The sequence below is a fragment of the Pseudomonas mercuritolerans genome, assembly GCF_025706525.1.
GTDB classification, from domain to species: domain Bacteria; phylum Pseudomonadota; class Gammaproteobacteria; order Pseudomonadales; family Pseudomonadaceae; genus Aquipseudomonas; species Aquipseudomonas mercuritolerans.
Map to the genome: position 1 here is coordinate 1 of NZ_JAMSHA010000009.1, position 113,921 is coordinate 113,921.

Here is a 113,921-nt window from a genome sequence, read left to right on the forward strand (position 1 = left end):
CTCTCTCAACTCCTTCCAGGCTTCGATGATCTGAAGCAAGCCGCTGTCGAAAACCGCGCAACTCTTTGAATCTCAAGGAGTTTTCCGTTTCGACTGCGCCGGAAGTGGGGCGAATTATAGACCTCTGGAATCTGCCGTCAACCGTTAATTTCGCTTTTCTTGCAGATTCTGCTTTTTACCCAGCAAACGCGGGATTCGCCTCGTCACCGACGGTAGACGAAGCAACAAAAGCACGCCACCTATAAAGGCATAAATCGTCCACTCCTCCAGATCGGCTCGCACAATCCACAGCATATGCAGCAACCCCAGTCCCAGGATCACGTACACCAGCCGATGCAGCTTCTTCCAGCGAGTACCCAAACGACGCTGACTATAACGATTGGACGTTAACGCCAATATCAGCAATCCGAGGAAGCCCAGCGCACCGACAATAATGTACGGCCGCTTGCGCAGCTCAACGCCCAACTGTGACCAGTCGAACCCGAGGATAAACGCCATATAGCTGAACAGATGCAGCGTCACATAAGCAAAACACCAAAGCCCTAACTGTCGGCGCACTGCAATCCACCCCGCCCAGCCGCTCAGCTTTTGCAACGGCGTCATGCTCAGCGTAATCAACAGCAACACCAGCGTGCCAAGCCCGAGACGATCAACCAGCACCTTGCCCGGATCAGGCCCGAGCAGATCGGCGAACGCTTGATAGAACCACAGCAATGGCCACACCGCCGCAGCAATGAAAACGCCCACTCGCCAGAACGGATAGCGCATCAGTAGTTCTTCCGCAGATCGAGCCCTGTATATAAAGAAGCGACTTCATCCGAGTAGCCGTTGAACATCTGCGTATCGCGCACATTCGGTTTGAACAGGCTGTTCGGCAAGCGCCGCTCGCGGGCCTGGGTCCAGCGCGGATGATCAACCGTCGGATTCACATTCGCATAGAAGCCATACTCATCGGCAGCAATGCTTTGCCAGGTAGTCTTCGGCTGCTCGCTGACCAGACTGATGCGCACAATGGACTTCACGCTTTTAAAGCCGTACTTCCACGGCACCACCAGACGCAAAGGTGCGCCGTTCTGGTTCGGCAGTTCGCGGCCATACATGCCCACCGCCAAGATCGCCAAAGGATTCATCGCCTCATCGAGACGCAAGCCTTCGACATACGGCCAGTCGATCAAGGCAAAACCGGAACGCTGGCCGGACATGCTCTTGGGATCTTGCAGGGTTTCGAAGCGGATGTACTTGGCCTTGGAAGTCGGCTCGACCTGCTTGAGCAAGGCCGAGATGGGAAAGCCGATCCAGGGAATGACCATCGACCACGCCTCGACGCAACGCAGACGATAGATACGTTCCTCCAATTGATACGGTTTCATGAAGTCTTCCAGCGCATAACGCCCCGGCTTACCCACCTCCCCGTCAATCACCACGCTCCAGGGTTCGGTTTTCAGGTCGCCAGCGTTCCTCGCCGGATCGCCCTTGCCGGTACCGAACTCATAAAAGTTGTTGTAGTTCGTCGCGTCTTTATAAGGCGTGATCGCCTCGTCCTTGACGTTGACCGCCCCCCATTGAGTAAAAGGAAGCTTTTCGGCAAACCAGGCCGGAGCCTTGCCGGATTCGACATCAGAGTAGCGAGGGGCATCAGTTGCACTGGCCCAGCGCGGCAGGCTGCTCACGGCAATACCGGCAGCAGTGGCGCCGAGCAATTGGCGGCGGGAGAGATAAATGGCTTCAGGCGTGACATCCGACTCATGGCAGTCGGATGCTTTGGGGATCTTGATCAACATGACAACTCCGCAGCTTTGGAGGACAGGTGCACCCATAGACTGCGGAGTATGCGGGAAATTACATCACTCGGCGTTTTTGTGACGACGAAGACGCAACAGATATTGCACCGGACCGGACGCCGCATAGGCGAGGAATACCAGCAGCAGAATGCGCGGCGGATCACTGAACACGACAGCGAATACCAACACCACCGCAAGGATCGCCACGAACGGCACGCGCCCTTTCAGATCCAGCTCCTTGAAGCTGTTGTACTTGATGTTGCTGACCATCAGCATGCCGGCCGCCGCCACCATCAGCGCCACGAGGAACGACATTTTCGAACCCTGAATGCCGTAATCACTGAACGCCCAGACAATGCCGGCCACTACACCTGCCGCCGCCGGGCTGGCCAGACCAATGAAGTAGCGTTTGTCCGCCGTGCCGACCTGGGTGTTGAAACGCGCCAGACGCAATGCCGCACCCGCGACATAAATGAAGGCGACCATCCAGCCGACCTTGCCCATGTCGCCCAATGCCCAACCGAAGGCCAACAACGCCGGCGCGACACCGAACGCGACCATGTCCGACAGCGAGTCGTACTCGGCGCCGAAGGCACTTTGCGTATTGGTCATGCGCGCCACGCGACCATCGAGGCCGTCGAGCACCATCGCGACGAAGATCGCGATCGCGGCGAAGGCGAAGTACTTGCTCGCATTCACCGAGTCGCCGGCGCTCAATGCGGCCTGGGCGCTCATCGAGTTGATGATGGAATAAAAGCCTGCGAACAGGTTGGCAGTGGTGAACAGGTTCGGCAGCAGATAGATACCACGATGCCGGACTTTACGACCTTCAGCGTCGTGCCCTTCTTCGATATGTTCATCGATGGGCAGCAGGCTTTCGGCGTCGGAAGCCTTGTTCGGCTCTTCGGGACGTTCGCTCATGGACATTACCTTGCAACGGTTTGGAAAAAATTCGACAGAAGCTTGAGGACGACAGTTCGGCCACAAACGATGCAGCTTTATACCAGAAGCACCGGCCCAAACGAAAAAACGCGGCCGAGGCCGCGTTTTTCGTACAAGGGACGACGACTCAGTTCTTGGCTTTGTCGACGATCTTGTTGGCACCGATCCACGGCATCATGGAGCGCAGTTGCTCGCCGATGATTTCGATGCCGTGAGCGGCGTTGTTACGACGCTTGGCGGTCATCGAAGGGTAGCCGGTTGCGCCTTCGCTGATGAACATTTTGGCGTATTCGCCGTCCTGAATACGTTTCAGGGCGTTGCGCATGGCCTGACGGGATTCGGCGTTGATCACTTCCGGGCCAGTCACGTACTCGCCGTATTCGGCGTTGTTGGAGATCGAGTAGTTCATGTTGGCGATACCGCCTTCGTACATGAGGTCAACGATCAGCTTCAGTTCGTGCAGGCACTCGAAGTAGGCCATTTCCGGCGCGTAGCCAGCTTCAACCAGAGTTTCGAAACCGGCTTTTACCAGTTCAACGGTACCGCCGCACAGAACGGCTTGTTCGCCGAACAGGTCGGTTTCGGTCTCGTCCTTGAAGGTGGTTTCGATGATGCCGGTACGACCGCCACCGACGCCAGCAGCGTAGGACAGTGCAACGTTCTTGGCGTTGCCCGAAGCGTCCTGGTAGATCGCGATCAGGTCAGGGATACCGCCGCCTTTGACGAACTCGGAACGTACGGTGTGGCCCGGGGCTTTCGGCGCGATCATGATCACGTCGAGGTCGGCACGCGGAACAACCTGGTTGTAGTGAATCGCGAAGCCGTGGGAGAAGGCCAGAGTGGCGCCTTTCTTGATGTTCGGCTCGATTTCGTTCTTGTACAGCGAGGACTGGAACTCGTCCGGGGTCAGGATCATGACCAGGTCGGCAGCGGCAACAGCGGAAGCAACGTCGGTCACTTTCAGGCCGTGAGCTTCGGCTTTGGCAACGGTGGCCGAACCTTTACGCAGACCGACGGTAACGTCGACACCGGAGTCTTTCAGGTTGCACGCTTGAGCGTGGCCCTGGGAGCCGTAACCGATGATGGCAACTTTCTTGCCCTGGATGATCGACAGGTCGCAGTCTTTATCGTAGAAAACTTTCATGAATTTCCCCTTATATCCGGCCGTTCAGGCCATGCGCTAATTTGGTTTAGATGCTGAGTACTTTGTCGCCGCGAGCAATACCGGTCACGCCGCTGCGGACGGTCTCCAGAATCGATGCGGTGCCGATGGACTGAATGAAGCTGTCGAGCTTGTCGCTGGTACCGGTCAATTGAACGGTATACACGCTGGCGCTGACGTCGACGATCTGTCCACGGTAGATATCGGTGGTGCGTTTGATCTCGGCGCGCTGGGCGCCAGTGGCCTTGACCTTGACCAGCATCAGTTCACGCTCAATGTGAGCGCTTTCCGACAGGTCCACCAGCTTGACCACTTCGATCAGCTTGTTCAGGTTTTTGGTGATCTGCTCGATCACTTCATCGTGGCCCACGGTGGTCAGCGTCAGACGCGACAGGGTCGGGTCTTCGGTCGGGGCCACGGTCAGGCTTTCGATGTTGTAGTTGCGCTGCGAGAACAGGCCGACTACGCGAGACAGAGCGCCGGGTTCGTTTTCCAGAAGCAGGGAAATAATGTGCCGCATGATTAAGTACGCTCCGTCTTGCTCAGCCACATATCGCGCATGGAGCCGTCTTTGATCTGCATCGGGTAGACGTGCTCGCTGGTGTCGACCGCAACATCGATGATCACCAGGCGATCCTTCATGGCAAACGCTTCGGCCATCTTCGACTTCAAATCTTTCGATTCGGTGATGCGTACGCCAACGTGGCCGTAGGCTTCAGCCAGCTTGATGAAGTCGGGCAGCGATTCCATGTAGGAGTGCGAGTGACGGCTGCCGTAGCTCATGTCCTGCCACTGGCGAACCATGCCCAGCACACCGTTGTTGAGGATGACGATCTTCACCGGCAAGCCGTATTGCAGGCAGGTCGACAGCTCCTGGATGTTCATCTGGATACTGCCTTCGCCGGTGACGCAGGCAACGTCGTCGTCCGGGAAGCTCAGTTTGATGCCCATCGCGGCTGGCAGACCGAAGCCCATCGTGCCCAGGCCACCGGAGTTGATCCAGCGGTTCGGCTTGTTGAACGTGTAGTACTGCGCGGCAAACATCTGGTGCTGACCCACGTCGGAGGTCACAAAGGCGTCGCCCTTGGTCACTTCGCAGAGGGTTTCGATCACGGTCTGCGGCTTGATCTGGCTGCCGTCGCCCTTTTCATAAGGGAACAGGCCGCGATCACCGCGCCATTCATCCACCTGCTTCCACCAGCTGGCTACGGACTCCTTGTTCGGGGTCTCGCCGATTTCCTTGAGAATCGCGACCATTTCGGTCAGGACGCTCTCGACCGGACCCACGATCGGCACGTCGGCCTTGATGGTCTTGGAAATCGACGCCGGGTCGATGTCGATATGGATGATCTTGGCGTTCGGGCAGAATTTCGCCGGGCCGTTGATCACGCGATCGTCGAAGCGTGCGCCCACTGCGAGGATCACGTCGGCATGGTGCATCGCCAGGTTCGCGGTGTAGCTGCCGTGCATACCCAGCATGCCGATGAACTGACGGTCAGTGCCTGGGAAAGCGCCCAGACCCATCAACGTGTTGGTCACCGGCAGGTTGAGCATTTTCGCCAGTTCGGTCAGTTGCGCGGAGCCATTGCCGAGAATCACGCCGCCGCCGGAGTACAGCACCGGGCGCTTGGCCGCCAACAACATTTCGGCTGCTTTGCGGATCTGCCCGGAGTGACCGCGAACGGCCGGGCTGTAGGAGCGCAGCTTGGCTTTTTTCGGAAAAACGTATTCGAACTTTTCGGCCGGGTTGGTCATGTCTTTCGGGATGTCGACAACGACCGGGCCCGGACGACCGGATTGCGCCAGGTAGAAGGCCTTCTTCATGACTTCCGGGATTTCCGAAGCGTGCTTGATCATGAAGCTGTGCTTCACGATCGGCCGGGAGATACCGATCATGTCGGTTTCCTGGAACGCGTCGGTGCCGACCATGGTGCTTGGCACCTGACCGGAAATGATCACCATCGGAATCGAGTCCATATAGGCGGTGGCGATACCGGTGATGGCGTTTGTGGCGCCTGGACCGGAAGTCACCAATACCACGCCGGCTTTACCGGTGGCACGGGCGTAGCCGTCAGCCATATGGGTCGCCGCTTGTTCGTGACGAACCAGGATGTGGGTCACTTCCGGTTCTTTGAACAGGGCATCGTAAACATGCAGGAGAGCACCACCCGGGTACCCGTAGATATATTTGACGCCTTCGTCACGCAAAAAGCGGACGAGCATCTCACCGCCAGATAAAAGCTCCACGTTGTTCACCTCTAAAACGCCAGAATACCGTCCACAAAAAAGGGGCGGGTCTTAATAGGTTTACTTCTCGGCAGAGCATGAGCGACGGTGGTCGCCGACTACGTCAGCACTGACTGAGCAAGTATTGGGATCGTCCCAAGTGTTGCGGGCCTTTCCCACCCAGCGCGAGGTAACGCGTTGCGGGTGTAACAGGTCGGCGCGGATGTGCGCCTCATGATCTACCGAGTGGGTCTGCTTCTGGCAGTCCCTCTACAGCGGACTTTGGATTCTTCTGTTTCGCCCTCTGCAAGTCAAGTCGTCTGTGGGGTTAATTGTGGGTAAGCACATGAGAACGCAAGAAAAAACCTGAAAAGCGCTACTCTGTTAGCGTCAATTGCGCATTTTTGCCAAGGAATCAGCATGCGAACGCTCCTCCTCACTCTGCTGATCGGTCTCAGCCCATGGTGCTCGGCCGCTCAAATCTACAAATGGGTCGATGCCCAAGGCGTCACGCATTTCGATGCGCAGCCTCCGCAGGGCCAACCGTCGACGACCGTACAGACGCCCTCCTCACCCGCGCCGAAAGCGGCGCCGATGCCGGGCGGCGGCGTCCTTGGCGATCAGAAAGCCATCGATGCCAAGGTGAAGAAACAGGTCGCCGAGCAGCAGGCGCATCTCAAGGCGTTTTGCGAACAGGCACGCACAAACCTGGCGCAACTGCAGAACAATCCGCGCTTGCGTGAGGAGGTCGAGGGGGATGTGCGCAGGCTCGACGATACACAGCGTCAGGAACGCATCGTCGAGGCGAAGAAGCAGATAGCCGAGAACTGCTCGTAGGCACGCTGCCGGATCTGTGTGAGAGCTGTGTAGGAGCTGACGAGTGCAACGAGGCTGCGATCTTTTGATCTTGCTCTTCAACAGCAAAATCAAAAGATCGCAGCCTTCGGCAGCTCCTACACAACCGCGCTCAGCGGGATGCAGTGATCAGCAGGTCGAACTCTTTGAGCAGTACCTGCAACTGACGATCCTTGCCGCCAAGGTTGCGCTGGGCGAAGACCATTTCCGCCATTTCCTGAATACCCGAGGCGTTCGGCAAGGGCAGATCCTGTTCGAGGATCATCTTCATGCGCGGCAGGAAGATCCATTGCAGCCATTGCTCGAAGTCCAGCGTGTCGACGGAAAACGGCTCGACACTGCTCAGCGCTTCGGCGGACGGCTCAACCTCATCCCACCAGCCCTGAGTGCGCAGCTCGCGTTCGATCAACAACAGCTGATCGGCGATTTTCGGGAAACGCACGTCCATCACAGGGAAACCTTGGCCTTCTGACGGGCCAGCGCAGCACCGGCGGAATCGCCTTGTTTCTCACGGGACTGAGCGATGATTTCCCACAGGCTGGCTTGCAGGTCCGGACGACCGTTGGCCATGGTCAGCGCACGACGGGCAAATTGCTCGGCTTGCGGCGCATCGCCCTGGGCCATGCGCACCTGCGCCAGACGGTAAAGCACTTGTGGCTCGCGCGGGGCGACACGTTGCGCCCGCTCCAGGCTGGAAGAGGCACCGTTGAGGTCGCCGCCGGCCTGCTGCTGTTGCGCGGTGGTCAGCAAGGCGAGTACCGGGCCGTCCAGTTGCTCATCCGCCGACAGGCCACCGCCACTGCTGGCCGAAGGAATGCCACTTGGCGTCGACGGCATGCTGTAGCTGCCGGAGTTGATCGGCGCCGACTCAACCGCCGATGGGTTGTACGGCCCCGACGTGATACCGCCGGATGCAGGCCCCGGGACGATCGGCGAAGAGCTGATCGGTGTCGACACCGCCGCGCCGCCGCCCGGCACCATCACCACTACGCCGGTATCGCCTTGCGGAATCGCCTGAGGCTGGCCCTGCGCCGGGCGCTTGACCGTGGTCTGGCGGAAACCGCCATTGGCGCCGATGCGTTCGCTGTTGGACACGGCCGTGCCCGAATCCACCACGGGAATCGAACCACGCTGTACGGTGGAGCAGCCGCTGAGCAAAGCCACGGCGGTCACCGCTGGAATCAACCACTTGTTCACTTGAAACCCTCTTTGCTTAATTCATCCAGCCCTTGACCCAGTCCATCACCGATTCCGGCGAGGCAGGTGTTTCGCTTGCACACGCGGCGCCGGGTGGCGGCTCGCTGCCGCGAATATACGGCATCTGTACCGCGCCGGGGCAGTTGGCATCGGAGCCCTGGCCGGTGCGCGAGTCGACCCAGGCCTGCACGACGTTGTCCGGCTGCGGCATGTCCAGCGGCAGCGGATCGGCCTTGCGCATGAAACTGGTCCAGACCTGCAGCGCACCGGTGGCCCCGGTGAACGGCGTCTTGCCGTTGTCGTCGCGGCCGAGCCAGACCACTGCCAGCAGATCCTGACTGAAACCGGCGAACCAGCTGTCGCGCGAATCGTTACTGGTACCGGTCTTGCCCGCCAGGGTCAGGGTCTTGGGCAGCACGTTATAAACCGAACTGCCGGTACCTTCACGCATCACCCGCTGCATGGCGTTCTGGATCAGGTAAATCGAGGCAGGATCGAAGCGCTGTTCGATCTGGAACGGATAACGCTTGAGCGGCTCGCCCTCGGCGGTCAACACGCTGCGAATGCCGCGCATCGGCGTATTGAAACCACCGTTAGCCAGCGTCTGGTACATGGTTGCCACTTCGATCGGCGTCATGCCGCCAGCGCCCAGCAGCATCGACGGGAACGCCGGGAATTCACGGGTAACGCCCAGGCGACCCACGGTCTTGAGCACATTCGGCACACCGACTTCCAGGCCCAGACGCGAGGTCGACAGGTTGTAGGAATGCGCCAGGCCCTGGTAGAGGAAAACCGTACCGTGGGAGCGACGATCGTAGTTCTGCGGCTTCCACACCTGACCGTTGGCGCCCTTGACCGACAGCGGATCGTCCGACAGCCAACTGGTCAGCGTGTACTGGCTCGGCTTCTCGAGCGCGGTCAGGTACACCGCCGGTTTGATCAAAGAACCAATCGGGCGCACCGCATCCAGGGCACGGTTGAACCCGGCGTAGCTGGCCTGACGACTGCCAATCATCGCCTGGACTTCGCCGGTTTCCGGGTTGGTCACGACCATCGCCGCTTCGACGTCATCCGAGCCCTTGCGCCCGGCCAGACGCTTGAACGTGTCGTTGACCGAGGCTTCGGCTTTCATCTGCAGAATCGGGTCGAAACTGGTGAAGATGCGCAGGCCTTCTTCGGTCAAGTCTTCGTCGCGGTAATCTTCGCGCAACTGACGTTTGACCAGGTCGATAAAGCCCGGGAACGAGCTGTCGGCGAGCTTGCCGCGAGTCGTCACGCCGAGCGGCATTTTCTTCGCCGCTTCGACCTGCTCGGGGGTTGCCACGCCTTGCTGCGCCAGCACGTCGAGGACCAGATTGCGCCGCTCCAGCGCGCGCTCCGGGTTGCGACGCGGGTTGTAGTAGGACGGCCCCTTGACCATGCCGACCAGCATCGCCACCTGATGCAGTTTCAGTTCGGACAAAGGCTGGCCGAAGAAGAACTGGCTGGCCAGGCCGAAACCGTGCACCGCGCGCTGACCGTCCTGGCCGACGAAGACTTCGTTGAGGTAGGCCTCAAGGATTTCCTTCTTGTCGTAATGCAGTTCGAGCAGCAACGCCATCATCGCTTCGGTGAGCTTGCGGGTCAGGCTGCGTTCGCTGGTCAGGTAGAAGTTCTTCACCAACTGCTGGGTCAGCGTACTGCCGCCCTGGGTCATCTTGCCGCCGGAGGTGTTGATCCACACGGCGCGGGCGATCGATTTCGGCGACACGCCCCAGTGGCTGTAGAAGTCGCGGTCTTCCACAGCGATCAGGGTTTCGAGCAGGTAAGGCGGCACCTGATCGAGCTTGATCAGGATGCGGTCTTCAAGATTTTTCGGGTAAATGCCGCCGATCATCAGCGGCTCGAGGCGCACCACCGACAGTTTCGAACCGTTGGTCGAGGACAGCTCAGCAACGTAATCACCGGAGAAACGCACACGCACTGGCTGCGGCTTTTCCAGACCTTCATAGAACTGGAAGCCACGGGTGTTCAGGTCAACCGTATTGCCGCTGACGGCTGCGGCGCCGGGGCCGTTGCTCACGGCTTCGCGGCGATAGCCGAGGGCATCGAGTTCGGTGAGGAAATCGTCCTTGCTGAGCTTCTGTCCGACGAACAGCTCGAGCGGGCGCGCGTACACCTTGGCCGGGATGGTCCAGCGCTTGCCGGAGAACTTCTCCTGCACCACGGCATCGAGGTAAACGGCGAAGCCGGCCAGCACTACAAGGCCGACCAGGCTGAGTTTAATGGCCCAGCTCAACCATGGGCTGAGGCCCTTGGCTGGTGGTTTTTTCTTGGTACGGGGGGATCGGGATCGAGTCATGGCGGCGGATTATACGCACTTTATCGATCGTCAACAGGCACGCGCGGAGGTTTGCGTCAGGCGGGCAAGCAGCCATAATGGCCGCCTCGAATTCCCCCGTCTCTGAAGGATCGCCCGTGAGCCAGTCCCTGATCGCTGCCCTGCAAAACCCGGCCCTCTACCCGCATCCCATCGAAGGGTTTCAGGTCATCGAAACCCACATTTCGTGGGTCATTCTCACCGGCCCCTTTGCCTATAAAGTGAAGAAGCCGGTGAATTTCGGCTTCCTCGACTTCACCAGCCTCGACGCACGTGCGCATTTCTGCGCTGAAGAGCTGCGTCTGAACCAGCGTCTGACCGCTGATTTGTATCTGGACGTGTTGCCAATCACCGGCAGCATCGAGGCACCGCAATTGGGCGGCGACGGCCCGGCTATCGAATACGTGCTGAAAATGCGCCAGTTCCCGCAGAGCGGCTTGCTCAGCACGCTGCAAGCCAATGGCGAGCTGACCACTCAGCACATCGATGCGCTGGCCGAGCAGATCGCGCATTTCCATATCAATGCACCGAAAGTCCCGGCCGAACACGACGCTGGCACTCCGGACAGCGTGATGGCGCCAGTTTCGCAAAACTTCGAGCAGATTCTGCCATTCCTCAGCGACAAGAACGATTTGCTGCAACTCGAGGCACTCAAAGCCTGGGCCGAGAGCAGCTTCGAACGCCTCAAGCCGTTGTTCGCCGCGCGCAAGGCCCAAGGCTTCACCCGCGAGTGCCACGGCGACATCCATCTGGGCAACGCCACGGTCATCGACGGCAATGTGGTGATCTTCGACTGCATCGAGTTCAACGAGCCGTTCCGTTTCACTGACGTCTGGGCCGACACCGGTTTCCTCGCCATGGACCTGGAAGACCGTGGCCTGAAATCGCTCGCGCGTCGCCTCATCAGCCAGTACTTGGAACTGACCGGCGACTATGAGGGCCTGGAAGTGCTGAACTTCTATAAAGCCTACCGCGCGCTGGTGCGGGCCAAAGTTGCGCTGTTCAGCATGCCGGCAGATGCGACTGCAGTGCAGCGCGCCACCACCCTGCGCCAGTACCGCAACTACGCCAACCTGGCGGAAAGCTACAGCACCATTCCTTCGCGCTTCATGGCCATTACCCACGGTGTTTCCGCCGTCGGCAAGAGTCATGTGGCCATGCGCCTGGTCGAAGCGCTGGGCGCGATTCGCCTGCGTTCCGATGTCGAGCGCAAGCGCCTGTTTGGCGAGCAGACTGTTGCCAACGACGTGCAGGCCGGCATTTACAGCGCCGATGCCAGCACCGCGACCTACGCGCGCCTGCATGAAATCGCCGAGGTGATCCTGCACGCCGGGTTCCCGGTAGTGATCGACGCGACCTATCTCAAACGCGAGCAGCGCGACAACGCGGCGAAGATTGCCGAAGCCACCGGCACGCCGTTTTTGATTCTCGACTGCAACGCCCCGCAAGCCGTGATCGAGAGCTGGCTGGCGATGCGTCAGGCCGACCAGAAGGATCCGTCCGACGCCACCCTCGCCGTGATCGAAGCGCAACAGGCCAATCGCGAAGCGTTGACGCCGGAAGAAATCCTCCGTAGCAAACGCGTGCAGACCAATGAATCCGGCACGCTGGACACGGTGGTCGCGCAGATCCGTCAGCGCCTGCCGGGTCTGTAAAAAACTATTTCGGCCGTGAAGCCCTCGCTCGCTTCACGGCCGGCAAATAGTGGCACTATACTGGCGTCATAAAACCAACAGGTGATCTGACATGAGCCAGCCAAAACTGCTCGACACTCCGCTTTACGCCCTGCTGCACAAAGATGACATCGCAGGCTTCAACAAGGAACGCCCACAGGATGGCCCGATCGACATGGTCGGCGGCGATTTCCGTGGTCTCGATCTGCGTGAACTGAATGCCGATAACGTGGATTTCCGCGATGCGTACTTCCGCTCCGCCGATCTGCGCGGCATCGACTTCCGCAAGGCATCGCTCGAAGGCGCCAGCCTGGCCCATGCGCAGATTTCCGGGGCATACTTTCCGCCGGAGCTGAGTGCTGACGAGATTCTGATGTCGATGAATTTCGGCACGCGGCTGCGCTATCGCACCCGCTGAAACCTGGAGATCTTCCTGACACCACGCCTTTCCCCTGTGGGAGCGAGCCTGCTCGCGAAGGCGTAGTGTCAGTGGGTATCGATTGTGTCTGATACGCCCTCTTCGCGAGCAGGCTCGCTCCCACATTGTTAACCGCCTAACTCGCTTCCTTCTGCGTTCGCAGGCCTTTTACCCCCTTTCTTAGAAGCTTTTGCGTCGAATCCGACCAAACAATCACGCTTTTCCTACTGATGGCTACACTGCTGAGAAGCTCGCCCACGCACCATTCGGCCGTCGCAAGGAGGCTTGATGAATGATGAACTGCAACACCTGAAAAATCTTGGCAAGACATCGGCGCAATGGCTGCATGCCGTGGGCATCCACAGCGCCTCGGACTTGCGTCGCCTCGGTGCAGTGGACGCCTACCGGGCCGTGCGTACTCGGGGGTTTCGCGCATCGAAGGTGTTGTTGTATGCGATCGAGGGCGCGTTGATGGACGTGCACTGGAACGATATCCCCGCCGAGCGCAAGGACGCCTTGAACAAACAGCTCGAGGCCATTTCCGCGCGTCACAAGAACTGAACAGGCGCTGACGCCATGTATTTACTGGGGGAACAATCGGCCCACGCCGACGCATTGATCAATCGCTTGCAGAATCTTCCCGGGCAATGGCTGCAGGATTTGTCGCCATGCGCGCCGGTCATCGAGCTGGAGGCAACGGACGATCTGTTTGCACAGGTGCCGAGCGATCAGTTGTTTCTGCTGACCGAGGGCGTGGTGCATGGCTGCATTGCAGGCCGAGCGCTGTTCTATTGGCAGGAAGGTGATCTGCTCGGCCTGCAACGTGGCGAGCAATGGAGCGACTGCCGCATTTGCAGCGACAGCGCTGTGCGCCTAGTGCCCTATGGGCGCGATGAGGTTTTGCAGCATTTGTATGCCGACCCTGATCGATCGGAGCAGTTGCTGAGCTATCTGCTCGGGCAAATGGCGCTGCTCGCCCATGCCGTGGCCGAGTTGAAACCCCGGGAGTTTCGCAGCACCAACGGCTTCAAACGCGTTGAGGCGGGCGCCGTGCTGATTCAACAGGGCGATGCAGCGGATCATGTCTTCGTGATTATCGACGGGCATGCCGAGGCTTTTGTTGATGGGCACAAGGTCGGCGACGTGCCGAGGGACGAGATTTTCGGCGCCCTGGCGTTGTTCACCGGCGAGCCGCGCAACGCCACGGTAGTCACGTCAGAGCCGAGCACGGTGATGTTGATTCCCGGTGATCAGTTTTTGAGCATGACCCGCAGCAATCCGAAGATCGCCCACAGCTTGATCGAGGGGATGGCTCGACGCATCGGCCAGTTGAATCGGCAGATTACGCATTTGACGACGCATCGTATCTAGCGCAAACCCCTTAGTTTGCGTGGCCTCGAGATCATTCGAAAAACTAAATTACAGATTTGCAAAATCAGCGGTTGACGCGGTAATGAGAATCGCTATGATTATCACAACTGGTCGCGAGATCAGTCGATATTCTGAAAAGCCCTTGGTTCGGACTCTCAGATTATCTCCTCATCAGGCTAATCACGGTTATTTGACCCGGTTTTTTACCGGGTCTTTTTTTTGCCTGTGGAAAAGTCATTTGGCGAACTGTTGTCGCATCTGTTCGCAGTAATCCGGCTTCGGCGTGGCAGGCGTGTACCAGACGTAATCGGCCATCGCCGCCGTTACCACATCGCCCTGCTCGGCCAGCATCAATACGATCGGCGCCTTGCCAGCGCCGAGATCCGACAGATGCAGCGGCACGCCAACATCCTTGCGCGCATGCCAGGCACCGGCCAGCAGAATCGAAGGCATCGGCGCCGCCAGCATGCGTTCGGCCATTCGCCGATCACGCTGTTGCTGAATCGCCAGCATTGCCGGCATCTGTGATTCGGGCAGCAGGCCGCAGTGGGATTCACTGACTTGCCCAAGCAAAGTTTTTTTAACCGAAAGCGCATTGCTGCGCGCACCGTTCAGAGCCGGTGGATTTCGGTAAAACGCGCGGATTTCGCTGTCATCGAGATTGGCCGCCAGCAACGGATACGGTTGCGTCAGGGCGAAGCGCACGATCGGCCCGTAAAGATTCCAGTCCCAGCCCTCTTGCCAGGCCAATGCCGCGGGCAGGTCTGCCGGAACGGATTTCGACTGGCGCGCCGCATCGACTTTCGCTTGTTGATCCGGCGTGAGCATTTCCAGCAGCAGACTGCCTTGCGCCCGTTGCTCGCCGAGCGCCTGCAACAGCCACAACTGTGCGGCATGGTGATCGGCGTTGTCGTGCTGCTCACCGATGATCAAACGCTCAGGCTCAGCCAGACGCGTCAGCAATTGCTGCGCCGTAAGTACCTCGCCGCTGCGCAGATCGCGGATATCAGCGCCCACCGGCGGAACCGCCACGTGCTGACACCCCGCGAGCAACACCAGCGCCAACAACCACAATCCACGCATGCGACACCTCGATGATTGATCAGCGGGCGATGATCAGCGGATGCCCACGCTCCGGGTGCGGCTGCACCAATACCTCCAGGCCGAACACCGCTTTTAGCGTATCCGGGCGCAGCACCTGCTGCGGAGTATCCAGCGCGACCGGGCGCCCCTCCTCCAGCAGCAGCACGCGATCACAATAACGCGCCGCCAGATTCAGATCATGCAGGATCACCAGTACCGCCGCGCCGCGATCGGCGAACTCGCGCACCGCCTGCAAGGTGGTGTGCTGATGCAGCGGATCGAGCATCGAGGTCGGTTCGTCGAGCAACAAGGTTTGCCCGGCCTTACCCGGCCAGAGTTGCGCCAGCACCCGCGCCAGATGCACGCGCTGACGCTCGCCACCTGACAACGCCAGATAGCTGCGCCCACTCAGGTGCCCGGCATCGGCGGCGGCCAGCGCTGCCGCGACGATTTCGTCATCACGTACGCGCCCGGTCTGGTACGGCAAACGGCCCATGCCGACGACCTCTTCCACGGCGAAGGCAAAGTCCAGCGTTGAAACCTGCGGCAACACCGCCAGTCGTTGTGCCCGCTGCGTTCCGCTCCAGTGGCTCAACGCCTGACCTTCGAGCGAGACATTGCCGTCACTGGCGGGCAACTCACCACACAATGCGCCAAGCAACGTGCTTTTGCCGGCGCCGTTCGGTCCCAGCACGCCAAGCACTTGACCGGGTTCGAGCCTGAGCGTGACTCCACTAAGCACAGCTTTGCGGCCACGGCGGACATGCAGATCGCGCGCAGACAGCATCAGGCACGCCCTCGCAGCAGCAGATAAAGAAAGAACGGCGCGCCGATAAACGCAGTAACAATGCCGATCGGCAACTCCGCCGGCACCAGCGCCAGACGCGCCACCAGATCGGCGAGCAATAACAGGCTCGCACCGGCCAGCACCGAGGCTGGCAACAGAACTTTGTGATCCGGGCCGGCCAGCAGGCGCACCAGATGCGGCACCACCAGCCCGACAAAACCGATCATGCCCGCCGCCGCAACCGCCGCGCCAACGCCCAGCGCGGTGCAGAACACCAGTTCGCGCTTGAGCCGTTCGACATCGATGCCCAGATGACCGGCCTCGGATTCACCGAGCAACAAGGCATTCAATGCCTTGGCCCGACGCGGCAGCCACAGCGCCACGCCGATGGTGATGATCAGTAAGGGCCACAGTCGCGCGTAACTGGCGCCGTTGAGGCTGCCCAGATTCCAGAACGTCAGGGTGCGCAGCGTGGCGTCATCGGCCAGGTAAGTGAACAGACCGACCGCCGAACTGGCCAGCGCCGTCAGCGCGATACCGGCCAGCAACATGGTCGCCACATGCGTCTGACCGTTGCGCCGGCCCAGCCGGTAGACCAGCGCCGTCACCCCGAGCCCGCCAAGAAACGCACACACCGACAACAGATACGGCCCGAACCACTCCGGCAGGCCGCCGAATAACGAACCGCCGACAATCGCAATCGCCGCGCCAAGCGCCGCGCCACTGGACACCCCGACCAGCCCCGGATCGGCCAGCGGATTACGAAACAGGCCCTGCATTGCCACCCCCGACAGCGCCAGCACGCCGCCGACCGCCAAGCCGAGCAAGGTTCGCGGCAGGCGGATCTGGCCGAGAATCAGCTCGGCCTGCTCCAATCCTTGCGGCGCCAGCGGCACGCCGATCAGACGCAGCGCCGCGCGCAGGGTATCGAACAACGGCAGGCTCACCGGCCCCAATGCCAGCGACAGCCAGATCGCCAGCAGACACAGCAATGTCAGGCCGATAAACAAGCCGCGGGGTTTGACCAGTGTGGTCATTGGCCGCCCTTGGCCGGGTAGAAGCCGTCAGTCAGGGTTTGCAAAGCAGCCGGCAACCGTGGCCCGAGGCCGCCAACCAGCAGCGTCGGATCCAGCTCCATCACCCGCCCGCTCTTGGCCGCGCGGCTGGAATTGAGGATCGGATTTTCCTTGAACAACGCGGCTTTTGCCGCCTCGCCCGTCAACGCTCGGTCAGCGAACACCAGCACTTCGGGATCGAGGCTGGCGAGGGATTCGACAGAAAACGGTTTGTAGCCGGTATGCGTCGCAAGGTTGTGCCCGCCGGCTTGTTGCAGCAACCAATCGGCGGCGGTGTCCTTGCCGGCGATCAACGGCTTGCCGCCGGCATGCCCGAGCAACAGCAACACGCCGGGGGCTTTCTGCGTGGTCTGCACTTGGGCAACGCGCACTGTCTGAGCCTGGAGTTGCTGTTGATAACTCTGCAGTAGCTGCGCCGCCTGGTTTTGTGCGCCGAGCAACTGGCCCAGATGGGTGACATTCTTTTCCAGCGTCGGCAGATCCGGCTGCGCCGAGAACAACTCGACCTTGACCTTGGCCGCTTTGACTTGCGCCAGAACCGGCGGCGGTCCCATTTCTCCAGTACCTATCAGAATGTCCGGGCGCAGGCTCAAGATGCCTTCCGCCGACAGGCTGCGCTGATAACCGATACTCGGCAGCGCCTGCAACGATTCGGGATGTTGGCTGGTGGTGTCGACCCCGACCAGCTTCGACTCGCCGCCCAACGCGCTGACCCATTCCGACAGTGCCCCGCCGGCGCTGACCCAGCGTTGCGGTAAATCCGCCGCGATCGTCTGATGGCTGAGAAAAAGACCGACGCACAGCACGACAACGCGGGTTTTCAGGCGCATACACAGCTTCCTTGAACAAGGTTTCCCGGGCATCGGCGCAGCGAGCCAAGTATCCTCGGCAACGGCCAGACTCCCAGTGGGAGAAGGTCGCCATTTGATAATTGTTTGCATTTGAACGTCAAGCTCGGACATATCCCGACACGAGCGGACATTAGAGGATAGCCATGAAGTTTCTCTGCGCCGGCAGCGATCTGGCCGAAGCCGGCAGTCGCGGTTTCGAAATCGAAGGCAAAAAGCTGTTTGCCGTGCGTCGAGGTGGCCAAGTCTTTGTCTATTTCAATCGCTGCCCGCACCGGGGTGTCGGGCTGGAATGGCAGCCCGACCAGTTTCTCGACCCGAGCAACAGCCTGATCCAGTGCGCCACCCATGGCGCACTGTTTCTGATCGAGAACGGCGAATGCGTCGCCGGCCCCTGCGCCGGGCAGTCGCTCACGGCAATTGAATGCCGGGAAGATACACAAGGCGTTTGGATCGACGTTTAACCGTTTAGCCGCACATCAAGTCGGCGATCGATGACCATTTCTTCGTGGTCCAGGCGCACTCCGTAGGCCAACACCTCAACACCACAGGCGACCGCTTCACGCAGCGCCTCGGCGTAAGCCCAATCGATTTCCTCGGCCGGGCGCACGGCATCGATGCCGGTAAGGTTCACGCAGTACAACTGCACCGCCCGAATGCCGTCGCGCGCCAGATGCGCAAGCTCACGCAGGTGTTTGGCGCCACGCTGGGTCACCGCATCGGGAAACGCCGCCACCGCCGTGCCGTCGAAGCCCAAGGTGACGCTTTTGACTTCGACATACGCCGGGCCGCTGGGGTATTCGAGGCGGAAGTCGATGCGGCTTTTTTCCTGTCCGTAGGCAACCTCACGCTTCAACGCGGTAAAGCCGTTCAACTCGGTGATCACGCCGGCCTGCAAGGCTTCTTCGACCAATCCGTTGGCGCGTGCGGTGTTGACGCAAAATAGCCGGCCCTGCGGGGTTTCGCCAATTTCCCAAGTGCCGGGCAATTTGCGTTTCGGGTCATTTGAGCGACTGAACCAGACCTGCCCGCCCTCGACCTGGCAATTGAGCATCGAACCGGTGTTAGGGCAGTGAATGGTCAGCAACTCCCCGCTAACGGTCTCGATATCGGCGAGAAAACGCTTATATCGGCGAATCAGCCGCGCTTCTTCCAGAGCAGGATAAAAGCGCATCAGCCTTGCCAGCTCTTCAAGCCGCGCGCAATGCGTTCCACGGCTTCCCGTAATCGTGCGAGGTTTTGTGTGTAAGCGAAGCGCACGTGATGGCTGGCCTGATAACGACCGAAATCCAGTCCCGGCGTAAAGGCAACGTGCTCGGTTTCGAGGAAATGTCGGCAGAATGCGAAGGCATCACCGCCGAAACGGCTGATATCGGCGTACAGATAAAACGCGCCTTCCGGCTCGACGGCGATGTTGAAACCGAGTTCACGCAGCGCCGGCAGGAGGAAGTCGCGACGGCGCGCAAACTCGGCGCGGCGCTCTTCAAGAATCGCTATGGTGGCCGGCTCGAAACAGGCCAGCGCCGCGTATTGCGCCATGCTCGGCGCACTGATGTAGAGGTTCTGCGCGAGTTTTTCCAGTTCGCTGACCGCCGCTTCTGGCGCCACCAACCAGCCCAGGCGCCAACCGGTCATGCCGAAATACTTGGAAAAACTGTTGAGGACAAAAGCGCTGTCATCGACTTCCAGCACACTGGCGGCATCGGTGCCGTAAGTCAGGCCGTGGTAGATCTCGTCCACCACCAGATGCCCGTGCCTGGCCGTGATCGCTGTGGATAACCCGGCCAGTTCATCGCGCGTCAGCAAAGTGCCCGTCGGGTTGGCCGGCGAAGCGACGAGAGCGCCGACACTGTCGTGGTCCCAGTGCCGATCAATGAGATCCGGGGTCAGTTGATAACGCACATCCGGCCCCACCGGCACCAGTTGCGCCGCGCCTTCGACCAGCCGCAGAAAGTGCCGGTTGCACGGGTAGCCCGGGTCGGCGAGCAGCCAGTGTTTACCCGGATCGACCAACAGGGCACTGGCCAGCAACAGCGCGCCGGAGCCGCCCGGTGTGATCAGAATCCGCCGTGGGTCGATGTTCAGGCCGTATCGCGACTGGTAGAACCCGGCGATCGCCTCGCGCAGTTCGGGAATGCCGCGGGCGGCGGTGTAACGGGTCTTGCCGGCAGTCAACGCGGCCTGGCCGGCGCGAATGATCGGCTCGGCAGTGGTGAAGTCCGGCTCGCCGATTTCCAGATGAATCACATCGTGGCCTTCAGCCTGCAATTCATTGGCCCGCGCCAGCAGCGCCATCACATGGAACGGTTCGATCGCACGACTGCGCGCACTGTAGGGGCCCATTGGAATGCCTTCGACGGAAAAAAGAGACGATTCTACCTGTCTGCCGGAACGAGCGAGAACCCGTGAAGGTCACAGCCTCAAGAACGCTGGACTGTAACGATCTGAACGTACGCTCCAGGATTGACTAAAATCAGTGATTGAACAGGTCTCCCTTCCCACAGACACGGCTTGTCAGACATCTGCAAGCGCCACCCGCCGGGGGCTCGACATCCGGGAGTAGCGCAGGCTGATTTGATCTGGTAAGTTCGCCCGCTTGCAGCCGCAGGGCCGGCAGGTGTCGGTGATGGAGCAATCCTGCGCAATGGATTACAAGAGTAGAGGCGGTCTATTTCATGTCCACCCAAGCAAAGCAACAGCAGCAAGCGACGATCAGCGGCTTCGAACCTTATGTTCCGAAGGCGGGTGAAGAGTACATGGGCGCTCCGATGCGCGCGCACTTCACCAAGATCCTGAACAAGTGGAAACTGGACTTGATGCAGGAAGTCGACCGTACGGTTGATCACATGAAAGACGAAGCGGCCAACTTCCCTGACCCGGCCGACCGTGCCAGCCAGGAAGAAGAGTTCGCCCTCGAACTGCGCGCCCGCGACCGCGAGCGCAAGCTGATCAAGAAAATCGACAAGACCCTGCAACTGATCGAAGACGAAGAGTACGGCTGGTGCGAGTCCTGCGGCATCGAGATCGGCGTCAAGCGCCTCGAAGCCCGTCCGACGGCGGATCTGTGCATCGACTGCAAGACCCTGGCGGAAATCAAGGAAAAGCAGGTCGGCAAGTAATCTCGACCTGAACGAAAGACGGAGCGTGCGAACGCTCCGTTTTTGTTTCTGTGTTTTGCCCGCGGAACCTGCTTCTGCCTCTGTGGGACCGAGCCTGCTCGCGAAAGCGTCCCTTCAGACAGCTCATTATTGACTGACACAGCGCTTTCGCGAGCAGGCTCGCTCCCACAGAGGTAACCTGCTCAAATTCTGAATAGCCTTTATCGCCTCCATGACTGCCAAATCCCCCGCCTACATCGGCCGCTTCGCCCCCACCCCCAGTGGCCACCTGCACTTCGGTTCGCTGGTCGCTGCGTTGGCGTCTTACCTCGACGCCCGCGCCGTCGGTGGGCGCTGGCTGGTGCGCATGGAAGATCTCGATCCGCCGCGCGAAGAGCCCGGTGCGCAAGCCGCGATTCTCAAGGCGCTGGAAAGTTACGGCTTCGAATGGGATGGCGAGATGGTGCGTCAGAGCGATCGACACGCGGCTTATGCCGAAGTGCTCGATAGCCTGTTCAATCATGGCCTGGCCTACGCCTGCACCTGCTCGCGCAAACAACTGGAGCCCTATCACGGGATTTATCTGGGGTTTTGCCGCAATGCCGGGCATGATCAGCACGACGCCGCGATCCGCCTGCGCGTGCCGGAGCTGGAATACCACTTCATTGATCGCGTGCAGGGCGAATACCGCCAGCACCTGGGCCGCGATGTCGGCGACTTTGTCATCCGTCGGCGCGATGGTCTTTATGCTTATCAACTCGCGGTGGTACTCGATGACGCCTGGCAAGGCATTACCGATATTGTGCGCGGCGCCGACCTGCTAGATTCGACGCCGCGTCAGCTATACCTGCAAGAACTGCTCGGCCTGAAACAGCCGCGCTATCTGCACCTGCCGTTGATCACCCAGCCGGACGGCAACAAACTCGGCAAGTCCTACCGCTCGCCGCCGCTTGAAGCCGATCAAGCCACGCCGTTGCTGCTGCGGGCGTTGCGCGCGCTCGGGCAGAATCCCGGCGCTGAATTGGCGCACGCCTCGCCGCGCGAACTGCTGGCCTGGGGCAGCGCGCACTGGGATGCCGAAAAGATCCCGCGCACACTGACCCTGCCCGAAGCGCAACTGCAATGACGACACTTGCAGTCGCGCGCCCATCCGTTACCATCGCCGCACGTTTTCGGGCACGCGCATAAAAAAGAGAGGCCGGGATGTACATCTATCGCTTGGTCCTGCTTCTGGTCGTCGGGATCTACCTGTTCTCCCCCGCCATCATGGATTGGTGGATCGACGCGACGGGCGCCTGGTATCGCCCTTATCTGCTCTGGCTGATCCTGATTGTCGTGACCTTCATCCTGCAGAGCCAAAAAGATGCCGATGAGCTTTAGCCTGACCCAGATGATCCTGGTCAGCGCGGCCTACCTGGCGGCGCTGTTCGGCGTGGCCTGGGTCAGCGAACGGGGCATGATCCCGCGCGCGATCATTCGCCACCCGTTGACCTACACCTTGTCGCTGGGGGTTTACGCCAGCGCCTGGGCGTTCTACGGCACGGTGGGCCTGGCCTATCAGTACGGTTACGGCTTTCTGTCCAGCTATCTCGGCGTGTCCGGTGCGTTTCTGCTGGCGCCGGTGCTGCTTTATCCGATCCTGAAAATCACCCGCACCTATCAACTGTCGTCGCTGGCCGACCTGTTTGCCTTCCGCTTTCGCAGCACCTGGGCCGGTGCGCTGACCACGATTTTCATGCTGATTGGCGTCTTGCCATTGCTTGCCTTGCAGATTCAGGCCGTGGCCGATTCGATCGGCATCCTCACCGGCGAGCGCGTGCAGAGTCGCGTGGCGCTGGCGTTCTGTGCGCTGATCATTCTGTTCACGATCTTCTTCGGTTCCCGGCATATCGCCACCCGTGAGAAACACGAAGGGCTGGTGTTCGCGATTGCCTTTGAGTCGATCATCAAACTGGTCGCCCTCGGCGGCGTTGGCCTGTATGCACTGTATGGGGTGTTCGACGGGCCGCAACAGCTCGAGCTGTGGCTGCTGCAAAACCAGACCGCCCTCGCCGCCCTGCATACGCCGTTGCAGGAAGGCCCGTGGCGCACGCTGTTGCTGGTGTTCTTCGCCTCGGCGATCGTCATGCCGCACATGTATCACATGACCTTTACGGAAAACCTCAACCCGCGCTCGCTGGTCAGCGCCAGTTGGGGCCTGCCGTTGTTTCTGCTGTTGATGAGTCTCGCCGTACCGCTGATTCTCTGGGCCGGTCTGAAACTCGGCGCCACCACCGATCCGGAATATTTCACCCTCGGCATCGGCATTGCCGCCAACAGCAAACCGCTGGCCTTGCTCGCCTACGTCGGTGGCCTGTCCGCCGCCAGTGGCTTGATCATCGTCACCACCCTGGCCTTGTCGGGCATGGCGCTGAACCACCTGGTGCTGCCGCTCTATCAACCGCCGGCCGAAGGCAACATCTACCGCTGGCTGAAATGGACCCGTCGGGCGCTGATCGTGGCGATCATCATGGCCGGTTTCGGTTTCTACCTGATGCTCGGCGTCGAGCAGGATCTGGCCAACCTCGGCATCGTCGCGTTCGTTGCGACCCTGCAATTTCTGCCCGGGGTGTTGTCGGTGCTGTACTGGCCGACCGCCAACCGCCGCGGCTTCATTGCCGGTCTGCTGGCGGGGATCACGGTCTGGGTGGTGACCATGCTGCTGCCGCTGGTCGGCAATCTGCAGGGCTTCTATATCCCGCTGCTGAACATGATCTACGTGCTCGACGACACCAGTTGGCACATGGCGGCCATCGCCTCGCTGGCGGCCAACGTGCTGATGTTCACTTTGATCTCGCTGTTCACCAACGCCAGCCCGGAAGAAGCCAGCGCCGCCGAAGCCTGTGCAGTGGACAACGTGCGCCGCCCGCAACGCCGCGAACTGCACGCCGCCTCGCCGCAGGAGTTCGCCACGCAACTGGCCAAGCCGCTGGGTGCCAAGGCTGCGCAGAAAGAGGTCGAGCAAGCGCTGCGCGACTTGTATCTGCCCTTCGATGAACGCCGGCCGTATGCCTTGCGCCGGTTGCGCGACCGCATCGAGGCCAACCTGTCCGGCCTGATGGGGCCTAGCGTCGCGCAGGACATGGTGGAAACCTTCCTGCCCTATAAGGCTGGCGGCGAAAACTACGTCACCGAAGACATTCATTTCATTGAAAGCCGTCTCGAGGATTACCACTCGCGCCTCACCGGCCTGGCCGCCGAGCTCGATGCCCTGCGCCGCTACCACCGCCAGACCTTGCAGGAACTGCCGATGGGCGTCTGCTCGCTGGCCAAGGATCAGGAGATCCTGATGTGGAACAAGGCCATGGAAGAGCTGACCGGCATCGCCGCACAGCGAGTGGTCGGTTCGCGCCTGAGCACCATCGCCAACCCGTGGAAAGAATTGCTGCAAGGCTTCATCAACCTGCCCGACGAGCATTTGCACAAACAGCACCTGGCCCTTGATGGTCAGACCCGCTGGCTGAATCTGCACAAAGCGGCAATCGACGAGCCGTTGGCACCGGGTAACAGTGGTCTGGTGCTACTCGTCGAGGATTTGACCGAAACGCAGATGCTCGAAGATAAACTGGTGCATTCCGAACGGCTGGCCAGCATCGGCCGACTCGCAGCGGGTGTGGCCCACGAAATCGGCAACCCGATCACCGGCATCGCCTGCCTGGCGCAGAACCTGCGCGAAGAGCGCGAAGATGACGGCGAGCTGACGGAAATCAGCGGGCAGATTCTCGAGCAGACCAAACGCGTCTCGCGCATCGTCCAGTCGCTGATGAGCTTCGCCCATGCCGGCAGTCATCAGCACAACGACGAACCGGTGTGTCTGGCCGAAGTCGCGCAGGACGCCATCGGCCTGCTGGCGCTGAACCGACGCAATTTCGAAGTGCAGTTCTACAACCTGTGCGATCCCGACCACTGGGTCGAAGGCGACCCGCAACGGCTCGCACAGGTACTGATCAATCTGCTCTCCAACGCCCGCGACGCCTCGCCGCCGCACAGCGCGGTACGGGTCAAGAGCGAAGCCGGCGAACACACGGTCGATCTGATCGTCGAAGACGAAGGCAGTGGTATTCCGTCGAGCATCATGGACCGATTGTTCGAACCTTTCTTCACCACCAAGGATCCAGGTGAAGGCACCGGTCTGGGCCTTGCACTGGTCTATTCCATCGTTGAAGAGCATTATGGACAAATCACCATCGACAGCCCGGCTGATGTACAAAGCCAACGCGGCACCCGTATCCGGGTGACCTTACCGCGTCATGTCGAAGCGACGTCCGCTGTGAACTGAGACCGTCGAGAGTATCGAATCAATGCCGCACATTTTGATCGTCGAAGACGAAACAATCATCCGCTCCGCCTTGCGCCGCCTGCTGGAACGCAACCAGTACCAGGTCAGCGAAGCCGGATCAGTGCAGGAAGCACAAGAACGCTTCACCATTCCTACGTTCGATCTGATCGTCAGCGACCTGCGCCTGCCGGGCGCTCCGGGCACCGAGCTGATCAAGCTCGGCCAGGGCACACCGGTGCTGATCATGACCAGTTACGCCAGCCTGCGCTCGGCGGTCGACTCGATGAAAATGGGCGCGGTCGATTACATCGCCAAGCCGTTCGACCACGATGAAATGCTCCAGGCGGTTGCGCGGATCCTGCGCGATCGCCAGTCGGCGCCGGCTGCCGGCGAAGCTACGGCGAGCAAGCCTGCCGCTGGCAATGGCAAAGCCGCTGTGGATAACAGCAATGGTGAAATTGGCATCATCGGCTCCTGCCCACCGATGCAGGACCTGTACAGCAAGATCCGCAAAGTCGCGCCAACCGATTCCAACGTGTTGATTCAGGGTGAGTCCGGTACCGGTAAAGAACTGGTGGCCCGCGCTCTGCACAATCTGTCGAAACGCGCCAAGGCGCCGATGATTTCGGTGAACTGCGCGGCGATTCCGGAAAGCCTGATCGAATCCGAACTGTTCGGCCACGAGAAAGGCGCGTTCACCGGGGCCAGTGCCGGTCGCGCCGGTCTGGTCGAAGCGGCGGACGGCGGCACCTTGTTTCTCGATGAGATCGGCGAACTGCCCCTCGAAGCTCAGGCGCGCTTGCTGCGGGTTCTGCAGGAGGGCGAAATTCGCCGCGTAGGTTCGGTGCAGTCACAGAAAGTCGATGTGCGCCTGATCGCTGCAACTCACCGCGATCTGAAGAGCCTGGCGAAAATCGGTCAGTTCCGTGAAGACCTTTATTACCGTCTGCACGTGATTGCCCTGAAGCTGCCGCCGCTGCGCGAGCGCGGCGCCGACGTCAACGAAATCGCCAATGCCTTCCTCGCTCGCCAGAGCGCGCGGATCAATCGCACCGACCTGAAATTCGCTGCCGATGCCGAACAGGCGATCCGGCACTATTCCTGGCCGGGTAACGTCCGTGAGCTGGAAAACGCTGTCGAGCGCGCGGTGATTCTCAGCGAAAGCCCGGAGATTTCGGCCGACCTGCTGGGCATCGACATCGAGCTGAGCGATCTGGAGGACGATGAGTTCATCGGTCTGCCGCCGCAAACCGGCGGTAACGCCAGCAACAGCAGCCATGAGCCGACCGAGGATCTGTCGCTGGAAGACTATTTCCAGCACTTCGTCCTCGAGCATCAGGACCACATGACCGAGACCGAACTGGCACGCAAACTGGGCGTCAGCCGCAAATGCCTGTGGGAACGCCGCCAGCGTCTGGGCATTCCACGGCGCAAGACCGGGGTTGCCAGCGAGAGCTGAGCGTTACCCACCGCGTGCGCGGGTAACGCATGACAATGTGAAAAAACTGTTACCGCAGTCGATTCACGTAACAGAAGCCGGGGTTATCGGTAACGAAACCCCGGCTTTTTTTCGCCCCTGCAAAACGGTTATATCGACCTAACCCCTTGTTTTACTGGGCTTGGCAAAAGTTGGCACGCACCCTGCTATATGTTTGGTACAAGAACAATAACAAGCAATGCACAAGACAATAAAAATAAGACGAATCGACTCACGCACAATAAAAACAAGACGGCGAGAGGCGCAGCTAACTGATTCTTTTGGAGAGGCGTTGTATTTGGGGCTTGCCCCACGACCAGGCCGAGAACAACAAAAACTGTCCTAAGACAGAGCCTGTACTGGTTGGATCGAGAGATCACTGCAATTCAGCGACCAAAGCAATCCGTTTGCTCTTGGCTCCCGATTGGGAGGGTCACGAGGGAAACACTTCGTGGCGAGGGCACTCAACAAAAACAAGAAGCCCGAATCAATAATAAAAAGAGCACGCAACTACTTCTTGGGGAGCTTCGGCTCCCCTTGTAGTTTCTCCCTTCTGCAAAAAATCCTCCGCTCTACCCCCGCTTCACCCTTGTAGCTTGCGGCTTTCAGCTCGAATCTGCTGTCTCCTACACCATCCCCCGACTAAATGCTAGAATCTGCGCCCATCATGCGGTCATTCTTTTGGTATGGCCGAACATTCCTTCAAACAGTGCATCCCATGCTGAAGAAGCTGTTCCAGTCATTCCGAACTCCCGTGCGTCGTACGCAACACATCCGCAGCACCCCTGAAGTGCTCAACAGCGGCCAACATTCGCTGCAGAAAACGCAGTTCAGCCGCTATGCGGTGAATATCGTCGAACGCCTGCAAGGTGCCGGTTACCAGGCTTATCTGGTCGGTGGTTGCGTGCGTGACATGCTGCTGGGCATCACGCCCAAGGACTTCGACGTCGCCACCAGTGCCACCCCCGAGCAGGTGCGCGCCGAATTCCGCAATGCGCGGATCATCGGTCGCCGGTTCAAGCTGGTGCACATCCATTTCGGTCGCGAAATCATTGAAGTCGCGACCTTCCGCGCCAACCACCCGGTCAACGAAGACGACGAAGACAGCAACCAGTCTTCGCGCAACGAGAGCGGGCGGATTCTGCGCGACAACGTCTACGGCACCCTGGAAGAAGACGCGCAACGTCGCGACTTCACCATCAACGCCCTGTATTACGATCCGGTCAGTGAGCGCATTCTCGATTACGCCAATGGCGTGCACGACATCCGCAATCACCTGATCCGTCTGATCGGCGACCCGAAGCAGCGCTATCAGGAAGACCCGGTGCGCATGCTGCGGGCCGTGCGTTTCGCCGCCAAGCTCAACTTCGGCATCGAGAAGCACACCGTGCAGCCGATCCGTGAATTGGCGCCGATGCTGCGCGAGATTCCGTCGGCGCGGCTGTTCGAAGAAGTGCTCAAGCTGTTCCTCTCCGGGCACGGCGCAATCACCTTTGAAATGCTGGTTGATCTGCAACTGTTCTCGCCGCTGTTCCCGGCCAGTGCCGAGGCGCTGGAATACAATCCGGAATATACCCACACGCTGATCAGCGAAGCACTGACCAACACCGACCTGCGCATCAAGCAGAACAAACCGGTGACCCCGGCGTTCCTCTTCGCCGCCCTGCTCTGGCCTGCGCTGCCGGCGCGCGTATTGCGTCTGCAGGAACGTGGCATGCCGCCGATTCCGGCGATGCAGGAAGCCGCTCACGAGCTGATTGCCGAGCAGTGCCAGCGCATCGCAATTCCGAAGCGCTTTACCATGCCGATCCGCGAAATCTGGGACATGCAGGAACGCCTGCCACGGCGCAGCGGCAAACGCGCCGATCTGTTGCTGGACAACCCGCGCTTCCGTGCCGGTTACGATTTCCTGCTGCTGCGTGAAAGCGCCGGCGAGGAGACCGATGGCCTCGGCGAGTGGTGGACCGATTATCAGGACGCCAACGACAGCGAGCGTCGCGACATGATCCGCGACCTCAGCGGCAAGGGCGACGATGCCAGCGGCGCGCCACGCAAACGGCGCCGCAGCGGCGGTTCCAAGCGCAAGCGCGCCGGTGCTTCGAGCGCGACGGGCGAGTAAGCGATGGAACGCATCTACATCGGCCTGGGCAGCAACCTCGCTGACCCGGCCGACCAGTTGCGCAGCGCCATCGCGGCGCTGGGGCAATTGCCGCAGACGAGCCTTGCCGGCGTCTCAGCCTTTTATCAAAGCGATTCGCTGTTGCCGGGCCAGCCTCGTTACACCAATGCCGTCGCAGCCCTCGACAGTTCGCTCGCACCGATCGAGCTGCTCGACGCCTTGCAAGCGATCGAAAACGCTCAGGGCCGCGAGCGTCTTGAGCGCTGGGGGCCACGCACGCTGGATCTGGATATTCTGCTGTTTGGCGATCGCCTGATCGATGAGCCACGGCTGAAGGTCCCGCATTACCAGATTCAGGAGCGCGCTTTCGTTCTCTATCCCCTGGCTGAACTGGCACCGCAGGATCTGCGTCTCGCCGATGGCCGCACGCTGACAGACCTGCTGGCCGCCTGCGCGTTCGTCGGCCTTGAGCGCATATCCCACGCCTGACACGAATCCGTCGTGTAGGAGCTGCGGAACGCTGCGATCTTTTGGTCTTGATGCTAAAAATCAAAAGATCGCAGCCTCGTTTCACTCGACAGCTCCTACAGTTGATCGGGTGAGATTCACTATTATTGTCAGACAAAAATCCCCCGAATCAGGCCCGCCGCGCCGCTGAATCGCATCAGTAACGCCGGTAACACCGCCCGCGTAACAATGCGGTAACACACGCAATTGACTTCCTGTTGGCTCATCACGACTATAGGCGTCCCGCTGCCGCCAACCCGGTATGAACGGGCGCAATCCAGGCCTTTCAAAGCACGACACAAGACCGTGCGCCTGAGTAGATGAAGAATCACGCGCGTGACTCGCAGCAGTTTCCAGAGCGCCTGAACGAGGATTTTTTACATGCCAGCCATCACCCTGACCACGCTCCAGAGCCTCAAGCAGAAAGGTGAAAAAATCACCATGCTGACCTGCTATGACGCGACCTTCGCCCATGCCTGCAACGAGGCCGGTGTCGAAGTGCTGCTGGTCGGCGACTCCCTCGGCATGGTCCTGCAGGGGCACGACAGCACCCTGCCGGTGACCACGGCGGAAATGGCCTACCACGTCGCCAGCGTCAAGCGTGGCAATGGCGATGCCCTGATCCTCGCCGACCTGCCGTTCATGGCCAACGCTACCCTCGAACAGACCATGAACAACAGCGCCATGCTGATGCAGGCCGGTGCGCACATGGTCAAGGTTGAAGGTCAACTGTGGCTGGCGGAGTCGATCCGCCTGCTTGCCGAGCGCGGTGTGCCGGTGTGTGCGCACATGGGCCTGACCCCGCAAGCAGTGAACATCCTCGGTGGCTATAAAGTGCAGGGCCGCAACGAGAACCAGGCGCGGCAGATGCGTGCCGATGCGATCGCGCTGGAGCAGGCCGGTGCGGCCATGCTGTTGCTTGAGTGCGTGCCGAGCGAACTGGCGGCAGAAATCAGCCAGGCCGTGAGCATTCCGGTGATCGGTATCGGTGCCGGCAACGCCACCGACGGCCAGGTGCTGGTATTGCACGACATGCTCGGCCTGTCGATCACCGGCCGCGTACCCAAATTCGTCAAAAACTTCATGCAAGGTCAGGACAGCATCCAGTCCGCGCTGAAGGCTTACGTCAGCGAAGTAAAAGCCACCACGTTCCCCGGCATCGAACACGGATTCTCTGCATGAACACCGTCAAAACCGTACGCGAACTGCGTGCCGCCGTCGCCCGCGCGCGCAGTGAAGGCAAGCGCATCGGCTTCGTGCCGACCATGGGCAACCTGCACAGCGGCCACGTCGCGCTGGTCACTAAAGCCACTCAGCGAGTGGATTTCGTCGTCGCGAGTATTTTCGTCAATCCGTTGCAATTCGGCGCCGGCGAAGACCTCGACAAATACCCGCGCACCCTCGCCGCCGATCAGGAAAAGCTCCTCGAAGCCGGTTGCGACCTGCTGTTTGCGCCGACGGTTGAAGAGATGTACCCGGACGGCATGGCCGGACAAACCCGGGTCAGTGTGCCGCAATTGTCCGAAGGCCTGTGTGGCGCCAGCCGTCCGGGGCACTTCGAAGGTGTGGCGACCGTAGTCAGCAAGCTGTTCAACATGGTCCAGCCGGATCTGGCGATTTTCGGCCAGAAGGATTACCAGCAACTGGCGGTGATCCGCGCACTGGTGCATGACCTGAACATGCCGATCCAGATCATCGGCGAGCCGACCGTGCGTGCAGCGGACGGTCTGGCGCTGTCGTCGCGCAACGGCTTCCTCAGTGAAGATCAACGCGCGGTGGCACCTGTGGTGTATCGCGTGCTGAGCAGCATTGCCGAAGCGATCAAGCAAGGTGAGCGTGATTACCCGGCGCTGATCGCTGCGCAGTCGCAGGTGCTGGAAGCGGCGGGGCTGCGTCCGGACTATCTGGAAATACGCCATGGCCTGACGTTGCGTCCGGCGACGGTGGAAGATCGCGATCTGGTGATTCTCGCGGCGGCGTTCCTCGGCACTACGCGGCTGATCGACAACCTGCACCTGAACCTCGATAGCCCGATTTAAGCAGCAACGAATTTCCTGTGGGAGCGAGCCTGCTCGCGAAGGCGGTGTATCAGCGACTTATAAGTTGCCTGACACCACGCCTTCGCGAGCAGGCTCGCTCCCACAGGTGTTTTCGGTGCATGCCGGTTGGGCGAAAATCTTTCGGGCACCTCCGTTTGTCGGCCAGATTCCTCTGCGGATGTTAAAAAAGTACAGGGATCTGGTCAGACAAAGTCAAGACAGAACGCAGCGCGAGGTTTACTGTATTCGCCCTGTGTCCAGATCTCGTGTCGACGCAGTTGATCCCATGCGCTAAAAACCCGTGGTTGATCTGTACCGTGTTCAAAAGGCCGTTCAAGTAAAAAGGAAAACCGCAGCGATGGCGTACTACCGCACTCCTCACGACGTTACCGCTCTGCCCGCCTGGCAAGCGTTGAAAGATCACCGCCAAGCCATGCAGGATTTCAGCATGCGCGAGGCCTTCAACGCCGATCCGCAGCGTTTCAATCAGTTCACCCTCAGCAGCTGCGGTCTGTTTCTCGATTATTCGAAGAATTTGATCAACGCCGAGACCCGCGACCTGCTCGTGGGCCTGGCCAATGAAGTCGATCTGAAGGGCGCGATCAAAGCGCTGTTCGACGGCGAAATCGTCAACGCCTCCGAAGGCCGCCCGGCACTGCACACCGCCCTGCGCCGCCCGGTCGGCGACAAGTTGTCGGTCAACGGCGTCAACGTGATGCCGGAAGTGCACAAGGTGCTGAACCAGATCACCGATCTGGTCGGCCGTATTCACGACGGCCTGTGGCGCGGTTACACCGAGAAGCCGATCACTGACGTGGTCAATATCGGTATCGGTGGTTCGTTCCTCGGCCCTGAGCTGGTGTCCGAAGCGCTGCTGTCCTACGCGCAGAAAGGCGTGCGTTGCCATTATCTGGCGAACATCGACGGCAGCGAATTCCACGAGCTGACGCAGAAACTGCGCGCCGAGACCACGCTGTTCATCGTTTCGTCGAAGTCGTTCAACACTCTCGAAACGTTGAAAAACGCGCAGGCCGCACGCGCCTGGTACCTGGCGCAGGGCGGCTCGGAAGCCGAGCTGTATCGCCACTTCATCGCTGTGTCGAGCAACAACGCCGCCGCTGTGGCTTTCGGGATTCGCGAAGAAAACATCTTCCCGATGTGGGACTGGGTCGGCGGGCGTTACTCGCTGTGGTCGGCGATCGGTTTGCCAATCGCCCTGGCCATCGGCATGTCCAACTTCAAGGAACTGCTGTCCGGTGCCTACACCATGGACCAGCATTTCCAGACCGCGCCATTCGAACAGAACATGCCGGTGCTGCTGGCCCTGCTCGGCGTCTGGTACGGCAATTTCTGGGGTGCGCAGAGCCACGCGATCCTGCCGTACGACCACTACCTGCGCAACATCACCAAGCACTTGCAACAGCTGGACATGGAGTCCAACGGCAAGAGCGTGCGTCAGGACGGCACCTCGGTGTCGACCGATACCGGCCCGGTGATCTGGGGCGGCGTCGGCTGCAACGGTCAGCACGCTTATCACCAGTTGCTGCACCAGGGCACCCAACTGATCCCGGCCGACTTCATCGTGCCGATCGTCAGCTTCAACCCGGTTTCCGACCATCACCAGTGGCTGTACGCCAACTGCCTGTCGCAGAGCCAGGCGCTGATGCTCGGCAAGACCCTGCCGGAAGCTGAAGCCGAACTGCGCGACAAAGGCATGGGCGAAGACGACGTGCGCAAACTTGCGCCGCACAAGGTGATCCCGGGCAATCGTCCGAGCAACACCCTGGTGGTCGAACGCATCAGCCCGCGTCGCCTCGGCGCGCTGGTTGCGATGTATGAGCACAAAGTGTTCGTGCAAAGCGTGGTCTGGGGCATCAACGCCTTCGACCAGTGGGGTGTGGAACTGGGCAAGGAATTGGGCAAAGGCGTCTACAACCGACTGGTCGGCAGCGACGAGACCGTGGCTGACGATGCCTCGACTCAAGGCCTGATCAACTACTTCCGCGGGCGCCATCGCGGCTGATAAAAGCCTTCGGGCACAACGCTGTTCCCCTGTGGGAGCGAGCCTGCTCGCGAAATCGGTGCGTCATTCAACACTGTGTTGACTGATCCGCCGCCTTCGCGAGCAAGCTCGCTCCCACAGTTGTTTTGGCGCATGACTTGAACCTGTGCAGCGCTCGGCGCATCTTTATTCGTGTCGCACCACAAGAATAAGGAACCGTCATGTTCGATATCAGCACGTTCCCCAAAGCCGATGCCGTGCGCCAGGCCGCTCAGTTGAGCCAGGACGAGTATCGGCGCCTGTACCGCGAATCGATTAAACACCCCAGCGCCTTCTGGGCCGAGCAGGCCACGCGTTTCCTCGATTGGAGCACGCCGTGGCAGACCGTGCAGCGCTACGACCTGAAAACCGGTGAAGCGGCCTGGTTTGCCGGCGGCAAGCTCAACGTCAGTTACAACTGCATCGACCGTCACCTCAAGCAACGCGGCGAGCAGACCGCCCTGCTCTGGGAAGGCGATGATCCTGCCGAATCGGCGCAGATCACTTACAACAAACTCCATCACCACGTCTGCCGTCTGGCCAACGTACTGAAAAGCCGTGGCGTGAAGAAAGGCGATCGGGTGTGCATCTACATGCCGATGATCCCCGAAGCCACCTACGCCATGCTCGCCTGCGCGCGAATCGGCGCGATTCATTCGGTGGTGTTCGGCGGATTTTCCCCGGATTCCCTGCGTGATCGAATTCTCGACGCCGACTGCCGCACCGTGATCACCGCCGATGAGGGCGTGCGCGGCGGCCGCTTCGTGCCGCTGAAAAACAACGTCGACAAAGCCCTGCAAAGCTGCCCGAACGTCAGCACCGTGGTGGTGGTCGAGCGCACTCAGGGCCAGGTCGATTGGGTCGAAGGCCGTGACCTTTGGTATCACCAGGCCGTGCGCGAGGTCAGCGACGACTGCCCGCCGGAACCGATGGACGCTGAAGACCCGCTGTTCATCCTCTACACCTCCGGCAGCACCGGCAAACCCAAAGGCGTGCTGCACACCACCGGCGGCTACCTGCTGCAAGCGGCAATGACCTTCAAGTACGTACTCGACTACCGCGACGGCGAAGTGTTCTGGTGCACCGCCGACGTCGGCTGGGTCACCGGCCACAGTTACATCGTCTACGGGCCGCTGGCCAACGGTGCGACCACACTGATGTTCGAAGGCGTGCCGAGCTACCCGAGCAGTTCGCGCTTCTGGCAGGTCATCGACAAGCACAAGGTCAACATCTTTTACACCGCGCCCACCGCCCTGCGCGCGCTGATGCGCGAAGGTGCCGGACCATTGAAGGAAACCTCGCGCGCCAGCCTCAGATTGCTCGGCAGCGTCGGTGAGCCGATCAACCCGGAAGCGTGGGAATGGTATTTCAATGCTGTCGGTGAACAGCGCTGCCCGATCGTCGACACCTGGTGGCAGACCGAAACCGGCGGCATCATGCTCAGCCCGCTGGTCAGCGCGCAACGGATCAAACCGGGCTGCGCGACGCAACCGATGTTTGGCGTGCAACCGGTGTTGCTTGACGAAGTCGGCAAGGAAATCAAAGGCGCCGGCAGTGGCGTGCTGGCGATCAAATCCAGCTGGCCGGCGCAGATTCGCAGCGTCTACGGCGATCCGCAGCGGATGATCGACACCTACTTCAAACCCTACCCCGGCTATTACTTCACCGGCGACGGCGCCCGCCGCGACGAGGACGGCGATTACTGGATCACCGGACGCATCGACGATGTGATCAACGTCTCCGGCCACCGCATCGGCACCGCCGAAGTGGAGAGCGCCTTGGTGCTGCACGACAGCATCGCCGAGGCCGCCGTGGTCGGTTATCCCCACGACGTCAAAGGCCAGGGCATCTACGCGTTCGTCACGCCAATGAACGGCACCGAGGCCAACGAAGAGCTCAAGAAAGACCTGCTGGCGCATGTCAGCAAGGAGATCGGCAGCTTCGCCAAACCGGACCTGATCCAGTGGGCGCCGGCGCTGCCAAAGACCCGTTCGGGCAAGATCATGCGGCGGATTCTGCGCAAGATTGCCTGCAATGAGCTCGACAGTCTGGGCGATACTTCGACGCTGGCTGATCCGAGTGTGGTGCAGGACCTCGTCGACAAGCGGCTCAATACTTGAGAGCTGCAAGTTTCTAGCTACAAGCTGCAAGCTAAAGCGGTCCGCGCAGCTTTTCGCTTTTAGCTTGCAGCTAGAAACTTGCCGCTTGTAGCGCCCCGACTGCTAAGCTTCGCGTTTTTTCAGCAAGGCGCCCGCATGTCTTCCTTGAATCAGGCGCTGCGCGCCGCCCTCGATCAACGCCAGGACCTGCTCGCTGCGCTGCACAGCCAGGGCACCGATTGCTATCGGCTGTTCCATGGCAGCCAGGAAGGTGCCGGCGGCCTGACCATCGACCGCTACGGCCCGCAACTGCTGGTGCAGAGTTTTCACCAGACGCTCGAACGTGACGACCTGCTGCAACTGCACGCCATGGTCAACCAGACCCTGGGCTTCGACAGCCTGCTGGTCTACAACGACCGCTCCCGTGGCAACTCGCGGATCGATCGCGAGGACAGCGTCTATAAAGCCGATGACGCCGCGCTGGCCGATCTGGTCGGGCATGAATGGGGTCTGAACTACCGCGTGCGCGGGCGTCATGCCGGGCAGGATCCGCTGCTGTTCCTCGACCTGCGCAACACCCGTGGCTGGGTCAAGGATCATGCGCAAGGCAAAAGCGTGCTCAACCTGTTTTCCTACACCTGCGGCGTTGGCCTCAGTGCGGCGGCCGGCGGTGCACGTGAGGTGTGCAACCTCGATTTTGCCGAGGGCAATCTGGCGGTCGGTCGCGAGAATGGTTTGCTCAACCCGCAACTGCCGGAGATGCAATTCATTCAGTCCGATTACTTCCCGGCGATCCGTCAGCTTGCTGGCCTGCCGATCAGCGTGCGGCGCGGGCAGAAGTTGCCGAGCTATCAGCGCCTCGAACAGCGCCAATACGATCTGGTCCTGCTCGATCCGCCGGCGTGGGCCAAAAGTGCGTTCGGCACAGTCGACCTGCTACGCGATTATCAGAGCCTGCTCAAACCGGCGCTGCTGACCACCGCCGACAATGGCGTACTGATCTGCTGCAACAACCTGGCGAAAGTCAGCATGGACGACTGGCGCGAACAAGTGTTGCGCTGCGCCGAAAAGGCCGGCCGCCCGGTGCGCGAATGGAGCGTGATGACCCCGGGTGCCGACTTCCCCTCGCGGGACCAGCAGCCCCCGTTGAAGACGCTGATTTTGCAGCTCTAATCCCTCAAGCATGAGCGATTACATTCCCCTGTGGGAGCGAGCCTGCTCGCGAAAGCGCAGTGTCAGTCGACTTGTTTTTCACTGAATCACCGCATTCGCGAGCAGGCTCGCTCCCACCGTGGAGATCTATTCCTACAGAAATTTCTGAACAATCCTGTCCCACATCAAGCACTTCGGAACCAGAATCGCGTGCCATACTCCAAGGCACTCCGATTCAGACAGATGAAGCCGCACATGCCCAAAGGATTGATTCGCGCGATTGGCGCACTGCTGACAGCCCTGGCCCTCTACAGCCTGCTGGGGTTTCTGATCCTGCCAGGCATTGCCTTGCGCGTGGCCAACCAGCAACTGGCGAATTACGCGACGGTGCCAGCGCATCTGCAGCGCATCGAACTCAACCCGTTCAGCCTGGAGGTCACTCTGTGGGGCCTGGTCATCGGCGAGCCGGGCAAGGAACAGGTCGGCTTCGATCGTCTCTATGCCAACCTGCAAATCGACAGCCTGTGGACCAAGGCCCTGCACCTGTCCGACATCGAACTGGACAAACCCAAAAGCGAAATCCTCTTCGCCAAGGACGGCAAGCTCAACCTGCTGGGCCTGTTCAACCTGCCGCCGAGCGAGCCGACACCCGCCGATCCCGACGCCAAGCCATTCCCGCTGCGTATCGACAACATCAAACTGGCCGGCGGCGTGGTGCATTTCGAGGATATGCGGCCCAGCGAACCGATCGAATTTCTTTACGACGACCTCAGTTTCGAGCTGAAAAACCTCAGCACCCTGCCCGAGGACAGCGCCGACATGACCCTCGTCGCCATCGGCCCCGCTGGCGGGCGGATCGACTGGACCGGCAATTTCAGCCTGATCCCGTTCACCTCCGAAGGCACCCTGAAAGTCACCGATGGCCAGATGAAATCCTTCTGGCCCTACGTGCGCGACGCCGTGCCGCTGGTGCTGGAAAACGGCGTGGTCAGCCTCAGCACCGAGTACAAACTCAACCTGTCGAAACAGACCGAACTGCTGCTGAACAACGTCGCGGTGAGCATTGCGCCATTCGCCATCAAGGCTCCGGACGGACGTCCGCTGGCCAGGCTCGAACGCCTCGACGTCAGCGACACCTCGCTGGACCTGGCCAAGCAGCAAGTAATGGTCGGCAAGATCCGCAGCAACAAACTGGAAACCTGGGCGGCGCTGGAAGCCGATGGCCAACTGGACTGGCAGAAACTGTTCGCCAGCCAACCGTCGAAACCGGCGGCCAAAGCCGCTGCCGAACCTACGGATACACCGGCCGCCGCCGACTCGCCAAAACCTGAGCCAAGCGCCCCGAGCAAGCCATGGCAGGTGCTGGTCAAGGATGTGCAACTGCGCAACTACACGGTCCATCTCGCTGACCGCTCGGCGCAACCGGCGGTGGCGCTGGACATCACCCCGCTGAACGTCGACCTGCAGGACTTCGACAGCCTCAACGGCTCGCCTTTCAAGCTCAAGCTCGACAGCGGCCTGGGCAAGCAAGGCAAGATCAGCGCCGACGGCACGGTCAATCTGGCTCCGGTCAACGCACAGCTCAACGTGAAAACCGAGGACGTCGACCTGCGTGTCGCGCAGTCCTACATCAACCCGTTCATTCGCCTGGAACTGCGCAGCGGCATGCTCGGCAGCGATCTCAAGGTCAATCTGAAGAGCACCGAGCCACTGGCCCTCAGCATCACCGGCCGCGCGCAGATTGATCAACTGCACACCCTCGATACGCTGAAGACCCGCGACTTCCTCAAATGGCAGCAAGTCGTGGTCGACGGCATCAACTATCAGCACGGCGACAGCCTGTCGATCGACAAGGTCAACCTGTTGCAGCCGTATGTGCGCTTCATGATCAACGACGATCGCACCACCAACGTCGACGACCTGCTGATCCCGCAACCGGCCGACAGCGGCGCCAAACCTGCCGGAGCCAAACCGCCCAGCAAGGACAAACCACTGGGCATTCACATCGGTGCGATTGCGATCAACGACGGCTCGGCCAACTTCGCCGACTTCAGCCTGACACCGAATTTCGCCACCGCCGTGCAACAGCTCAACGGCCAGATCGGCACCATCGACAGCCGTCAGGCAAAACCGGCCAGCGTCGACATCAAAGGCAAGGTCGACCGTTATGCGCCGGTGACCATCAAGGGCGCGGTGAATCCGTTCGACCCGATGGCCAGCCTCGACATCGCCACCAGCTTCAAGCGCGTCGAACTGACAACCCTGACGCCCTACTCCGGCAAGTTCGCCGGCTACCGCATCCGCAAGGGCCGGCTCAACCTTGATCTGCACTACCTGATCACCAAAGGCCAACTGAAAGCCGAGAACAAAGTCGTCGTCGAGCAGTTGCAACTGGGCGAGAAGGTCGACAGCCCTGATGCAGTGAGTCTGCCGCTGAAACTGGCGATCGCCCTGCTCAAGGACGTCGACGGCAAGATCTCCATCGAATTGCCAGTGACCGGCGATCTGAATAATCCACAGTTCAGCGTGATGCCGATCGTCTGGCAGACCCTGCGCAACCTCATCGTCAAAGCTGCCGCCGCGCCGTTCAAGATGATCGGCGGACTGGTCAGTGGCGGCGGCTCCGAAGACCTCGGCACGGTGTCCTTCGCGCCGGGCTCCAGCGATCTGAGCAAAGACGCCGAAGCGGCGCTGGTGAAACTGTCGCAAGCGCTCAAGGAACGTCCGGCGCTGCGCCTGGAGATCGAAGGCACTGCCGCGAAGAGCAGCGATGGGCCACTGCTGGCCGAGCAACGCCTGGAACGCGAATACCAATACAACTATTACAAGATGCTCCAGCGCCGTGGCGACAAAGTCCCGGCCCAGGCCTCGCTGCTGCAAGTGCCCGAAGGCGAGAAAGGCGCATTGCTCGAAGGCATCTACCGCACCCGCCTGAAAACCCAGCCACCGGTTGAATGGAAAGATCTCGGCAAAGAAGAACGCACGGCGAAAATGCGTCAGGGCGTGATCGCGTTCTGGAGTGGCAGCGATGTGCTGCTGCGGCAGTTGGGCCAGGATCGCGCCAGCACCATCAAGGATTATCTGGTCGACAAGGGCAAGCTCGAGGATGACCGCGTGTACTTCATCGACGCCAACCTCGGCGAGGCCGAAAGCGATGGCCGCGTGGTGACGCAAATGCACCTGGATGCCGAATGACCGTGCGTAACTGGCTGGCTGTGCTCGCTTTGACGTGCGCTGCCGGTCACGCGTCGGCTTCGGATACATTGCGCTGCGGCAGCCAGTTGATCAGCCTCGGCGACCGCGCAAGCGAAGTGCTGCAAAAATGCGGCGAGCCGGTCAGTCGCGACGTGCTCGGCTACAAGCGCAGTGCCAATCGCCGCGAAGAGTTTCAGGTCGAGGAATGGACCTACGGCCCGAACAACGGCATGTATCAATACCTGCGCTTCGAAGGCAATCGCTTGCGGCAGATCAACAGCAAACGCGGCAATTAAGCCGAACGAAATTTACCCTGTGGGAGCGAGCCTGCTCGCGAATACGGTCTGTCTACTGACGAACTTGTCGGCTGAGACTTCGCATTCGCGAGCAGGCTCGCTCCCACATTGGTATTGCCCAAAATAGAACAGGCCCCGACACAAGTGCCGGGGCCTGTAATGGTCACATCCGTGTGACCGTTCGCATGAACTCTAAAGTTGCGGCAGACGTATTGCTCGGCCCGTCTGTCGCGTCTTCTCCCGGTTCAGGCGAGAAGTCTTGCCTTACTCGGCTTTCAGGCCATCAGCGGAGACCGCTTTAACGCCTTTGATTTTCTTGGCAATGCCTACGGCGACTTCTTTCTGCGACTCGGTTACCGCAGTGGTCGACGACAGGGAAACTACACCCTTGTTGGTTTCGACTTTGATGTCGGTGCCTGGAATGCCTTTTTCGGTAACCAGGTCAGCTTTGACCTTGGTGGTGATCCAGGTGTCGCTGGTATCTTGTTTCATTTCGGTAACTTCACCGGCAGCCAGAACCATTGGCGCCTGGGTAGCCTGAGCGGACTGGGCGAAAGCGCCACCAGCCATGGTCAGGGTCAGAGCGGTAGCAGCGGCAGTGATAGCGAACTTCTTCATACGAGTAACTCCTGTTTTTACTGGAAGTCTGCTGTAACGCTTGTCAGCAGGGTTACCGGAGATATTGCGAACGCTGTGCCAACTTTTTCGTCCGCATAAAACCGTTTAAAAACAATAAGTTATGAAAAACGCTTATTTTCATTTTCATGCAAAATGCATGACTCAAGGCAATTTCGCATGCAAGTTGCGGTTTTTCGGAAAGTTCATAAGCTGCTGAAATTATTGGAGCTTTTGTGAAGCGGTCGCGATACGAGAATGCCCCGCGGTGCGGGGCATTCTGAAGATTACATATTGATCAAGTACCAGTAGCGTTACAGCCTTTTGGCGAATAGTCAGGAGCGACCGTAGTGCCACAACTCCAACCACCCGCCGCTGTACGTGTCAGCGTGATGGTTTTGCCTAATACAGGCGCTGGCGCATTGGCCAGCGTACATACAATCGTTCCAGCTCCATCAGCAGCAGTGCCTGACGCGGTGAGAGCGCAATTGGAGGTCGTGGTTACGTTATCGCCCTTTACCGCCGCCAGCGTTGGGTTTGTCCCCTGATTAATCAGGTCTTCAAAGGGCACTTTCATCGCGCTGATCTCCGCCAGCCCCGCCGTCACCTTCGACCGCGCCTGATATTTCGAATACTGAGGCAGGGCGATAGTCGCCAGAATGCCGATGATCGCCACAACGATCAGCAGCTCGATCAATGTGAAACCTTGTTGTTTTTTCATAGAAACGCTCCATGCATGAGTCGAAATCTCATGATCTGAACAAGGCTCAGCACAGCCCATGCCAACGCCTTTCAGGCCCCGCCTGCTGGGTGCGCGCAATCCCCTGCGCCGTTTCCTACAACCCGCAACCGCACTATCTGACACTTTTTGTCACCTGCACCGGCCATGTTTGGCGCTGTCACTTGACTAGGCTATAAGTCATGAACGGCAAGCGTGCGGAATCCCCATGAATGACATCACTCTGAGCGGTCTGGCCAAGCAATTGGTCCAGGCCGAACTGCTCACGGAAACAAGCGCCCGGCAATCCTGGGCGCAGGCCCAGCACAACCGCGTCTCGCTGGTGAACTACCTGGTGCACAACAAACTGGTCAATAGCCGGCAGATCGCCGAGATCGCTTCGGAACACTTCGGCATGGCCCTGCTCGATCTGCATTGCGTCGACAAAGAGAGTCAGCCCAAGGGACTGGTCAGTGAGAAACTGGTTCGCCAGCACTGCGCACTGCCCCTCTGGCGGCGCGGCAACAAACTGTTCGTAGGCCTTTCCGACCCGAGCAATCAGCAGGCGATCAGCGACATCCAGTTCAGCACCGGCCTGAGCACCGAAGCGATTCTGGTCGAGGACGACAAGCTCAGCGACGCCATCGACAAGTTCTTCGAGAGCCATGCCTCGGGCCTCGAGGAAATGGCCGATGTCGATCTCGACGGCCTCGACGTCGAGGCCATCGATGACAACAAACAGGACGTGATCGGCGGCCTCGATGCCGACGACGCCCCGGTCGTGCGCTTCGTGCACAAGATGCTGCTCGATGCGATCAAGAGCGGCTCGTCCGACCTGCATTTCGAACCCTACGAAAAAAACTATCGCGTACGCATGCGCACCGACGGCATGCTGCGCGAGGTGGCCAAGCCACCGATCCAGTTGGCCGGGCGTATCGCCGCTCGCCTGAAGGTAATGGCCAGTCTGGATATTTCCGAACGGCGCAAACCCCAGGACGGGCGCATCAAGATGCGCCTGTCGAAAAGCAAATCCATCGATTTTCGCGTCAACACCCTGCCGACCCTATGGGGCGAAAAAGTGGTGATCCGGATCCTCGACCCGTCCAGTGCGCAAATGGGCATCGACGCGCTGGGTTACGAGGCCGAGCAAAAGGCCTTGTACCTCGCCGCGCTGAAACAGCCACAAGGAATGATTCTGGTCACCGGCCCCACCGGCTCCGGTAAAACCGTGTCGCTGTATACCGGGCTGAACATCCTCAATACCGTCGACATCAACATTTCCACCGCCGAAGACCCGGTGGAAATCAACATGGCAGGCATCAATCAGGTCAACGTCAATCCTCGGCAAGGGCTGGACTTCGCCCAGGCGCTGCGCTCGTTTCTGCGTCAGGACCCGGACGTGATCATGGTCGGCGAGATCCGCGACCTGGAAACCGCCGAGATCGCGATCAAGGCCGCGCAAACCGGCCACCTGGTGCTGTCGACCCTGCACACCAACAGCGCAGCGGAAACCCTCACGCGCCTGCACAACATGGGCATTCCCGGTTTCAACATCGCCACCTCGGTCAGCCTGATCATCGCCCAGCGTCTGGCGCGCAAGTTGTGCGCGCATTGCAAACGGCCGCTGGAGATTCCTCACGAAACCTTGCTCAAGGAAGGCTTTCCCGAGGAACGCATAGGTCATTTCACGATCTACGAGCCGGTCGGTTGCGATCACTGCAACGGCGGTTACAAAGGACGCGTGGGGATTTATGAAGTGGTAAAGAACACACCGGACCTGCAACGGCTGATCATGGCCGAAGGCAATTCGCTGGAAATCGACATCCAGATGCGTCGCGACGGTTTCGCCGATCTGCGCACCTCCGGGCTGCACAAGGCCATGCAAGGCATCACCAGCCTTGAAGAAATCAACCGGGTCACCAAGGATTGAACATGGCGGTCAAGGCAGCGAAAGTCAGCGTTTACGCCTGGGAAGGCACCGACCGCAAAGGCAGCAAGGTCACTGGCGAACTGAGCGGGCAGAACCCCGCGCTGATCAAGGCGCAGCTGCGCAAACAGGGGATCAACCCGGGCAAGGTGCGCAAGAAATCCGCGTCCCTGCTGAGCTTGGGCAAACGCATCAAGCCGCAGGACATCGCCCTGTTCACCCGGCAGATGGCAACCATGATGAAGGCCGGCGTGCCGCTGTTGCAGTCCTTCGACATTATCGGTGAAGGCTTCGAAAATCCGGCCATGCGCAAACTGGTCGACGAGGTCAAACAGGAGGTCGCGGCCGGTAACAGTTTCGCCACAGCCCTGCGCAAGAAGCCGCAATACTTCGACGAGTTGTACTGCAACCTGGTCGACGCCGGCGAACAGTCCGGTGCCCTCGACACCTTGCTCGAACGGGTGGCCACCTATAAGGAAAAAAGCGAAGCGCTCAAGGCCAAGATCAAGAAAGCCATGACCTACCCCACCGCCGTGGTGCTGGTGGCGGCTGTGGTGACCGGCATTCTGCTGGTCAAAGTGGTGCCGCAGTTCCAGTCGGTGTTTTCCGGGTTCGGCGCCGAACTGCCGGGCTTCACCCTGATGATCATCAGCCTGTCGGAGTTCATGCAGCAGTGGTGGTGGGCGATTCTTGTTGCGCTGGTGGCAGCGTTTTTCGGCACTCGCCACGCGTTGAAAACCTCGCAGGCCCTGCGTGACCGCCGCGATGCCTGGCTGCTGAAGCTGCCACTGGTGGGCACCTTGATGTACAAGTCCGCCGTCGCCCGTTTTGCCCGCACCCTGTCGACCACTTTCGCGGCGGGTGTGCCGTTGGTGGAAGCGCTGGATTCGGTCGCCGGCGCCACCGGCAATGTGGTATTCAAGCGCGCGGTGCTCCGAGTTCGGCAAGACGTTTCGACAGGCATGCAGCTGAACTTCTCCATGCGCAGCACCGGTGTGTTTCCCAATATGGCGGTGCAGATGACCGCCATTGGCGAGGAGTCCGGGGCACTGGATGACATGCTCGACAAGGTCGCCGGTTTTTATGAAGCCGAAGTCGATAACATGGTCGACAACCTCACCAGCCTGATGGAGCCGTTCATCATGGTGGTGCTGGGGGTCATCGTCGGCGGACTGGTGGTGGCCATGTACCTGCCGATCTTCCAACTCGGCTCAGCGATCTGACATGCCTATCGATGAACTGTTTGCCGTGTATCCGCTGGCCTTTGTGGTCAGCGCGCTGCTGCTCGGGCTGGTGGTCGGCAGCTTCCTCAATGTTGTGGTCTGGCGCCTGCCGAAAATGCTCGAGCGCGACTGGCGCCAGCAAGCCCATGATGTGCTCGGCCTGCCCACTGAAACGCCCGTGCCGACCTACAACCTGATGCTGCCGCACTCCGCGTGCCCGCATTGCGGACACCGGATCCGTCCGTGGGAAAACATTCCGCTGCTCAGTTATCTGTTGCTGCGCGGGCGCTGCTCGGCCTGCGCGGCGCCGATCAGCAAACGTTACCCGCTGACTGAACTCGCCTGCGGCCTGCTTTCTGCATTCATCGCCTGGCATCTGGGCTTTGGCTGGCCGGCAGCTTTGCTGATTTTGCTGACGTGGGGCTTGCTGGCGATGAGTCTGATCGACTGCGAGCATCAGCTGCTGCCCGACGTGCTGGTGTTGCCGCTGCTGTGGCTGGGGCTGATCGTCAACAGCTTCGGCGTGTTCGTGGCGTTGCCCGATGCGTTGTGGGGCGCGGTCGCGGGTTATCTGGCGCTGTGGTCGGTGTTCTGGCTGTTCAAACTGCTCACCGGCAAGGACGGCATCGGTCATGGCGATTTCAAGCTATTGGCCTTGCTTGGCGCTTGGGGTGGCTGGCAGATTCTGCCGCTGACGATTCTGTTGTCATCCTTGGTGGGAGCGATTTTGGGCGTCGTCATGCTGCGCCTGCGCGCCCAGGAAACCTCGACGCCGATCCCCTTCGGACCCTTTCTGGCAATTGCCGGCTGGATTGCCTTGCTCTGGGGTGGTCAAATAACCGACTTCTATTGGCAGTCTGTCGGTTTGAAATGAATACCCCTGTGGAAAAACCCTGGATTCTCGGCCTGACCGGCGGCATCGGCAGCGGCAAAAGCGCGGCGGCGCAGCACTTCATCGACCTGGGCGTGCATGTGGTGGATGCCGATCATGCGGCGCGCTGGGTGGTCGAACCGGGGCGTCCGGCGCTGGCGAAAATCGCCGAGCATTTCGGTTCCGGCGTGTTGCAGGCCGACGGCACACTGGACCGTGCCGCCCTGCGCAAACTGATTTTTGAAGACCCCGAACAGCGACGTTGGCTCGAAGCGCTGTTGCATCCGTTGATCGGCGAAGAAATCGCTCATCATCTGGCGCAGGCAAAATCGCCTTACGCGATTCTGGTGTCACCTTTGCTGATCGAGTCCGGGCAATACGCGATGACCCAGCGCATTCTGGTCATCGATGCGCCGCAACAACTGCAGATCGAACGCACCTTGCAGCGTGACCAGACCAGCGAACAACAAGTGCAGGCGATCCTCAAGGCGCAATCGAGCCGTGAAGACCGCGTGAGCCGTGCCGACGACGTGATCGTCAACGACCGCGACCTCGCCTGGCTGCACAGCGAGGTCGAGCGTCTGCATCACTTTTATCTGACTTTATCCGGAGGCCAAGCATGAGCCAGATTCCAACCGTTGAATGCCCAACCTGCGGCGCCCCCGTCGAATTCACCCCGGCGAACAAATTCCGTCCGTTCTGCTCCGACCGCTGCAAATTGATCGACCTCGGCGCCTGGGCCTCGGAAGAACACAAGATTCCGGTCGCACCGGATGCCGAGGACGAGTTGTTCTCCGGCGATTTCGATCCGCGTCACTGATCGCTGATCAGGGCCGCATAAAGCCGTAGTCCTGACTGTCGTCGAGGTTCTCAGCGAGAAAGCGCAACTCGTCGGCCAAGTCTTCGGCATTGCGCACTGCCTTGCTCTGCTGCACCACGGCGCTGAGCAGGGCGCGCAAACTCAGGCCCGGGTCAAAGCCCACTTCCTGCGCCAGCTCCAGACTCTGCCGGGTTTCCTGCCGCGCCCATTCGTAAACGCCCATGCCAATGCTCCTGAAGGGATTTGCGTGAGCATGAAATCTCAGCGGCATGGCCGGTTTGATGTGGATCAAGACTTCGGATCGTCGTCCTTCCACGGCGCTGAAAGGTAACGGGTGCGGTTGAAGGTCTCCAGCCACTCCGGGCAAAACACCACCAACGCACTGACAACCATGCCGTTGATAAAGGCCTCGGGGAACAGCAGCAACCACAGGTAGCCGACAAAATCCTCCAGCCACTCCGGCATGGCGAAGAGGCCGTCGTACCACAGCAGCGTCAGGCTCAGAATCAGGCACAACAGGCCTGACAACGCAGCGGCGAAGAAGCCGGAACAGAAGATGTAAACGAACGGATTTCGTGGCTGCGCGCGTTCGACCAGAATAGCCACGCACTCGGTGATCAGCACTGGCAGCAGAATCAGCAACGCGCCATTGACGCCCACCGCAGCCAGGTCCTGACGCCCCAAAAGCACCAGGCCAATCTGCGCCACCAGCCCGCCGACAATCGCCAGCGGCCAATCGAGCAGCAGCGTGACCGCGGTCATGCCGATGAAGTGATACGACACGCCGGTGTCGAAATCCCTGCGCACCAGCCACAGCAGAAACAGCGCGAACACCGTGCCGAACAGCAAGTGCTGCCGGCGACTGTCGCTGAACAGCTCAACCCATGGCGCACGCATGATCGCCCAGAGCAGCACCGGCAGATAAATCAGCCAGCCGAGCGTCAGGCTTGCCGTTGAAAGCAGTTCGGCACCGATCATGATTCCCTCACCTGCTACTCGACACGCTTTTTTGTAGGAGCTGCCGAAGGCTGCGATCTTTTGATCTTGTTTATAAAAGCAAAAGATCGCAGCCTTCGGCAGCTCCTACAAGGGCGCAATCGCGCGACGTTTATGTCTGAGCCGATGCAAAGCTATCTGCTTGTCGCATTTGGACGCTAAGCTTGGGCTTATGGATGATTCAGATTATTTACGCCTGCTGACCATCGCGGCCGAGCAGGCCAATGCGTTCCTGTCCAATGCCCGCAAATGGGAGCGTGAGCGTTGGGTCTGCCAGCGCCTGCTGCAAGGTCTGAACATCCCCTACCGCGCCGACGAATTCGCCCCGGCCGGTGAGCCGCCGGACGTGCTGTTCCGCGATGCCAATTTCGAAGTTTTTTTCGTCCTCGACGAAGGCCGCCGTCTCAATGACGAGTGGCGCGACGAATTGCAGCGTCGGCGCAGCGCGTTTTCCCTGAGCCAACTGGTGCGCCGCGAAGCCAAGCCCAAACGCATCCCGGCCAATGAATTTCTCCTGCGTCTGGCGCCGACCCTGCGCAAGAAGGCGCACAACTACAAGGAACGCGGCATGGATCTGGGTGAACTGGACATCATCGCCTTCGCCAGCCTCAAGCGCGAAGTGCTGGACCTCAACAGTCATTTCCCGCCACCGACCGAATACCTGCGTCAGGGCTGGCGCTCGCTGTCGCTGGTCGGCCCGACATTCGCCCGCGTGTTGTTCGCCCACCCCGACGCACCAGACTTTCTGCGCAGCAACCTCGGCCGCAGCATTGTGTTCGACGTGGGCATAAGCCTGTGACGCCGCTGCAGCAGTTGATCGCCGAGGTTCCGCAAACCGGTCGCGTGCGCTGGATCGGTGTGCGTCCAGAATCCCGTGGGCCGATGCTTGAGCTGGACGCGGTCGAGGCGCGGCTGGAGGCCGGGCTCACCGGCGACCACGCCCGCCCGGGCGTTCGCAATGCGCGACAGGTGACGCTGATTCAGTGGGAGCACTTGGCGGTGATCAATGCATTGATGGGCCGTCCCGATGACGAGCCGGTCCGGCCTGAAGATCTGCGGCGCAATCTCGTTATAAGCGGAATCAATTTGTTTAGCCTGAAGGGGCGGCGCTTTCGCATCGGGCAGGCGATACTCGAAACCACTGGCTGGTGTCAGCCCTGTGCACGTTTGCAGAACAATCTCGGCCCGGGCACTTTCCAGGCCGTGCGCGGGCATGGCGGGATCACCGCCCGGGTGTTGCAAAGCGGCATCATTCGCCTCGACGATAGCGTGTGCGTCGAACCGGTTCCGGACAGCGGTTACGCTGCGTTCAACCCGGGCTGAAAACCGCTGTAGCCTGTGCTCATTCAGTAACGTCTACCTGACGAGGCAAATATGACCAGCCGCCTGAACCCCGAAGACCAAAAGCATGTCGAAGAGTACCTGCAATTGTCCCAACACCGTGTCGAGCGCCGGCCTTTCCGGCCGTGGATGCTCCTGGTGCTGGTGCTGGCAGTGACCATTGGTCTGGGCCTGTTGAGCCGATTTATCAGTTACCTGACGCTATGAGCAGCCTCGCGCTCGCTTGGGTAACTGCAACAAAGATTTCCTTTCAAAACCTTGCGAGTTATCCCTATGTCCCATCGTATTGTCATTGTCGGCGGCGGCGCCGGCGGTCTGGAGTTGGCTACCCGCCTGGGTAAGACTCTGGGCAAGCGCGGCACGGCCAGCGTCATGCTGGTCGACGCGAACCTGACCCACATCTGGAAACCGCTGCTGCACGAAGTAGCCGCCGGTTCCCTGAACTCCTCCGAAGACGAACTCAACTATGTCGCCCAGGCGAAATGGAACCACTTCGAGTTCCAGCTTGGGCGCATGAGCGGGCTCGATCGCGCGCAGAAGAAAATCCAGCTGGCCGCAACTTATGACGAAAACGGCGTTGAGCTGGTGCCAGCGCGTGAAGTAGCTTATGACTCGCTGGTGATCAGCGTCGGCAGCACCACCAACGATTTCGGCACCCAGGGCGCGGCGCAGCATTGTCTGTTCCTCGATACGCGCAAACAGGCTGAGCGCTTCCACCAGCAATTGCTCAATCACTATCTGCGCGCCCACGCCGGGCAGACCGACGTGGTCGAGCAGATCAGCGTGGCCATCGTCGGTGCTGGCGCCACTGGCGTCGAACTGGCGGCCGAGCTGCACAACGCGGCGCATGAACTGGCGGCGTATGGCCTGGACCGGATCAAACCGGAAAACATGCACATCACTTTGATCGAAGCAGGCCCACGGGTGCTGCCTGCCCTGCCGGAGCGCATCAGCGGGCCGGTGCACAAGACCCTGGAGAAGCTCGGGGTCAATGTGATGACCAACGCAGCAGTCAGCGAAGTGACTGCCGACAGCCTGATCACCGCCGATGGCAACGAGATCAAGGCCAGCCTGAAAGTCTGGGCTGCCGGCATCCGCGCACCGGGTTTCCTCAAGGACATCGACGGTCTGGAAACCAACCGCATCAATCAGCTGCAAGTGTTGCCGACTCTGCAAACCACGCGCGACGAAAACATCTTTGCCTTCGGTGACTGCGCGGCGTGCCCGCAACCGGGCACTGATCGCAACGTCCCACCACGGGCACAAGCGGCGCATCAACAGGCGTCGCTGCTGGCCAAGTCGCTGAAACTGCGCATCGAAGGCAAGACCCTGCCGGAGTACAAGTACACCGACTACGGCTCGCTGATTTCACTGTCGCGTTTTTCTGCTGTGGGTAACTTGATGGGCAACCTGACCGGCAGCGTCATGCTCGAAGGCTGGCTGGCGCGGATGTTCTATGTGTCGCTGTACCGTATGCACCAGATGGCGCTGTACGGGCCGTTCCGCACGGCGATGTTGATGCTGGGCAGCAAGATCGGTCGTGGCACCGAACCGCGTCTGAAACTGCACTAAGGCGCCAACCTGTGGGAGCGAGCCTGCTCGCGAAAGCGGTGGGTCTGTCAACACTGTCGTTGAATGATCCGGCCCCTTCGCGAGCAGGCTCGCTCCCACATTGTTTCGTGCTGTTCTCAAATCAGTGGGCGAAGGCCTGCAATGAATCGCTGTTCATCACAGCTGGAAGCGCCGCACCATGCCCTGCAGCGCATTGGCCAGTTGCGACAGTTCGTGGCTCGATGCGCTGGTCTGATCAGCCCCCGCAGCCGAACGCACCGACAGGTCGCGAATATTCACCAGATTGCGATCCACTTCCCGCGCCACTTGCGCCTGCTCCTCGGCGGCGCTGGCGATCACCAGGTTGCGCTCGTGAATCTCGTGCACCGACGCCGTGATCGTCACCAACGCCTCACCTGCCCGCTCTGCAAGAACCAGCGTGCTCGCCGCACGAGATGCGCTGGCCTGCATTGATTCCAGCGCCTGGCTCGAACCGCTGCGCATGCCTTGCACCATCTGTTCGATTTCCTGCGTCGATTGCTGGGTGCGATACGCCAGCGCGCGCACTTCGTCGGCTACCACCGCAAAGCCGCGACCGCTTTCACCGGCGCGTGCTGCTTCGATGGCAGCGTTGAGCGCCAGCAGATTGGTCTGCTCGGCGATGGCGCGAATCACGTCCAGAACCTTGCCGATGTCCTGCGACTGATTGGCCAGCGACTGCACCAGTTCGCCGGTGTTCTGCACATCACTGGCCAGCGCATTGATCGCGCTGGCGGTTTCGCTGACGCGCTCCTGGCCCAATTGCGCCGACTGACTGGACTGGCGCGTGGCATCGGACGTCGACACCGCGTTGCGCGCGATCTCCTCCACCGCAGCGGTCATCTCGTTAACCGCAGTGGCGGCCTGTTCGATTTCGTTGTTCTGCTCTTGCAAGCCTTGGGTGCTGTCGACGGTAACGGCGCTCAGTTCGTCAGCGGCGGTGGCCAGTTGTGTGGCTGAGCCGCTGATACCCTGCAGCGTCTCGCGCAGGTTCTGTTGCATCGTCGCGAGGGCTTTGAGCAAGCGGCTGACTTCGTCGTTGCCATGGGTTTCGATCGGTCGGGTGAGATCGCCCTTGGCGACACTTTCGGCGGCATCCACCGCGCTGCTCAGCGGGCGCACGATACTGCGCGTGAGCAACATCGCCAGCGCCACCGTGGCCAGCGCTGCCAAGGCAATGAAAAGAGTAACGATGGTGCGCGAGGTTTCATAATGCGCGGCGGACTTCTCGCTTTCGGCAGCGACCTGGCGGGCGAACAGATCGGCGAGATCATTGAGTTGTTTGCCGGAGCCGTCGACCACGGTCTTCATGTCAACCAGGAGCAATTTGGTCAGCTCGTCACGCTTGCCTTGCTCGGCAAGGGTGAATGACTGGGCAATGCCAGTGCGATAGGCGGCGAAGGTTTTCTTGAACTGGTCATACAGCTGCTGACCTTCGGCAGTGTCGACCAGTTTGTCGTAGGCTGCGATTTTTTCGCTCAGCTCCTTGTCGCGGGTGTCCATCTGGCCGCGATAGGTGGCGATATTGGCCGGATCCTGATCGAGCGCCATGCGCAGGGAGATAGTGCGGATGCGCAGCATCAGTTCACGGATCTCGTCGCCGCCACGGATGCTCGGCAACCAGCGGTTCTCCACCGCCACCTCACTGTCGCGGATGCTCGACATCTGCCCCAGCGCAAACACGCCGAGCAAGGCCACCAACACCGCGATCAGGGCAAAACCCAGGGCAGCCCGGGGAGCAATATTCAACTGACGAAGCAACATGACGAACGCCCTTATTCTTGTAATGGCCAGATCAAGGGGCGAAGCGTTGGCAGTCCCCTCTTGTTAGCGGGCTATCGGCAGGTTGTATGACGACTTGAAGAGATTCGCCTTTCGGCAGACAAAAAAAATCCCCGTATCTTTCGATACGAGGATTTTCAATATGGTCGGGGTAAGGGGATTCGAACTCCTGACATCCTGCTCCCAAAGCAGGCGCGCTACCGGACTGCGCTATACCCCGGTAAAAAAAAGGCGACCTTTCAAAGATCGCCTTCTTCGATCAGCGCTTTTGGCCTCTGATCTTAAGATTCGATCCCAGCGCAAACTGGTTTCAAAAATGGTGGGTCGTGTGGGATTCGAACCTACGACCAATTGGTTAAAAGCCAACTGCTCTACCAACTGAGCTAACGACCCAAATATGGTCGGGGTAAGGGGATTCGAACTCCTGACATCCTGCTCCCAAAGCAGGCGCGCTACCGGACTGCGCTATACCCCGGTTTGAAATTGGCTCCGTGACCAGGACTCGAACCTGGGACCCAATGATTAACAGTCATTTGCTCTACCGACTGAGCTATCACGGAACTACATATTTCAATTTACAACGGTGAAGCTTTGTTGCATCTCGCCACCCGTTCGCATCGCTGCGTTCGTGTGTCTGAGGCGCGCTATTCTACAACCTAGAACACCTCTGTCAACCCCCTAAATTGCTTTCAAGTTAATGATTTGCAACTTATTTCAGATTCCAACCCGGTGGGTTGAAACGCTGCCGGTGACTGACTGCGGGGCGCACTTTACAAGCCTTTTCCTTTGAGTTCAACAGCCTGGCGAAAAAAAGGCCTCGCAATGCGAGGCCTTCCCGGTTTCATTGCCGCTGAGGCTTAGCCGAAAACGATTTCGTCGTTCTCGACCTTGCCGGTGGCGGTGTCGCCCGGCATGAAATGACCCGACAGGATCAACTGCGCCAGCGGGTTTTCGATCCAGCGCTGGATCGCCCGTTTCAAAGGACGTGCGCCATACACCGGGTCGTAACCGACGGCGATCAGCTTGTCCATCGCCTCAGGGCTCAGTTCCAGCTTCAGCTCGCGCTCGGCCAGACGGCTGCGCAGACGACCCAACTGGATCTCGGTAATCCCGGCGATCTGCTCCCGCGCCAGCGGCTCGAAGATCACCACCTCGTCGACCCGGTTGATGAACTCCGGACGGAAGTGCGACGTCAGCGCGTCCATCACGGCGGCCCGCTGCGCTTCACGATCACCGACCAGTTCCTGGATCTGCATCGACCCGAGGTTGGACGTCATCACGATTACCGTGTTGCGGAAGTCCACCGTACGCCCGTGACTGTCGGTCAGCCGGCCATCCTCAAGCACTTGCAGAAGGATGTTGAACACATCCGGGTGCGCCTTCTCGACTTCGTCCATGAGGATCACCGAGTACGGCTTGCGACGCACCGCTTCGGTCAGGTAGCCGCCCTCTTCGTAGCCGACGTAGCCTGGTGGCGCACCGATCAGACGAGCCACGGAATGTTTCTCCATGAACTCGGACATGTCGATCCGCACCATCGCCTCTTCGGTATCGAAGAGGAACTCGGCCAAGGCCTTGCACAGCTCGGTTTTACCGACACCGGTCGGGCCGAGGAACATGAACGAGCCGCTCGGACGATTCGGGTCGGACAACCCGGCGCGGGAACGCCGTACGGCGTTGGCCACTGCAACGACCGCTTCTTCCTGACCGATCACCCGTTTGTGCAACAGGCTCTCCATCTTCATCAGCTTGTCGCGCTCGCCTTCGAGCATCTTCGACACCGGGATGCCGGTCCACTTCGACACGACTTCGGCAATCTCTTCCTCAGTTACCTTGCTGCGCAGCAACTGGTTTTCGCTCTTGCCGTGCTGGTCGACCATTTGCAGGCTGCGCTCCAGATCGGGGATCACCCCGTACTGCAACTCGGCCATGCGATTCAGGTCGCCTTTGCGGCGTGCGGCTTCCAGTTCCTGGCGCGACTGTTCGATCTTCTGCTGGATCTGCGCAGAACCCTGCACCTCGGCTTTTTCCGAGTTCCAGATTTCTTCCAGATCGGAGTACTCACGCTCGTGACGCTCGATTTCTTCCTGGAGTTTTTCCAGGCGTTTCTTCGCTGCGTCGTCGCTTTCTTTCTTCAGCGCCTGGGATTCCACTTTCAACTGAATCAGGCGCCGCTCCAGACGATCGAGCACTTCCGGCTTGGAGTCGATCTCCATGCGGATACGGCTGGCGGCCTCATCGATCAAGTCGATGGCCTTGTCCGGCAACTGCCGATCCGTGATGTAGCGATGGCTGAGTTTCGCCGCGGCAATGATCGCGCCGTCGGTGATCGCCACCTTGTGGTGAACCTCGTAACGCTCTTTAAGGCCACGCAGAATCGCGATGGTGTCTTCTTCGCTCGGCTCGTCCACCAGGACTTTCTGGAAACGCCGCTCGAGCGCCGCGTCCTTCTCTATATATTGGCGATACTCGTTGAGCGTGGTCGCGCCGACGCAGTGCAACTCGCCGCGAGCCAGCGCAGGCTTGAGCATGTTGCCGGCGTCCATCGAGCCTTCGCCCTTACCGGCGCCGACCATGGTGTGCAGTTCGTCGATGAACAGAATGATCTGCCCTTCCTGCTTCGACAGCTCGTTGAGCAAGCCTTTCAGGCGCTCTTCGAACTCGCCGCGATACTTGGCGCCGGCGATCAGCGCGCCCATGTCCAGCGACAGCAGGCGCTTGCCTTTAAGGCCGTCCGGCACTTCGCCGTTGATGATGCGCTGCGCCAGCCCTTCGGCGATCGCGGTTTTACCCACGCCAGGCTCACCGATCAGCACCGGGTTGTTCTTGGTGCGGCGTTGCAGAACCTGAATGGTGCGGCGGATCTCGTCGTCACGGCCGATCACCGGATCAAGCTTGCCGTCTTCGGCGCGCTTGGTCAGGTCGACGGTGTATTTGTCCAAGGCCTGACGCGATTCTTCGTGGTTGGCGTCATTTACCGCTTCGCCCCCACGCAGGTTGTTGATCGCGTTTTCCAGGGCTTTTTTGCTCACGCCTTGGCCGAGCAGCAACTTGCCGAGCTTGCTGTTCTCGTCCATCGCGGCGAGCAGCACCAGTTCGCTGGAGATGAACTGGTCGCCCTTCTGCTGAGCCAGGCGATCGGCCTGATTGAGCAGGCGCGCCAGATCCTGCGACATGTTGACGTCGCCGGTCGGGTTCTGGATTTTCGGTAATTGGTCTAGCTCTTTGGTCAGCTCTTTACGCAAGCTGTTGACGTCGAAGCCTACCTGCATCAGCAGCGGCTTGATCGAACCGCCCTGCTGTTCAAGCATGGCCTGCATCAAGTGCGCCGGCTCGATGGCCGGATGATCGTGGCCAACCGCCAACGACTGGGCGTCGGACAGGGCCAACTGTAATTTACTGGTTAAACGGTCAATACGCATGGGTCACCTTCCTTTTGAGCAGGCCGGACCTAAGAAACCATCCTGAATAAAGAAACCTGCCAGATACCACTGTAGATGCGGTCGATTCTGGGAGATTCAAGCGTCGGAGAGTTGATGCAGATCAGAGAGTTTAGCGGGTGAGCCAAACAAGAGAGGCGAAACGACCGGTGCGCGACGCACGGCGGTAAGAAAAGAAGCGCGGATCGGTCACGGTGCAGAAACCGCCACCATAAACAGCGGTAACACCGCGTTCAGCCAGACGCAGGCGCGCCAGGTGATAGATGTCGGCCATGAACTTGCCGGGATTGTGGCTCGGCACGAAGGCTGTCGCCGCTTCCGGCAACTGTTTGACGAAGACGTCGCGTACTTCCGCGCCGACTTCAAATGCTTGCGGACCAATCGCCGGACCGAGCCAGACCAGCACGTCTTCAGGTGCAACATCGAGGCTGTCGAGAGTTGCCTCAAGCACGCCCGCCGCCAGACCACGCCAACCGGCATGAGCGGCCGCGACACGCGTGCCGGCACGATCGCAGAACAATGCCGGCAAACAGTCTGCCGTCATCGCCGCACAGGCAACACCCGGCGTTGCCGTCCAACTGGCATCTGCAGTCGCAACGATGCCCGGATCAGCATGGGCAACGGTGATCCCGTGCACTTGCTGCAACCAGGCAGGCTGTATGGAGAAGTGTTCGGTCAAGCGGCGACGATTTTCGGCCACCGCTTGCGGGCGATCATCGACGTGATCACCCAGATTGAGGCTGTCGAACGGCGCCTCGCTGACACCACCCTCGCGGGTGGTGACACAGGCCCTGACGCTGGCCGGCGCAGGCCAGTCCGGCGTCAGCCAGTTCATCCGACGAAGGCCTCGCGATCCTGCTTGAGCAGGGTCAGCAGCCAGACGAAATCTTCCGGCAGTGGCGATTCCCAGCTCATGCGCTCGCCGCTCGTCGGGTGATCGAGTTCAAGGAAGCGCGCGTGCAGCGCCTGACGAGGGAAGTGCTTGAGCGATTCCACCATGGTCGGGTTGGCCGCAGGCGGAATGCGGAAACGCCCGCCGTAGGCCGGATCGCCGACCAACGGGAAGTTGATGTGCGCCATGTGCACGCGAATCTGGTGGGTCCGACCGGTTTCCAGCTTCACCCGCACATGAGTGTGGGAACGGAAACGCTCGAGCACGCGGTAATGGCTGACGGCAGGCTTGCCGCCTTCCATCACTGCCATGCGCTGGCGTTGCTGGCCGTGACGACCGATCGGCGCATTGATCTTGCCACCGGCGGTGACCACGCCAATGACGATGCACTCGTAGATACGGCTGACGCTGCGGCTCTGCAATTGTGCGACCAGCTTGGTCTGCGCCTGAATGGTCTTGGCCACCACCATCAGACCGGTGGTGTCCTTGTCCAGACGATGCACGATACCGGCGCGCGGGACATTGATGATGTCCGGCACATGGTGCAACAAAGCGTTGAGCAGGGTGCCATCGGCATGACCGGCAGCCGGGTGCACCACCAGGCCCGCAGGCTTGTTGATCACCAGGATGTCGTCGTCTTCATAGACGATGTCGAGCTCGATGTCCTGGGCGATCCACTCGCCCTGGGCTTCCTGCTCGGCAGTCAGCTCAAGGATGGCACCGCCATGCACAATGTCGCGCGGGCGGATCACCGCCCCGTCCACAGTCAGGCGACCTTCTTTGATCCAGGCGGAAAGGCGCGAGCGTGAGTGCTCAGCGAAGAGTTGGGCGGCGACTTGATCGAGGCGTTGGCCGCCCAATTCGGACGGCACCTCTGCGCGAAGTTCAATTTTATCGGACATGCTCGGACTGGGCGTCGGCACAGCCTTTGGTTTCGGCTGCGCGCTTGTGGTTAAATACGGCGTCTTTTGCCCCGAGGCTTTTCAACGGGGCGCTCATCATAACAGGACGGCCCCGCCCAAGACAGCGGCCGTCATAGGGACGCAAGCCGCCATGCAAGTGAAACACCTGCTGCTGATCGCCATCCTCGCATTGACCGCTGCTTGCTCATCGAAGGAAGTCGTAGACGAAAACCTCAGCGAAGCCGAGCTGTATCAGCAGGCTCAGACTGATCTGGACAACAACAGCTACACCAGCGCCACAGCCAAGCTGAAGGCTCTGGAGTCGCGTTATCCGTTCGGTCGCTACGCCGATCAGGCTCAGCTGGAGTTGATCTACGCCAACTACAAGAACGCCGAGCCGGAAGCTGCAAAGTCCGCCGCCGAGCGTTTCATTCGTTTGCATCCGCAGCATCCGAACGTGGATTACGCGTACTACCTCAAGGGTCTGACCTCGTTCGACCAGGACGTCGGTCTGCTGGCGCGCTTCCTGCCGCTGGACATGACCAAGCGTGACCCTGGCGCCGCCCGTGACTCGTACAACGAGTTCGCGCAGCTGACCAGCCGCTACCCGAACAGCCGCTACGCGCCGGACGCCAAGCAGCGCATGATCTACCTGCGCAACCTGCTGGCGGCCTACGAGATTCACGTCGCTGACTACTACCTGACCCGTCAGGCTTATGTAGCCGCTGCCAACCGTGGCAAGTACGTGGTCGAGAACTTCCAGGAAACCCCATCGGTAGGCGACGGCCTGGCGGTGATGACCGAGGCTTACCAGCGTCTGCATCTCGACGATCTGGCGGCCACCAGCCTGGAAACCCTGAAGCTCAACTACCCGGATCACCCGAGCCTGCAGGATGGCCAGTTCGTGCCACGCGTAGCCGAGGCCGACAACCGTTCGTTCCTGAGCAAGGCGACTCTGGGCCTGATCGAATCGCGTCCACCGCTGCCGCCGGGCGAAACCCGCGCCAACCAGGACGTGCAGAAGCAGTTCCAGGACGCGAAAGATGCAATCCCGAACGAGCTCAAGCCTAAGGACGAGAACGGCGACGTGATCGAAGAGCCAGAGCCGGAATCCAGCGACACCGATCGCTCGTGGTTCAGCTACATGACCTTCGGCGTGTTCGACTGATCACACCGGCTGTACGAAAAAGGGAGATCTGCGGATCACCCTTTTTTATTGCCGCGCTTTAATAGGCTGTGCGCTGATCGGGTCCTTGGCTAAACTGCCGGATCATCAGTCGAAAAGCCGCTCATCATGCTTCGTTTATTGTTCTGGATTGCCCTGATCTTCGCCGCCATCTGGCTCTGGCGCAAATTCAAGGCCCCCGCCTCGTCCACCCGATCGCCGCGCGAACAGGACGCGCCGCCGATGGTGCGCTGCGCCCACTGCGGTGTGCACCTGCCCCGCGACCGCGCCCTGGGCAACCAGCAACTGTGGTATTGCAGCCAGGCTCATCTCGAGCAAGGCCCGGGCGCCAGTGGTCGCTGAGACCGACCAAAAACAGGCTCAGCGTCTGCTGCGCCTTTATCACCTGTACCGGTTAAGTGTCGGCATCACCCTGGTGCTGCTGATCTCCAGCAACATGGACAACAGCCTGCTGACGTCGGCCAACGACGATCTGCTGCGCGGCGGCAGCTGGCTGTACCTGATCATCAACATGCTGCTGGTGGTGTTCCTCGAAAACACCCGGCGCCCGGCGCAGTTGTTCTCCCTGGCGCTTGTCGATGTGCTGCTGTTGTGCGGCCTGTTCTACGCGGCGGGCGGCGTGGCCAGTGCGCTGGGCAATTTGCTGGTGGTCTCGGTGGCGATCAGCAACACCCTGCTGCGCCGACGCATCGGCCTGCTGATTGCCGCCATTGCGGCGATCGGCATTGTCGGCCTGAGCTTTCTGCTGGGGCTCAGCCGCCCTTTGAGCGCTAATGCCTACTTGCAAGCCGGCACCCTCGGCGCGCTGTGCTTTGCCGCCTCGCTGCTGGTGCAAGGGTTGATTCGTCGCCTCGAAGTCAGCGAGACCCTGGCCGAACAGCGCGCCAGCGAGGTGGTCAGCCTGGAGGCGCTGAACGCATTGATCCTGCAACGCATGCGCACGGGGATTCTAGTGCTCGACGAGCAACGCCGGGTGCAACTGGCCAATCACAGTGCGCAGAGTCTGCTCGGCCATAGTCACCTGCAAGGTCATTTGATCGACGAATATTCGCCAGCACTGGTCGAGCGTCTGCAACTGTGGCGCAACAACCCGACCTTGCGCCCGCAGAGCCTGAAAATCCCCGGCAATGGCCTTGAGCTGCAACCCAGCTTCATCGCCCTTGAGCAGAGTCCGAACCAGCAGACGCTGGTGTTTCTCGAAGACCTGGCGCAAATCACCCAACAGGCGCAGCAACTCAAGCTCGCTGCGCTCGGGCGTTTGACCGCCGGCATCTCCCATGAAATTCGCAATCCACTGGGCGCGATCAGTCATGCCGCGCAGCTGTTGGCCGAGTCCGAGGAACTCGATAGCGCAGATCGGCGTCTGACGCAGATTATTCAAGACCACTCCCAGCGCATGAACCGAGTCATCGAAAACGTCCTGCAACTGTCCCGCCGCCAGCAAAGCGCGCCGCAACGGCTGGACCTCAAGCCGTGGGTGGAAGACTTCGTCGGCGAAATCCGCGAGCAGGCCAACGAGCGCCAGCACATTCATCTGCGAATCAATTCCGGCGATTTCACCACGCTGATGGACCCCAACCAATTGCGGCAGATTCTCGACAATCTGATCCGCAACGCCTGGCGTCACAGTGCGCAACTGCACGAGCAGGCCGACGTCTGGCTGGCACTGTTCGTCGACCCCGAAAGCCAATTGGCAGTGCTCGAAGTGCAGGACAACGGCCCCGGCGTGTCGGCCGAGGAACAGGCGCATCTGTTTGAGCCGTTCTTCACTACCAGCAGCCAAGGCACCGGTCTCGGCCTTTATCTGTCCCGTGAGCTGTGCGAAAGCAACCAGGCACGCCTAGACTTCAAATCACGCCAAGGCGGCGGCTGCTTTCGCATCACTTTTGCTCACGGACGGAAACAAAGTTGAATACAAGCCCACGGCAAAAAATTCTAATCGTCGACGACGAACCGGATATCCGCGAGCTCCTGGAAATCACCCTGGGACGGATGAAACTCGAAACCTTCAGCGCACGCAATCTGGGCGAAGCTCAGGCGCTGTTGCAGCGCGAGCACTTTGACCTGTGCCTGACCGACATGCGCCTGCCCGACGGCACCGGGCTGGAACTGGTGCAACACATTCAGCAACGCGCTCCACACTTGCCGGTGGCGATGATCACGGCGTACGGAAGCCTGGAAACTGCGATCAATGCGCTGAAGGCCGGGGCGTTCGACTTCCTCACCAAACCGGTGGAACTGCCGCGCTTGCGCGAACTGGTCAGCTCGGCGCTGCGCCTGCCGACAGCGGGCGGCTTGAGCACGGCAATCGAGCGACGCTTGCTGGGCGACTCGCCGCCGATGGCCAATCTGCGCAAGCAGATCGACAAGCTCGCACGCAGTCAGGCGCCGGTGTACATCAGTGGTGAATCCGGCAGCGGCAAAGAACTGGTCGCACGCCTGATCCACGAACAAGGTCCGCGCGCCAGCCAGCCGTTTGTGCCGGTGAACTGCGGGGCGATTCCGTCAGAGCTGATGGAAAGCGAGTTCTTCGGCCACCGCAAAGGCAGTTTCACTGGAGCCGTCGAAGACAAGCCGGGGCTGTTTCAAGCGGCCCATGGCGGCACCCTGTTTCTCGATGAAGTCGCCGACCTGCCACTGTCGATGCAGGTGAAGCTGCTGCGGGCGATTCAGGAAAAAGCCGTGCGCAGCGTCGGCGGCCAGCAGGAAACGGTGGTGGATGTGCGCATCCTTTGCGCCACCCACAAAGACCTTGAAGCCGAAGTTTCAGCCGAGCGTTTCCGCCAGGATCTGTATTACCGGCTCAACGTCATCGAACTGCGCGTACCGTCCCTGCGCGAACGCCGCGACGACATCGAGGCGCTTGCCATGCACGTGCTCAAGCGCCTGGCCAAAGACACCGGACAACCCGAAGCACGCCTGCATTCGCAAGCGCTGGAGGCGCTAAAGAACTATCGCTTCCCCGGCAATGTGCGCGAACTGGAGAACGTTCTCGAACGCGCGCACACCCTGTGTGAAAACCGCACGATCGAGGCGCAGGATCTGCGCTTGAGCGAAGGCAATTGCACGGCGGACGGGGCGATGGCCGATCTGACACAGATCGACAACCTCGAGGATTATCTGGAGAGCGTCGAGCGCAAACTGATTTTGCAGGCATTGGAGGAAACCCGCTGGAACCGCACGGCGGCGGCGCAGCGGTTGAGTCTTTCGTTCAGGTCGATGCGCTATCGACTGAAGAAGTTGGGCCTGGATTAAAGGCCCCTTCGCGAGCAGGCTCGCTCCCACATTTGGAATGAGTATTCCTGTGGGAGCGAGCCTGCTCGCGAAGGCGGTCTACCAGCCTCTGACTAAATACGGCCCTCAGGGGCATACGGCGCCGGATCAATAATCGGCGCCCGCCCCAGCATCACGTCGGCAAACAACTGACACGACGCCGGCGCCAGCACCAGCCCGTTGCGGTAATGCCCGCAGTTCAGCCACAACCCCTCGAACCCGGGCACCCGGCCAATAAACGGAATGCCTTCCGGCGACCCCGGCCGCAGCCCCGCCCAGTGTCCGACCACTTCGGCATCCGCCAGCGCCGGCAACAATTCGATCGCCGAGGCCTTGAGGCTTTGCAGCGCTATGTCGGTCGGGGTCTTGTCGTAACCTTCGTGCTCCAGCGTGCTGCCGATCAGAATGTGACCGTCGCGACGCGGGATCGCATAACGCCCTTTGGCCAGCACCATGCTCGGCAGGAAATCAGCCGCGCACTTGTAGAGAATCATCTGGCCTTTGACCGGCTCGACCGGCAGCGACAGGTTCAGCGTCTTGAGCAGATCACCGCTCCACGCCCCCGCTGTCAGCACAATCTGGTCGCCGTTGATCACGCCCGTCGGAGTCTGCACGCCGACCACGCGCTCGCCCTCGCGGACGAAGCCACTGACTTCGCATTGTTCATGAATCGTCACGTTCGGCAGCGCCAGCAGCGCGGCTTTCAGCGATTTGACCAGCCGTGGATTGCGCACGTTGGCGACATCGGCCATGTAGATCGCCCGGCTGAAACCGCTGCCGAGCACCGGCACCGCGTCATGCGCCGCCGAGATATCCACAGCCCGCAGCGGCCGGTTTTCCCGCTCGGCCCAGGCCAGCGCTTCGGCCTCATCGTCCAGATCGAGCCAATAAAGACCTGTGGTGTGCACCTCAGGATCAACCCCCGTGTCGGCAAACAAGCGCTCGCCGAGCTGTGGATAAAAATCCTGCGACCAATGCGCCAGCGCGGTGACTGCCGGACTGTAGCGCCACGGGTACAACGGCGAAACGATGCCGCCGCCAGCCCAGGATGACTCCCGGCCGACATTCGAGCGATCCAGCAGCACTACGCTGCGCACTTCGGAGGCAAGATTGTAGGCAGTGAGCAGGCCAATCACCCCGCCACCGACAATCACCACTTGCTGTTGCCTGGTCATGTTTGATCCAACCGTAAAAAAGACAGTGGGCGCAAAAGGCGCCCGAAAAAGAATGCGTCAGCGGCCCCAGCAATCCTTGGCGGTCACTCCGGTGGTCGCGTTGTTCATGCTTCGCACGCCGGTGTTGGTCAGGGTGAAATCCCCGCACTTGTCGGTCGCCATGGCCGAGCCGGTTTTACGCACCGCAGTCAGCACAAAGGTCTGGTCGGTCAGCGTCGGGGTGATGGTGTAGAAATCATTGCCCGTGCTCAGCCCGGTGACGCCGGTGTAGACATTGTTGCGGGTATAGAAGCGTTCGAGGGTCTGTGCCTGCTCCGAGAGCAGCGAGACTACTTCGGCGCGACGGCCCTTCTTCACGTATTCGTTGTAGCTGGGAATGCTGATGGTGAGGATGATCCCGATAATCGCGATGACGATCATGATCTCGATCAGGGTAAAGCCTCGGCTGGATCTGCGCATGCCTCAAATTCTCGCTTACTGGATTTGTCGCCACATGATACGACGGCTGCCGCCGCCACCCTTTTCCACAATGACCGTGACCGCGCCGCTGGTGTCAGTCGTGCCCTTGCGCTCGCCGTTAGCGGAGATGAAGTTCAGGGTCGGAATGCCGCCGGTAAAAATCACGCCGCTGGATATCGTATCGTTGCTGTCGACCAAACGGTCGCCGGTGGTGTCGATCACGGCATAGTTGAGCATCTTACCGTTGAACGCATCCAGTTCGACCAGTCGGCCCGTACCAAAGCTCGAACACGGGTCGGTGGTATCGACGCTGGCAGTGGTGAAAACAACTCGCCCTAAAACAATACTGGCTTGGTTGATCACGCGCTCACCGGTCAGCACGTTGTTATACACCAGCGGCAGATACCAGCCTTTCTCTGCCGGATACGTCGTTTCATTCTGGCTGGTGGTCAGAAACTGCCCGGAACTTCCGGAGAACGAGCCGGTAATCGCCTGCGCCTGCAAACTGCTGACGGTGATTTGCCCGGCACCACCCTCTGCATCCCAGATCGAATAGAACGCCTGCAGATCCTTGTTGCTCTTGTCGGCAGTCTCGTTGAACTTGCCGGTGCCAAAGAACACTTGCTTGCCGCCCTGCGGATTATCCGCCAGCAGCGGTTGCGCAGTAATCGGCTGCGTTGCCCCACCCGGGGCTGTAAACAAAGGCTTGCCGGCAAACGCCACGCCCCAGCTTTCTGCCCCGGGTGCGCTCAAGTCGAATTTCCACATACGCCCCTTCAGGTCACCAGCGTAGGCAGCCTGCACCACGTTCGAGGAATTGACCCTGAGTTTTACCGAAGACAGACCGTTGCTGGTTTCCGTGCTGTCGATGACGATTTTCCTGATCAGCGAACCATCCATTGCATCCAGTACATACAAAGCCGCAACCCCCGAATTGCTGCCGTAGCCGTTGGCGATGAATGTCGCCCAGCGACCATTGGCCAAGCGTGCCACTTCCGGACGGGCGAAGGCGTAACCCAGATCATTGAAAGCATTCGACGCATTGGCCGTGGCCGGCGCACTGACTTCCCACAGTGCCTTGATCACGTTACCTGCCGAGGCATCGAACAGCTGCAACCCATAGAAGGTTTTGCCACCCGCCCCCGTTCCGCCAATGGCCAGGGTTTTCCAGGTAGTGCCGGCCTGCGCATCGAACACGCCGACCTGACCGTCCACGAGAAACTTGTGGCTGACGCCGTTGACGTAGTTGGTGTCCGCGATCAGACGCAAGGAAGGCAGCACGCTGGAGGGCATGTAGGCATAACGGCGAGTGCCGTTCGCCGAATTGATCACGTTGACGAAACCGTCGTTGGCGTTCACCACCAGGCTGGTATTCATGTTCGCAGCCTTGGTGGTCAGGTAGTTGGTGTAACTGCTGTCACCCGTCAGATCGGATGCGGTCTTGTCCGAAGGCGACGCGAGTACCAGCGGCGAATTGATGATGTCGCCGAGCAGCGCAGTGCGCACTTTGAGCCCGGCCTTGTTGGTCCCCTTGCTCCACTCCACCAGATCATTGCCGTTGATTCCGGTAGGCAATCCCTGATTCAGCGTAGTCTGCTGTGTCGGGGAAAAGTTGAGGAGTGCCAGGGCAATTGGCGTATTGCTCAACGTGTTCCATGACTGAAAAGTCGGCGCGGTGGCAGAGGGCACGATAGTGGTGTCGGTCGACCATTGCGCCGCCGAGGTATTCACCGTGCCTGTCAAGGTAAAGCCGAACGACCTGATCGTGCCGCGCCAATCCTTGGGATCGTAAGTGGTCTGGTAAAAACTGCTGCCACTGGTCAAGGTGCTGCTGCTGGCGACGCCGGCACCACCGGAGCCGGCCTTGGAAGTGATATCGCTCAGTGCTGACGATAACGCCGCATTGAGCCCGGAGCTGTCGGTCGCCTGGTAATACCTGCCCTGCCCGTAACTGGCGGCGTCGGACAACATGTCATTATCCGCAGCGAAGCCAACCGTATAGGTGTTCATGTACTGCCTGGGAAAATCCACTGCGTTCCAGCTTTTGCCGGCGGCGTCGGTGCCGGTCGAGCGCATGTCGATGTCGAAGGCGAATTTGGCAATGTCATCCAGATACAGCGTGTCACCTTCGCCGTCACCGTTGAGGTTGTCGCCATCGTTATTCACGCCATCCCAGTTCGGTAAGCGACTGCCTCCCAGCGGATCGTTGGTGGGGAAAGTACGATCGTAGGTCGGCAAGCCGTCGGTAATCACCACGCCGTAGTTTTTCTGGCAGCGATATTGAATCGGGCTGGTATAGGTCGCCGGCGTGCCGTTGTAGTAAGGCGCCAGACCACGCATATAGCGAGTGACTTCGTAGTAGCTCTCGGCCAACGGCGTATTGGCGACTGCGTTCAAGCCATTGATCGATGAAATCAGCGCGTTGTAGTTCGTGTCCGCCTGGGCTTGGGTCACGCTGCCGGTCACCGGCGACAGGTCGGTGATCGAGCGGGCAATAAAGCCGCCATTGCCCGGGTTGGTGCTGGTGGCCGGATTGAACGTCGACAGGCCCATGCGCAAGGTGCGGTTGCTGCTCACCAGTGCGGTGGAAACGTTGCGCGCGACGTTCATCCGGTAATCGTTGGGGATCGCCCCGGTGGTGAAGTCGCGGGTGCCGTTGCTGATGGCCAGGCTGACTATGTAGGAAATGTAATCGGCGGAATACCGAGTGTTCTCGTTGCCTACGGGGTCGGGGAGCTTGAGGCACAACGGCGCCACGCTGTTGTTGTAGAACGCATAGGCGCCTCCCGAGCAACCGGAAGTCGGCAGGCTCGATAGAAACACCAAGTCGCCGGTAATCTGCGGCGCATTGAGTGCAGAGCACAATCCGAGGAAGGCATTGCACTGTCTAGCGGGAGTGCGGTTGACGTTCGGGTCGAATCCGGCGGCGTAGATGATGCTGTTCATACTGCCGGAATCATCGATCAGCAGCATCACGTTCGGCGCCACCGCTGCCGCGCTCAGCAATGGCGAATCAGACGGCGTGAATGCCCAGGCCGGCGCCGCCAGATAGAAACTCAGCAGCATGCCGACCAGCAGCGAGGCGCCGTGCTCAATACTTCGCATAGACACTCTCCACCACGCTACGCGAATTGCCGGCGATGCCGACCGCAGTGACTCGATACAAGGTTGCCGAGGTGTTGCTCGGCACGTTCACCGCCGTCAGGGTCGTGCCGATGTTCTGCACGCCATAAAAGCCATTACCGGCAGCGATCCAGGTCACCCCGGAGGTCGAATTGAAACCTGCCGAGCTGACCGATGACGATTCGGCCGGCGGCAGACATTGGCTCGTGCCGCTGCACACCGCCAACGAATAACTGTCCAGTTGTACTGCGCTTTCGCCCACACGCAACGCCGCTTCGGCCGCCTGAAATGATTGATTGCGCAGACTTACGCTGCCTGCCATTTTCTCTTGCAGGTTGGCGCTCTGCATCGAGGACAAACCGATCAATGTCAGCAACAGCAGAAACACTAGGCTGACCAACAAGACCATGCCGCGCTGGGCCTGACGTTGCTGCAAGGAAATCCTCATCGCCGCCCCCCTCATGGCAAGCGATTGCGCAATGCCGCAACCACGTTGAAGGTTTGATTGCGCACCCGATTGTTCGGGTCGGTGAGGGTCAGGCTCAGGCGCACACTGCGGATGCGCGCGGGATCGCCAGGGTTGCTGCTGTAGGTCGAGGCTGCGACGTCGGTCGCCGAGCTGGCCAAGCCGAAGGTGACGTTGAAGGCGCTGACATTGTTCACCAGCACTTGCTGCGCCGGATTGCCGCTGCCGGTGCCCATGAGAATCTGGTTGTTACTGAAGCTGTAGATCAGACGCCGGATCGGGAACGCGATCTGCCCCGTGGTCGGGCTGCGCAATCCGCTGTAGGCGACCGCGCTGTTGCGGCAATCGGAAATCACCGTCCAGGTCGGCGTTCCCCCGCCGCTGCCGACATCGGCGGTGACCAGGGTCAGCTTGAGACTGGCGTTGTCCCAGTTGATCGGAGTGAGTTGCGCAGTGTTGAAATCCCCTGCTGAGCTGGAGTCGACGATGGTGCCGAGGCAGCCGAACATGCCGACCATACGGATTTCCTGAATCATTTTGCTGAGGACGAAGCGCGCGTCTTCCTGCATCGCCGCGGCGCTGTTCTGACTGACGTAAGTGTTTTTTGCGGCGATGAAAATCTGCACCACACCGAGTACGACGATCAACCCTAAAGCCAGAGCAATCAGCAACTCGATCAGGCCGAAACCACGGTTGCAGCGCTTCATGGTGTCGCCACCGGATCGACCGCCGCCCGGCTGGTCAGGACGAAACTGCGCTGGGCACTTGCAGCGTTCGCCGCGCGCGCGTCGCTCCAGGTAATGGTGATTGTGTAGACCCGTTGATTGAGGGTGATGCTGCCTGTCGCGGTCGGGCCGCCGAAGTTGGCGATGTTGGTGGTGAAGTCGTAGAGGTCCTGGTCCCGCGCATTACTGAGATTGCCCGAGGTCGGTGGCGTGACGGTGTAGTTGGCGCCGGAATTGGCGCGGATGCGATCCATCATGTCATAGGCGATGAAGCTGGCCTGACTGGTCATCCGCGAACTGTCGGTGTACTTCAGCGCATTGAGCTGCACCGCCGCTGCACCCAACAGCCCGACGGTCAGAATCAGCAGCGCGACCAGCACTTCGATCAGCGTCATGCCCTCCTGTGCGTTTTTGCTCCCTGCCCTCATCCGCAATTTCCACCCAGTTGAATGCGTCCGTTCAAACACACGTTCAGCGTCCTGCTTTGCGTGCCCAGCGTGTAACCGATGACCACCGCCGTCGACGGTGCCGCCAGACCGCCGAGGTTGTTGAAATCCAGTGCGGTCACTCCTGAGGGTAGTGTCAGAATCGCGCCGCTGCTCATCTCTGGAACAACCCGCAACACATTGGCCGGATTGCCAGTGCTGTCGTAGACCGCCAGCTCACCGGTCCAGACACTGCCGCCAGCGGTCGGACGCAATCGCGTGGTCATGCCGCGATTGATCGCTTCGAGGCGAGCGAAATTGATCGCGCGCTGCAAGTCGCCGACTTCGGTATCCGCCTTGCTGCTCTGGATCGTACGGGTAAAGGCCGGCACCGCCAGCGTGATCAGTATCAGGAACACCGCAATGGCGACCAGCAACTCGACCAGCGTGAAACCTTTTGTACGAAGATCCATCGGTCCCCTCCGTTGCCGTCGGCTATACCTGCTCTTACACGCTAGAACATTCGCTCGGCACCCGCCGACTGATTTGCCCTGCGCGGCGCACGGAATGCGCCGCTCACACCATTCCACGGAGGGATTTTTCATGCCGCAACACGGTTTCAGCCTGATTGAACTGCTTATGGGACTGGCGATTGGCGCAATTGTTCTGCTGCTGGTCAGCCCGGCGTTCGCTGCACTCAAACAGGCGACTCAACGCGACCACGCGGCGCAGTCGCTGCTCGAAGGTATCCGCAACGCTCGCACCCTGGCTATGACCCACAATCAAAGTGTGGTGATCCATGGCATTGACGGCGACTGGAGTCAGGGTTGGCGAATCATTCTGGATCTTAGCGGCAAGGGGCCGGAGGACAGCAGCAATCCGCTGCTGGTTGAACGCGCCAGTGAGGCGAAGGTGCCGATTGTCGGCAACTGGTGGGTGAGCCGCTATGTGCGGTTCAGTCATTTGGGGCAGCCGCTGATGCCGGGGCGGCGATTTCAGGCGGGGACGATACACGTCTGCTCGCCGCGCGAACCGGTCAGCCAGCGGCAGATCGTGCTGGCGGCGACCGGTCGCGTGCGCCTGAACAGTCAGGAAACCGAGCAGGCGCTGTGCGACAAAAGCAGAAGCGTCAGATCGAACGGACGCGCAGCTCTTTCGGCATCGAGAACGTGATGTTCTCCTCACGGCCAGCCAGCTCGTCGGCACCAGTCGCGCCCCAGGCCTGCAATTGCTGAATCACGCCCCGGACCAGCACTTCCGGCGCCGAGGCGCCAGCGGTAATGCCGATGCGCTCGACGCCGTCGAACCAGCTCTGTTGCAGGTCCTCGGCACCGTCGATCAGGTACGCCGGGGTCGCCATGCGCTCAGCCAGTTCACGCAGACGGTTGGAGTTGGAGCTGTTCGGGCTGCCCACCACCAGTACCACGTCGCACTCGTCGGCCAGCTGCTTGACGGCGTCCTGGCGGTTTTGGGTGGCGTAGCAGATGTCGTCCTTGCGCGGACCACCAATGGCCGGGAAGCGCGTGCGCAGGGCATCGATAACGCGGCTGGTGTCGTCCATCGACAACGTGGTCTGGGTGACGAAGGCGAGTCTTTCCGGATCGCGCACCTGCAATTCGGCCACGTCCTTCTCGTCTTCGACAAGGTAGATCGCGCCGCCATTGCTCGCATCGTACTGGCCCATGGTGCCTTCGACTTCCGGGTGACCGGCGTGGCCGATCAGGATGCACTCGCGACCGTCGCGGCTGTATTTGGCGACTTCGATGTGCACCTTGGTGACCAGCGGGCAGGTTGCATCGAAAACCTTCAGGCCACGACCGGCGGCTTCGTTGCGTACGGCTTGCGAAACACCGTGGGCGCTGAAGATGACGATCACGTCATCGGGTACCTGATCGAGCTCTTCGACGAAAATCGCGCCACGGCTGCGCAGGTCTTCGACGACAAACTTGTTGTGCACCACTTCGTGACGCACATAGATCGGCGGCCCGAAGACTTCCAGGGCGCGGTTGACGATTTCGATCGCCCGGTCCACACCGGCGCAGAAGCCACGGGGGTTGGCGAGTTTGATTTGCATGCTGTGCCTCGTGTCTTGCGCGCGAAAACAATGGAAAACAGACTGTGGGAGCGAGCCTGCTCGCGAAGGGGCCATCACCTGCAACATTTCTGTTGGTTGACACACCGCTTTCGCGAGCAGGCTCGCTCCCACATTTGACCTTATACAGTCAGTTATAGCGCTTTGACGGAAATGATTTCCACATCAAAGGTCAGCGTCTTGCCGGCCAGCGGGTGGTTGAAGTCGACGGTCACTTGCGTGTCGTCGAATTCTTTCACCACACCTGGCAATTCAGTATTGGCCGCATCGTTGAAGATCACCAGCAGACCCGGCGACAACTCCATGTCGGTGAACTGCGAACGCGGGATGGTCTGCACGTTCTGCGGGTTCGGCTGACCGAAAGCGTTTTCCGGCTCGACGGTCAGAGTGCGCTTGTCGCCGGCCTTGAAGCCGAACAGGGCGGCTTCGAAACCCGGCAGCAGGTTGCCGTCGCCGACCTTGAAGGTTGCCGGCGCCTTGTCGAAGGTACTGTCGACGGTGTCACCGTTTTCCAGGCGCAAGGCAAAGTGCAGCGTAACTTCGGTGTTCTGGCCGATGCGTTGCTCAGTCGATAGCGGTTCAGTCATGAGCAGCCTCTTCGGTTTTCTTCGATTTGAACATGTCCAGTGCCAGCATGATCGCGCCAACGGTGATCGCGCTGTCGGCAATGTTGAACGCGGGGAAATACCAGCGGTTCTGCCAGTGCACCAGGATGAAGTCGATCACATGGCCCAGGGCAACGCGGTCATACAGGTTGCCCAGCGCGCCACCCAGCACCAGTGCCAGGGCGACGGCCAGCCAGGTGTCGTTGCGGCCCAGACGCTTGAGCCAGATCACCAGCACGGCACTGACCACAATCGCGATCAGGGCAAACAGCCAGCGCTGCCAGCCGGAGCTGTCGGCGAGGAAGCTGAAAGCAGCGCCAGTGTTGTAGGCCAGGGTCCAGCTGAACAGATCGGGAATGATCACGATCTGCTGGAACATTTCGAGCTTGCTTTCGAAGTAGAACTTGCTGGCCTGGTCAATGACCAGGACCAGCAGGCTCAACCACAGCCAGCTCAGCCGTCCGAAACGGCCAACGGCATCAGGCATAGTGACGAACCTCGCCAGCGCCGCTGATGTTGTCGACGCAACGCCCGCAGATTTCCGGATGCTCCGGGTTCACGCCGACGTCTTCGCGGCAATGCCAGCAACGTGCGCATTTCGGGAACGCCGATTTGACGATCTTCAGTTTCAGACCGCTGACTTCGGTTGCCACTGCATCGGCCGGAGCCTGCACGAATGGCGCAACGCTGGCAGTCGAGGTGATCAGGACAAAGCGCAGCTCGTTGCTCAGCTTGGCCAGATCGGCGCTCAGCGCCTCTTCGGCAAACAGCGTCACTTCGGCCTGCAGGTTGCCACCGACGGCTTTCGCCGCGCGCTGGATTTCCATCTCTTTGTTGACCGCAACCTTCACTTCCATGATGCGATCCCAGTAGGCGCGACCCAGCTCGAAGCCTTCCGGCAGCTCGGTCAGGCCTTCGTACCAGGTGTTGAGCATGACCGACTCGTTACGCTCGCCCGGCAGGTATTGCCACAGTTCGTCAGCAGTGAAGGCGAGGATCGGCGCGATCCAGCGCACCAGCGCTTCGGAGATGTGGAACAGCGCGGTCTGGCACGAGCGACGGGCCTTGCTGTCGGCGCCGGTGGTGTACTGGCGATCCTTGATGATGTCGAGGTAGAAACCACCCAGCTCCTGCACGCAGAAGTTGTGGATCTTCGAGTACACGTTCCAGAAACGGTATTCGCCGTAATGCTCTTGCAATTCACGTTGCAGCAGCAGCGTGCGATCCACCGCCCAGCGATCCAGCGCCAGCATGTCTTCAGCCGGCAGCAGGTCGGTGGCCGGGTTGAAACCGGTCAGGTTGGAAAGCAGGAAGCGCGCGGTGTTACGGATACGACGGTAGGCATCGGCGCTGCGCTGCAGGATCTGCTCGGACACCGCCATTTCGCCGGAGTAGTCGGTCGAAGCGACCCACAGACGCATGATGTCGGCGCCCAGGGTGTCGTTGACCTTCTGCGGCGCGATCACGTTGCCCAGCGATTTGGACATCTTGCGCCCGGACTCGTCGACGGTGAAGCCGTGAGTCAGCAGTTCGCGGTACGGCGCGTGGTTGTCGATGGCGCAACCGGTCAGCAACGAGGAGTGGAACCAGCCACGGTGCTGGTCGGAACCTTCCAGGTACAGGTCGGCGCGCGGGCCGCTCTCGTGGCCCATCGGGTGCGAACCGCGCAGAACGTGCCAGTGCGTGGTGCCCGAGTCGAACCAGACGTCGAGGGTGTCGCTGATCTTGTCGTACTGCGGCGCTTCATCACCGAGCAGTTCGGCAGCGTCGAGTTTGAACCAGGCTTCGATACCTTCGACTTCAACGCGTTTGGCGACTTCCTCCATCAGCTCGACGGTACGCGGGTGCAGCTCGCCGCTTTCCTTGTTGAGGAAGAACGGGATCGGCACGCCCCAGTTGCGCTGACGCGAGATGCACCAGTCCGGACGATTGGCGATCATCGAGTGCAGACGCGCCTGGCCCCAGGCCGGAACGAACTTGGTGTCTTCGATGGCTTTGAGCGAGCGCACGCGCAGGGTGTCGCCGCTGGTTGGCTCCTTGTCCATGCCGATGAACCACTGCGCGGTGGCGCGGTAGATCAGCGGGGTCTTGTGGCGCCAGCAGTGCATGTAGCTGTGTTCGATGACGGTGGTGTGCATCAGCGCACCGACTTCGGTCAGTTTTTCCACGATGGCCGGGTTGGCCTTCCAGATGAACTGGCCGCCGAAGAATTCCAGCGACGGCACGTACACGCCGTTGCTCTGTACCGGGTTGAGGATGTCGTCATTGACCATGCCGTATTTCTTGCAGGTCACGAAGTCGTCCACACCGTAGGCCGGGGCGGAGTGAACCACGCCGGTGCCAGCGCCCAGTTCGACGTAGTCAGCCAGGTACACCGGCGACAGACGGTCGTAGAACGGGTGACGGAAGTTGATCAGCTCAAGTTCTTTACCGGTGGTGGTGGCGATGACCGAACCTTCCACGCCGTAGCGCGCCAGGCAGGCTTCGACCAGCTCTTCAGCCAGCACCAGCAGCTTGTCGCCGATATCGACCAGGGCATAGTTGAATTCCGGGTGCACGTTCAGCGCCTGGTTGGCCGGGATGGTCCACGGGGTGGTGGTCCAGATCACGATCGCAGCAGGTTTGCTCAGCGAGGCCAGACCGAACGCGGCAGCCAGTTTGGCTTCATCAGCGATCGGGAACGCAACGTCGATGGTCGAGGACTTCTTGTTCTCGTACTCGACTTCCGCTTCAGCCAGAGCCGAACCGCAATCGAAGCACCAGTTCACCGGCTTGAGGCCCTTGAAGACAAAGCCACCCTTGACGATTTCGGCGAGGGCGCGGATTTCACCGGCCTCGTTCGTAAAGTTCATGGTCTTGTACGGGTTGGCGAAGTCGCCCAGCACGCCGAGACGGATGAACTCGGACTTCTGCCCTTCGATCTGCTCGGTGGCGTAGGCACGGCACAGCTCGCGGGTCTTATCCGCGCCGAGGTTCTTGCCGTGGGTCACTTCAACCTTGTGCTCGATCGGCAGGCCATGGCAATCCCAGCCCGGGACATACGGCGCGTCGAAACCCGACAGGGTTTTCGAGCGGATGATCATGTCCTTGAGAATCTTGTTCAGTGCGTGACCGATGTGGATCGTGCCGTTGGCGTACGGAGGGCCGTCGTGCAGGACGAACTTCGGACGATCCTTGCCAATCTCGCGCAACTTTCCGTACAGGCCAATACTGTCCCAGCGCTGCAGGATCTGCGGTTCGCGCTGTGGCAGGCCGGCCTTCATTGGGAAGGCGGTGTCCGGAAGGTTTAGCGTGGCTTTATAGTCGGTCATTTAAGGCTCTTCATTAGCGATGGGCGCTAGGTGCGGCTAGTGCACGGGCGGTGGCGACATCCGCATTGATCGCCGTCTTCAATGCCTCCAGAGAGGCGAAGCGCTGCTCTTCACGCAGCTTTTGGTGGAAAACCACCGTCAAACGCCGGTCATACAGATCGCCGGCAAAATCTAACAGATGGACCTCGAGGTGGGCTTTGCCATCTCCTTGCACCGTGGGGCGCACGCCGATATTGGCGACGCCGGGCCAGGTCTTGCCGTCGATGTCGACATTCACCAGATACACCCCGGTAAACGGCACGCGACGACGCTTGAGTTGAATGTTGGCAGTGGGCGTGCCCAGTTGCCGGGCCAGTTTCTGCCCATGCAGCACGCGACCGGCGATGCGGTACGGACGGCCGAGCAAGCGTTCGGCCAAGGCAAAATCGGCCGCAGCCAAGGCGTTGCGCACCTGCGTGCTGCTGACGCGAATGCCGTCCAGCTCAACGGTTTGCGCAGCTTCGACAGTGAAACCGTGAACCTGCCCGGCCTGCATCAGAAAGTCGAAATCGCCGAGTCGGTCGCAACCGAAACGGAAATCGTCACCGACCTCCAGATGCTGCACGCCAAGGCCATCGACCAGAATGGTATCGACGAACTCACTGGCGCTGAGCTTGCTCAAGCGCTGATTGAAGGCCAGGCACAAGACCCGATCGACGCCTTCAGCGGCGAGCAATTGCAGCTTGTCGCGCAACCGCGCCAGACGTGCCGGTGCGGTGTCGGGAGCAAAGAACTCCCGCGGCTGCGGCTCGAAAATCACCACGCAGCTGGGTACGCCCAACTCGAGCGCACGCTCACGCAGCCGGGCCAGGATAGCCTGGTGACCACGGTGAACACCGTCAAAGTTGCCAATAGTGGCGACGCAGCCCCGATGCTGGGGGCGCAAGTTGTGGAGGCCTCGAACCAGCTGCATAACGCGCTTCTTGCTCATAAAGTGGTCGATTATAACCACACCCGACGGCCGACGACAGGCAACACCGTAACGCAAAGTGAACGAGCCGACAAAACCGCCGGCCCATGCCTGCTCATGAAGGCTGAAACCTCAGCTCAAGGCCTTGCGATTGAAGTCGCGCAGACGGAAACCCAGCAACAGCAACATACCGAAATACGCCACCACGCCAGCAACCACCAGCGCGCCCAGGCGCAGGAAGCGCTCAAGCATGTGGCCCTCATCCCAGGCGGGCATGAAATGCATGCCGGCCAGCAACACCGCCGACATCACGGTCACTGCAACGACCAGCTTGAAACCGAATTTGCCCCAGCCCGGCTGCGGTTGATACATCTTCTGCTTGCGCAGTTGATAGAACAGCAGCCCGGCGTTCAGGCAAGCACCGGCACTGATCGCCAAGGCAAGGCCGGCGTGGGCCAGTGGGCCGATCAACGCAAGGTTGAACAACTGCGTGCAGACCAGCGTGAAAATTGCGATTTTCACCGGGGTGCGAATGTTCTGTTGCGCATAAAAGCCCGGCGCCAGCACTTTGATCACGATAATCCCGAGCAGGCCGACAGAATAGGCAATCAGCGCACGCTGGGTCATCTCGGCATCAAAGCCACTGAACTGGCCGTACTGAAACAATGAAACAGTCAGCGGTTCAGCAAGAATCCCCAGCGCCAATGCGCACGGCAGCACCAGCACAAAGCACAGGCGCAGCCCCCAATCGAGGATCCGCGAATACTCGTGGCGATCCTTGCTGGCATAGGTCTTGGCCAGCGTTGGCAGCAGAATCGTGCCGAGTGCCACGCCCAACACGCCCGACGGCAATTCCATCAAGCGGTCGGCGTAGTACATCCAGGACACTGAACCTGCGACCAGAAACGAGGCGAAAATGGTGTTGATGATCAATGAAATCTGGCTCACCGAAACACCGAGAATCGCCGGCAGCATCTGCTTCATCACCCGCCACACGCCGCTGTCGCGCAAGTTCAGGCGCGGCAGCACGAGCATGCCGATCTTTTTCAGGTGCGGCAGCTGATACAGCAACTGCGCCAGACCGCCGACCAGCACCGCCCAGCCAAGGGCCATGACCGGTGGATCGAAGTACGGCGTGAGGAACAGCGAAAACACGATCATGCTGACGTTGAGCAGAGTCGGCACGAAGGCCGGCACCGAGAAGCGGTTCCAGGTATTCAGAATCGCGCCGGCCAGCGACGACAGCGAGATCAGCAATATATAAGGAAAGGTCACCCGCAACAGATCGGAAGTGAGCTGGAATTTCTCCGGGGTATCGGTAAAACCGGGGGCCGTGGCCCAGATCACCCAAGGCGCAGCGATCATGCCCAGCGCCGTTACAACCGCCAACACCAGCGTCAGCAGGCCCGACACATAGGCGATAAAGGTGCGCGTCGCCTCTTCGCCCTGCTGGCTTTTATATTCGGCAAGGATCGGCACGAACGCCTGGGAAAACGCCCCCTCGGCGAAAATGCGCCGCAGCAGGTTGGGCAGTTTGAACGCAATAAAGAAGGCATCCGTGGCCATCCCGGCGCCGAATGTCCGCGCGATCAGCGTGTCACGAACAAAACCCAGAATCCGGGAAAGCATCGTGATAGAGCTGACGGTGGCCAACGATTTGAGCAGATTCATTGAGAGAGTTTGTGCCTGTCGATAAACAGCAGGCGAACAATGCGCCTACTTGTGCGATACTCCGCGCCGCAACAGCACAGAGCCAAAGCTCGCGAGTTTACAGGTCAAGCGCCGGAAATAAATATCCCGCCTCTTTATACCTACCACTTAGCGGAACGATTCAAGTGCCCTTGACAAGACAAGTCTTCATCGGCATGATTCGCGGCCTATTTTGTTTGCTATTTCCTAAAAAGTCTTTCGAGGAGCTCGACGGTGGCCAACTCACCTTCCGCCAAAAAACGTGCAAAACAGGCTGAGAAGCGTCGCAGCCACAACGCCAGCCTGCGTTCCATGGTTCGTACCTACATCAAGAATGTAGTTAAGGCCATCGACGCAAAAGACGCTGAAAAAGCTCAAGCTGCATACGTTCTGGCTGTGCCAGTTATCGACCGTATGGCCGATAAAGGCATCATCCACAAGAACAAGGCTGCTCGTCATAAGAGCCGTCTGAATGGCCACGTCAAAGCGCTGAAAGAAGCCGCTTAATCGACGTAGTCATTAAAAAACCGACCTCAGGGTCGGTTTTTTATTGCCTGTGATTTAACAAGCAACAGGCAAAAAAATGTGGGAGCGAGCCTGCTCGCGAATGCGATCTGTCAGTTGATATTTCTATCGACCGACATGACCTCTTCGCGAGCAGGCTCGCCCCCACAGTTCGGATTGGTGACGCTTATTGCTGGACCGGCACCCATGGCAGGATCGGGATGGCAGTCACGGCATTCTGCGGGCTACCCTCGATCAAGCGATCGCTGTAGACCAGATACACCAGCGTGTTGCGCTTCTTGTCGAGGAAACGCACCACCTGCATGGTCTTGAACACCAGCGAGGTGCGCTCCTTGAATACCTCATCGCCGTCCTTCAACTCACCCTTGAACTTGATCGGCCCGACCTGACGACAAGCGATCGAGGCTTCGGCACGATCCTCGGCCAGACCAAGACCACCCTTCACTCCGCCCGTCTTGGCGCGCGACAGGTAGCAGGTCACGCCTTCGACCTTCGGATCGTCGAATGCCTCGACCACGATCCGGTCATTCGGCCCGACAAACTTGAACACGGTCGACACCTGACCGATCTCTTCGGCCGAAACCAGCAATGGCATCGCCATCAGCAGGCCCAACAATCCTTTCGCTACACGCATCGAATTTTCCTTAGACCAGAATCAGGTTGTCACGGTGAACCAGTTCCGGCTCCGCCATGTAACCGAGCAAACCGACAATCGCATCCGACGACTGACCGATGATTTTTTGCGCTTCAAGGGCGCTGTAATTAGCCAGACCCCGAGCGATCTCCCGACCATCCGGGGCCACACAGACGACCATCTCACCGCGACGGAAACTGCCCTGAACCAGTTTCACCCCCACCGGCAGCAGGCTTTTGTTGCCCTTGGACAACGCCGACACCGCCCCCTCATCCAGCACCAGGGTGCCACGGGTTTGCAGATGCCCGGCCAGCCACTGCTTGCGCGCCGCGAGCATGCCGCGCTCAGGGGATAGCAGTGTGCCGATGCGCTCGCCCGCCTTAAGACGATCGAGCACACGCTCAAGCCGCCCGCCGACGATGATGGTGTGCGCACCGGAACGCGCTGCCAGTCGCGCCGCGCGCAGCTTGGTCTGCATGCCGCCACGTCCCAGCGCACCACCGGTACCGCCGGCGACCGCATCCAGAGTCGGATCATCGGCGCGCGCTTCATAAATCAGCTGCGCTTCGGGATTGTTGCGCGGATCGGCGTCGAACATGCCGTCGCGATCGGTAAGGATCACCAGCAGATCGGCCTCGACCAGATTGGCCACCAGCGCCGCCAGCGTGTCGTTGTCGCCGAAACGGATTTCGTCAGTGACCACAGTGTCGTTTTCGTTGATCACCGGAATGACTTTCAGCTCGACCAGCGCACGCAAGGTACTGCGGGCGTTCAGGTAGCGCTTGCGGTCGGAGAGGTCGTCGTGGGTCAGGAGAATCTGCGCAGTGTGCCGGCCATGCTCGGCGAAGCTCGACTCCCACGCCTGCACCAGCCCCATCTGACCGATTGCAGCGGCCGCCTGCAGCTCGTGCATGGCACTGGGTCGCGCAGTCCAGCCCAAGCGGCTCATGCCGGCCGCTACCGCCCCGGAGGACACCAGCACCAGCTCGACGCCCGCTTCATGCAGCGCCACCATCTGCTCGACCCAGACACTCATTGCCGCGCGATCCAGCCCCTTGCCGTCAGCTGTCAGCAAAGCGCTGCCGATCTTCACGACCCAACGCTGCGCACCTGTCACCTTGCTCCGCATCATCTTCAACCTTAGCTTGAGGGCAGCGCGACCTGGCACTGCCCGTGACGTTAATCGTGGCGATTGCTGACCAACGATCGATTTCCGGATACTAAAACGCCGCTCGATTGAGCGGCGTTCAAGTTTATCGCAACGGATCAGTCACGCACGTAAATGATTTCCGGACCGTCTTCGTCATCCACATCTTCTTCATCCCAGTCATCGTCGCCGATGTCATGGACCGACTTCACGCCACTGCGACGCAGGGCACGCTTGTCGTCCAGCGCCTGCAACTGCGCACGGGCTTCGTCTTCGATGCGCTGATCGAGATCGGCCAGCTCTTCCTTGTACGCAGGATCTGCGGCGAGGCGATCAGCACGGTCTTCCATGTAACGCATGATGTCGTGGCATAGACGCTCGGTACCAATCTTGGCGATGGCCGAGATCACGTACACCGGACCGGTCCATTCCAGGCGATCGACGATTTCCTTGACGCGAGCATCGTGCTCTTCTTCAAGGATCTGGTCGCACTTGTTCAGCACCAGCCAGCGATCACGCTCGGCCAGCGACGAGCTGAACTTGATCAGCTCGTTGACAATCACTTCAGCAGCATCCGGAGCACTGGAATCATCCAGTGGCGCCATGTCCACGAGGTGCAGCAGCAGACGCGTACGCGCCAGGTGCTTGAGGAAGCGAATGCCCAGGCCAGCACCATCGGAAGCGCCTTCGATCAGCCCCGGAATGTCGGCAATGACGAAGCTCTTCCAGCGATCGACGCTGACCACACCGAGGTTTGGCACCAGCGTGGTGAACGGGTAGTCGGCGACTTTCGGCTTGGCGGCCGAGACCGAACGGATAAAGGTACTTTTACCGGCGTTCGGCAAGCCCAGCAGACCGACGTCGGCCAGCACTTTCATTTCCAGCTTGAGGTCGCGCTGCTCGCCCGGCTTGCCCGGCGTGGTCTGACGCGGCGCACGGTTGGTGCTGGATTTGAAACGGGTGTTGCCCAGACCGTGCCAGCCGCCCTGCACCACCATCAGTTTCTGACCGGCCTTGGTCAGGTCGCCGATGACTTCCTGAGTTGCCGAGTCGATCACGGTGGTGCCGACCGGCACACGCAGGATCAGGTCTTCGCCCTTCTTGCCGGTGCAGTCGGTGCTGCCGCCGTTGGAGCCACGCTCGGCATCGAAGTGACGGGTGTAACGGTAGTCGACCAGGGTGTTGAGGTTTTCGTCGGCCATCATGTAGATGGAACCGCCGTCACCGCCATCACCGCCGTTCGGGCCGCCGTTTTCAATGAATTTTTCCCGGCGGAAACTCATGGCACCGTTGCCACCGTCACCGGCCTTTACGCGAATCGATACTTCATCAACAAACTTCATAACCAACGCCTCTCGCCGTACGGACGAGCCGAAAAACAATCAAGACATAAGACTCTTGCAAAAATGAGCGCAGCGACCCCAAGACACGACCTGCATCGCACGCCGACAGCCCATACAAACAGCTTTGCAAGAGACTCACCCCACAAACGAAAAAGCCCCGTCGCAAGACAGGGCTTCTCCAGCGATCTCGCGATTAAGCCGCGATTACGCTCACGTAACGACGACCGAAGGCGCCCTTTACTTCGAACTTGATCACGCCTTCGATTTTAGCGAAGAGAGTGTGATCCTTGCCCATGCCAACGCCGTAGCCAGCGTGGAATTGGGTGCCGCGCTGACGCACGATGATGTTGCCGGCCTTGATGACCTGGCCGCCATACATCTTCACGCCAAGGCGTTTGGCTTCTGAGTCGCGACCGTTACGGGTACTACCACCAGCTTTTTTGTGTGCCATGAGTTCAATTCTCCTAGTGAGGAATTAGGCTGTAATTAAGCCTGAATACCGGTGATTTTGATCTCGGTGAACCACTGGCGGTGGCCCATACGCTTCATGTGGTGCTTACGGCGACGGAACTTGATGATGCGGACTTTATCGTGACGACCTTGGGAGATCACTTCAGCCTTGACGGTTGCGCCAGCAACAACTGGTGCGCCGATGTTCACGTCGTCGCCGTTGGCGACCAGCAGAACGCGATCAAAAGTCACGGATTCGCCAGTAGCGATTTCCAGTTTTTCGATCTTCAGGTATTCACCTTCAGCGACCTTGTATTGCTTACCGCCGGTAACGATTACTGCGTACATGGTATTTCTCCGATAATCCTGCTCACCCAGCTCTTTATAAGAAGAGGTATTGGCTGGCATGGCTGCATGGGGCTGGAACGGCCCAAGTGCAATTGCGTAAGGCAGGTGCTGCCCAGGAAGTTCAGGGTGCGCGATTGTACGCAAGCAATCTGCCTCGCGCAAGTGGCCGTCCATCGCGCCTTGACAGGTCTGGACGGGGGTCCTAGCATGCCGCGCAACCCTTCTGGAGCGACTCTCGCTGATGCAACCCCAAGCTTTCTACCGCGCGGTGGCGGACGATTTTAGCGCCGTCGACGGCATCATCAAGAAGCAGCTGACGTCTCGAGTGCCGCTGGTATCGAAAATCGGCGATTACATCACGTCGGCCGGCGGCAAACGCCTGCGTCCTTTATTAGTGTTGCTGTGTGGCAAGGCCCTGGGTCGCGAAGGCGACGACATGCGCCTGCTGGCCGCCACCATCGAATTCCTGCACACCGCGACCCTGCTGCATGACGACGTCGTCGACATGTCCGGCATGCGCCGTGGCCGCTCGACCGCCAACGCCATGTGGGGCAATGCCCCGAGCGTGCTGGTCGGCGACTTCCTGTATTCGCGCTCGTTCGAAATGATGGTCGAACTCGGCTCGATGCCGGTGATGAAGATTCTCTCGCAGGCCACGCGGATCATCGCTGAAGGCGAAGTGTTGCAGCTGTCCAAGGTGCGTGACGCGAGCACCAGCGAAGAAACCTACATGGAAGTCATCCGCGGCAAGACCGCGATGCTCTTCGAGGCATCGACCCACAGCGCCGCCGCCCTGGCCGGCGCGACCGCCGAGCAGAGCGAAGCCCTGCGCACGTTTGGCGATCACCTGGGTGTGGCGTTCCAGCTGGTTGATGACTTGCTCGACTATAAAGGCGACGCGGAAACCCTGGGCAAGAACGTCGGCGACGATCTGGCCGAAGGCAAACCGACCCTGCCGCTGATCTACACCATGCGCGAAGGCACGGCCGAACAGGCGGCACTGGTGCGTCAGGCGATCCAGAAAGGCGGAATCGAAGACCTCGAAAGCATCCGCATCGCCGTCGAAGCGTCCGGCTCGCTGGAGTACACCGCGCAACTGGCCCGTGATTATGTGGCCCGTGCGATCAAGTGCCTCGAGGCGCTGCCGGCCAGCGAATACCGCGATGCCTTGGTTGAATTGAGCGAGTTCGCGGTAGCCCGCACGCACTGATTCATCCCCTGTGGGAGCGAGCCTGCTCGCGAAAGCAATCTGCCAATCGACTCAATGTTGACTGACACAGCGCTTTCGCGAGCAGGCTCGCTCCCACAGTTGTTTCTGCGCTATGCCCTCCTCCGCGTAAAACCCTATACAATGTGCGCCCTTTAGTCCTCCTGATACCCAAGGAACCTTAGTGAGCACGTTGCCACCCTGCCCGAAATGCAATTCCGAATACACCTACGAAGACGGCACCCAACTGGTCTGCCCCGAGTGCGCCCACGAGTGGTCTGCCAGCGGCGAAGCCGAAGTGGCGGCCGATGATGCCGTGAAGAAAGATTCGGTCGGCAACGTCCTGCAGGACGGCGACACCATCACCGTGATCAAGGACCTCAAGGTCAAGGGCACATCGCTGGTGGTCAAGGTCGGCACCAAGGTCAAGAACATCCGCCTGTGCGATGGCGACCACGACATCGACTGCAAGATCGACGGCATCGGCCCGATGAAGCTCAAATCCGAGTTCGTCAGAAAAGTCTGAGCCTTGCGTCATCCATCCCGCGCCAGCCGTGGGATGGAGCTTTGCCCTCCCCGCTTCGGCTCAATGAATCCGCGCATGGCCATCAGCCAGCCATTTTGACCTGACACAACCTTTACCCGGAAAACTCCACGATCCGCCAATAGGCACTTGCTATTTGATGAATAAGAATTATTCTCATTGAAACCTTTCAAGGAGATGAGACCCATGACTTATTTGATCGACGCCTGGCTGGATCGCCCACACCCGTACCTCAGAATCCTCCATCGGGAAACCGGCGAAGTCTGTGCGGTGCTTGAAGAAGAAGCCTTGCATGAGCTGCAGGATCAAGGCGATCTGGACGTCAGCAGCCTCAATTCCAGCGAGCCGCTGGTGCTCAAGGAGCTGGTGCGCAATCTGTTCCTGTTCTGCTATGCCCGGGCGTTGCGCCCGACCAATGAGCTGCACAACAAGATCGAAATATGAGCGGTAGTACAAAACCTGTGGGAGCGAGCCTGCTCGTGAAGACGGATTTGCAGTCGACGATTGAGTTGACTGACACACCGCCTTCGCGAACAGACTCGCTCCCACAAGGTTAGCCCGCCATCAAGGCAGGCTCGGTATTACAGAACGTCCAGCAGCTCGACGTCGAACACCAGAACGCTGTGCGGCGGGATGCTGCCGACGCCTTGGGCGCCGTAAGCCAGTTCGCTCGGCACGTACAGGCGCCATTTGCTGCCGGCATTCATCAGTTGCAGCGCTTCGGTCCAGCCAGCGATCACGCCGCCAACCGGGAATTCGGCAGGCTGGCCGCGCTCGTAGGAGCTGTCGAACACAGTGCCGTCGATCAGCGTGCCGTGGTAGTGCGTACGCACCTGGTCTTCACGGGTCGGCTTGGCGCCGTCGCCTTGAGTCAGCACTTCGAATTGCAGGCCGGAGGCCAGAGTAGTGATGCCTTCACGCTTGGCGTTTTCGGCGAGGAAGGCCAGGCCTTCGCCAGCCGCGGCTTCAGCCTTGGCCGCTGCTTCGGCTTGCATGATCTCGCGGATCACCTTGAAGCTGGCGGACATCTCTTCCTGGCCAACACGGCTTGGCTTGCCGGCGAAAGCGTCGGTCAGACCGGCCAGGATCGCGTCCAGGCTGACACCCGGTGGCGGGTTGTCGCGCAGCTGGTCGCCGAGTTGACGGCCGATACCGTAGCTGACGCGGGTTTCGTCGGTGGACAGATTTACTTCGGACATGACACTGCTCCGCTGTGCGGACGGCCACAGGACTTGCCGTGCGTGCACAGCGCGTCCCGGCGCGCCCGGAACCAAAAGGGCGAGCAGACTAGCACAGATACCCCGGACTTGGGGCCGGGGCTACGGGGCCGAGCGCCAGGCGAGCGGCACTTTCAGGCTTTCATCGAGGTCAGCGACCAGCCCGCACATTTCGTCATGGACTGAGGTGTGCACAAGGTTGAATGGCAGAACCGGGAAGGCATGCAGCAGATCCCGCGCGTGCTCCACTGAGCGCAGCGTCAGCATATTGCCCTTGAGATCGCTCAACGGATACGCCGTCCCATGCATCCTCGCTTCCAACAGGTAAATGCCTCCTTCCATCGAGATCAGGTTCAACTCGTCGACCTTCCTGGCAACAGCAAACGCGTTCAACTCTTGCAGGTTCATGGAAGCACCTCACACCGTGGCGAATCGCACCGTTACAGGCATAGGCCGCTGCGCTTGAAAGTACAAGCCACAAACGAAACCGCCCGTCTGTTTCGCAACAGACGGGCGGTTTTTTTGCCTTGATCGGCTGATCAGTGCTTGGTGACCTTGTCCAGGTAACCCATGGCAAACGCGGACACCACAAACGTCATGTGGATGATCACGTACCACATCAGGTGCTCGGGATCGACGTTCTTGGCATCCATGAAGATGCGCAGCAAGTGGATCGAGGAGATAGCCACGATCGACGCCGCGACTTTCATTTTCAGCGACGACGAATCCATGGTGCCCAGCCAGCTGAGCTTCTCTTTGCCTTCGTCGATGTCCAGTTGCGAGACGAAGTTCTCATAGCCGGAAATCATCACCATCACCAGCAGACCACCCACCAGCGCCATGTCGATCAGCGACAGCAGCACCAGAATCAGATCCGATTCAGCCATGGCGAAGACGTTGGGCAGGATATGGATGATTTCCTGGAAGAACTTCAATGCCAGCGCCAGCAGACCGAGGGACAGGCCGATGTAGATCGGCGCCAGCAGCCAGCGGGTGGCGTACATTGCATTTTCGATAAAGCGTTCCATTGACTCTCACACAAGGGGCTGGAAATGGCGGCGAGTATAACAGCCCGCTGTGACAGCCAGAAACCGCCGGAAAATCCGCCACCTGCGTGTGTGTGACAAAGTTTTTCTGCTAGTGTCCAAAGCATTGACAGCCCAATGACAGTGGACAGGACGCGTGGAAATGGATGTGCGATCAGCCTTGACGACTGCCGGAATCTGCCTCGCCTTGCTCATCGGCGGTTGCTCGCCCGGCGATGAAAAGCACATCGCCAACCTCGACGAAAAGACCGCCACCTTCGAACAGTCATTGGACACGATCAGCGATCCCAAGCTCAAGGACGCCATCACCGAACTCGGCGGTTCGCTGCTGTTGCTCGAACGCGCCCGGCTCAAGCTCGACGACATCACCCCGCACACCGAATACGGCGCAGACGCCCTCGCCGTGCTCAAGCACTACCCTACCCCGCAAGCGCTGGTCGATACCTTCATCAACGGCCTGTTCGTGCTGCACAAGGACGCCAGCTCGGATTACCTCACCGATCTGCAGCCGGTATTCCCGTTCAACCTGAACATTCCCGGCGGTTTTCTGTTTCCGCACGGCATCGAGTGGCACTCGGTGACGTTGAGCAACAAACGCGTGATCGCCTGGCAGCCGGAGTGGTCGGAGACCGACCCAGGCATTCAACTCAGCCCGTCCAGCTCCAACGTGACCAATCCCGATGACCTGACGGTGACCTACCCGTTCATCGATGGCCTCAACGTCGACAAGAAAAGCCTGCCACAACCGGTCAGCCTGCAAGGCCAGGTCGAGGTCATCGCGCCGCGTCGCCTGTACAGCTTTGACCTGACGCAGAAAGACGTCGGCCAGACCCGCACAAACGACAACCTCAGCGTCAAACTGCTCAAGCTGGAAAAGAACTATGCCGAGGTCGAAGTCAGCAACAGCCTGCCGCTGGCAGCGGAAGTCGCCGAAACCCGGATCAATCCGCTGATCGTCCAGGCCCGCGACGCCAGCGGCCAATACCTGGTGCGCGCCGGTTCGATCAACGAAAGCCCGGAGCAGGTCGCGTTCTACCAGAAACAACTGACGCAGTTACAGAAGCAGAAGAGCTGGAGCGACACCCTGGAAAAACAGCTCAGCGACGACCAGCAAGCCTTCGAGAAAGACCACCCGCGCCGCTACAACAAGGTGTATTTCCACGGCCCGATCGAGACATTGGAAGTCAGCGTGCTCGACTTCTCCTCAGCGACGGTAACGCGCAAAAACCTCGACCTGCCGGTGCGCACGTTCAATCCGCACACCACGGCCAAAGCCGTGCAGCCACTGGATCTGCCCGTGGTGGTGTATGACGATCTCGCCACCAACTGGCTCAAGGGCGCGGACCTGACCGAGGAACAATTGAAGGCCGGCGTGCGCATTCATCAATCAGTGGAAGAGCCGAGCGCGGCGCGTATCGAGTTTTCCCACCGCCGCACCTTCAATGACGAATTGCTTGGCGACGAACTCAACCCCGGCGTCAGTCCCGTGACCTTCTTCACGGAAAAGCGCGGCGGCAAACTCGATGAGCCGATCGAACTGCCGCCCGAGGCATATCAGGTCGATCCGCTATCAGCGACGATTACTTATGATCTGAACCTGTTTCCGGAAACCCCGGCGATTGCCGTCGGTTCAATGCCGTTATTTCTGGCCACGGTGGCCAAGCAATCCTACGACGCGCAGTCATTGCCCAAAGGCCTGGCGATCAAGGACAACACGCTGGTGGTCGACCTGAAAACCTTCCCGGCCAACGAATGGCGTTTCTTCGTCAAGGACGACAGTGGCCACTACCTCAAGCAGATTCTTTCGGTCAGCCACGACGCCAGCACCGAAGGCCCGGCGCTACTCGGCGTGCACTATTTTTACGGTCGCCCGACTCGCGTGGAAACCTATCAGCGCACCGACCTCGCCACCGTGCAATACGGCTTTGAGGTCAAGCTCGACAAGGCGCCGGTGGACCAGGCGCCTTAACCGTTGAGGCTGCGCCCACGACCGCCGTTGATCTGCCGTAGCTGGGCTTGCAAGTGCAAGCTCCAGATCTGCGGATCATTGGCCAGTTCGTAACCATGCAAGGTCAGGCTTTCAACGATGGTGTCAAGAATCGACTCGGCCGCGACCGGGCCGTGGAACGGTCCTTGGGCTTTTATCGCGGAAGGTTGTTCGCCGGCCATGCCGGCGGCGAAGAGCAGCGTCCACATGCCGTTGTCGCCGGCCAGCGGCTTGACGGCGCATTCGATCCGGGTCACCAGACCCAGGCATTGACGGGTGAGACAGAGGTTGCGCGACATGGCGGCGACCCTCGGTAAAGCCGGTATTCAGCCCCCACGGGAGGACTGGCTCGATCCAGTGATACTGTCGATATCCTTGACCTGAGAATAGAAGAAAAGTGTCCCGCGCAAGCCAAATGGAACCAGAAGGCGCCGAATGGTCATTGTGTGAATATTGGCGTCAGAGTAGTGGCACATTCCCCGAAGATCCCCGCAGAGATCAATCTGGAAAAGCACTGTGGGAGCGAGCCTGATCGCGAAGACGATGGATCAGCCAACTCATTCGTCGACTGATACAGCGCTTTCGCGAGCAGGCTCGCTCCCACAGGGTTTATTGCAAGCCTGTCAGGCCGGTTTGGCCTCGGCGAGAGCCTCCTGCGCCAGTTCCTTCTCGGCCTCTTTCAAGTCCTCTTCGCTGATCATCTCGGCGATATCGCGCAGGCGCTCGACCACTCGCGCATTGATGCTGCCTTCGGGGAATTCGCCATCGGCGTTCGGCTCCCCGGCCGGCTCACCCACCAGCAGGCTCAACGCCTCATCGGCCTGACGCACTGCATACACGTGGAACTGCCCGGCGCGCACGGCGGCGAGGACTTTTTCATCGAGCATCAAAGTGGCGACGTTGGCCTGGGGAATGATCGCGCCCTGCTCGCCGGTCAGGCCGCGTGCTTCGCAGAGGCGGAAGAAGCCTTCGATCTTCTCGTTGACCCCGCCGACTGCCTGCACTTCGCCGAACTGGTTGATCGAACCGGTGATGGCAAAACATTGCTTGAGCGGGGTTTTCGACAGCGCCGAAATCAGCGTGCACGCCTCACCCAGCGACGCACTGTCGCCATCGACGTAGCCGTAAGACTGCTCGAGCGCAATGCTCGCCGAGATCGCCAGCGGGAATTCCTGAGCGTAACGGCTGCCCAGATAACCGGTGAGGATCATCACGCCTTTGGAGTGAATCGGCTGGCCGAGGTTGACCTCACGTTCGATGTCGACGATACCGCTGCCGCCCGGATAGACCGTGGCGGAAATACGCGCCGGCACGCCGAACGCCGAATCGCCGACCTCCAGCACTGTCAGCCCGTTGCACTTGCCGACCGCTGCGCCGTCGGTGTCGATGAGGATGATCCCGGCGAGCATGTCGTCGAGAATCCGCGCCGAGACGCGCCCGGTGCGGGTGGCCTTGGCTTTCAGAGCGCGTTCGATATGGCCGGCGTCGGTCATTTCATCGCCGGCCAGATGGCGAATGAAATCCGCCTCGCTGACCAGTTGGAACAGATCGCCAATGCGCGCCGACAAGCGCCCCTGATGCTCGGCCAGTCGTGCGCTGTAGGTCGCCAGCCGCGCCACCGCATCGGCGGTCAGCGGCGCCATGCCTTCTTCCGAAGTGCGGGTTTTCAGGAGCTGGGCGAACTGCTCGAGGCTTTCGTCGACCATCGGGATGTCTTCGTCGAAGTCGACCAGAACGCGGAACATCTCCTGGAAGTCCGGATCGAGATCCTGCAGCGTGTAATACAGCTGCCGCGCACCAATGATGATGACTTTGACCTGCAACGGAATGTGCTGCGGATTCAGGGTCATGGTGGCGAAGCGGCCCATCTCGCCCAGCGGCGATTCCATTTTCAGTTTGCGCGATTGCAGGGCGCGTTTGAGCGCATCCCACACGAACGGCTCGCTGAGCATTTTTTCCGCTTCAAGAATCAGGAAGCCGCCATTGGCGCGGTGCAGCGCACCCGGACGCAACTGCCGGTAAGTGGTGTAGAGCGCGCCCTGATCGGTGGTGTACTCGATGCGGCCGAACAGGTTTTCGTAGGTCGGATGCGGCTCGAAGACCACCGGCGCACCGCCGCTGGCCGGATGCCCGACCACCAGGCTTGGTGCGTATTGTTCTTCCAGCAACTTGCGCGCGACGGCGTCGGTCTTGCTGTCGTCGACCAGTTGCTCGACCACGGTTTTCAGCAGATAGACCTGCATCGCTTGCAGGTAACCGCAGACCCCGGCGTTCTCTGCGTACTTCTCCGACAGCGGCGCCAGCAAAGGCTGCAAGGCCAGGGTGATGGTTTCTTCGTTGAGCGAACGCAGTTGATTGTTCGACTCGCGCTTCCACTGCGGCAGGCTGGCGAGTTCTTCATTCAGGCGCTCTTCGAGGCCGGAAATGTCATCGTGAAAACGCTCGCGCTCGGCTTCCGGCAACTGCGCGAATTCGGCTTCGTCCAGGGCCTTGCCGTCGAGCATCGGAGTGAAGGCGATATTGCTGCTGTCGCGGTACAGGGCGACGTCTTTTTCCAGGGCCAGACGCTCGATGATGTCCAGCGCCTTGTCGTAGCGCTGGTTGAAGGCGCGGTCGATTGCGCTTTTTTTCTGCTGGTAGGACGGGTGTTCGAAAACTGCCGGAAAAGTCGCCAGCAGGTTGTCGATCAGGCCGTTGATGTCGCCGATGAACGAGGCCGCCGTGCCCGATGGCAGCTCCAGTGCACGCGGTTCACGCGGCTCATCGAAGTTGTTGACGTAGACCCAGTCCGCCGGGGTCTGCAGGCGCTTGCCTTCGGCTTTCAGGTAGCGTTTGACGAACGAGAACCGGCCAGTGCCGGGCTCGCCCATGACGAATACGTTGTAACCGGGGCGTGGCATCGCCACACCGAACTGCAAGGCTTCGACCGCGCGTTCCTGGCCGAGCACACCGCGAAAGGGCTCCAGATCATTGGTGCTGGTGAAGCTGAACTGTTCAGCGGAAAACGGACGAGTCAGCGCTTCGGGCGCAAGACGCAGGCTGGCAGCAACAGGATCAGGCATCGGGCTTCCTTAACAATCAGGCGGGGCAGGTAGCGGCATTCTGGCGCTGCCCGTGCCCCACTGGCAAGGCGCGCCACATGACAAAGCATAGACAAGCGCGCGGCGGGCCGACGCGTCCCGATAAATCAGAGGTTTATTCCAAATATTTTGCAAAAAGTCACGGAACCGCTGGAACGTGCCTAAACTCCAAACTGCGCGGCTGGAACTAATACCGGCCCACTGACACTTTCGGCTTTGTCCTCGGGCAGAGCGCGAAGGGCCAGAACCCTGTCCATTGGTATGCACATAAAGAGAACAAAGCTATGAAACGGATTCTTCTCGGTACTCTCTTCACCGCTGTATCCATCAACGCAATGGCGCAAGCCCCGGGCGGCCCGGATTGCGGTTGGGGCAACATGCTGTTCGAAGGTCAGCGTGGCACTCCGGCGCACTTCCTTGCTTCCACCACCAACGGCACTTCCGGTAACGCTACCTTCGGTATGACTTCCGGCACCAACGGCTGCTCGACCAACGCGTCCCTGACTTATGGCGGCAAATCCTGGTTCGCCATGAATGGCATGATGAACGAGCTGTCCGAAGACATGGCCAAAGGCAACGGCGAAGCGCTGACCACCTATGCCGTGGTACTGGGCGTAGCACCGGAAGATCGCGCGCATTTCGCGCAAGTGACCCACGAGCACTTCCAGCAGATCTTCAGCAAGGCTGACGTGACCGCTGAAGACGTGCATACCAACACCCTGGCAGTACTGAAATCGGACCCACGTCTGGCCAAGTACGCAACTCAGGCTTAAGCTCGACCCCGCCCGCTTCCTTCGGGAAGCGGGTTTTATTTTGAATACGGTCTGTAGCGAGGGGATTTATCCCCGTTCGGCTGCGAAGCAGTCGTAAAACCTGTGCATGCGATGTATCCGATGCATTGGTGACACAGCTTATGGGGCCGCTTCGCAGCCCAGCGGGGATAAATCCCCTCGCCACAGGGTGCAGTGATTACCCCCGATCCGGGATTTTTTTTCTTTCGACTTAAGTTGCCACCTATGCTCAAACGCCTTGCCTGGCTGGCGCTCTGTGTCTGCGCCCCGCTGTCCGCCGCGCCTCACATCGATCCTCAACGTTTGCAGCAACTGGCCAACGACCGCTTCTGGATTTCCCTCGGTCATTACGAAACCGCCAAGCTTGGCGGCTGGCGCAGCTATGTCAGCGACAAGAAGTTCTTTCTCGCGCCCGACGGCAACGAGCATCCGGACCGCGAACTGGCCGCCACCGTGCAGGCGCTGTACGCCCCGGCCAGCCTCGGCGAGCAACACGCACAATGCGTATACCCGGCGCGTACACGCTGGCTGAAAGCGCAGCTCAATCTCGCTGACCTGCCAGCGCCGGAATGCGCCGAATACAGGAAATGGTTCAAGGACGTCTCGCCGCACAGTGCGGTGATGATTTTCCCGGCGGCGTATCTCAACAGCCCATCGTCGATGTTCGGCCACACCCTGCTGCGCATCGATCAGGCGGATGTGCAGGCTGATAAAACCTCGCTGCTCAGCTACGCGATCAACTTCGGTGCCTACATCGAAGGCTCGGACAACAGCATTCTGTATGCCTGGAAAGGCTTGATGGGCGGCTACCCGGGGCTGTTTGCGCTGGTGCCGTATCAGGAAAAACTCTCGGAATACCGCAGCCTGGAAAACCGCGACCTGTGGGAATACCGGCTCAATCTGACTCAGGAAGAAACCGCACGCATGGTCGAACATGTGTGGGAGCTCAAGCAGATCCAGTTCGACTACTTCTTCTTCGACGAAAACTGCTCGTATCGCTTGCTGGAATTGCTGCAAGTGGCGCGGCCGAGCCTGCGCCTGACCGAACAATTCCCGCTGACCGCGATCCCCACCGACACCGTCAAAGCGGTGAAAGAGGCCGGGCTGGTCGAGCACATCGAATATCGCCCGTCCCGCGAACGTGAACTGCTCAGCCGTGCCGAGCCGTTGAGCGATGACGAACAGCAATGGGTGCTGAAAGTCAGCGCCGATCAAAAAGTCCTGCAAGAGCCAACGTTCAAAGCCCTACCGCGCGCACGTCAGGCGTTGATCGTCGACGCCGCCTATCGTCTGGAGCGCTACCGCGCCAACGGTCAGGAGCGCGACCCGCAACGAGCGCAGCGCAGCTTCGAACTGCTGCGGGCGATCAACAAGAACCCGGCGCCGGAGCTGGAAATTCCGCAACCCGGTCTGCCCGAAGATGGCCACGAGTCCCGCACCTGGCAGGCCGGGCTCGGTACGCGAGGCGATCGCGCCTTTGGCGAATACGGCCTGCGCATGGCTTATCACGACCTCAATGACAACGCCGAAAGCTTCCCCCTCGGCGCGCAGATCGAGATCCTGCAACTGAAGCTGCGTCAATACGAAGGCAATGACTGGCAGTTGCAGCAACTGGACCTGGCGACCATTCGTTCGCTGACACCGCGCAACGAGCTGCTGCAACCATTGTCGTGGCAAGTCACCGGTGGCCTTGAGCGCGTGCCGGGCAAGCATGACGACGAAACGCTGGTCAGCCATGTCAACGGTGGCGGCGGCGGCACGTGGCAGTTGGGCGAAGACGTTCTCGGCTTCGCTCTGGGCACGGTGCGGGTGGAACACAACAACGACTTCGCCGAGTTTGTTTCCCCGGCCGGTGGCTTCAACACCGGCGTGCTGTGGAAAAACCCGCTGGGCAATCTGAGCCTGGAAGCCAAGGGCGACTACTTCTTCAACGGCGAAGTGCGCCGCAGCCTGAGCCTGAATCAGCAGTGGGAGCTGTCGCGCAACCTCGGTCTGCGCTTGAGTGCGCAGCGTGAATTCAGCCAGCTCGCCAGCCCGGAAACAGAAGTCATGCTTGAAGTGAAGTGGTATCACTACTGATCCCCGCACACAGCACAAAACCAATGTGGGAGCGAGCCTGCTCGCGAAAGCGGTGGGTCAGTCAATAGTAGTGTTGCCTGACACGACGCCTTCGCGAGCAGGCTCGCTCCCACACGCGCTTTGTGGTGTGCAATGGATTTTTCACAGGCCTTCGACAGCCGCCTCATGAATCGCCTTCTAGACTTCCCGTATCAGCCGAAAACCGGCGCGGGAGAGTGCGATGTGGCGGTGCGTGGGGTTGTTGGGCGTTGTATTGGCGCTGGGCGGTTGCCAGACCACCCATGAAGACTTGATCGCCAAGGGTTATCCACCGGCCTTCGCCGACGGTTTCGATGACGGCTGCATCAGCGGCCGGCAAGCGGCGGGGTCGATCAGCGGCGAATTTCGCAAGAACGTGCCGCGCTATCTCAAGGATCAGCAATACGCCGAAGGCTGGGTCGACGGCTTCCGCCAATGTCAGGCGATGCTCGAAAACAAGGATCGCGAGCAATATCGCAACGAACATTGGGACGAACGCGAACGCGCCTGGCAGCAGCAGAAGGACCAGGACGCCGGGCGGGCTTATCGTTCGCAATAGGTCGCTTGCGGACATCCATTGAAACCAAATGCCGGCAACCATGGCCCAAATCCTTTAAGAGGAGGACTTCATGAGTCGCGCATTCGTCAACGAAGACAACGCCGCCGCGCAGGCCGATCAGCCGGTCGAACGTCAGGTCAGCACGCAGCCAAATTACGTCACACCGCAGGGCCTGGCGCAGTTGCAGGCCAAGGTCGCCGAATTGCAAAGCCAGATCAATGATCAGAGCACCAAGGGTGAACTTGCAGACAAGCAGCGCCAGGCCGACCTTGAGCGGGACTGGCGGTATTTCAATCACCGCCTGCAAAGCGCTCAAGTGGTGTCTTTGTCCGCATCGGCCGACAAAGCGCGGATCGGCACATGGGTCACCTTTGCCAATGAGCATGACCAGCAGCAACGAGTGCAATTGGTAGGCGAGGACCAGGCGGATGCGACGCAGGGCCTTATCAATTGGGGCTCGCCGTTGGGGCAGGCGTTACTCGGTACCAGTATTGGAGATGAAGTGTTGTGGAGTCGACCTGCTGGTGATTGCCTGATCGAGGTGCTGGATCTGCAGAACTCCTTGCCCGTTTGAATACCTTTCCGAACGCCCAGCAAGGCGCAAGGCAGGATGCCGGTATCTATGACGTTTCGGACGGCGGATTCTTCCCGGAGATAAACAGCGCCAGGAACACAAGAAAAAACAATCCGCCACTGAAGATCATGGCGGTAAGCGAATTGAACAGCAGAAATATCAAAGGGACAAAAACACAGGCTTGAAGTATGGCAATATCAGACATGACCGTTAGCCGAAGTATACATACGATGACAAGCGTGTATAAAAAGCACCCTGCAAATCCAAAATTCAGATAAGCATCAATAAAGTACGCTGTATTCGCCGAGCCTGTTGCCGTTTCATTTTGCCCCCACTGAAAACTGAAAACTTCTTTCTCAAGGTTTATTTTTTCCTCCCCCAGGATAGCGGCAACTACCGAAATACTACGCCCGAATGTGAACTCACCATTCATGATCTCATGCTGATATCGTAGCCATTCATGCGCTGTTATATAAGGAATGTAAAAAACCCTGTTGAGGATGTATTCAACCTGGCTATTCCCTCTGAACATATTATATTTTTCGGGAACTGTAAGAGCCGCCTGTCTCAGACTTCTGTCTTTACTGGATTGATTCCCCGAACCGATCTGTGCAGCAGCCCCGGCTGTGTACGAATCATCGGCCAAGCCCCCGCGTGCCAGAAAGGAGGTGGTGCCAATTGCTGCTATTGTCAGCAGGAGTACGAGTGCGGCCATTCTGTAATTGCGTTTTTGCGTAAAGAAATAAAAAAGCGGCAGCAGGGCCAAAACACTCAAACTTTTCTCCAGCGTGAGCATCAATGAGAACAGAAACATCAGAAGCACGGCATGTCTTAACCTGCTATTACCCTGATACAGAATGCACACAGCGAATGGCATCAGGAACGAGCGAAACATGGAATACAAGTAATTCAATACAACTTCGAACCCGACTCTTGCGCGTAAAAAAGTTTCCCTGCCTTCGGCAACGACCTGTACATCCAAGCCCCTGATTGAGTCAAAAAGGGGTATGGAAGATGCCGTGTATGAGACATACACCATTAGCACGAAATAACTGCCGGAAACCCACAATGCCAACTTGCGCATTCCGACGTATTTCTTCTTGCAGGAATAAATAAAATCAAGTACCAGCACATCAATCCTTGATATCCAGAAGAACAGATAAAGGATTGTGCATATCACCGAGAGCAAGAGAACAACGGAGGCTTTAGAATCGTCACCCTTGAGGAACGAAATCAGGGCTGGCACCGTGTAGAAAGCCGTAATACCCAGAGGCAGCACCGAAGGCAGGAACAACCTGGTTGCCAATGACTTATCCACAGGCAGGGAGTTGCCGAGAGCCAGAGGTTTTTCATTGGCGAACATTCGCGAAGCCTCGCGTGACAGGAGATAGGAACGCGAGACTTTGCACGGACGAAAAAGGGAAAGAAGTCAGGCAAATCTGAGAGTGATGTAGGAAGTGTCGCCGTGGGACCCGGCGTCTATCATCGAATCGTCGATCGACCGCAGTTGCTCATTGAGCAGGTGTTGGAATGAGTGACAACCTGTTAAAAAAGTAAGCCAGTTCAGGTTTCATGGGGCCAATTGCTGGCCGGAAGAGGTGTCACCGAAGCCGGCATGTACCCCGGCATCAATCATCGCCCGGGTCGCAACGACCCGGGCGAGACATATTTCAGACCTCGGTTTTCAGTCAACCGGTCAGGCCTGAAGGCACGTTTTCAAGCAAGCCACCCAATATCAGGCCAGTTTCTTGTGGCGTACCCGGTGCGGCTGGGCCGCTGCTTCGCCGAGGCGTTTCTTGCGGTCGGCTTCGTACTCGGTGTAGTTGCCTTCGAAGAACACCGCTTGCGAGTCGTCTTCGTACGCCAGGATGTGCGTGGCGACACGGTCAAGGAACCACCGATCGTGGGAGATCACAATCGCCGCGCCAGGGAAGTCCAGCAGCGCTTCTTCCAGCGAACGCAGGGTTTCCACGTCGAGGTCGTTGGATGGTTCGTCGAGCAGCAGGACGTTGCCGCCCTCCTTCAGGGTCAGCGCCAGGTGCAGACGACCGCGCTCACCGCCGGAGAGGTCCTTGACGAACTTCTGCTGGTCGCCGCCCTTGAAGTTGAAGCGACCGACGTAGGTGCGCGACGGGATCTCGTAGTTGCCGATGCGGATCTGGTCGGAACCGTCGGAAATCTGCTGGAACACGGTCTTGCTGCCGTCGAGGTCTTCGCGGCTCTGGTCGACGCACGCCAGTTGCACGGTTTCGCCGACTTCGATGGTGCCGGAATCCGGTGTTTCCTTGCCCATCAGCATGCGGAACAGGGTCGATTTACCGGCACCGTTACCGCCGATCACGCCGACGATGGCGCCCTTCGGCATGGAGAACGACAGGTTGTCGATCAGCACGCGATCGCCGTAGCCCTTGGTGACGTTCTTGAATTCGATGACCTTGTCGCCCAGGCGTGGACCGGCCGGGATGTAGATCTCGTTGGTCTCGCTGCGCTTCTGGAATTCCTGCGATTGCATTTCTTCGAAGCGTTGCAGACGTGCCTTGGACTTCGACTGGCGGGCCTTGGCGCCTTTGCGCACCCACTCCAGTTCTTCCTTCATGGCTTTTTCGTGAGCCGACTGCTGCTTGGATTCGGCAGCCAGACGATCGGATTTGGCTTCGAGCCAGCCCGAATAGTTGCCCTCGTAAGGAATGCCCGCGCCGCGGTCGAGTTCCAGAATCCAGCCGGCGACGTTGTCGAGGAAGTAACGGTCGTGCGTGATCGCGACCACGGTGCCCGGGAAGTCGTGGAGGAAATGCTCCAGCCACGCCACCGAATCGGCATCCAGGTGGTTGGTCGGTTCGTCGAGCAGCAGCATGTCCGGCGCGGACAGCAGCAGACGGCACAGGGCGACACGACGCTTTTCACCACCGGAGAGGTGTTCTACTTTCGCGTCCCAGGCCGGCAGACGCAGCGCATCGGCGGCGACTTCCAGCTGACGCTCGAGGTTGTGGCCGTCGCTGGCCTGCAGGATCGCTTCGAGCTTGGCCTGTTCAGCAGCAAGCTTGTCGAAGTCGGCATCCGGGTCGGCGTAGGCCGCGTAGACTTCGTCCAGGCGCGCTTGCGCATCCTTGATCACGCTGACCGCTTCCTCGACCACTTCACGCACGGTCTTGGTCGGATCAAGTTGCGGCTCTTGCGGCAGGTAACCGATGTTCAGGTCCGGCATCGGACGGGCTTCGCCTTCGAACTCGGTGTCGACGCCGGCCATGATTTTCAGCAGCGTGGATTTGCCCGAACCGTTGAGGCCGAGCACGCCGATCTTGGCGCCGGGGAAGAAGGACAGCGAAATGTTCTTGAGGATTTCCCGCTTCGGCGGAACAACTTTGCCCAGCCGATGCATGGTGAAGACGTATTGAGCCATGGAGAACCTTGGGTCAGTGACAGATGAATGATTGGAGCGCAGGCGATGCCTGGCCAGACCGGTGCGCGTCGTTCACTTGAGGGTCATCAATGCGTGCGCGCGGAAAAAAGTCTGATTCTAGGAGCTGGAACGCCCCCGCGTAACCGGCAAAGCTACCTTAATGACCGATGGCAGTCCAGCCGAGAGGGGCTGGCACTTCGCCACGAGTCAAGGCATGCTAGCCGCCCTTCGGGCGTCCGGCTTATAGTGCACGTCGCGCCAGTCCAGCCAAATCGCAGGATCACAGCTTGACCAATGTCACTCCGCCAGCCTCTGTGAGCAGCACCCCACCGGCGCCCGGCTCGCCCCTGCGCGGGACATTGAAGGGGGCGCTGGCCACCCTCGTGCTGTTATTGCTCGCGTTGCTGTTCTGGCAACTGCTCGATCAACTGCGTGAAACCCAGAAAAACCAGCGCCAGTACACCATCGATTACACCGCCGACCTCGCCGCTCAGGTCAGCCTGAACATGGCGCTGAATGCGCAAATCGCCCTCAATCTGCTACCGATCGTCGAACAACCGCAAACTGCCGACGAACAGCAGATGCTCCTGCGCAAACTGCAACGCTCGCTGCCCGACCTGCGCAGCATGGCCCTGCTCTCGCCCTCCGGCCGCATCATCAGCGACAGCGCCACCGAGAGTTCCGACGCCGATTACCTGACCGAACTGGTGCGCCGCAGCCGCGCCCAGGCGCATTACTTCAGCAATGCCGATGACGGCTCGGTAGTGCATCTGCTGCTGCATCAGGCCAGCGGCAGCAGTCGCGGTTACTGGGCCTTGCGCCTGACGCCAACCTTCTTCGACGCGCTGACCAAACAGGACGCCACCACCCTGCGCCCGTTGTGGCTGGTGGAAAACCGCCTCAATCACCAGATCATAAGCCGCGACGCTGCGCTGACGTCAGCCAAGGCCGGCGTGCTGACCCCGGACGATGTGGCGAACACCGTGCTGACCGTGCCGCTGAGCAGCAGCGACTGGCAACTGCGCGGGCTGTTCGACCGCCAGCGCGTATTGGAAGAATTGCTGCCGGCGTTCATCGGCAAATGCCTGCTCGGCCTGGCGTTCTCGATGCTGCCGGTGATCGCCCTGCTGAACATGCGTCGGCGCCAGCGCCAGGTACATGAAGGCCGGCGGCGTTATCAGGATATTTTCGAAGGCACCGGCGTGGCCTTGTGCGTGCTTGACCTGTCCGGGCTAAAGCAGATGTTCGACAAGGCGCAGATCCAGACCAGCGACCAGCTCAAGGCCTGGCTCGACCAACCGCAGCAGCGCCAGCAACTGCTCGGGGAAATGCGCGTCACCGAGGTCAATCAGGTCGCCCTGCAACTGCTCGATGTGCACTCCTGCGACGATGCCTGGCAGTTGCTGATCGACGGCCAGCGCCACCCGCAGTGCGCGATCGGTCAGCAGATCCTCGACGCCGTCCTGCAACAGCAGAAACAGCTGGAACTGGAAATCAAACTGCCCAACAGCAACGGTCGCGATCAGCACCTGTGGATGGTTTTGCGCCTGCCGAGCGAGCAGCACGACTATAAAGCGGTGATCCTCAGCATCAACGACATCACCAGTCGCAAGCTGATCGAGCTGTCGCTGCTGGAGCGTGAAGGCTTCTGGTCGGACGTGGTGCGCACCGTGCCCGATCATCTGTATGTGCAGGACGTGATCAGCCAGCGGATGATTTTCAGCAACCACCACCTCGGCCAGACCCTGGGCTACAACCGCACTGAACTGCATCAGATGGGCGAGTACTTCTGGGAAATCCTTCTGCACCCGGAAGACGCCGACTATTACCATCGTTCGCGACAGTTGCAGCGTCACGCCGGTTACAGCCAATTGTTGCAATGCCAATTGCGCTTCCGCCATCGCGATGGCAAGTGGCGGCGCTTCGACATCCGTGAACAGGCGCTGGCGCGGGACAAGCACGATCAGGTCACGCGGATCATCGGCGTGGCCAAGGACATCACCGAACAGATCGAGGCGAGCGAATCGCTGCGTGACAGCGAGCAGCGCTACCGCATGCTCGCCGAGAGCATCAGCGACGTGATTTTCTCCACCGACAGCAAGCTCTCGCTGAACTATGTCAGCCCGTCGGTGCAGGCGGTGCTCGGTTACAACGCCGAATGGATTTTCCAGAACGGCTGGCAATCGATCATCGCCAATCCCGGGCAACTGAACGGCATTCATGTGCTGATGGACCGCGTCAGCAAGGCGCTGGACAAGCCCGAGCAACTGGCATTGCTGCGCAGTCAGGTGCAAACGCAGCTGTTCCTCTTCGATTGCCTGCGCGCCGACGGCCGCAAGATTCCGATCGAACTGCGCCTGGTGCTGGTGTGGGACGAACACGGCGCGTTCGAAGGCGTGCTCGGTGTCGGCCGCGATATCAGTCAACAGCGCCGTGCCGAAAAAGATCTGCGCATGGCCGCCACGGTATTCGAGCATTCGACCTCGGCGATCCTGATCACCGACCCCGCTGGGTACATCGTCCAGGCCAACGAAGCGTTCAGTCGGGTCAGTGGCTACAGCGTCGGCGAAGTCCTCGATCAATTGCCGAACATGCTCACCGTCGACGAGCAGCAGGACGCGCACTTGCGCTACGTGCTCAAGCAGTTGCACGAGCACAGCACCTGGGAAGGCGAAGTGTGGATGAAGCGCCGTAACGGCGAGCATTACCCCGCTTGGGTCGGCATTACTGCCGTGCTCGACGACGAGGGCGATCTGGCCAGTTACGTGTGTTTCTTCAGCGACATCAGCGAGCGCAAGGCCAGCGAGCAGCGCATTCACCGCCTCGCCTATTACGACGCCCTCACCCACCTGCCGAACCGCACGCTGTTCCAGGATCGTCTGCACACCGCGCTGCAAGCGGCCGAACGGCAGAAGTCGTGGGTGGTGCTGATGTTCCTCGACCTCGACCGTTTCAAACCGATCAACGACTCCCTCGGCCACGCCGCCGGCGACCGCATGCTCAAGGACATGGCCACGCGCCTGCTGGCCTGCGTCGATGACGACGACACTGTGGCGCGCATGGGCGGCGACGAATTCACCCTGCTGCTGCAGCATCGCTCCAACCGCGAACTGGCGCTGAACCGGGCGATTCACGTGGCCGAGCAGATTCTCGCCAGCCTGGTGCGGCCGTTCGTGCTCGAGGGCCGCGAGTTTTTCGTCACCGCCAGTATCGGCATCGCCCTGAGTCCGCAGGACGGCAATGAACTCAGCCAGTTGATGAAAAACGCCGACACGGCGATGTACCACGCCAAGGAACGCGGCAAGAACAACTTCCAGTTCTATCAGGCCGACATGAACGCCAGTGCGCTGGAGCGTCTGGAACTGGAAAGCGATCTGCGCCATGCGCTGGAGCAGAACGAATTCGTCCTGTATTACCAGCCGCAGTTCAGCGGCGACGGCAAGCGCCTGACCGGCGCTGAAGCGCTGCTGCGCTGGCGCCATCCGCGTCGTGGGCTGGTGCCGCCGGGGGATTTCATTCCGGTGCTGGAAGAGCTTGGGCTGGTGGTGGATGTTGGCGACTGGGTCATCAGCGAGGCCTGTCGACAGCTGAAAACCTGGCACCAGCAACGCGTACGGGTGCCGAAGGTCTCGGTGAATATCTCCGCACGGCAATTCTCCGACGGCCAGTTGGGCACGCGAATCGCGACGATCCTGCGCGAAACCGGTCTGCCCCCGGCGTGTCTGGAGCTGGAACTGACCGAAAGCATCCTGATGCGCGAAGTCAGCGAGGCGATGCAGATTCTTGCCGGGCTGAAAAACCTCGGCCTGAGCATCGCAGTCGATGACTTCGGCACCGGTTATTCATCGCTGAACTACCTCAAGCAATTCCCGATCGACGTGCTGAAGATCGACCGTACTTTCGTCGACGGCCTGCCGTCCGGCGAACAGGACGCGCAGATCGCCCGGGCGATCATCGCCATGGCCCACAGCTTGAACCTGGCGGTGATCGCCGAGGGCGTGGAAACCCATGAGCAACTGGACTTCCTGCGTGAGCATGGCTGCGATGAAGTGCAGGGATATCTGTTCGGCCGGCCGATGCCGGCGGGGCGGTTTGAAGCGCAGTTCAGCAATGACGCGCTGTTCATGTTCGACTGAAGATTTGCGGCGCGGCCTTCGCGAGCAGGCTCGCTCCCACAGGGGAATGCATTTCACATGTGGGAGCGAGCCTGCTCGCGAAGGGGCCGGGAAAAGCACCGCACATCTGTCATGAACGCCACTTGTCTGCGACATGACGTCGTTTCATATGTCATCCAAAAGCGGTTGGGTTAGAATGCCCCCCTTTTCTGCCCCCCCGATCCTTGAGGACCGCCATGTTCAGCCGTGATTTGACTATTGCCAAGTACGACGCCGACCTTTTTGCCGCCATGGAGCAAGAAGCTCAGCGTCAGGAAGAACACATTGAGCTGATCGCTTCGGAAAACTACACCAGCCCAGCGGTGATGGAAGCTCAAGGCTCGGTCCTGACCAACAAGTACGCCGAAGGCTATCCGGGCAAGCGTTACTACGGTGGTTGCGAATATGTGGACGTGGTTGAACAACTGGCCATCGACCGCGCCAAGGAACTGTTCGGCGCCGATTACGCCAACGTTCAGCCGCACGCCGGTTCGCAAGCCAACGCCGCTGTTTACCTGGCTCTGCTGCAAGGTGGCGACACCATTCTGGGCATGAGCCTGGCCCACGGCGGTCACCTGACCCACGGCGCCAGCGTTTCCTCCTCGGGCAAGCTGTACAACGCTGTTCAATACGGTATCGATGCCAACGGCCTGATCGACTACGACGAAGTCGAGCGCCTGGCAGTCGAGCACAAGCCGAAGATGATCGTTGCCGGTTTCTCTGCCTACTCGCAGATCCTCGACTTCCCGCGCTTCCGCGAAATCGCTGACAAGGTCGGCGCTTACCTGTTCGTCGACATGGCTCACGTCGCCGGTCTGGTTGCCGCTGGTGTCTATCCGAACCCGGTGCCGTTCGCTGACGTCGTGACCACCACCACCCACAAGACCCTGCGCGGTCCACGTGGCGGTCTGATCCTGGCTCGCGCCAACGCCGAGATCGAGAAGAAGCTCAACTCCGCAGTATTCCCGGGCGCCCAGGGTGGTCCGCTGGAGCACGTGATCGCCGCCAAGGCAATCTGCTTCAAGGAAGCGCTGCAGCCAGAGTTCAAGGCTTACCAGGAACAAGTGGTGAAGAATGCTCAGGCCATGGCCGAAGTGTTCATCGCGCGCGGTTTCGACGTAGTGTCCGGCGGTACCAAGAACCACCTGTTCCTGCTGTCGCTGATCAAGCAGGACATCTCCGGTAAAGACGCCGACGCCGCACTGGGCAAAGCGTTCATCACCGTGAACAAGAACTCGGTGCCTAACGATCCACGCTCGCCGTTCGTCACCTCCGGCCTGCGCTTCGGTACTCCGGCTGTGACCACTCGCGGTTTCAAAGAGGCTGAGTGCAAAGAGCTGGCCGGCTGGATCTGCGACATCCTGGCTGACCTGAACAACGAAGCGGTGATCGACACCGTTCGTGAAAAAGTCAAAGCCATCTGCAAGAAACTGCCGGTGTACGGCGCTTGATGCGACGATAAACCCGCAGCATGAAAAACCGGCCAAGTGATTGGCCGGTTTTTTTCGTCTGAATGAAAGATCAAAAGATCGCAGCCTTCGGCAGCTCCTACAGGGAGATCGCATTTCAGATGTGAGAGCTGTCGGAGGCTGCGACATTTGCTGCTGGACCACCGGTCAGACCGGTCATGCCAATTTCATGATTCCCACTTGTAATCAGGAAAAACCCAAGCCTAGACTGCGCCTGCACTGGACATACCGGTAAGACCACAATAATTAAGTCCTGAATCCGCTGCGCCACGCGTACGGCAGCCAGGACACCGACCCAGGATTCCTCCCATGCTCAGATGGTGCTCGCGCTCAATCTTCCTTCAAGTGGTTCTCGGACTGATGCTCGGCATCGTCTGCGGGCTGACCCTTCCTGAATACTCCGCCCAGCTGAAACCGCTCGGCGATGGCTTCATCAAATTGATCAAGATGCTCATTGGCCTGATCGTGTTCTGCGTGGTGGTCAGCGGCATCAGCGGCGCGGGCGATCTGAAGAAGGTCGGGCGCATCGGCCTCAAGTCGGTGATCTATTTCGAAGTGCTGACCACCATCGCTCTGGTGATCGGTCTGGTGTTCGCCTTCAGCACCGGCATTGGCAGCGGCGCGAACATTCATCTGGAGCAGCTCTCCAGCGCCGACATGGGCGACCTCGCCGAGCGCGGTCAGCACATGCACACCACCACGCAATTTCTGATGGACCTGATCCCGACGTCGGTGATCGGTGCCTTCGCTGACAACAATATTCTGCAAGTGCTGCTGTTTTCGGTGCTGTTCGGCAGTGCGCTGAATCTGGTTGGCGAGGCCGCTTCCGGGATTTCGCGGCTGATCAACGAACTCAGCCATGTGATCTTCCGCATCATGGGCATGATCGTGCGTCTGGCGCCGATCGGCGTGTTCGGCGCCATCGCCTTCACCACCAGCAAATATGGCCTGGATTCGCTGCAGCACCTGGGCAGTCTGGTCGGTCTGTTCTACCTGACCTGCGTCGCCTTCGTTGCGCTGATCCTCGGTCTGGTGATGCGCGTCTCCGGCCTGCGCATGTGGCCGCTGCTCAAGTACCTGCGTGAAGAACTGCTGATCGTCATGGGCACTGCCTCTTCCGACGCCGTGCTGCCGCAGATCATGCGCAAGCTCGAACACCTCGGTATCGGCAGCTCTACTGTCGGTCTGGTGATCCCGACCGGGTACTCGTTCAACCTCGACGGTTTCTCGATTTACCTGACCCTGGCCATCGTGTTCATTGCCAACGCCACCGGCACGCCACTGGCGATGACCGACTTGCTGACCATCCTGCTGGTGTCGCTGATTACCTCCAAAGGCGCTCACGGCATTCCCGGTTCGGCGCTGGTGATTCTCGCCGCGACGCTGACGGCGATCCCGGCGATTCCCGTAGTCGGTCTGGTGCTGGTGTTGGCCGTGGACTGGTTCATGGGCATCGGCCGCGCGCTGACCAATCTGATCGGCAACTGCGTCGCCACCGTGGCCATCGCCCGCTGGGAAAAGGACATCGACGTGCAGCGCGCCAACAAAGTGCTCAACGGCGAACAGGGCTATAACTTTCAACCGCGAAAAACCGTCGCTCAGGCGGCGGCCAAAGAATTTTGAATGAGTGCCGTGCCTGCCAATGCGCAGGCACGGCGCAGGGAGCCAATACGTGATTACAACGTCAACCGTCGTCAATTCAGTGGTGGAAAAACTCCGTGCCGCGTTGGCCCGTGGCCAGTGGCGCACAGGCGACATGCTGCCGGGCCAGCGCGAACTGGCCGAACAACTGGGCATCAGCCGGCCTAGTCTGCGCGAGGCGGTGATCGTCCTCGAAACCCTCGGCCTGGTACGCTCGATGCCGGGCAAAGGCGTGATCGTCCTCGATGCGCAACTCAGCGACAGCCAGAGCCACGACAGCGCAGTCGCCGGGGCCAGTCTCGAAGACGTGCTGCAACTGCGCTACACCCTTGAGCCGTTCATCGTCGGTCTGGTTGCACAATCGATCAGCAGCAAGGAAGTCGGCCAGTTGCGCCTGACCCTGATGGACATGCGCGAAGCCCTCGAGGCCGGTGACAGCGAAGCCGGGGTCAGCGCCTACATCGCCTTCCACGAAGAACTGTTCACGCTGACCTCGAACCCGATTTTCCAGAGCGTGGTGCAACAGACCAGCAATGCCCTCAAGCAAAGCGCCGAAGTGTTGCGCAATTCCCCGGAACATCTGGCCGAACGCCTCGAAGAAAACGAAGCCGTGGTCCGCGCGATCCGCAGCAAGAACAGCGCCCAGGCCAGCGCCGAAATGCGTCGGCACATCCTGCGCGAAGGCCAGCGCATGGGCGTTGAGCTGAACATCCCGGACGACAACCTGCCCACCTGATTTGCCAGGAGAACGGCCATGAACAGTTTCGCTTCAGCGTCCCACGCGCAATCGACCGCCCTGCCCGTCTCTCGCCTGGGCACGCCGACGGAAGATCTGTATCCGCGACTGTTCGATGCGATCCTCGAGCAGCGTATCGATGAAGACAGCCGGTTCACCGAGGACAGTCTGAAGGCGATGTTCAATTCCAGCCGTGCCGATGTGCGGCGGGTGCTGACGCAGTTGTGTCATGAGCAGATCGTGGTATTGCGCGCCAATCATCGGCCGCGAGTGGCGGCGCCGGACCGGGAATTGATTCGGCAGACCTTGCATGCGCGGCGGCTGGCTGAGAACACCTTGGTGCGGTTGGCCTGTCAGCGTCCGCGTGAAGATCAACTGACTGGCCTGCGCACGTTGATCGAACGTGAGAAGCGCGCCGTCGAGCAGGATCGGCGCGGAGCGGCGATTCGATTGTCGGGGGAGTTTCATCTGCAGTTGGCGCGGATGGCGGGGAATGTGCCCTTGGCGTATTTTCTGCGCAGTCTGGTGCCGCTGACGTCGCTGGCCATTGCGCGGAGTCAGAGCCCGACGCGCAGTTGTTGCGCATGGCAGGAGCATTTGGCGCTGGTTGAGGTTGTGGAGCGAGGTGATGCTTGCAAGGCCGGCATGTTGGTGAATCGGCATCTGGATCATCTTGAGCAGACACTGCTCGGTCCAGACCTTGAGCATTGTGCTGTCGGCTAGATCGCCTTCGCGAGCAGGCTCGCTCCCACAGTAGAACGCATTCTGTCAGGAGAAATGCAGTCCACTGTGGGAGCGAGCCTGCTCGCGAAGAGGCCCTTTGAGCTATTGAAATATCAGGCTTGTTGCGCCGCTACCCGCGCAAACCCCGCACGAATCTTCTCTTCCGGCAAGTCATCGGCAATAAACACGATCACACTCTCCCGCGCCTCGCCCTCGGCCCATTCGGTGTCCCAGTCGAAACCGTAGAGTTTCAGCACACCCTGAAACACCAGGCGCCGGCCTTCGCCAGCAATGTTCAGCACGCCCTTGTAACGCAGCAATTGCTTGCCATGCTCTTCCAGCAGTTCGTTCATGAACTCGCTGAGCTGATCGATATCCAGCGTCTGATCGGTGCGCAGCACCAGGCTGGAGATGCGATCGATCGACGGTGCCTTGCTCACCGGACGAAGGCTCAGACCACCGCCGAGGTCAGCATTGAGGTTGAAGCCGCGCACATCCAGCAGTTCGGCCAGATCGATGTTGCCATGCTCGACCACGCGGATCGGCGCGCGGCGGTTGATTCGCGTAAGGCGCTCGCTCAGCGCAGTGAACGTCGGTTCATCGACCAGGTCGGTCTTGCTCACCAGCAAGCGATCGGCGAAACCGATCTGCGCCTGGGCGATGGTCTGGGTCAGGTGCACGTCAGCGTGAGCGGCGTCGACCAGGGTGATGATGCCGTCGAGCAGATAACGCTCGCGCAGCTCTTCGTCGATGAAAAAGGTCTGCGCCACCGGTGCCGGATCGGCGAGACCGGTGCACTCGATCACCAGACGATCGAAGGCGATCTCGCCGCTGTCCAGGCGCTCGAGCAGCAAGTACAGCGCCTTGGTCAGGTCGGTGTGAATGGTGCAACAGACGCAGCCGTTGGCCAGGGTCATGACTTGCACCGGCTCGTCACCCAGCAACTGAGTGTCGATGCCGGCGTCGCTGAATTCGTTTTCGATCACGGCGATTTTCAGGCCGTGCTCGGCTTTCAATAAATGGCGCAGCAAGGTGGTCTTGCCGGCGCCGAGGAAACCGCTGAGTACCGTGACCGGGATGGGAGAGGACAAAACTCGATCTCCTGAAAAGAACACAAAAACAAATGTGGGAGCGAGCCTGCTCGCGAAAGCAGTGTGTCAGTCAAATCATTCATCAACTGACACTCCGTATTCGCGCGCAGGCTCGCTCCCACAGGGGATTACCTCAACCTGATGCTGTCAGCTCAACAGCACTTCGGCCCACCCTTGCCACCGTAACGGGCTTCCTGACGTTCGCGAAAGAACATCTCGTAGCTCATCACCGGTTTGTCCGGGTGTTTGGTTTGCATATGCTCGACGTAGGTGTCGTAGTCGGGCATGCCGACCATCAGGCGCGCGGCCTGACCGAGGTATTTACCGAGGCGACTCAAGTCATTGAACATGCTGCAATCCTCTGGTTACGCATCCGGCAGGGCCTGGAATGGCGATTCTTTATCCGTACGCTCTTTTTTGCCCCAGGCGGCAATGCCGACCTTGAGCGCATAGAACAGGATGCTGAACACCACGAACAGGAACAGCGCGGTGAGTGTGGCGTTGGTGTAGGCGTTGAAGATCACGTGCTGCATCTGCTCGACGCTCTTCGCCGGTGCCAGCACCTGACCGTTGGCCAGCGCATCGCTGTACTTCTTGGCCAGGGACAGGAAGCCGATCGCCGGGTTGGCGTCGAACAGCTTGATGAAGCCAGCAGTTGTGGTGCAGATCAACAGCCAGGTGGCCGGCAACAGGGTGACCCAGATGTAGCGCTGGCGCTTCATTTTGATCAGGACCACGGTGCCAAGCATCAGCGCGATACCGGCGAGCATCTGGTTGGAGATGCCGAACAATGGCCACAAGGTGTTGATGCCGCCCAGTGGATCGATCACGCCCTGATAGAGCAACCAGCCCCACATCGCCACACAACCGGCGGTGGCGATCAGGTTGGCGCCCCACGATTCGGTGCGTTTCAGCGCCGGTACGAAGGAGCCGAGCAGGTCCTGCAGCATGAAGCGGCCGGCACGGGTGCCGGCGTCCACAGCGGTGAGGATGAACAGCGCTTCGAACAGGATCGCGAAGTGGTACCAGAACGCCATGGTGTTTTCACCCGGCAGGACACTGTGCAGGATCTGCGCAATACCGACCGCCAGGGTCGGCGCACCACCGGCGCGAGCCAGAATGGTGGTTTCGCCGATATCATGGGCAACCGCTTGCAGCGCTTCCGGTGTGATCGCAAAGCCCCAGCTGGTGACAACCTGCGCCACCGAAGCGACGTCACTGCCGACGACTGCTGCGGGGCTGTTCATGGCGAAGTACACGCCCGGCTCGATCACCGAAGCGGCAACCATGGCCATGATCGCCACGAACGATTCCATCAGCATGCCGCCGTACCCGATGTAGCGGGCGTTGGTTTCGTTATCCAGCAGCTTCGGCGTGGTGCCCGACGAGATCAGCGCGTGGAAACCCGATACCGCGCCGCAGGCAATGGTGATGAACAGGAACGGGAACAGACCACCCTTCCACACCGGGCCGGTGCCGTCGACGAACTGGGTCAGCGCCGGCATTTTCAGCTCGGGCATGGTGATCAGGATGCCGATCGCCAGGGCGACGATGGTGCCGATCTTGAGGAAGGTCGACAGGTAGTCACGCGGCGCCAGGATCAGCCACACCGGCAGCGATGCAGCGACAAAACCGTAACCGACCAGCATCCAGGTGATCTGCACACCGGTGAAGGTAAAGGCTTTGGCCCATACCGGATCGGCAGCGATCTGCCCGCCCAGCCAGATCGAACCAAGCAGCAGCAACACACCGACCACGGAGATTTCGCCGATGCGGCCGGGGCGGATGTAGCGCATGTAGATGCCCATGAACATCGCGATCGGGATGGTCGCCATCACCGTGAAGATGCCCCACGGGCTCTCGGCGAGGGCCTTGACCACGATCAGCGCCAGCACCGCGAGGATGATGATCATGATCAGGAAGCAGCCGAACAGCGCGATAGTGCCGGGGATCCGGCCCATTTCTTCACGCACCATGTCGCCCAGGGAACGGCCGTTGCGTCGGGTCGACATGAACAGGACCATGAAGTCCTGCACCGCGCCCGCCAGCACCACACCGGCAATCAGCCAGAGTGTGCCGGGCAGATACCCCATCTGCGCCGCCAGCACCGGACCGACCAGTGGCCCCGCGCCAGCGATGGCCGCGAAGTGGTGACCGAAAAGAATGTGTTTGTTGGTCGGCACATAGTCCAGACCATCGTTGTTGAGCACGGCGGGGGTGGCCCGACGCGGATCCAGTTGCATCACGTTGTTGGCGATGAACAGACTGTAGTAACGGTACGCAACCAGATAAATGGCTACGGCAGCGACCACAATCCACAAGGCGTTGATCGCCTCGCCGCGGCGCAATGCCACTACGCCCAGGGCGCACGCTCCTACGATTGCCAGCACGAGCCAGGGTAAGTGGCGCAGCAGGCTATTATTATTTTTCATTTTATTATTCCAGCCAGGGTGGACAAGAAAGACAGCCACCCCGAGTTTAGCGCTTACGGCGCCAAAGGCCATACCCCGACATAGGTCTAGACGCTTGAGCGATTGGCTGGCGCCCGCATTCGCGGTCTATAGTCAGCGAACCTTCATGAGGATTGCGCCATGAGCGAGCACCCCGCCAATCGACGTCGTTTCAAACGTATTGCGTTCGATGCCCGAACCGAGCTGAAACAGGGCGAGTACATTTGGCCGGTCAAACTGATCGACCTGTCGCTCAAGGGTCTGTTGATCGAACGACCGGAGCCGTGGCTCGGGGATAAAGAGCAGGACTTCTTAGTCGACATTCATTTGAGCGAAGACGTCGATATCGAGATGGACGTGCATCTGGCCCACGAGGAAAACGGCCACTTGGGGTTCATCTGCCGGCATATCAGCCTGGAGTCGATCCAGCGCCTGCGCCGATTGATCGAGTTCAACCTCGGTGATCCGCAGGAGCTTGAGCGGGAATTGGGTGCGCTGATCGAAATCTGATCAAAACCGGCCCACTGTAGGAGCTGCCCAAGGCTGCGATTTTTTGATCCTGGTCTTTTAAAAGCAAGATCAAAAGATCGCAGCCTTCGGCAGCTCCTACACAGGTGATTGGGGTTATTCGAAGAGTGCGTCAAGTGCTTGTTCAAGGCGGGTCACGGCGATGATCTGCAACCCCGCCGGCGATTCCTTCGGTGCGTTGCCCTTGGGCACGATCGCGCGTTTGAAGCCATGCTTGGCCGCTTCCTTCAATCGCTCCTGCCCACTCGGCACCGGGCGCACTTCGCCGGACAGGCCGACTTCGCCGAACACCAGCAGATCATGCGGCAACGGCCGGTTGCGCAAACTCGACATCACCGCCGCCATCAACGCCAGATCCGACGCCGTCTCCAGCACCTTCACCCCACCGACCACGTTGAGGAACACGTCCTGATCATGGGTCGGAATCCCGCCGTGGCGGTGCAACACCGCGAGCAACATCGCCAATCGGTTCTGATCCAGCCCCAGCGTCACCCGACGCGGGTTGGCCAGATGACTGTCATCGACCAGCGCCTGCACTTCCACCAGCATCGGCCGGGTGCCTTCCCACGTCGCCATGACCACACTGCCCGGGACTTCTTCCTGAGCGCGGGTGAGAAAAATCGCTGACGGGTTGGAGACTTCTTTGAGGCCCTTGTCGGTCATGCCGAACACGCCCAACTCGTTGACCGCGCCGAAACGGTTCTTCACCGCGCGCAGCAAACGCAGTCGACCATCGGATTCACCTTCGAAATACAGCACGGTGTCGACCATGTGTTCCAGAACACGCGGACCGGCCAAAGCGCCTTCTTTGGTGACGTGGCCGACGAGGAAGATCGCCGTGCCGCTTTGTTTGGCGTAGCGCACCAGCAACGCCGCACTTTCACGCACCTGCGACACGCCGCCCGGGGCCGATTGCAGTTGTTCGGTAAAAATGGTCTGGATCGAGTCGATCACCATCACCTTGGGCTTTTCCTGGCGGGCGGTGGCGATGATGGTTTCGATGCAGGTTTCGGTCATCACTCGCAGTTGATCCTGCGGCAGGCCGAGACGGCGTGCACGCATGGCCACTTGCTGCTGGGATTCCTCACCAGTAACGTACAGCGCTGGCATGCTCTTGGCCAGATTGCACAGGGTCTGCAGCAGGATTGTCGATTTGCCGATCCCCGGATCACCGCCAATCAGCACCACCGAGCCATCGACCAGACCACCGCCGAGCACGCGGTCGAGCTCACCGGACGCGGTGGAAAAACGTGGAATCTCTTCGATGCTGACTTCGGCGAGCGTCTTGATCTGCGCCTGCTGGCCAGCCCAACCGGTGCGCCCGGTGGGTGCCGTGGCGCCGCCGCTTTCGATCATGGTTTCGGTCAGGGTGTTCCAGGCACCGCACTCACCGCACTGCCCGGCCCACTTGGGAAAGGTTGCGCCGCACTCGGTGCAGCCGTACATGCGCTTGGCCTTGGCCATCAGAACCCCCGGAACAAAAGACGCGATGATAACGCAGCCATCGCCGATCAGCGCGGCGCAGCGGTACGGATTTCGCCGCTGGCCAGACGCACGGCACTGTTACCCAGCGGATCCTCGGCATTGAGGTCGGCGCCCTTGGCTTTCAACGCATCAAGCAATTCCAGACGCTTGAACAGCCCGGCGTACATCGCCGCTGTTTGTCCGGCGCCGTTACGTTGGTCGGGGCTGCAATCGGTGGCCATCAGGCGCCGGGCGATCTGCAACTCGCCTTTGAAAATCGCGCCCATCAGCGCCGTGTTGCCGCGTTGATCCTGAGCACAGGCGTCCGCGCCCGCTGCCAACAGTCGCTCAACCGCCGGCGCCTGACCGTGATAAGCCGCCAGAATCAGTGCGGTGTAACCCTTGCTGTCGCGGGTATCGAGGGAATAGCCGGACTCGATAAAGGTCTCGAGCATCGGCACGTCGCCACGGCGCGCGGCGTCGAAGTAGTAATCCTGCAACTGCGCCTTGATTGCCTCGGGGCTTTGCTCGACCGGTGCCGCCCACGCGGTGAACGACAGGCACCCGGCCAGGCATAAAAGAAAAATACGCATCGGGCTCTCCTTGAGCGCACGCGAGGCGGGACAGCCCTCGCGTGCGCCGCATGGCTATCAGTCGGTCAGTTTGGCCGCCAGTGCTTTCACACGGCTGAGGTCGCCCTTGGCCACTTCGGTCACACCGCTGCCGTACTCGGGGTCAGCCTTGTACAGGAAGGACAGGATGATGTGCTTGCTCTCGTCATCGGTGGTGGCCAGCGAGCCGCCGAAGCTGTCGATCAGGTCGCGGCGTTCCTGCTTGCTGTACGAGCGATACAGATCACCGGCCTGCTTGAAGTTCTGCTCACGCTGAATCTTCGCCTGTTGGGTGCTGCCCGCCAGCGCCGACTGGCTGTAACGCGCCGCTGGCGTCTCTTCACGCGGTTGCAGGCGGCTTGGCTGGTAGTTGACGCCGGACTGGCTGGCGCCAAAATTCATCGCGCCATCCTGATTGCCATTGTTCACTGCGGTTTTCGGTGCATTGATCGGCAATTGCAGAGCGTTGGCGCCGAGGCGATACATCTGCGTGTCGGCATAAGAGAACACTCGCCCCTGCAACAGACGATCTTCCGAAGGTTCGATACCCGGAACTACGTTGGCTGGTGCCATCGCAACTTGTTCGGTTTCCTGGAATACATTGGCCGGATTACGGTTCAAGACCATTTGTCCAACTTTGCGCTCCGGGATACCCGGCCAGATCTTGGTTGCATCCAGTGGATCGAAATCAAACTTGGACAAATCCTGTGGCTTGAGAACTTGCACGTACAAGTCCCACTTCGGGAAGTTGCCCTTGTTGATGTTACTTACCAAGTCATTGGTCATATGACTGTAATCCTGACCTTGAACTTCGCTGACCTGTTTTGGCGTGAGGTTCTTGATGCCTTGAAGACTCTTCCAGTGAAACTTCACATAGTGAACTTCATTCCTGGCATTGATCAGCTTATAGGCATGAACACCATTGCCATCCATCTCCCGATAACTGGCCGGAGTACCGTAGTTTGAATACAACTCGGTCAGTGTGCGGGTGGCTTCCGGTACATGGGAGAAGAAATCGAACCGGCGCGAATCGTCATCGAGGTTGGTGCGCGGATCGGGCTTGAAGGCGTGGACCATGTCCGGGAATTTGATCGCATCACGGATGAAGAATGTCGGGAAGTTGTTGCCGACCAGATCCCAATTGCCGTCAGCGGTGTAGAACTTGGTGGCGAAGCCGCGCGGGTCGCGCAGGGTTTCCGGGGAATGGTTGCCATGCACCACCGCCGAGAAGCGCACGAACACCGGCGTGCTCTGGCCCGCGGCGAATACCTTGGCCTTGCTCAGGTCGCTGAGGTCATCGGTCACGGTGAAGGTGCCATGAGCGCCGGTACCGCGTGCATGTACCACGCGCTCGGGGATGCGCTCACGGTCGAAGCGCTGCAGCTTCTGGA

103 protein-coding genes and 4 tRNA genes (1 of these 107 running past the window's edge) are annotated in these 113,921 nt (G+C 60.1%); 49 read left to right on the plus strand and 58 right to left on the minus strand.

The genetic code is table 11. The features are described from left to right. Positions 1-144: 144 nt before the first annotated feature. The 6 genes from msrQ to ND528_RS22940 all read right to left on the minus strand — a co-directional run bounded on the left by msrQ (position 145) and on the right by ND528_RS22940 (position 6,132). Entirely contained in the window at positions 145-768 is a 624-nt protein-coding gene (gene msrQ / locus ND528_RS22915; protein WP_263471298.1) for a protein-methionine-sulfoxide reductase heme-binding subunit MsrQ, read from the minus strand. Then, complete coding sequence (gene msrP / locus ND528_RS22920; protein ID WP_137215580.1) at positions 768-1,781, minus strand: protein-methionine-sulfoxide reductase catalytic subunit MsrP; 1,014 nt, start codon at positions 1,779-1,781, stop codon at positions 768-770. Before msrP ends, msrQ begins: the two co-directional genes overlap by 1 nt. Before the next feature lie 63 nt (positions 1,782-1,844). Next, positions 1,845-2,702: a CDP-diacylglycerol--serine O-phosphatidyltransferase gene (gene pssA / locus ND528_RS22925; RefSeq protein ID WP_016773182.1), complete on the minus strand. Its 858-nt coding sequence runs from the start codon at positions 2,700-2,702 to the stop codon at positions 1,845-1,847. 148 nt (positions 2,703-2,850) lie between these two features. Next, positions 2,851-3,867, minus strand: coding sequence for a ketol-acid reductoisomerase (ilvC, locus tag ND528_RS22930; RefSeq protein ID WP_003228216.1), 1,017 nt, complete (start codon positions 3,865-3,867; stop codon positions 2,851-2,853). Between the two features lie 46 nt (positions 3,868-3,913). Next, on the minus strand, positions 3,914-4,405 hold the full coding sequence (gene ilvN, locus ND528_RS22935) for an acetolactate synthase small subunit (RefSeq protein ID WP_003176102.1): 492 nt from the start codon (positions 4,403-4,405) through the stop codon (positions 3,914-3,916). Between the two features lie 2 nt (positions 4,406-4,407). Beyond that, on the minus strand, positions 4,408-6,132 hold the full coding sequence (locus ND528_RS22940) for an acetolactate synthase 3 large subunit (RefSeq protein ID WP_065616944.1): 1,725 nt from the start codon (positions 6,130-6,132) through the stop codon (positions 4,408-4,410). A 399-nt stretch (positions 6,133-6,531) separates the two neighbouring features. On the opposite strand from ND528_RS22940, the gene ND528_RS22945 reads away from it, so the two are divergent. Beyond that, entirely contained in the window at positions 6,532-6,948 is a 417-nt protein-coding gene (locus tag ND528_RS22945) for a DUF4124 domain-containing protein (protein ID WP_263471299.1), read from the plus strand. Between the two features lie 130 nt (positions 6,949-7,078). Here the strand turns inward: ND528_RS22945 and ND528_RS22950 are convergent, their stop codons facing one another. The 3 genes from ND528_RS22950 to mrcB are packed head-to-tail and all read right to left on the minus strand — an operon-like array spanning position 7,079 to position 10,504. Then, positions 7,079-7,414 carry a YqcC family protein gene (locus ND528_RS22950; RefSeq protein ID WP_016773180.1) on the minus strand — a complete coding sequence of 112 codons (336 nt, stop codon included), beginning with the start codon at positions 7,412-7,414 and terminating at the stop codon, positions 7,079-7,081. Beyond that, positions 7,414-8,163, minus strand: coding sequence for a tetratricopeptide repeat protein (locus ND528_RS22955; protein WP_263471300.1), 750 nt, complete (start codon positions 8,161-8,163; stop codon positions 7,414-7,416). Before ND528_RS22955 ends, ND528_RS22950 begins: the two co-directional genes overlap by 1 nt. 16 nt (positions 8,164-8,179) lie before the next feature. Continuing rightward, positions 8,180-10,504, minus strand: a complete 2,325-nt coding sequence (mrcB, locus tag ND528_RS22960; protein ID WP_095181816.1) for a penicillin-binding protein 1B — start codon at positions 10,502-10,504, stop codon at positions 8,180-8,182. A gap of 116 nt (positions 10,505-10,620) precedes the next feature. On the opposite strand from mrcB, the gene ND528_RS22965 reads away from it, so the two are divergent. From ND528_RS22965 to ND528_RS22980, 4 genes are all read left to right on the plus strand, one after another. Further along, positions 10,621-12,177 carry a bifunctional aminoglycoside phosphotransferase/ATP-binding protein gene (locus tag ND528_RS22965; protein ID WP_263471301.1) on the plus strand — a complete coding sequence of 519 codons (1,557 nt, stop codon included), beginning with the start codon at positions 10,621-10,623 and terminating at the stop codon, positions 12,175-12,177. A 91-nt stretch (positions 12,178-12,268) separates the two neighbouring features. Further along, a complete protein-coding gene (locus tag ND528_RS22970; RefSeq protein WP_137215585.1) occupies positions 12,269-12,613 on the plus strand; it encodes a pentapeptide repeat-containing protein in 345 nt (114 codons plus the stop codon). 288 nt (positions 12,614-12,901) lie between these two features. Next, positions 12,902-13,174 carry a TfoX/Sxy family protein gene (locus ND528_RS22975; RefSeq protein WP_016773175.1) on the plus strand — a complete coding sequence of 91 codons (273 nt, stop codon included), beginning with the start codon at positions 12,902-12,904 and terminating at the stop codon, positions 13,172-13,174. A gap of 15 nt (positions 13,175-13,189) precedes the next feature. Beyond that, the gene (locus tag ND528_RS22980; protein WP_263471302.1) at positions 13,190-13,984 is read left to right on the plus strand and encodes a Crp/Fnr family transcriptional regulator; all 795 of its coding nucleotides are present in this window, start codon (positions 13,190-13,192) and stop codon (positions 13,982-13,984) included. A gap of 234 nt (positions 13,985-14,218) precedes the next feature. Here ND528_RS22980 and ND528_RS22985 read toward each other — a convergent pair whose 3' ends face one another. From ND528_RS22985 to ND528_RS23000, 4 genes are read right to left on the minus strand one after another with little or no spacing between them, the layout of a single operon-like run. Next, on the minus strand, positions 14,219-15,067 hold the full coding sequence (locus ND528_RS22985; RefSeq protein ID WP_263471303.1) for a ChaN family lipoprotein: 849 nt from the start codon (positions 15,065-15,067) through the stop codon (positions 14,219-14,221). A gap of 19 nt (positions 15,068-15,086) precedes the next feature. Continuing rightward, complete coding sequence (locus ND528_RS22990; protein ID WP_408005060.1) at positions 15,087-15,857, minus strand: heme ABC transporter ATP-binding protein; 771 nt, start codon at positions 15,855-15,857, stop codon at positions 15,087-15,089. Next, a complete protein-coding gene (locus ND528_RS22995) occupies positions 15,854-16,837 on the minus strand; it encodes a FecCD family ABC transporter permease (protein ID WP_178084504.1) in 984 nt (327 codons plus the stop codon). Before ND528_RS22995 ends, ND528_RS22990 begins: the two co-directional genes overlap by 4 nt. Positions 16,838-16,887: 50 nt before the next feature. Next, positions 16,888-17,760: a heme/hemin ABC transporter substrate-binding protein gene (locus tag ND528_RS23000; protein ID WP_263471305.1), complete on the minus strand. Its 873-nt coding sequence runs from the start codon at positions 17,758-17,760 to the stop codon at positions 16,888-16,890. A 164-nt stretch (positions 17,761-17,924) separates the two neighbouring features. Between ND528_RS23000 and ND528_RS23005 the strand changes: the two genes are divergently transcribed. Further along, positions 17,925-18,242 (plus strand): Rieske (2Fe-2S) protein, encoded by a 318-nt coding sequence (locus ND528_RS23005; protein ID WP_122506697.1) that lies wholly within the window; start codon positions 17,925-17,927, stop codon positions 18,240-18,242. Here ND528_RS23005 and sfsA read toward each other — a convergent pair. Next, positions 18,239-18,952: a DNA/RNA nuclease SfsA gene (sfsA, locus tag ND528_RS23010; RefSeq protein WP_122706084.1), complete on the minus strand. Its 714-nt coding sequence runs from the start codon at positions 18,950-18,952 to the stop codon at positions 18,239-18,241. The two genes, ND528_RS23005 and sfsA, sit on opposite strands and share 4 nt — an antisense overlap. After that, positions 18,952-20,121 (minus strand): pyridoxal phosphate-dependent aminotransferase, encoded by a 1,170-nt coding sequence (locus ND528_RS23015; protein ID WP_137215591.1) that lies wholly within the window; start codon positions 20,119-20,121, stop codon positions 18,952-18,954. The genes sfsA and ND528_RS23015 overlap by 1 nt, the downstream gene beginning before the upstream one ends. A gap of 332 nt (positions 20,122-20,453) precedes the next feature. On the opposite strand from ND528_RS23015, the gene dksA reads away from it, so the two are divergent. From dksA to ND528_RS23085, 14 genes are all read left to right on the plus strand, one after another. After that, complete coding sequence (gene dksA / locus ND528_RS23020; protein WP_101157646.1) at positions 20,454-20,897, plus strand: RNA polymerase-binding protein DksA; 444 nt, start codon at positions 20,454-20,456, stop codon at positions 20,895-20,897. 211 nt (positions 20,898-21,108) lie between these two features. Further along, on the plus strand, positions 21,109-22,002 hold the full coding sequence (gene gluQRS / locus ND528_RS23025) for a tRNA glutamyl-Q(34) synthetase GluQRS (protein WP_263471306.1): 894 nt from the start codon (positions 21,109-21,111) through the stop codon (positions 22,000-22,002). Between the two features lie 77 nt (positions 22,003-22,079). Further along, positions 22,080-22,256: a hypothetical protein gene (locus ND528_RS23030; RefSeq protein ID WP_003176118.1), complete on the plus strand. Its 177-nt coding sequence runs from the start codon at positions 22,080-22,082 to the stop codon at positions 22,254-22,256. Further along, entirely contained in the window at positions 22,240-25,194 is a 2,955-nt protein-coding gene (locus ND528_RS23035) for a sensor histidine kinase (protein ID WP_161984088.1), read from the plus strand. The genes ND528_RS23030 and ND528_RS23035 overlap by 17 nt, the downstream gene beginning before the upstream one ends. A 22-nt stretch (positions 25,195-25,216) precedes the next feature. Then, entirely contained in the window at positions 25,217-26,653 is a 1,437-nt protein-coding gene (locus ND528_RS23040) for a sigma-54-dependent transcriptional regulator (protein ID WP_039761623.1), read from the plus strand. A 736-nt stretch (positions 26,654-27,389) separates the two neighbouring features. Further along, positions 27,390-28,790: a polynucleotide adenylyltransferase PcnB gene (locus ND528_RS23045; RefSeq protein ID WP_178083632.1), complete on the plus strand. Its 1,401-nt coding sequence runs from the start codon at positions 27,390-27,392 to the stop codon at positions 28,788-28,790. Positions 28,791-28,793: 3 nt separating this feature from the next. Further along, positions 28,794-29,279, plus strand: a complete 486-nt coding sequence (gene folK / locus ND528_RS23050; RefSeq protein WP_263471308.1) for a 2-amino-4-hydroxy-6-hydroxymethyldihydropteridine diphosphokinase — start codon at positions 28,794-28,796, stop codon at positions 29,277-29,279. Positions 29,280-29,678: 399 nt separating this feature from the next. After that, positions 29,679-30,479 carry a 3-methyl-2-oxobutanoate hydroxymethyltransferase gene (panB, locus tag ND528_RS23055; protein WP_122750964.1) on the plus strand — a complete coding sequence of 267 codons (801 nt, stop codon included), beginning with the start codon at positions 29,679-29,681 and terminating at the stop codon, positions 30,477-30,479. Then, the gene (gene panC / locus ND528_RS23060; RefSeq protein ID WP_263471309.1) at positions 30,476-31,336 is read left to right on the plus strand and encodes a pantoate--beta-alanine ligase; all 861 of its coding nucleotides are present in this window, start codon (positions 30,476-30,478) and stop codon (positions 31,334-31,336) included. Before panB ends, panC begins: the two co-directional genes overlap by 4 nt. 358 nt (positions 31,337-31,694) lie before the next feature. Further along, positions 31,695-33,359 carry a glucose-6-phosphate isomerase gene (gene pgi / locus ND528_RS23065; RefSeq protein ID WP_130909975.1) on the plus strand — a complete coding sequence of 555 codons (1,665 nt, stop codon included), beginning with the start codon at positions 31,695-31,697 and terminating at the stop codon, positions 33,357-33,359. Positions 33,360-33,559: 200 nt separating this feature from the next. Further along, positions 33,560-35,497, plus strand: a complete 1,938-nt coding sequence (gene acs, locus ND528_RS23070) for an acetate--CoA ligase (protein ID WP_263471310.1) — start codon at positions 33,560-33,562, stop codon at positions 35,495-35,497. Positions 35,498-35,632: 135 nt separating this feature from the next. Continuing rightward, positions 35,633-36,649, plus strand: coding sequence for a class I SAM-dependent rRNA methyltransferase (locus ND528_RS23075; protein ID WP_130909977.1), 1,017 nt, complete (start codon positions 35,633-35,635; stop codon positions 36,647-36,649). 222 nt (positions 36,650-36,871) lie between these two features. Further along, on the plus strand, positions 36,872-39,823 hold the full coding sequence (locus ND528_RS23080) for a DUF748 domain-containing protein (protein ID WP_263471311.1): 2,952 nt from the start codon (positions 36,872-36,874) through the stop codon (positions 39,821-39,823). Beyond that, entirely contained in the window at positions 39,820-40,119 is a 300-nt protein-coding gene (locus tag ND528_RS23085; protein WP_039761633.1) for a DUF2845 domain-containing protein, read from the plus strand. Before ND528_RS23080 ends, ND528_RS23085 begins: the two co-directional genes overlap by 4 nt. 264 nt (positions 40,120-40,383) lie before the next feature. Here ND528_RS23085 and ND528_RS23090 read toward each other — a convergent pair whose 3' ends face one another. Next, complete coding sequence (locus ND528_RS23090) at positions 40,384-40,737, minus strand: BON domain-containing protein (protein ID WP_016773155.1); 354 nt, start codon at positions 40,735-40,737, stop codon at positions 40,384-40,386. A 295-nt stretch (positions 40,738-41,032) separates the two neighbouring features. Next, a complete protein-coding gene (locus ND528_RS23095) occupies positions 41,033-41,455 on the minus strand; it encodes a pilin (protein ID WP_024014340.1) in 423 nt (140 codons plus the stop codon). Positions 41,456-41,681: 226 nt separating this feature from the next. Here ND528_RS23095 and pilB point away from each other — a divergent pair, with 226 nt between their 5' ends. The 5 genes from pilB to yacG are packed head-to-tail and all read left to right on the plus strand — an operon-like array spanning position 41,682 to position 46,293. Beyond that, entirely contained in the window at positions 41,682-43,382 is a 1,701-nt protein-coding gene (gene pilB, locus ND528_RS23100) for a type IV-A pilus assembly ATPase PilB (RefSeq protein WP_263471312.1), read from the plus strand. Positions 43,383-43,384: 2 nt separating this feature from the next. Next, positions 43,385-44,602, plus strand: coding sequence for a type II secretion system F family protein (locus ND528_RS23105; RefSeq protein ID WP_212617158.1), 1,218 nt, complete (start codon positions 43,385-43,387; stop codon positions 44,600-44,602). A 1-nt stretch (position 44,603) separates the two neighbouring features. Continuing rightward, complete coding sequence (locus ND528_RS23110; RefSeq protein WP_263471313.1) at positions 44,604-45,476, plus strand: prepilin peptidase; 873 nt, start codon at positions 44,604-44,606, stop codon at positions 45,474-45,476. Continuing rightward, entirely contained in the window at positions 45,473-46,096 is a 624-nt protein-coding gene (coaE, locus tag ND528_RS23115) for a dephospho-CoA kinase (protein ID WP_130887103.1), read from the plus strand. Before ND528_RS23110 ends, coaE begins: the two co-directional genes overlap by 4 nt. Continuing rightward, positions 46,093-46,293, plus strand: a complete 201-nt coding sequence (gene yacG, locus ND528_RS23120; protein ID WP_016773149.1) for a DNA gyrase inhibitor YacG — start codon at positions 46,093-46,095, stop codon at positions 46,291-46,293. The genes coaE and yacG overlap by 4 nt, the downstream gene beginning before the upstream one ends. Positions 46,294-46,300: 7 nt before the next feature. Here the strand turns inward: yacG and ND528_RS23125 are convergent, their stop codons facing one another. Both ND528_RS23125 and ND528_RS23130 read right to left on the minus strand, forming a co-directional pair. Beyond that, on the minus strand, positions 46,301-46,516 hold the full coding sequence (locus ND528_RS23125; protein WP_016773148.1) for a hypothetical protein: 216 nt from the start codon (positions 46,514-46,516) through the stop codon (positions 46,301-46,303). Positions 46,517-46,581: 65 nt separating this feature from the next. Continuing rightward, positions 46,582-47,271 (minus strand): energy-coupling factor ABC transporter permease, encoded by a 690-nt coding sequence (locus ND528_RS23130; RefSeq protein WP_130911375.1) that lies wholly within the window; start codon positions 47,269-47,271, stop codon positions 46,582-46,584. A gap of 190 nt (positions 47,272-47,461) precedes the next feature. Between ND528_RS23130 and ND528_RS23135 the strand changes: the two genes are divergently transcribed. From ND528_RS23135 to ND528_RS23150, 4 genes are all read left to right on the plus strand, one after another. After that, on the plus strand, positions 47,462-48,088 hold the full coding sequence (locus ND528_RS23135) for a DUF1780 domain-containing protein (protein ID WP_007909887.1): 627 nt from the start codon (positions 47,462-47,464) through the stop codon (positions 48,086-48,088). After that, a complete protein-coding gene (locus ND528_RS23140; protein ID WP_160768590.1) occupies positions 48,085-48,612 on the plus strand; it encodes an MOSC domain-containing protein in 528 nt (175 codons plus the stop codon). The genes ND528_RS23135 and ND528_RS23140 overlap by 4 nt, the downstream gene beginning before the upstream one ends. 51 nt (positions 48,613-48,663) lie before the next feature. Continuing rightward, entirely contained in the window at positions 48,664-48,837 is a 174-nt protein-coding gene (locus tag ND528_RS23145) for a DUF3094 domain-containing protein (RefSeq protein WP_007909875.1), read from the plus strand. Positions 48,838-48,903: 66 nt separating this feature from the next. Then, complete coding sequence (locus ND528_RS23150) at positions 48,904-50,202, plus strand: NAD(P)/FAD-dependent oxidoreductase (RefSeq protein WP_016773144.1); 1,299 nt, start codon at positions 48,904-48,906, stop codon at positions 50,200-50,202. 156 nt (positions 50,203-50,358) lie between these two features. Here the strand turns inward: ND528_RS23150 and ND528_RS23155 are convergent, their stop codons facing one another. The 8 genes from ND528_RS23155 to rluD all read right to left on the minus strand — a co-directional run bounded on the left by ND528_RS23155 (position 50,359) and on the right by rluD (position 57,236). Continuing rightward, a complete protein-coding gene (locus tag ND528_RS23155) occupies positions 50,359-51,984 on the minus strand; it encodes a methyl-accepting chemotaxis protein (RefSeq protein ID WP_263471314.1) in 1,626 nt (541 codons plus the stop codon). Positions 51,985-52,145: 161 nt separating this feature from the next. Then, positions 52,146-52,222, minus strand: a tRNA-Pro gene (locus ND528_RS23160). A 97-nt stretch (positions 52,223-52,319) separates the two neighbouring features. Continuing rightward, positions 52,320-52,395 (minus strand) — tRNA-Lys (locus tag ND528_RS23165). 5 nt (positions 52,396-52,400) lie between these two features. Further along, positions 52,401-52,477, minus strand: a tRNA-Pro gene (locus ND528_RS23170). A gap of 9 nt (positions 52,478-52,486) precedes the next feature. After that, a tRNA-Asn gene (locus tag ND528_RS23175) sits at positions 52,487-52,562 on the minus strand. A 297-nt stretch (positions 52,563-52,859) separates the two neighbouring features. Next, the gene (gene clpB, locus ND528_RS23180) at positions 52,860-55,424 is read right to left on the minus strand and encodes an ATP-dependent chaperone ClpB (RefSeq protein ID WP_130910958.1); all 2,565 of its coding nucleotides are present in this window, start codon (positions 55,422-55,424) and stop codon (positions 52,860-52,862) included. A gap of 130 nt (positions 55,425-55,554) precedes the next feature. Then, the gene (pgeF, locus tag ND528_RS23185) at positions 55,555-56,277 is read right to left on the minus strand and encodes a peptidoglycan editing factor PgeF (protein ID WP_263471315.1); all 723 of its coding nucleotides are present in this window, start codon (positions 56,275-56,277) and stop codon (positions 55,555-55,557) included. Next, a complete protein-coding gene (rluD, locus tag ND528_RS23190) occupies positions 56,274-57,236 on the minus strand; it encodes a 23S rRNA pseudouridine(1911/1915/1917) synthase RluD (protein ID WP_042610487.1) in 963 nt (320 codons plus the stop codon). The genes pgeF and rluD overlap by 4 nt, the downstream gene beginning before the upstream one ends. A 151-nt stretch (positions 57,237-57,387) precedes the next feature. On the opposite strand from rluD, the gene ND528_RS23195 reads away from it, so the two are divergent. The 4 genes from ND528_RS23195 (at position 57,388) to ND528_RS23210 (ending at position 61,677) form a co-directional block, all read left to right on the plus strand. Beyond that, positions 57,388-58,404: an outer membrane protein assembly factor BamD gene (locus ND528_RS23195; RefSeq protein ID WP_016773139.1), complete on the plus strand. Its 1,017-nt coding sequence runs from the start codon at positions 57,388-57,390 to the stop codon at positions 58,402-58,404. 126 nt (positions 58,405-58,530) lie between these two features. Continuing rightward, entirely contained in the window at positions 58,531-58,764 is a 234-nt protein-coding gene (locus tag ND528_RS23200; RefSeq protein ID WP_016773138.1) for a PP0621 family protein, read from the plus strand. Next, positions 58,754-60,334 carry a sensor histidine kinase gene (locus tag ND528_RS23205; RefSeq protein WP_263471316.1) on the plus strand — a complete coding sequence of 527 codons (1,581 nt, stop codon included), beginning with the start codon at positions 58,754-58,756 and terminating at the stop codon, positions 60,332-60,334. The genes ND528_RS23200 and ND528_RS23205 overlap by 11 nt, the downstream gene beginning before the upstream one ends. Then, a complete protein-coding gene (locus tag ND528_RS23210; RefSeq protein WP_263471317.1) occupies positions 60,331-61,677 on the plus strand; it encodes a sigma-54-dependent transcriptional regulator in 1,347 nt (448 codons plus the stop codon). The genes ND528_RS23205 and ND528_RS23210 overlap by 4 nt, the downstream gene beginning before the upstream one ends. Positions 61,678-61,769: 92 nt before the next feature. Here the strand turns inward: ND528_RS23210 and thiO are convergent, their stop codons facing one another. Genes thiO through ND528_RS23245 form a run of 7 tightly spaced genes read right to left on the minus strand, consistent with a single transcriptional unit; the run spans position 61,770 to position 68,541 of the window. Beyond that, positions 61,770-62,870, minus strand: coding sequence for a glycine oxidase ThiO (gene thiO, locus ND528_RS23215; RefSeq protein WP_212617166.1), 1,101 nt, complete (start codon positions 62,868-62,870; stop codon positions 61,770-61,772). 57 nt (positions 62,871-62,927) lie between these two features. Further along, positions 62,928-63,329 (minus strand): type IV pilin protein, encoded by a 402-nt coding sequence (locus ND528_RS23220; protein WP_122706060.1) that lies wholly within the window; start codon positions 63,327-63,329, stop codon positions 62,928-62,930. 15 nt (positions 63,330-63,344) lie between these two features. After that, positions 63,345-66,434: a pilus assembly protein gene (locus ND528_RS23225; protein ID WP_263471318.1), complete on the minus strand. Its 3,090-nt coding sequence runs from the start codon at positions 66,432-66,434 to the stop codon at positions 63,345-63,347. Continuing rightward, on the minus strand, positions 66,421-66,900 hold the full coding sequence (locus tag ND528_RS23230; protein ID WP_016773134.1) for a pilus assembly PilX family protein: 480 nt from the start codon (positions 66,898-66,900) through the stop codon (positions 66,421-66,423). The genes ND528_RS23225 and ND528_RS23230 overlap by 14 nt, the downstream gene beginning before the upstream one ends. Before the next feature lie 11 nt (positions 66,901-66,911). Next, on the minus strand, positions 66,912-67,625 hold the full coding sequence (locus tag ND528_RS23235) for a PilW family protein (RefSeq protein WP_263471319.1): 714 nt from the start codon (positions 67,623-67,625) through the stop codon (positions 66,912-66,914). After that, a complete protein-coding gene (gene pilV / locus ND528_RS23240; RefSeq protein ID WP_016773132.1) occupies positions 67,622-68,071 on the minus strand; it encodes a type IV pilus modification protein PilV in 450 nt (149 codons plus the stop codon). Before pilV ends, ND528_RS23235 begins: the two co-directional genes overlap by 4 nt. Further along, a complete protein-coding gene (locus ND528_RS23245) occupies positions 68,068-68,541 on the minus strand; it encodes a GspH/FimT family pseudopilin (RefSeq protein WP_263471320.1) in 474 nt (157 codons plus the stop codon). Before ND528_RS23245 ends, pilV begins: the two co-directional genes overlap by 4 nt. A 130-nt stretch (positions 68,542-68,671) precedes the next feature. Between ND528_RS23245 and ND528_RS23250 the strand changes: the two genes are divergently transcribed. Then, a complete protein-coding gene (locus ND528_RS23250) occupies positions 68,672-69,241 on the plus strand; it encodes a GspH/FimT family pseudopilin (protein WP_263471321.1) in 570 nt (189 codons plus the stop codon). On the opposite strand, the gene ispH is transcribed toward ND528_RS23250, so the two are convergent. From ispH to murJ, 6 genes are all read right to left on the minus strand, one after another. Next, positions 69,198-70,142: a 4-hydroxy-3-methylbut-2-enyl diphosphate reductase gene (gene ispH, locus ND528_RS23255; RefSeq protein WP_137215615.1), complete on the minus strand. Its 945-nt coding sequence runs from the start codon at positions 70,140-70,142 to the stop codon at positions 69,198-69,200. The two genes, ND528_RS23250 and ispH, sit on opposite strands and share 44 nt — an antisense overlap. A gap of 152 nt (positions 70,143-70,294) precedes the next feature. Beyond that, positions 70,295-70,747: an FKBP-type peptidyl-prolyl cis-trans isomerase gene (fkpB, locus tag ND528_RS23260; protein ID WP_064364108.1), complete on the minus strand. Its 453-nt coding sequence runs from the start codon at positions 70,745-70,747 to the stop codon at positions 70,295-70,297. Next, positions 70,740-71,252, minus strand: a complete 513-nt coding sequence (lspA, locus tag ND528_RS23265) for a signal peptidase II (RefSeq protein ID WP_263471322.1) — start codon at positions 71,250-71,252, stop codon at positions 70,740-70,742. Before lspA ends, fkpB begins: the two co-directional genes overlap by 8 nt. Beyond that, positions 71,245-74,076: an isoleucine--tRNA ligase gene (ileS, locus tag ND528_RS23270; RefSeq protein ID WP_130910969.1), complete on the minus strand. Its 2,832-nt coding sequence runs from the start codon at positions 74,074-74,076 to the stop codon at positions 71,245-71,247. The genes lspA and ileS overlap by 8 nt, the downstream gene beginning before the upstream one ends. Before the next feature lie 13 nt (positions 74,077-74,089). Next, entirely contained in the window at positions 74,090-75,028 is a 939-nt protein-coding gene (ribF, locus tag ND528_RS23275; protein ID WP_016773125.1) for a bifunctional riboflavin kinase/FAD synthetase, read from the minus strand. A 129-nt stretch (positions 75,029-75,157) separates the two neighbouring features. Continuing rightward, positions 75,158-76,696 (minus strand): murein biosynthesis integral membrane protein MurJ, encoded by a 1,539-nt coding sequence (murJ, locus tag ND528_RS23280; protein WP_263471323.1) that lies wholly within the window; start codon positions 76,694-76,696, stop codon positions 75,158-75,160. A gap of 252 nt (positions 76,697-76,948) precedes the next feature. Here murJ and rpsT point away from each other — a divergent pair, with 252 nt between their 5' ends. Then, positions 76,949-77,221 (plus strand): 30S ribosomal protein S20, encoded by a 273-nt coding sequence (rpsT, locus tag ND528_RS23285; RefSeq protein ID WP_003228351.1) that lies wholly within the window; start codon positions 76,949-76,951, stop codon positions 77,219-77,221. Between the two features lie 184 nt (positions 77,222-77,405). Here rpsT and ND528_RS23290 read toward each other — a convergent pair whose 3' ends face one another. From ND528_RS23290 to rplU, 5 genes are all read right to left on the minus strand, one after another. Next, positions 77,406-77,873: a CreA family protein gene (locus tag ND528_RS23290; protein WP_041477794.1), complete on the minus strand. Its 468-nt coding sequence runs from the start codon at positions 77,871-77,873 to the stop codon at positions 77,406-77,408. Positions 77,874-77,883: 10 nt separating this feature from the next. Then, positions 77,884-79,002, minus strand: coding sequence for a glutamate 5-kinase (gene proB, locus ND528_RS23295; RefSeq protein WP_137215617.1), 1,119 nt, complete (start codon positions 79,000-79,002; stop codon positions 77,884-77,886). Between the two features lie 137 nt (positions 79,003-79,139). Beyond that, positions 79,140-80,363 carry an Obg family GTPase CgtA gene (gene cgtA / locus ND528_RS23300; RefSeq protein WP_263471324.1) on the minus strand — a complete coding sequence of 408 codons (1,224 nt, stop codon included), beginning with the start codon at positions 80,361-80,363 and terminating at the stop codon, positions 79,140-79,142. 193 nt (positions 80,364-80,556) lie between these two features. Further along, complete coding sequence (rpmA, locus tag ND528_RS23305) at positions 80,557-80,814, minus strand: 50S ribosomal protein L27 (RefSeq protein WP_016773121.1); 258 nt, start codon at positions 80,812-80,814, stop codon at positions 80,557-80,559. A gap of 35 nt (positions 80,815-80,849) precedes the next feature. Beyond that, entirely contained in the window at positions 80,850-81,161 is a 312-nt protein-coding gene (gene rplU, locus ND528_RS23310; protein ID WP_007924746.1) for a 50S ribosomal protein L21, read from the minus strand. 241 nt (positions 81,162-81,402) lie between these two features. On the opposite strand from rplU, the gene ND528_RS23315 reads away from it, so the two are divergent. From ND528_RS23315 to ND528_RS23325, 3 genes are all read left to right on the plus strand, one after another. After that, positions 81,403-82,371: a polyprenyl synthetase family protein gene (locus ND528_RS23315; protein ID WP_016773120.1), complete on the plus strand. Its 969-nt coding sequence runs from the start codon at positions 81,403-81,405 to the stop codon at positions 82,369-82,371. Positions 82,372-82,552: 181 nt separating this feature from the next. Beyond that, entirely contained in the window at positions 82,553-82,894 is a 342-nt protein-coding gene (locus ND528_RS23320) for a zinc ribbon domain-containing protein YjdM (protein WP_016773119.1), read from the plus strand. Between the two features lie 204 nt (positions 82,895-83,098). After that, positions 83,099-83,356, plus strand: coding sequence for a PA4570 family protein (locus tag ND528_RS23325; protein ID WP_016773118.1), 258 nt, complete (start codon positions 83,099-83,101; stop codon positions 83,354-83,356). Positions 83,357-83,493: 137 nt separating this feature from the next. Here ND528_RS23325 and ND528_RS23330 read toward each other — a convergent pair whose 3' ends face one another. The 3 genes from ND528_RS23330 to ND528_RS23340 all read right to left on the minus strand — a co-directional run bounded on the left by ND528_RS23330 (position 83,494) and on the right by ND528_RS23340 (position 85,157). After that, positions 83,494-84,111 carry an FKBP-type peptidyl-prolyl cis-trans isomerase gene (locus ND528_RS23330; protein WP_137215619.1) on the minus strand — a complete coding sequence of 206 codons (618 nt, stop codon included), beginning with the start codon at positions 84,109-84,111 and terminating at the stop codon, positions 83,494-83,496. Between the two features lie 120 nt (positions 84,112-84,231). Beyond that, on the minus strand, positions 84,232-84,537 hold the full coding sequence (locus ND528_RS23335; RefSeq protein WP_263471325.1) for a DUF6482 family protein: 306 nt from the start codon (positions 84,535-84,537) through the stop codon (positions 84,232-84,234). Between the two features lie 131 nt (positions 84,538-84,668). Next, complete coding sequence (locus ND528_RS23340) at positions 84,669-85,157, minus strand: TIGR00645 family protein (protein WP_016773116.1); 489 nt, start codon at positions 85,155-85,157, stop codon at positions 84,669-84,671. A 160-nt stretch (positions 85,158-85,317) separates the two neighbouring features. Here ND528_RS23340 and ND528_RS23345 point away from each other — a divergent pair, with 160 nt between their 5' ends. Then, positions 85,318-87,144, plus strand: a complete 1,827-nt coding sequence (locus ND528_RS23345) for a hypothetical protein (RefSeq protein ID WP_263471326.1) — start codon at positions 85,318-85,320, stop codon at positions 87,142-87,144. On the opposite strand, the gene ND528_RS23350 is transcribed toward ND528_RS23345, so the two are convergent. Then, entirely contained in the window at positions 87,141-87,461 is a 321-nt protein-coding gene (locus ND528_RS23350) for a PA4575 family protein (protein WP_137215621.1), read from the minus strand. The two genes, ND528_RS23345 and ND528_RS23350, sit on opposite strands and share 4 nt — an antisense overlap. Before the next feature lie 324 nt (positions 87,462-87,785). After that, positions 87,786-90,224, minus strand: coding sequence for a Lon protease family protein (locus ND528_RS23355; RefSeq protein WP_024014367.1), 2,439 nt, complete (start codon positions 90,222-90,224; stop codon positions 87,786-87,788). 302 nt (positions 90,225-90,526) lie between these two features. Between ND528_RS23355 and ND528_RS23360 the strand changes: the two genes are divergently transcribed. The 4 genes from ND528_RS23360 (at position 90,527) to ND528_RS23375 (ending at position 94,263) form a co-directional block, all read left to right on the plus strand. Next, positions 90,527-91,015 (plus strand): DUF3015 domain-containing protein, encoded by a 489-nt coding sequence (locus ND528_RS23360; protein WP_016773112.1) that lies wholly within the window; start codon positions 90,527-90,529, stop codon positions 91,013-91,015. 243 nt (positions 91,016-91,258) lie between these two features. Then, positions 91,259-93,112: an Lnb N-terminal periplasmic domain-containing protein gene (locus ND528_RS23365; RefSeq protein ID WP_263471327.1), complete on the plus strand. Its 1,854-nt coding sequence runs from the start codon at positions 91,259-91,261 to the stop codon at positions 93,110-93,112. Between the two features lie 220 nt (positions 93,113-93,332). Then, a complete protein-coding gene (locus tag ND528_RS23370) occupies positions 93,333-93,689 on the plus strand; it encodes a hypothetical protein (protein ID WP_263471328.1) in 357 nt (118 codons plus the stop codon). 70 nt (positions 93,690-93,759) lie between these two features. Further along, positions 93,760-94,263: a GreA/GreB family elongation factor gene (locus tag ND528_RS23375; protein WP_130912495.1), complete on the plus strand. Its 504-nt coding sequence runs from the start codon at positions 93,760-93,762 to the stop codon at positions 94,261-94,263. A 46-nt stretch (positions 94,264-94,309) separates the two neighbouring features. Here ND528_RS23375 and ND528_RS23380 read toward each other — a convergent pair whose 3' ends face one another. Next, a complete protein-coding gene (locus tag ND528_RS23380) occupies positions 94,310-95,626 on the minus strand; it encodes a hypothetical protein (RefSeq protein WP_263471329.1) in 1,317 nt (438 codons plus the stop codon). 372 nt (positions 95,627-95,998) lie between these two features. Then, a complete protein-coding gene (gene ettA, locus ND528_RS23385) occupies positions 95,999-97,663 on the minus strand; it encodes an energy-dependent translational throttle protein EttA (protein ID WP_003228391.1) in 1,665 nt (554 codons plus the stop codon). Between the two features lie 287 nt (positions 97,664-97,950). On the opposite strand from ettA, the gene morA reads away from it, so the two are divergent. The 5 genes from morA (at position 97,951) to ND528_RS23410 (ending at position 106,386) form a co-directional block, all read left to right on the plus strand. Then, positions 97,951-101,799 (plus strand): cyclic di-GMP receptor MorA, encoded by a 3,849-nt coding sequence (gene morA, locus ND528_RS23390; RefSeq protein ID WP_263471330.1) that lies wholly within the window; start codon positions 97,951-97,953, stop codon positions 101,797-101,799. 215 nt (positions 101,800-102,014) lie between these two features. Beyond that, positions 102,015-103,268 (plus strand): serine hydroxymethyltransferase, encoded by a 1,254-nt coding sequence (gene glyA, locus ND528_RS23395; protein WP_130912498.1) that lies wholly within the window; start codon positions 102,015-102,017, stop codon positions 103,266-103,268. A 327-nt stretch (positions 103,269-103,595) separates the two neighbouring features. After that, positions 103,596-104,909, plus strand: coding sequence for a C4-dicarboxylate transporter DctA (locus tag ND528_RS23400; RefSeq protein WP_110603140.1), 1,314 nt, complete (start codon positions 103,596-103,598; stop codon positions 104,907-104,909). Between the two features lie 49 nt (positions 104,910-104,958). After that, on the plus strand, positions 104,959-105,663 hold the full coding sequence (locus ND528_RS23405; RefSeq protein WP_130912630.1) for a FadR/GntR family transcriptional regulator: 705 nt from the start codon (positions 104,959-104,961) through the stop codon (positions 105,661-105,663). 18 nt (positions 105,664-105,681) lie between these two features. Then, entirely contained in the window at positions 105,682-106,386 is a 705-nt protein-coding gene (locus tag ND528_RS23410; RefSeq protein ID WP_263471331.1) for a GntR family transcriptional regulator, read from the plus strand. 113 nt (positions 106,387-106,499) lie between these two features. Here ND528_RS23410 and yjiA read toward each other — a convergent pair whose 3' ends face one another. The 3 genes from yjiA to ND528_RS23425 all read right to left on the minus strand — a co-directional run bounded on the left by yjiA (position 106,500) and on the right by ND528_RS23425 (position 109,909). Continuing rightward, positions 106,500-107,477 (minus strand): GTPase, encoded by a 978-nt coding sequence (yjiA, locus tag ND528_RS23415; protein WP_263471332.1) that lies wholly within the window; start codon positions 107,475-107,477, stop codon positions 106,500-106,502. Between the two features lie 152 nt (positions 107,478-107,629). Beyond that, positions 107,630-107,827 (minus strand): YbdD/YjiX family protein, encoded by a 198-nt coding sequence (locus ND528_RS23420; RefSeq protein WP_003228401.1) that lies wholly within the window; start codon positions 107,825-107,827, stop codon positions 107,630-107,632. A 15-nt stretch (positions 107,828-107,842) separates the two neighbouring features. Then, positions 107,843-109,909 (minus strand): carbon starvation CstA family protein, encoded by a 2,067-nt coding sequence (locus ND528_RS23425; RefSeq protein ID WP_016773099.1) that lies wholly within the window; start codon positions 109,907-109,909, stop codon positions 107,843-107,845. A gap of 159 nt (positions 109,910-110,068) precedes the next feature. Here ND528_RS23425 and ND528_RS23430 point away from each other — a divergent pair, with 159 nt between their 5' ends. Next, complete coding sequence (locus tag ND528_RS23430; protein WP_130912633.1) at positions 110,069-110,437, plus strand: PilZ domain-containing protein; 369 nt, start codon at positions 110,069-110,071, stop codon at positions 110,435-110,437. A gap of 114 nt (positions 110,438-110,551) precedes the next feature. Here ND528_RS23430 and radA read toward each other — a convergent pair whose 3' ends face one another. The 3 genes in view from radA to katB are tightly spaced (at most 57 nt apart) and all read right to left on the minus strand, a layout consistent with a single transcriptional unit that may run on beyond the window. Further along, positions 110,552-111,919 (minus strand): DNA repair protein RadA, encoded by a 1,368-nt coding sequence (gene radA / locus ND528_RS23435; protein ID WP_095181861.1) that lies wholly within the window; start codon positions 111,917-111,919, stop codon positions 110,552-110,554. Positions 111,920-111,966: 47 nt separating this feature from the next. Further along, positions 111,967-112,512: an ankyrin repeat domain-containing protein gene (locus ND528_RS23440; protein ID WP_263471333.1), complete on the minus strand. Its 546-nt coding sequence runs from the start codon at positions 112,510-112,512 to the stop codon at positions 111,967-111,969. Positions 112,513-112,569: 57 nt separating this feature from the next. After that, positions 112,570-113,921, minus strand: the 3' portion of a protein-coding gene (gene katB / locus ND528_RS23445) for a catalase KatB (RefSeq protein WP_130912635.1). The gene runs 190 nt beyond the window's last position; the window shows 1,352 of its 1,542 coding nt (coding positions 191-1,542); the start codon falls outside the window, past its right edge; it ends in the stop codon at positions 112,570-112,572.

What these genes read in the sequence shown, in the direction of transcription:
- msrQ (WP_263471298.1), bottom strand. Translation starts at nt 768, where the DNA reads ATGCGCTATCCGTTCTGGCGAGTGGGCGTTTTCATTGCTGCGGCGGTG.
- msrP (WP_137215580.1), bottom strand. Translation starts at nt 1,781, where the DNA reads ATGTTGATCAAGATCCCCAAAGCATCCGACTGCCATGAGTCGGATGTC.
- pssA (WP_016773182.1), bottom strand. Translation starts at nt 2,702, where the DNA reads ATGAGCGAACGTCCCGAAGAGCCGAACAAGGCTTCCGACGCCGAAAGC.
- ilvC (WP_003228216.1), bottom strand. Translation starts at nt 3,867, where the DNA reads ATGAAAGTTTTCTACGATAAAGACTGCGACCTGTCGATCATCCAGGGC.
- ilvN (WP_003176102.1), bottom strand. Translation starts at nt 4,405, where the DNA reads ATGCGGCACATTATTTCCCTGCTTCTGGAAAACGAACCCGGCGCTCTG.
- ND528_RS22945 (WP_263471299.1), top strand. Translation starts at nt 6,532, where the DNA reads ATGCGAACGCTCCTCCTCACTCTGCTGATCGGTCTCAGCCCATGGTGC.
- ND528_RS22950 (WP_016773180.1), bottom strand. Translation starts at nt 7,414, where the DNA reads ATGGACGTGCGTTTCCCGAAAATCGCCGATCAGCTGTTGTTGATCGAA.
- mrcB (WP_095181816.1), bottom strand. Translation starts at nt 10,504, where the DNA reads ATGACTCGATCCCGATCCCCCCGTACCAAGAAAAAACCACCAGCCAAG.
- ND528_RS22970 (WP_137215585.1), top strand. Translation starts at nt 12,269, where the DNA reads ATGAGCCAGCCAAAACTGCTCGACACTCCGCTTTACGCCCTGCTGCAC.
- ND528_RS22975 (WP_016773175.1), top strand. Translation starts at nt 12,902, where the DNA reads ATGAATGATGAACTGCAACACCTGAAAAATCTTGGCAAGACATCGGCG.
- ND528_RS22980 (WP_263471302.1), top strand. Translation starts at nt 13,190, where the DNA reads ATGTATTTACTGGGGGAACAATCGGCCCACGCCGACGCATTGATCAAT.
- ND528_RS22985 (WP_263471303.1), bottom strand. Translation starts at nt 15,067, where the DNA reads ATGCGTGGATTGTGGTTGTTGGCGCTGGTGTTGCTCGCGGGGTGTCAG.
- ND528_RS23000 (WP_263471305.1), bottom strand. Translation starts at nt 17,760, where the DNA reads ATGCGCCTGAAAACCCGCGTTGTCGTGCTGTGCGTCGGTCTTTTTCTC.
- ND528_RS23005 (WP_122506697.1), top strand. Translation starts at nt 17,925, where the DNA reads ATGAAGTTTCTCTGCGCCGGCAGCGATCTGGCCGAAGCCGGCAGTCGC.
- sfsA (WP_122706084.1), bottom strand. Translation starts at nt 18,952, where the DNA reads ATGCGCTTTTATCCTGCTCTGGAAGAAGCGCGGCTGATTCGCCGATAT.
- ND528_RS23015 (WP_137215591.1), bottom strand. Translation starts at nt 20,121, where the DNA reads ATGGGCCCCTACAGTGCGCGCAGTCGTGCGATCGAACCGTTCCATGTG.
- dksA (WP_101157646.1), top strand. Translation starts at nt 20,454, where the DNA reads ATGTCCACCCAAGCAAAGCAACAGCAGCAAGCGACGATCAGCGGCTTC.
- gluQRS (WP_263471306.1), top strand. Translation starts at nt 21,109, where the DNA reads ATGACTGCCAAATCCCCCGCCTACATCGGCCGCTTCGCCCCCACCCCC.
- ND528_RS23030 (WP_003176118.1), top strand. Translation starts at nt 22,080, where the DNA reads ATGTACATCTATCGCTTGGTCCTGCTTCTGGTCGTCGGGATCTACCTG.
- ND528_RS23035 (WP_161984088.1), top strand. Translation starts at nt 22,240, where the DNA reads ATGCCGATGAGCTTTAGCCTGACCCAGATGATCCTGGTCAGCGCGGCC.
- ND528_RS23040 (WP_039761623.1), top strand. Translation starts at nt 25,217, where the DNA reads ATGCCGCACATTTTGATCGTCGAAGACGAAACAATCATCCGCTCCGCC.
- ND528_RS23045 (WP_178083632.1), top strand. Translation starts at nt 27,390, where the DNA reads ATGCTGAAGAAGCTGTTCCAGTCATTCCGAACTCCCGTGCGTCGTACG.
- folK (WP_263471308.1), top strand. Translation starts at nt 28,794, where the DNA reads ATGGAACGCATCTACATCGGCCTGGGCAGCAACCTCGCTGACCCGGCC.
- panB (WP_122750964.1), top strand. Translation starts at nt 29,679, where the DNA reads ATGCCAGCCATCACCCTGACCACGCTCCAGAGCCTCAAGCAGAAAGGT.
- panC (WP_263471309.1), top strand. Translation starts at nt 30,476, where the DNA reads ATGAACACCGTCAAAACCGTACGCGAACTGCGTGCCGCCGTCGCCCGC.
- pgi (WP_130909975.1), top strand. Translation starts at nt 31,695, where the DNA reads ATGGCGTACTACCGCACTCCTCACGACGTTACCGCTCTGCCCGCCTGG.
- acs (WP_263471310.1), top strand. Translation starts at nt 33,560, where the DNA reads ATGTTCGATATCAGCACGTTCCCCAAAGCCGATGCCGTGCGCCAGGCC.
- ND528_RS23075 (WP_130909977.1), top strand. Translation starts at nt 35,633, where the DNA reads ATGTCTTCCTTGAATCAGGCGCTGCGCGCCGCCCTCGATCAACGCCAG.
- ND528_RS23080 (WP_263471311.1), top strand. Translation starts at nt 36,872, where the DNA reads ATGAAGCCGCACATGCCCAAAGGATTGATTCGCGCGATTGGCGCACTG.
- ND528_RS23085 (WP_039761633.1), top strand. Translation starts at nt 39,820, where the DNA reads ATGACCGTGCGTAACTGGCTGGCTGTGCTCGCTTTGACGTGCGCTGCC.
- ND528_RS23090 (WP_016773155.1), bottom strand. Translation starts at nt 40,737, where the DNA reads ATGAAGAAGTTCGCTATCACTGCCGCTGCTACCGCTCTGACCCTGACC.
- ND528_RS23095 (WP_024014340.1), bottom strand. Translation starts at nt 41,455, where the DNA reads ATGAAAAAACAACAAGGTTTCACATTGATCGAGCTGCTGATCGTTGTG.
- pilB (WP_263471312.1), top strand. Translation starts at nt 41,682, where the DNA reads ATGAATGACATCACTCTGAGCGGTCTGGCCAAGCAATTGGTCCAGGCC.
- ND528_RS23105 (WP_212617158.1), top strand. Translation starts at nt 43,385, where the DNA reads ATGGCGGTCAAGGCAGCGAAAGTCAGCGTTTACGCCTGGGAAGGCACC.
- ND528_RS23110 (WP_263471313.1), top strand. Translation starts at nt 44,604, where the DNA reads ATGCCTATCGATGAACTGTTTGCCGTGTATCCGCTGGCCTTTGTGGTC.
- coaE (WP_130887103.1), top strand. Translation starts at nt 45,473, where the DNA reads ATGAATACCCCTGTGGAAAAACCCTGGATTCTCGGCCTGACCGGCGGC.
- yacG (WP_016773149.1), top strand. Translation starts at nt 46,093, where the DNA reads ATGAGCCAGATTCCAACCGTTGAATGCCCAACCTGCGGCGCCCCCGTC.
- ND528_RS23125 (WP_016773148.1), bottom strand. Translation starts at nt 46,516, where the DNA reads ATGGGCGTTTACGAATGGGCGCGGCAGGAAACCCGGCAGAGTCTGGAG.
- ND528_RS23130 (WP_130911375.1), bottom strand. Translation starts at nt 47,271, where the DNA reads ATGATCGGTGCCGAACTGCTTTCAACGGCAAGCCTGACGCTCGGCTGG.
- ND528_RS23135 (WP_007909887.1), top strand. Translation starts at nt 47,462, where the DNA reads ATGGATGATTCAGATTATTTACGCCTGCTGACCATCGCGGCCGAGCAG.
- ND528_RS23145 (WP_007909875.1), top strand. Translation starts at nt 48,664, where the DNA reads ATGACCAGCCGCCTGAACCCCGAAGACCAAAAGCATGTCGAAGAGTAC.
- ND528_RS23150 (WP_016773144.1), top strand. Translation starts at nt 48,904, where the DNA reads ATGTCCCATCGTATTGTCATTGTCGGCGGCGGCGCCGGCGGTCTGGAG.
- ND528_RS23155 (WP_263471314.1), bottom strand. Translation starts at nt 51,984, where the DNA reads ATGTTGCTTCGTCAGTTGAATATTGCTCCCCGGGCTGCCCTGGGTTTT.
- clpB (WP_130910958.1), bottom strand. Translation starts at nt 55,424, where the DNA reads ATGCGTATTGACCGTTTAACCAGTAAATTACAGTTGGCCCTGTCCGAC.
- pgeF (WP_263471315.1), bottom strand. Translation starts at nt 56,277, where the DNA reads ATGAACTGGCTGACGCCGGACTGGCCTGCGCCGGCCAGCGTCAGGGCC.
- rluD (WP_042610487.1), bottom strand. Translation starts at nt 57,236, where the DNA reads ATGTCCGATAAAATTGAACTTCGCGCAGAGGTGCCGTCCGAATTGGGC.
- ND528_RS23195 (WP_016773139.1), top strand. Translation starts at nt 57,388, where the DNA reads ATGCAAGTGAAACACCTGCTGCTGATCGCCATCCTCGCATTGACCGCT.
- ND528_RS23200 (WP_016773138.1), top strand. Translation starts at nt 58,531, where the DNA reads ATGCTTCGTTTATTGTTCTGGATTGCCCTGATCTTCGCCGCCATCTGG.
- thiO (WP_212617166.1), bottom strand. Translation starts at nt 62,870, where the DNA reads ATGACCAGGCAACAGCAAGTGGTGATTGTCGGTGGCGGGGTGATTGGC.
- ND528_RS23220 (WP_122706060.1), bottom strand. Translation starts at nt 63,329, where the DNA reads ATGCGCAGATCCAGCCGAGGCTTTACCCTGATCGAGATCATGATCGTC.
- ND528_RS23225 (WP_263471318.1), bottom strand. Translation starts at nt 66,434, where the DNA reads ATGCGAAGTATTGAGCACGGCGCCTCGCTGCTGGTCGGCATGCTGCTG.
- ND528_RS23230 (WP_016773134.1), bottom strand. Translation starts at nt 66,900, where the DNA reads ATGAGGATTTCCTTGCAGCAACGTCAGGCCCAGCGCGGCATGGTCTTG.
- ND528_RS23235 (WP_263471319.1), bottom strand. Translation starts at nt 67,625, where the DNA reads ATGAAGCGCTGCAACCGTGGTTTCGGCCTGATCGAGTTGCTGATTGCT.
- pilV (WP_016773132.1), bottom strand. Translation starts at nt 68,071, where the DNA reads ATGAGGGCAGGGAGCAAAAACGCACAGGAGGGCATGACGCTGATCGAA.
- ND528_RS23245 (WP_263471320.1), bottom strand. Translation starts at nt 68,541, where the DNA reads ATGGATCTTCGTACAAAAGGTTTCACGCTGGTCGAGTTGCTGGTCGCC.
- ND528_RS23250 (WP_263471321.1), top strand. Translation starts at nt 68,672, where the DNA reads ATGCCGCAACACGGTTTCAGCCTGATTGAACTGCTTATGGGACTGGCG.
- ispH (WP_137215615.1), bottom strand. Translation starts at nt 70,142, where the DNA reads ATGCAAATCAAACTCGCCAACCCCCGTGGCTTCTGCGCCGGTGTGGAC.
- fkpB (WP_064364108.1), bottom strand. Translation starts at nt 70,747, where the DNA reads ATGACTGAACCGCTATCGACTGAGCAACGCATCGGCCAGAACACCGAA.
- lspA (WP_263471322.1), bottom strand. Translation starts at nt 71,252, where the DNA reads ATGCCTGATGCCGTTGGCCGTTTCGGACGGCTGAGCTGGCTGTGGTTG.
- ileS (WP_130910969.1), bottom strand. Translation starts at nt 74,076, where the DNA reads ATGACCGACTATAAAGCCACGCTAAACCTTCCGGACACCGCCTTCCCA.
- ribF (WP_016773125.1), bottom strand. Translation starts at nt 75,028, where the DNA reads ATGCAGCTGGTTCGAGGCCTCCACAACTTGCGCCCCCAGCATCGGGGC.
- murJ (WP_263471323.1), bottom strand. Translation starts at nt 76,696, where the DNA reads ATGAATCTGCTCAAATCGTTGGCCACCGTCAGCTCTATCACGATGCTT.
- ND528_RS23290 (WP_041477794.1), bottom strand. Translation starts at nt 77,873, where the DNA reads ATGCGTGTAGCGAAAGGATTGTTGGGCCTGCTGATGGCGATGCCATTG.
- proB (WP_137215617.1), bottom strand. Translation starts at nt 79,002, where the DNA reads ATGCGGAGCAAGGTGACAGGTGCGCAGCGTTGGGTCGTGAAGATCGGC.
- cgtA (WP_263471324.1), bottom strand. Translation starts at nt 80,363, where the DNA reads ATGAAGTTTGTTGATGAAGTATCGATTCGCGTAAAGGCCGGTGACGGT.
- rpmA (WP_016773121.1), bottom strand. Translation starts at nt 80,814, where the DNA reads ATGGCACACAAAAAAGCTGGTGGTAGTACCCGTAACGGTCGCGACTCA.
- rplU (WP_007924746.1), bottom strand. Translation starts at nt 81,161, where the DNA reads ATGTACGCAGTAATCGTTACCGGCGGTAAGCAATACAAGGTCGCTGAA.
- ND528_RS23315 (WP_016773120.1), top strand. Translation starts at nt 81,403, where the DNA reads ATGCAACCCCAAGCTTTCTACCGCGCGGTGGCGGACGATTTTAGCGCC.
- ND528_RS23325 (WP_016773118.1), top strand. Translation starts at nt 83,099, where the DNA reads ATGACTTATTTGATCGACGCCTGGCTGGATCGCCCACACCCGTACCTC.
- ND528_RS23330 (WP_137215619.1), bottom strand. Translation starts at nt 84,111, where the DNA reads ATGTCCGAAGTAAATCTGTCCACCGACGAAACCCGCGTCAGCTACGGT.
- ND528_RS23335 (WP_263471325.1), bottom strand. Translation starts at nt 84,537, where the DNA reads ATGAACCTGCAAGAGTTGAACGCGTTTGCTGTTGCCAGGAAGGTCGAC.
- ND528_RS23340 (WP_016773116.1), bottom strand. Translation starts at nt 85,157, where the DNA reads ATGGAACGCTTTATCGAAAATGCAATGTACGCCACCCGCTGGCTGCTG.
- ND528_RS23345 (WP_263471326.1), top strand. Translation starts at nt 85,318, where the DNA reads ATGGATGTGCGATCAGCCTTGACGACTGCCGGAATCTGCCTCGCCTTG.
- ND528_RS23350 (WP_137215621.1), bottom strand. Translation starts at nt 87,461, where the DNA reads ATGTCGCGCAACCTCTGTCTCACCCGTCAATGCCTGGGTCTGGTGACC.
- ND528_RS23355 (WP_024014367.1), bottom strand. Translation starts at nt 90,224, where the DNA reads ATGCCTGATCCTGTTGCTGCCAGCCTGCGTCTTGCGCCCGAAGCGCTG.
- ND528_RS23360 (WP_016773112.1), top strand. Translation starts at nt 90,527, where the DNA reads ATGAAACGGATTCTTCTCGGTACTCTCTTCACCGCTGTATCCATCAAC.
- ND528_RS23365 (WP_263471327.1), top strand. Translation starts at nt 91,259, where the DNA reads ATGCTCAAACGCCTTGCCTGGCTGGCGCTCTGTGTCTGCGCCCCGCTG.
- ND528_RS23370 (WP_263471328.1), top strand. Translation starts at nt 93,333, where the DNA reads ATGTGGCGGTGCGTGGGGTTGTTGGGCGTTGTATTGGCGCTGGGCGGT.
- ND528_RS23375 (WP_130912495.1), top strand. Translation starts at nt 93,760, where the DNA reads ATGAGTCGCGCATTCGTCAACGAAGACAACGCCGCCGCGCAGGCCGAT.
- ND528_RS23380 (WP_263471329.1), bottom strand. Translation starts at nt 95,626, where the DNA reads ATGTTCGCCAATGAAAAACCTCTGGCTCTCGGCAACTCCCTGCCTGTG.
- ettA (WP_003228391.1), bottom strand. Translation starts at nt 97,663, where the DNA reads ATGGCTCAATACGTCTTCACCATGCATCGGCTGGGCAAAGTTGTTCCG.
- glyA (WP_130912498.1), top strand. Translation starts at nt 102,015, where the DNA reads ATGTTCAGCCGTGATTTGACTATTGCCAAGTACGACGCCGACCTTTTT.
- ND528_RS23400 (WP_110603140.1), top strand. Translation starts at nt 103,596, where the DNA reads ATGCTCAGATGGTGCTCGCGCTCAATCTTCCTTCAAGTGGTTCTCGGA.
- ND528_RS23410 (WP_263471331.1), top strand. Translation starts at nt 105,682, where the DNA reads ATGAACAGTTTCGCTTCAGCGTCCCACGCGCAATCGACCGCCCTGCCC.
- ND528_RS23420 (WP_003228401.1), bottom strand. Translation starts at nt 107,827, where the DNA reads ATGTTCAATGACTTGAGTCGCCTCGGTAAATACCTCGGTCAGGCCGCG.
- ND528_RS23425 (WP_016773099.1), bottom strand. Translation starts at nt 109,909, where the DNA reads ATGAAAAATAATAATAGCCTGCTGCGCCACTTACCCTGGCTCGTGCTG.
- ND528_RS23430 (WP_130912633.1), top strand. Translation starts at nt 110,069, where the DNA reads ATGAGCGAGCACCCCGCCAATCGACGTCGTTTCAAACGTATTGCGTTC.
- radA (WP_095181861.1), bottom strand. Translation starts at nt 111,919, where the DNA reads ATGGCCAAGGCCAAGCGCATGTACGGCTGCACCGAGTGCGGCGCAACC.
- ND528_RS23440 (WP_263471333.1), bottom strand. Translation starts at nt 112,512, where the DNA reads ATGCGTATTTTTCTTTTATGCCTGGCCGGGTGCCTGTCGTTCACCGCG.